This window comes from Pseudomonas sp. DY-1 (assembly GCF_003626975.1).
In the GTDB taxonomy this organism is placed as follows: Bacteria; Pseudomonadota; Gammaproteobacteria; order Pseudomonadales; family Pseudomonadaceae; genus Metapseudomonas.
Window position 1 is genome coordinate 4,695,599 of the sequence record NZ_CP032616.1, and the last position, 115,343, is coordinate 4,810,941.

A 115,343-nucleotide genomic window follows, 5' to 3' on the forward strand; every position below is an offset into this window, starting at 1 on the left:
GCGTGCCGCTGATCGGCTTCTCCGGCAGCCCCTGGACACTTGCCACCTACATGGTCGAAGGCGGCTCCAGCCGTGACTTCCGCAAGTCCAAGGCGATGCTCTACGACAATCCCCAAGCCATGCACGCCCTGCTGGACAAGCTGGCCCAATCGGTGACCGTCTACCTGAACGGCCAGATCAAGGCCGGTGCCCAGGCAGTGCAGATCTTCGACTCCTGGGGCGGTAGCCTCTCGGCGGCGGCCTACCAGGAATTCTCCCTGGCCTACATGAAGAAGATCGTCGACGGGTTGATCCGCGAACACGATGGCCGTCGTGTACCGGTAATCCTCTTCACCAAGGGCGGCGGGCTCTGGCTGGAATCCATGGCCAACAGCGGAGCCGAAGTCCTGGGCCTGGACTGGACCTGCGACATCGGCAGCGCCCGCGCCCGTGTCGGCGACAAGGTCGCCCTTCAGGGCAACATGGACCCGTCCGTGCTCTACGCCAACCCGGCTGCCATCCGCGCCGAGGTGGGCCGCATCCTCGCAGCCTATGGCAAGGGCTCTGGCCACGTATTCAACCTCGGTCACGGCATCACTCCGGAAGTCGACCCGGCCCACGCCGGCGCCTTCTTCGAGGCGGTGCACGAGCTTTCGGCGCAGTACCACGCCTGACCCCGAGGCAAAAAGAAAAGGCCGCTTTCGCGGCCTTTTCTTTGGTTCTTCGCGGAGTCTGGGGGAAGAGCGAGTTGACAGTCAGGGAAGCGGGTAGATTGGCAGTCGCCAAACACACCAATCCCCACCCCCTGCTGTCGCCGTGCATCCTATTGATCTTGCCGCTTTCTGGCCAGGCTACGACGTCGTTGCCTGTCGCCAAGCCGATCCCCACACGCTGTTGATCAGCCTGGAGCCCCAAGCCGAGCGTCTGCCGGTGTGTGGCCGCTGCCACCAGCCCTGCCCGTTGATCCACGAGCGGCGCATGCGCCAGGTGCGCGAGCGTGACCTGCTGGACCAGCGGGTGCTGCTGCAATTGCCGGTGCGTCGCCTCGACTGCCTCAGCTGCGGGCGCGTGACGGAGCGGATCGACTGGCTGGCGCCGGCCTCCCGCCTGACCCAGCGCTTGCGGGTCTGGCTCGAGGGCTTGCTGCAACTGCTGCCGATCAGCCAGGTCAGCCGCCTCACCGGCCTGCACTGGCACACCCTCAAGACCCTCGACCAGCGCCGTTTGGAGGCTGAAGTAGGGGCCTTCGAGCCGGGCGACGTACGCCGCCTGGTGATGGACGAGTTTGCCCTGCACAAGGGCCATCGCTACGCCACGGTGATCATGGATGCCGAGCGCACGCGAGTGCTGTGGGTCGGCCACGGCAATAGCCGCGAGGCCATTCGCCCGTTCTTCGAGCTCCTCGGTGCGCGCTGCCAGCAGATCGAGGCGGTGGCCATGGACATGAACACCGCTTTCGACCTGGAAGTGCAGCAGCACTGCCCGCAGGCCGAAGTGGTGTACGACCTGTTCCATGTGGTGGCGCGCTACGGCCGCGAGGTGATCGACCGTATTCGGGTCGACCAGGCCAACCTCCTGCGCGAAGACAAACCGGCGCGCAAGGTGGTCAAGCAGAGCCGCTGGCTGCTGCTGCGCAATCGCGAAAACCTCAAGGACGGGCAGGCCGTGCAGTTGCAGGAACTGCTCGCGGCCAATCAGCCACTGGCCACGGTCTATGTGCTCAAGGATGCGTTAAAGGACCTCTGGTACGCCCCCAGCGTACGCGAGGGCTGGCGGCGCTGGCGAACCTGGCTGCGGCACGCCCGGGACAGCGGCCTCGCGCCGCTGCAACGCTTTGCCCGCAACCTGCGCAAATACGTCCGGGGCATCCTCGCCAGTGCTCGCTTCCCCCTGCACACCAGCGTCCTCGAGGGCGTGAACAACCGCATCAAGGTGATCAAACGCATGGCCTATGGCTTCCGGGACTCAGCCTACTTCTTCCTGAAGATCAAGGCCGCCTTCCCCGGGAAAGCGCGATGAACCTTTTCTTTTCAGTTGATCCTGATCAGTTCGTCCCGCTGGGCCTCGGGCACTTGATAGATGGTCAGCAGCGTGAGGCCGCTTACCAGCGGCTTGTCCCACAACGTTAGCACCCACGTTCAACGTGGCTTCTTCGGGAAGCTTGTACATCGCACCGGTCAACGGATCGACAATCAGCAGGCCGATCACGCCACCAAACAGGATGTTTTCCCAGTGCCAGCCGCTCAGGGACGAGTACAGCGTAATCTGCCGGGTTTCGTAGCCGTCCTTCTTGAAGGCGATGGTGTATTCGGCGCCATCGATATAGCCGGCGCCCGATTTCAGGGTCACGGTGGCGGGCGTCGTGCCGGAATGCACCACCTTGCCCGTGCTGTCCTTGACCTCGAAGCTAGCACCACCTGGGGTGCTGGAAACGGCGACGGGTAACTGCTGTCACCGACGATGCTGGCGCAGCCGGAGAGTAGGGTGGCGGACGGTACTGCTGCGGGGCACAGATTATTTTCAGAGATACGCGAGATTAGCTCCTTGTAGTTTTGGCGTGCGCTTTCCGCCGTTGCCGGACGCGGAGTTGCCGCGTGGATTTGGTGCTTTTCGCGCCGGCCCTCGCCCTTGTCATGGGCATTGCATAGAATCCGGTACTTATCTGGTTCCGGGAGGTGTGCAATGCGGCGCGTGGTTTTCAATCAGAAGGGCGGAGTGGGTAAGTCCAGCATTGCTTGCAACCTGGCAGCGGTGAGCGCTTCACAGGGGTATCGCACCCTGCTGATCGACCTGGATGCCCAGGCCAACTCCACGCACTACCTGACCGGCCTGACCGGCGACGACATCCCCATGGGTATTGCCGACTTCTTCAAGCAGACGCTGTCGGCTACTGCCTTTCGCAAGGGCAAGGTGGATATCTACGAGACGCCCTACGACAACCTCCATGTGATCACCGCCACGGCGGAACTGGCCGACCTGCAGCCCAAGCTGGAGGCCAAGCACAAGATCAATAAGCTGCGGAAGTTGCTGGAGGACCTGGATGGGGAGTACGACCGGATCTATCTGGATACCCCGCCAGCCTTGAACTTCTATACGGTTTCCGCCTTGATCGCCGCTGATCGCTGCCTGATTCCCTTTGATTGCGACAGTTTCTCCCGTAACGCGCTCTACGGGCTGCTAGCAGAAATCGAAGAGCTCAGAGACGACCACAACGAGGGGCTGGAGGTGGAAGGCATCGTGGTCAACCAGTTCCAGCCGCGTGCGTCGCTGCCCCAACAACTGCTGGATGAGCTGCTGGAGGAAGGGCTGCCGGTACTTCCGGTGAACCTGATGATGTCGGTGAAAATGCGCGAATCGCATCAGGCGTGCAAACCACTGATCTTCCTCGAACCACGGCACAAGCTGACCCAGCAGTTCGTCGAACTGCACGATCTGCTGGAAAGTTGAAGCAGGTGGAAGCGCAGGTCATCTCATTCGCCCCGGCTTGCCGGGGCGAATGTGTTATTTGACCAGCAACAGGTCGCAAGGCGGGTTTTGCAGGTAGCGCAGGGCAAGGCTGCCCAGAAGCGCCTGCGATATGAGGCTGCGCCCATGGCTGCCGAGAGCCAGCAATTGCGGGGAATGCGCTGAAATAGCTTCGTCAAGCGCTCGGGGCAGGGCTCCGCTCACTACTTCAATCGCCACGGCTGGCACCTCGTCCGAGAGTCCGGAGAGCTCGTCTTCCAGAACATTCTCCAGCAGTTCTCGCTGGGTGGCGAGGAAGTCGGCTGAACTGTTGCTTTTCGACAGAAGACGGTTGCCCAGTTCCATCACGTTGATCGCGACGAGCTGGGCGTCGCGAGGTACCAGGGTGCACCCCATACGCAGGGCGTCGCAGGCGCACAGGGAAAAATCCAGGGCCACTGCGGCGTTCTGATAGGGCCGCTCCGGTCGTTCTCCCACTACCAGCAGCAAAGGCGCGGCCAGATGACGGGCGACGCGCTCCAGCGTTGTGCCGATGAACAGTTCCGGTGCGTTGTGATGGTGCCGGCCGATCACCAGCAGGTCGGCGCCGATGTCGCCCATTTCCTCGAGGATCTGCTGGGCTGGGCGGCCCTTGCGCAGAAGCAATTGGCAGTCTTCGGCTCCAAGTCGCGCCAGATGCTCGTTGAAGTAGTGCTGGGCGGCGTCGCGCAGGTTGCTCTGCACCGCGTTGGGCAGATGGTCCTCGAGCACATGCAGCAAGGTGAGGCGTGCACCGTGTTGGCGGGCGAGCTGGATGGCGCGGTGCAGGGCGATGTCAGCTTCGTGGCTGAGGTCGTGGGCGACCAGGATGTGCTGGAACATGGTGTGGGCCTCCTGTGAAGCCCACACTCTGCGGTCTTTCGCCGTGACAGCATTTGATCCAGCGCAAGGCTGTCAATAGGCCCGCATCTGGTAGAGCCCGCGGCTCTCGGCGACGACTTCACCACCGGCGTCCAGCAATTGCAGCTCCAGCCAGTACTCCGCCTTGCCGTTTGCCTCGGCATCCCGCTGGACACGTTCGATTTCCGCTTGGTCGATTCGGGCGTCCACCGTGATGTCCCCCTTGGCCGGGCGGCGGAAGCGCAGGTTCATTTCTTTCACGATGGGGTAGAAGCGACGACTGTCGAAACTGTTGAGAAACAGGGTTCCACCGGGCACTTCGGCCAGTGTGAAAAGCGCACCTGCGTAGAGGGTGCCGATGTGGTTCTGATTGCCCTTGAATGGCATGCGCAAGCGCACGTGGCCGGGCTCCAGGAGCTCGGCTTTGAGGCCACTGCGTTTGACGAAAGCGATCTGTTCCTCGGTCAACTGGCGAACCAGTTCGATGGGCATGGACATGGCGGGCTCCGACGTGGGGACTCACAGAGCCTAGCGACCTTGACCGTCCCGGCAATGACCGGGACGGCCAGACGCATTGACCGGAGTGATCAGACGCCTTGTGCGCTGAGCCAGCCGAGCAGCTGTGCCAGAGGTAAAGCGCCGCTCTGCCGGGCGACTTCCTTGCCGTCCTTGAACAGGATCAGTGTCGGGATGGAGCGGATGTTCAATTGGCCGGCCAGATTGCGATTGGCTTCGCTGTCCAGCTTGCCCAGGCGGCAGCGGCCCTGGAGCTGGCTGGCGGCCTGCTGGTAGATGGGGGCGAAGGACTTGCAGGGGCCGCACCAGTCGGCCCAGACATCCACCAGCAGGGGCAGGTCGCCACGCAGCTGTTTGGCAAAGTCGGCTTCGTTCAGGTCGAAGGGGGTGGCGGGAAGTACGGCACTCTTGCAGTGCCCGCAGCGTGGGGAATCGCCCAGGCGGGCGGCGGGGATGCGGTTCAGCCCGGCGCATTGGGCGCAGGGAATGAGCAGGGGATCGGTCATGGTCGACTCCAGATCGGGATTGCCCCTGATCTGGAGCCGGGACCGGCAGAAATCAAGTCCTGGGCGGTTAGCTGCGGGAGGCGTCCAGGGCCTGAGTCAGGTCGGCGAGGATGTCGTCGATATGTTCGATACCGATGGACAGGCGCACCATGTCACGGCTCACTCCCGCCCGCGCCAGTTCTTCTTCGTTGAGCTGGCGGTGAGTAGTGGAGGCCGGGTGGCAGGCCAGGGACTTGGCGTCGCCGATGTTCACCAGGCGCACCACCAGGTTCAGGGCATCGATGAAGCGTGTACCGGCCTCAATGCCGCCGAGGATGCCAAAACTGAGGATGGAGGCCGGTTTGCCGCCGGTATAACGCTGCGCCAGGGCGTGTTCAGGGTGATCCGGCAGACCGGCGTACTTCACCCAGGCCACCTGCGGGTGCGCTTGCAGGAACTTGGCGACTTCGAGCGCGTTGCTGGTGTGACGCTCCATGCGCAGGGCCAGAGTCTCCAGGCCCTGGAGGATCAGGAAAGCGTTGAACGGCGACAAGGCCGCGCCCATGTTGCGCAGCGGCACAACGCGGCAGCGGCCGATGAAGGCAGCGGGACCGAAGGCTTCTGTGTAGGTGACTCCGTGGTAGGACGGGTCTGGCGTGTTGAGGAGCGGAAAACGCTCCTTGTGCCGGGCCCAGGGGAACTGTCCAGAGTCGACGACGATGCCGCCAATGCTGGTGCCATGGCCACCGATGTACTTGGTTAGCGAGTGCACCACGATGTCCGCACCATGCTCGAAGGGGCGGCAGAGGATTGGCGTGGCTACGGTGTTGTCGACGATCAGCGGCACGCCGTGGCGATGGGCCGCCTCGGCCAGGGCTGCAAGGTCGACGATGTTGCCCGCCGGGTTGCCGATGGATTCGCAGAACACCGCCTTGGTGCGCTCATCGATAAGCGCCTCCAGGGCAGCAATGTCGTCATGGGCGGCGAAGCGCACCTGGATGCCTGAGCGTGGCAGGGTGTGCGCGAAGAGGTTGTAGGTGCCGCCGTAGAGCTTGGCCACCGAGACGACATTGTCGCCGGCCTCGGCCAGGGTCTGGATGGCATAGGTGATGGCGGCCATGCCAGAGGCGACTGCCAGGGCGCCAACGCCGCCCTCCAGCGCCGCCACACGTTTTTCCAGCACGTCGTTTGTGGGATTCATGATCCGGCTGTAGATGTTGCCGGCCACCTTGAGGTCGAACAGATCTGCCCCGTGCTGGGTGTCATCGAAAGCGTAGGAGGTGGTCTGGTAGATCGGTACTGCCACGGCCTTGGTGGTCGGGTCGGGGCTGTAGCCGGCGTGGACGGCGAGGGTTTCCGGTTTCATGCAGTGCGTTCCTTCGGCAGTTAGAGGCACGCAGCATGTGAAAACACGCCGGCCCCGGTCAATCCGTCGAAAGGACTGACAGGGGCCGGAGCTAGAACATTTGCTTCTGTACTTGGATCGTTGTCGCGATCAGGACAGCGATTTGTAGATATTGAAGGCGCTGATCAGGGTGATCAGGCAGCCGACGATGATCAGTAGGGTGCGCGGCGACAGTTTCTTGCACAGCAGGGCGGCGAGGGGGGCTGCGAAGAGACCGCCGAAGACCAGGCCGGCGACCATCTTCCAGGTATCCGGTTCGCCGGCCAGGAGGATGAAGGAAGTCGCGCTGGAGATGGTCAGGAAGAACTCCGCGAAGTTCACCGAACCGATCGTGGTGCGCGGGTCGGTGCCCGAGCCGATCAGGCTGCTGGTGACCACCGGGCCCCAGCCACCACCGCCAGCGGCATCGACGAAGCCACCGAACAGGGCAAGCTTGGCCACGTGCTTGGGCGCTTTGCGCTTGGCTACATGGCGGTAGGCCTTGCTCAGGATGTACAGGCCCATCAGCAGCAGATAGGCGGAGATGAAGGGTTTGAGTGCAGCGCCATCGAACTGGGTGATCAGCACTGCGCCAAGTACGGCGCCGATGATGCCTGGCAGCAGCAGGCGCAGGAACAGGGATTTGTTGACGTTGCCCAGCTTCACATGGGAAATGCCGGACAGGCCGGTGGTGAAGACTTCGGCGATGTGCACGCTGGCGCTGGCCGCGGCGGGAGAGACGCCAGTGCTGAGCAGGAAGGTGGTGGCGGTGATGCCGTAGGCCATACCCAGGGCACCATCGATGACCTGGGCGAAGAAGCCTACGGCCACCGCGCTCCAGAAGCCCCTGCTGGTCAGGGCGTTCTCGATGATTTCGAAGCCGCTATTGCCGCCATTGTCGAAGAACAGACGCCAGGCGAGGAAACCGAGCAGGCCCGCCAGGATGAGGATCGCCGCCCACATTGCAGCCCGCAGGACCGGGTGGTCGTCGGGGTGGGAAACGAAATCTTCGACTGGCGGGATTCCCAGCGCTTCGTGTTCGGTGTTGATCGAACTCTGGCTGAGATCGAGGTCGCGAATCTTCATGCGGGCACAGCGCCTGACAGTGGGTGGTAGAACAGGCTGGAATAAGCAGGGGGCTGAAGATAATTGGCTTTGCTTAGAGAGTCTAAGAAGATTTGTGCAGGTTTATATTCCATTTTGTAAGAAGCAGGCGCTGCGATCATGCCGCGTCGGAATTGCCCGGTCTGTATCTCCCCGTTTCCTGGCAACTGTATTCCCGACTTGCGACGAGCCTGGACTAGTCTGGAGCTTTCTTGTCAGGGGAGTGGGTTTCATGCGCATGCTGGGTGTGCTGGGCGGAATGAGCTGGGAGTCCACGGTGACCTACTACCAACTGCTCAATCGCGGTGTTCGTGATCGCTTGGGCGGACTGCATTCTGCGCCGTTGCTGCTGCATTCGGTGGATTTCGCGCAGATCGCCGCGCAGCAGAAGGCGGGAGAGTGGGATGCCGCTGGCGAGGTGCTGGCGCAAGCCGCAAGGGGGCTGGAAGGGGCCGGTGCGACGGCCCTGCTGCTGGCCACCAACACCATGCACAAGGTCGCTGCGGCCGTCGAGCAGGCTGTGGATATCCCGCTGCTGCACATTGGCGATGCCGTTGGCGGGGCGCTGCGTGAGGGGGGCGTCGAGCGCGCGGCCCTGCTGGGCACCCGCTTCACCATGCAGGAAGATTTCTATCGCGAGCGCCTGGATCGTAACTTCGGCATCCAGGTGTTGGTGCCCGACGCTGAGGCGATGGTGGAAATCGACCGGGTGATCTTCCAGGAGCTCTGTGTGGGTCAGTTCCTGCCTGTTGCCCGAAGCTTCTACCTCGACCAATTGGCCCAGTTGAAGGCGCGGGGCGCGCAGGCCGCCATCCTCGGTTGTACCGAAATCGGTCTGTTGCTGGACGGCTGCGCCTCGCCACTGCCGCTGGTGGACAGCGCCGAGCGACATGTGGCGATGGGCCTGGAGTGGATGTTGGGTCGCCAGCCATGATTTGTAGGAGCCAGCTTGCTGGCGAAAAAACCGCCGTTCGCTAGCAAGCTAGCTCCTACAGGGATCGCGGCTCAGGACGAACAGCTGATCTCCAGGTGCTTGCCCCATTCCGGCGGGCGCTCAGCAAAGCGTTCCATGCCTGGTTGTTCGTCGAAGGGGCGCGAAAGCACGGCATGCAGTTGGCGCACTTCGGCGTAATCGCCCTGCTGGGCGGCCTCGATGGCACGTTGGGCCAGGTAGTTGCGTAGCACGTACTTGGGGTTCACTGCATGCATTCGTGTACGGCGCGCTTGCTGGTCGTCACCATCCTGCGCCGAGCGAGCCTGGTACTCGGCGGCCCAGGCATCGAAGCCGGCGAGGTCGACGAAGTCTTCCCGCAACCTTTTCAGCGCCTGTTCGGGCGCCTCATCTCCCAGGCGGCGGAAGAACTGGCTGTAGTCCACCGCGCTGCCCTGCATCAGTTGCAGCAGACGCTGCACCAGTGCGTCGTCCGTTTCGGCGGCGGAGGTGAAGCCCAGGCGGCGGCGCATCAGGTCCTGGTAGTGCGCCTGGTAGAGCGGCAGGAACAGGTTGAGGGTTTCCCGCAGCTGTTCAACTTCGATGTAGGGCGTCAGCGCCTGGGCCAGTGCGGCCAGGTTCCAGTGGGCGATGGGCACCTGGTTGCTGAAGCTGTAGCGACCACCGTCGTCGGAGTGGTTACAGATATGGTTGGCGTCGAAGTCGTCGAGGAAGGCGTAGGGGCCGTAGTCGAAGGTGATGCCCAGGATCGACATGTTGTCGGTGTTCATCACGCCGTGGCAGAAGCCATAGGCCTGCCAGAGGGCGATCATCTCGGCATTGCGCTCCAGCACTTCGCGGAAGAAGGCGGCCCAGGGCTGCTCCTGTTCCAGGCAGTGGGGGAAGTGGCATTCGAGGACGTGCCGGCCCAAGGCTTCAAGCTGCTCGTGTTGCCGCGTGTAGTAGAAGTACTCGAAGTGGCCGAAGCGCACATGGCTGGGCGACAGGCGCAGCAGCATTGCGCCGCTTTCGCAGGTCTCCCGGTATACAGGCGTTGAGGAACCGGTCACGCACAGCGCGCGGGTGGTGGGAATGCCCAGGGCATTGAGGTACTCACTAGCGAGAAATTCACGTATGGAGCTGCGCAGCACTGCGCGACCGTCGCCCATGCGCGAATAGGGCGTCTGCCCGGCGCCTTTGAGGTGCAGGTCCCAGTGTTCGCCCGCCTCGTTCAGGACCTCGCCCAGCAGCAGGCCGCGACCGTCGCCAAGGCGCGGGTTGTAGACGCCGAACTGATGGCCGGAATAGACCATCGCCCGTGGCTCGGCATCCGCCCAGACCTTATGCCCGGTAAAGACTTCGGCGAACACCGGATCTTCGGCTACGGTCGGGTCCAGGTCGAGCAAGGCCATTGCCGCCGGGCTGGCAACCACCAGGCGCGGCTCGGCGAGGGGTTCAGGCAGCACCTCTGTGGAGAAGGCGTCACCCAAGCGGGCGAAGCGGTTGTCGAAGTTCAGCTCGTCGAGTTTTTTCATGGGTTCAGCTTGTCATGCCGCAGTGCAGGCTGGAAGTACGCAGGCAAAGCGGATCACCTGGCCTCCGGAACCGGGGTCTTGCCCTTGATCGTCACCTCGTCGACTGCTTCCTCTGCCTCCTCGACCTGCTTCTTGCTCCGGCGAGAGAGGGTGATGTCCATCTTCGGCGTACTGGACGTGTTGATGTCATGTTCCTTGAACAGCTCGTCGATGCGTCGGTTCAGTTCATCGGTGGCCAGGCCACGGTCGCTGAGTTCACGAACGTAGATCTTCAGCTCGTGGTCCAGGGTGGACGTGCCGTAGGTCTTCAGCTGCACAGTGGGCGCCGGGTCGCGCAGCACCCGCGTGTTCTCCTGGGTGGCTTGCAGCAGCAGTTTGCGCACGAGCTCAAGGTCGAGGTCGCTACTGCGGTTGACGCTGTACTCGAGCACGATCCGGGTGACGGTGTCGGTGAGGGTCCAGTTGATCAACTGGCTGGTGAGGAAGATCTGGTTAGGCACTATCACTTCCTTGCGGTCGCTGTCGGTGATGTGCGTGGCGCGAATGCGGATTCGGTTCACCGTGCCGGTGACGGTGCCGATAGTCACCAGGTCGCCGATTCGCACCGGGCGCTCGAACAGCAGGATCAGGCCGGAAATGAAGTTGGCGAAGATTGCCTGCATGCCGAAGCCGATACCGACGGAAAGCGCGGCCACCAGCCACTGCAGCTTGTCCCAGCTGACCCCGAGGGTGGACAGCGCACTGACGAAGCCGATGCCGGCGATGGCGTAGGACAGCAGCGTAGTGGTGGCGTAGGCGCTGCCCTGGGCCAGCTTGAGTCGCGACAGCACCAGCACTTCCAGCAGGCCCGGCAGGTTTCGCGCGAGCGCCGTGGTGATGCCGGCGATGATCAGCGCGCCCAGAACGTCGAGCAGGCTGATCGGTACCAGGGTGGCGGCGTCGCCGGTACCGCTGGAGTACTGGTATAGGGTGACCTGATCAAGGTAGGCGAACACACTGATGAGGTCGGCCCAGACCAGGTACAGGCCGGTAATGAACACGCCCAGCAGTGCCAGGCGGATCAGGCGCAGCGATTGCTGGTTGACCTTCTCGATGTCGAGGGCCGGCTCTTCCACCACCACTTCCTCGCCCTCGGCGTTTTCCTTGGTTTGCGCCTGGCGCTTGGCGAGCACGCGCTGGTAAGCCAGGCGCCGCGCCGCCACGGCGAGGCCGCGAACGAAGGTGGCCTCGACCAGCAGCAGGAGGATCAGCAGGTAAAGGGTGGTGATCAGGCGGTCGGTGAGCTTGAGCGAGGTGTAGTAGTAGCCGAAGCCCACCGCGACGATGAGCGCCAGCGGCAGCAGGGTGAAGGCGACGCCGATCAGCAGGCGGAAGGGCGAGGTCTGCTCGCGCATCGGTTCGGCGAGCAGCAGGTTGCTCAGTACCAGGGTCATCAGGGCATAGCAGCTGAGGACCACGAGTACGCCGATGATGTCGTCGGCGAGGGCGGCCGGCTGGTGTTCGGCCACCGTGACTATGGCTACCAGCGCCATGACCACGCCGCCGAGGCGACGGATCTGGCTGCGCAGGAACGCGACCTGCGGGCGGTCCCAGTGGAAGTGCAGCTCGGCGACTCCGCCCGGGGCGAGGATGCGGTAGAGGGTGTAGAACACCATCCAGGCCTGACCCATCTCCATCAGGGCCGCCCCCAGGGTGGCGTTCTGGCCGCGGGCGTCGATCTGCAGGGCGAAGCCACAAAGGACGAAGAACAGGCTGACCGGCAGGGCCAACAGCACCGTGAGAAGCAGTGCCATGGGCGTGTGCAGCTGGCTGTCACGCTTGAAGTGGCCGACGTCCTGGTTGATTTCGTTGAGCTTGGCGTAGAGGTAGCGGCGCTTCCACAGCAGGCCGCCGATTACCAGCAACAGGGGCAAGAACAGCCAGGGGCGGTCCACCAGGCCTTCGCCCAGTTCGCGCACGCCCGCGCCCCAGGGCATATCGACCAGCTGGCGCTCCAGCAGGTGGGGGGCGGACTTGAGCCAGTTGAGGTCCAGCGGCTTGTTGCTGGGAATCCAGAACATCTGCTCGTCGAGGGTGTTGCGCAGGGCCTGGGACGTTTCCTGCAACTGCTTCTGGTTGAGCTGCAGGGTGATGGATTCGTTCAGCAGGTTGTTCAGCTCGCGGCTCAGACGATCGAGCAGCTCACTGCGGGTGGAAACCAGGTCGGTCAGGGTGGTGCGCAATTCCGGCGTGACCTGCTCCGGCGGCTGATCGGCGAGCAGGCTGTCGACGTAGGCCTGGGGATTGCCCAGCTTGTCGCGCTGCTGATTCAGCTCGAACTGGTAGAGGCGGATGTCGGCGATCTCATCGGCCAGGTTGGTGTCCAGGTGCAGATGGGGCAGGGCCTGCTTCTGCTGGTAGAGAATCTTGGCCAGCAGCAGGCTGCCCTTGAGCACGCTGATCTGCTCCTCCAGGGCCTGATCGGCCTGGCTGAGGTTGTCCAGTTGCTGGCGGGTCTGCAGGTTCTGCTGGGTCAGTTCATTCAGGCGGTCGGTGGAGCGCAGCAGGTAGTCGGACATCTTCAGGTTGATGGCGCTTTCCTTCGCCACCACGCTGTCCGGCGTGGCCTTGTCGGCGTCGCGGGCGAGTTCCGCCACCGTCTGCTCCGAGCTTTCCCGGCGCATCTCGTTGATCACCGACTGCAGATCCTGGGTTTCCTGTTCCAGTCGGCGGATACGCTCCATGAGCAGGTCGCGGCGGCTGTTGCCGAGATCCTGCAGCAGGCTGTTACCGGCGAGCTCCTCGCGGCGCAGTTCGGTCTGAGCGGCCAGGGCGGCAAGCTCGGCATTGAGCAGGCTGCGCTGTTCTTCGCTGATGGTCTTGCCCGCCTCCTTGCCGGACTTGAGCGTGGCGTTGATCTGCTGGGTGCGCGACTGGTTGCTGCTGATCTCGGCCTGGGCCCGCTCCGGGCGGGTTTGGGAGGTGATGATCAGGCTGTTGGCTTCGGTCAGCGATTTCTGCAGCTCGGCGAGCTCGCTGCTGCGACTGTCCAGCAGCTTTTCCAGCTGCCCGAGTTCGGACTTGCCGTAGCGCTCCTTCACCGGTACCGGCGGACTGGTCTTCAGGCGTGCGAGTTCACGTTGGGATTCGCCGACAAGACGGGGAGCGCTCTCCAGTTGGCGCTTGAGGGCGGCGAGGGCCTGCTCGCTCTCCTGCTTGCTGGAGATGAAGGACTGGGTCTGCTCCTCGATCGAGGGCTTGGCCACGGTTTCGGCGCCAGCGGTCTTGCTCTCGGCAGGCGCGGCGGCCGGCTTGGGCAAGCCGGGGGTGGCAGGGGTGGCGGCTTGCAGGTAGGCCGGCGTCAGGCAGACGCCCAGCAGGGCGGCAGCGAAAAAGGTGCGCAAGGAAGCAATCATCGCGATCGGGCAGCTCGGGTTCGAATGCGGCTAATGATATGCCACGACGGCCTTTGCGGGGCTGCCGGGCACGAGCGGTTGTGATCCGGGGCGCGTATTGGCGAACCCCATGGTTTCCATGGCGGGGGCCTAGACCTGAAAGTGCCGTCCTTGAGGGTTTCCCTAGAGGAATAGCCCCGGTCGGCTCTGACCTTCGGGGAATTTGACGCCTACTTTGCGCACCTTGTTCCCTTCCATCAGAGCAACGGTCCAGGTCAGGCCGTTCCACTCCACCTGGTCGCCAACCACCGGCTCGCCGCCGATTTCATGGGCGATGAAACGACCAAGAGGCTGCTGGCCGTCCTGTTCGCCGAGCTTGAGGCCGTAGAGCGAAGCCACTGCGGATAGCTGTGCGTCGCCTTCCAGGACGAAGTCGCCGAAGAAACGCAGGTCCAGACCCCGCTGTGGTGCCTGGCTGAACAGCTTGCCCAGCGCTGAAAGGTCATGCTCATGGCCGACTACGCAGAGGATGTCGCCGGCTTCCAGGGTGGTACTGCCCGAGGGGTGCAGCAGTTCCTTGCCGCGGAAGAGTGCAGCGATGCGTGTGCCTTCAGGCATCTTCAGTTCGCGCAGGGCGGCGCCAATGCACCACTTCTCGGCTCCCAGACGGTAGACGAACAGCTCCCACTCACTGGTGGGGTGTACTTCCAGGCCGGCCCGGGAAATGGGCGCAGGCTCAGGCGGCACGGTCACGCGCAGGAGTTTGGCCGCCCAGGGCAGGCTGGTGCCTTGCAGCACCAGCGAGACCAGCACGATGAAGAAGGCAACGTTGAAGAAGAGCTGGGCATTGGGAAGCCCGGCCATCAGCGGGAATACCGCCAGAATGATGGGCACCGCGCCACGCAGACCGACCCAGGCGATGAAGGCCTTCTCGCGGTCATGGAAGGCGCGGAACGGCGCCAGACCAAGGAAGATCGACAGCGGCCGGGCGATCACGATCATCCACAGGGCCAGGCCCAGGGCCGGCAGGATGATCGGGAAGAGTTCGTGGGGTGTCACCAGCAGGCCCAGCACAAGGAACATGCCGATTTGTGCCAGCCAGGTCAGGCCATCGAGAATATGCAGGATGCCGTGGCGCGAACGGATGGGCCGGTTGCCGAGGAACAGGCCGAACAGGTACACCGCGAGGATGCCGCTGCCATGCACGGCGTTGGTCAGGGCGAACACCAGCAGGCCGCCCGCAACCACCAGCAGGGGGTAGAGGCCGTTGGCCAGGGTCAGGCGGTTGATCATTTGCAGCATCAACCAGCCGCCGGCGAAGCCCATCACGGTGCCGACACCGAACTGCTGGATGATGTGAACGACGAAGGTCCAGCTGAAGCCACTCTGGCCGGTTGCGAGCATCTCGATCATGGTTACCGTGAGGAACACGGCCATGGGGTCGTTGCTGCCGGACTCGATTTCCAGGGTGGCACTGACGCGCTCGTTGAGGCCGCGCCCACCGAGCAGGCTGAAGACCGCCGCGGCGTCAGTAGAGCCGACGATGGCGCCGATCAGCAGACCTTCCAGGGTACTCAGGTTGAACAGCCAGGCGGCCGCGACGCCGGTCAGCCCGGCGGTTACCAGCACACCGACCGTGGCCAGGGACAGCGAGGGCCAGAGTGCCACCCGGAAGGTGGCCGCGCGGGTCCGCATGCCGCCGTCGAGCAGGATGATCGCCAACGCCAGGTTGCCGACCAGATAGGCCTGGGAATAGTTGTTGAAGACGATACCGCCGGGGCCGTCGCTGCCGGCGAGCATGCCAACCACGAGGAACACCACCAGGATGGGGACGCCGAAGCGAGATCCGAAGGCGCTGACCAGAATGCTCATGCCTACCAGCACCGCGCCGATCAGGAACAGGCTATTGACGGTGGTGGCATCCACTGGCGGCTCCTTGCAAATGGGGGGATGGAAAAACGGCATGCAGGGGCGCATGCCGAGGAATTCTAACCTGCCGGTGGCAAGGCCCTGCAAGATTTCATGCAGGGTTCTTGCCAGCGTCGGGAAGCCCTTGGGCAGGAGAAGTGGGTCGAGGTTCCCCGGAAGCGAGGCAAGCGTCCGAGAAGAGTGCGTTAGCGGAGTTGCGACGGCAGGAATTCCGATCCGTCTTGCACGGCCGTTTGCGATGTTTTGCTACGCGCAATAAAAAAGCCCCGCATGTGCGCGGGGCATGAAGAACCCTGGAAAAAGGGCTAGAACCAGTTGTCCTGCATCGCCAGGCAAGTGTCGTCGCGGGCTTCCAGCAGGGCCAGTTCATGATGGCAGCTGGGTACTTCCCAAGTGAGGAAGTAGCGCGCGGCTTGCAGCTTGCCCTGGTAGAAGTCGATGTCTGCCGCGTTGCCTCGGGCCAGGCCCTGTTCGGCGCGGATCGCCTGTTCGAGCCAGCGCCAGCCAATCACGGTGTGACCGAAGACCTTCAGGTACAGCGCCGAGTTGGCCAGCGCCTGGTTGACCTTGCCCTGCATCAGGTCGCCAAGCAGCGCCAGGGTGACGTTGGACAGGCGCGCCAGCAGGTGTTCCAGCGGCTGGCGCAGGGCGTTCAACGACTCGTATTCGGCGGCACGTTCGCAGCAGCCCTGGATCATTCGGGTCAGTTGCTTGAGGCCGGCGCCTTTGTTCTGTGCCAGTTTGCGGCCCAGCAGGTCGAGGGACTGGATGCCGTGGGTGCCTTCGTGGATCGGGTTCAGGCGGTTGTCGCGGTAGTACTGCTCAACGGGATACTCGCGGGTGTAGCCGTGGCCGCCGAGGATCTGGATAGCCAGTTCGTTGGCCTTGAGGCAGAACTCCGAAGGCCAGGACTTGACGATCGGAGTGAGCAGGTCGAGCAGCTCGTGAGCCTGCTGGCGTTCCTCTTCGGTGGCCAGGGTCTGGGTGTCGTCGAACAGGCGCGCGGAGTACAGGCCGAGATCGAAGGCGCCTTCCACGTAGGCCTTCTGGGTCAGCAGCATGCGGCGCACATCGGCGTGCTGGATGATCGACACCTGGGGCGAGGTCGGGTCCTTGCCGTCCGGCAGGCGACCCTGGGGACGTTCGCGGGCGTACTCCAGGGAGTAGAGGTAGCCGGCGTAGCCGAGCATCACCGCGCCCATGCCGACGCCAATGCGTGCTTCGTTCATCATCTGGAACATGTAGGACAGGCCGGCGTGGGGTTTGCCTACCAGGTAGCCGACACAATCGCCGTTATCGCCGAAGTTCAATGCAGTTGATGTGGTGCCACGATAGCCCATCTTGTGGAACAGGCCGGCCAGGATCACATCGTTGCGCTTGCCAAGGGAGCCATCATCGTTGACCAGGAACTTGGGCACGATGAACAGCGAGATGCCCTTCACGCCGGGCGGTGCGTCCGGCAGCTTGGCCAGCACCATGTGGACGATGTTTTCCGACAGCGGGTGGTCGCCGCCCGAGATGAATATCTTGTTGCCCTTGATGCGGTAGGTGCCATCTGCGGCAGGCTCCGCGCGAGTGCGGATATCCGACAGCGACGAGCCGGCGTGCGGTTCGGTCAGGGCCATGGTGCCGAAGAAGCGGCCGTCGATCATTGGCTGCAGGAAGCGCTGCTTCTGCTCATCGCTGCCGAAGCTTTCGATCAGATTGGCCGCCCCCATCGTCAGGAAGGGGTAGGCCGAGCTGCCGACGTTGGCCGCCTGGAAATGGGCGAAGCAGGCCTGGGACAGCAGTGTGGGCAGCTGCATGCCGCCCTGTTCGAAGCTACGCGTGGCGTTGAGGAAGCCGGCCTCGAGGAAGGCGTCTACCGCAGGTTTTACTTCCGGGATGAGAGTGGCGGCGCCGTCGACGTACTCCGGCTCCTGTTCGTCGCCCTTGCGGTTGTGCGGGGCGAAGAATTTCTCGGCGATGCTGCGGGCGGTGCCCAGGGCGGCGTCGAAGGTTTCGCGATTGTGATCGGCGAACCGCTCGCGCTGGGTCAGGGCTTCGGCGTCCAGGACTTCGTAGAGTTCGAAGGCCAGGTTGCGGGAACTGAGCAGGGTCTCGGACATGGTGGCTCTCCGGTGGAATCAGCCGAGTCTAGGTCGGTGAATGAAAGGCGCCTAGCAACATCCATGAGCGTGATAAAGGGGGTGAAGCCGTGATTGGGCGCTGGCTGGTAGAATGCGCGCCTTGCGAGGATTCCCCATGAACTACCGTCATGCCTTTCACGCCGGCAACCATGCCGACGTGCTCAAACACTTCACCCTGGCCCGTCTGATCGCGCTGCTGTCGCGCAAGGAGGCTCCCTTCGCCGTCCTCGATAGCCACGCCGGCGTTGGTCTCTATGACCTCCTGGGCGACCAGGCCAGTCGCACCGATGAATGGCGCGAAGGCATCGGTCGTATCTGGGATTTGCCCGACCTGCCCGCGCCCATGGCTGATTACCTGCGGGTGATCCATGAGCTGAACCCGGACGGTAGTCTGCGCTACTACCCGGGCTCTCCGGAGCTAGCGCGGCGCCTGACCCGACCCCAGGACCGCCTGCAACTGAACGAGAAACATCCGGTAGACGGCCAGCTGCTGAAGGACAACATGGCAGGCGACCGTCGGGTCGCCGTGCACCTGGGCGAGGGCTGGCACCTGGCGCGGGCACTGCTGCCGGTGCCGGAAAAGCGCGCGCTGATGCTGATCGATCCGCCGTTCGAACAGGCGGATGAGCTGGAACGCTGCGTCACGGCGCTCAAGGAAGCCATTGGCCGCATGCGTCAGACCGTGGTTGCCATCTGGTATCCGATCAAGGACCAGCGCCAGCTCCGGCGCTTCTATCAGGGGCTGCAGGCCAGCGGCGCGCCCAAGCTGCTGCGCGTGGAGCTGCGGGTGCACGCGACCGACACTGCAGACTCCGGATTGAATGGTTCCGGGCTGGCCATCGCCAACCCGCCGTGGGGCATCGAGGACGAGCTGCGCCAGACCCTGCCGTGGCTCGCGGAACACCTGGCGCAGAGCAAGGGCGGCTGGCAGCTGGATTGGTTGATCGAAGAGTGAATGTGTCGGGCCGCCGCTGATCAGCCGCGGCCTGGTTGAGGTTCGATGTAGTAGGTCAGCTGCCGGCGTGGGCTGAGGTACTCCAGCACATCCAGCGGTAGTTGTGACGGGCGCAGGCTGCGGGCGATGGCCAGGCGAGGTTCCTGCTCCAGGTCCAGGATCAGCGCCTCCTGCTTCGGGATATCCGGATCGTGGACGACCAGCGTCGGTTTCAGCGGCTGAGACGGATTCACGCCCAATACCAATGCCAGGCGGTCGTCATCCAATTGCACCAGGCTGCCCGGTGGATAGACGCCCATGGCGCGAATGAAAGCCTTCAGCGCTACTTCGTCGAAATGCGCACGCTGCTGCTTGAACATTAGCGCCAACGCCTCATGGGGGCTCAGGGCGCTGCGCGGGTCGAGTGGGTTGCACAGGTTGTCGAACTGGTTGGCGATGGCCACCAGCTTGCTCAGCCGGCCAATGCCCGCTTCCTTCAGGCCGCGTGGATAGCCGCTGCCGTCGCAACGCTCATGGTGCTCGTGGATGATGCGCAGTACCTCGTCGTCCAGCATCAGCCGTTGCCCCATGCGCAGGCCGAAGTCGGTGTGCAGTTGCAGGAACTGTTGCTCTGCCTTGGTCAAAGGCTCGCTTTTCAGCAGTACCTTGCTCGGAACCTCCATCTTGCCAATGTCATGCAGAAGCCCGCCGAGGCCCAGGCTGTGGCAGGCCTCGGCATCCAGGCCGAGCTGACGGCCCAGCAACAGGGCAAGTACCGTGACGTTGAGCGCGTGGAAGTAGCTGTCTTCGGCAGCTTTGCCGGTGATGCTGTGGAGCACCGCGCCGGGGCCGCCGAGCAGGGTGTCGACCAGGTCGACGACGATTGCCCCGGCCTGCTTCACGGCCTCTTCCGGCCGGCTGCGCAACGTCTGGTTGAGCGTCTTGACCTGCTGGCTGGCCTGGATGAATCGACGGTCCACCTCGGCCACCCGCTGGCGTAACTGGCGGAGCTTTTCACTGCGAACCTGACGCGCCTGGGCTTCCGGGTCGTCAGCGACTGTCGCCGGGGGCGGTGATTCCTGCTCGGCGTGTGGCGGCAAGGGCTCGCAGTCGCTACGCGTCGGGTCGTAGCGCAGCCGGTTCAGGCCGAGGGCCTGCAGGGCCCGAACCTGTGCGTCGTCCTTGATCTTGAAGTTGCTGAACGCGAAGTCGTGCTCCCACCAGCCCAGCTCCAACTGGATGTACAGGCCGATGCAGAGTTGTTCGGGTTGGATGTAGTGATGTCGGGACGGCATACCGAGTAACTGGTGGCGACTGGCCACTCGAGTCTAATCCTTCGGTAACCGCCCCGTCTGCCCTTCTTCAGGCTGGCATGCACACGCCGGTGCCACCCAGGCCGCAATAGCCGCCGGGATTCTTCGCCAGGTATTGCTGGTGATAGGCCTCGGCGTAATAGAAGGTGGGCGCCTCGCGGACTTCGGTAGTGATGGTGCCAAATCCGGAATGCTCCAGTTCCGCCTGGAAGCGCTCCTGGCTCGCACTGGCAGCGGTCAGTTGGTCTTCGTCATAGCAAAAGATGGCGGAGCGGTACTGGGTGCCGACGTCGTTGCCCTGGCGCATGCCCTGGGTCGGGTTGTGCGATTCCCAGAAGACTTTCAGCAGTTCGTCGAAACTGGTTTTTTGCGGATCGAACACCACCAGTACCACTTCCGTGTGCCCGGTCAGGCCGGAACAGACTTCGTCGTAGGTGGGGTTCGGGGTGAGGCCGCCTGCATACCCAACGGCCGTCGTCCAGACCCCCGGCTGTTGCCAGAAGCGCCTTTCAGCGCCCCAGAAGCAACCCAGGGCGAACTGCACCATTTGCAAGCCGGCGGGGAAGGGGCCTTGCAGCGGGCGGCCATTGACGTAGTGACTGTCGGGCACCGGCATTGGCGTCTCGCGGCCTGGCAGGGCCTGAGCGGCGCTGGGCAGCTCGAGTTTGTGGGCGAGTATTTGCGAACGCAGGACCATCAGCCGTCTCCTCGGGATTCAATGAATCCCGATGTTACTCCGATTGCACAGTCGTTTTTCAACGGCTGTTCAAGTGCCCTTGCGGCAGGGGTAACGACCGAGGTTTTCGAACAGGTGCTTGCCGGAAATCGGCTTGTCGAACAGATAACCCTGACCCACATCGCAATGCTGGCGGCGGAGGAAACCCAGCTGGGCGGCGGTCTCGATGCCTTCGGCGACCACTTTGAGCTTGAGCTTGTGGGCCATGGCGATGACGGCGGAGGTGATCTCCTTGTCGTCCTGGTTCTCAGGGATGTCCTTGATGAAGCTGCGATCGATCTTGATCACGTCGATGGGGAATTTCTTCAGGTAGCTCAGTGAGGAGTAGCCGGTACCGAAGTCATCCATGGCCAGGGTCAGGCCCAGGCTCTTCAGGTCATTGAGTTGATGCCGGGTATCGTCGGTGGCTTCCAGCAGTAGGCCTTCGGTGAGTTCCAGCTCCAGGTGCTTCGGCGGCAACTGTTCTTCGTGGAGGATGGCGGCGATGGAGCCTACCAGGTCGGGGTCGCTGAATTGCTTGGGCGACAGGTTGATCGCCACCTGCAGATCGCCCAGTCCTGCGGCGGCGAGGCGCTTGCTCATGCGGCAGGCTTCGCGGATCACCCATTTGCCGATGGGGATGATCATGCCGGTTTCTTCCGCCACGCTGATGAACTGGTCCGGGCTGATCATGCCCTTTTCCGGGTGGTGCCAGCGCAGCAGGGCTTCCATGCCGAGCAACTGGCCGGTCTTCAGGCAGAGCTTGGGTTGGTAGAAGACTTCCAGCTCGTTCTGTGCCAGGGCGCGGCGCAGGTTGTTCTCGACGAACAGCTTGTAACTGGCTTCTGCATTCAGCGCTTCGGTGAACAGCTGCAGTTGGTGCTTGCCGTTGGCCTTGGCCTTGTGCAGGGCGAGGCCTGCGTGCTTCATCAGAGTCTGCGGGTCGCGCCCGTGAAGTGGTGCGCAGGCAAGGCCAAGGGATCCGGTGACGCTGATCAGCTGGTTGTCGACGAACAGTGGTTTGTCGAGGGTCTGCAACACCTGGGCGGCAATCTTCTGGCCGTTTTCCAGGTCGGCCCCGTCGAGCAGCACGGCGAACTCGTTACTGGCGAAACGCGCGAGGATGCCACTCGGGCTCAGGCTGTTGCGCAGGCGCCGCGCCAGGCTCACCAGTAGCTTGTCACCGGTCTGGTGGCCGAGGCTGTCGTTGATCCGCTTGAAGTTGTCGATATCCACCAGGAGCAGGCAGAGGGGCGTATCGCGGTCACTGTTGAAGCGCTCTTCGACGGTACGGATGAAATAGGGGCGGTTGCCGAGGCCGGTGAGGTTGTCCGTGTAGGCCAGCTTTTCGATGCGCTGCTGGGCTAGCTTGCTCTGGGTGACGTCCTCGTAGATCCCGATGTAGTGAGTGAGCTCACCGTCTTCACCGAACACCTTGGAAATGGACAGCTGGCCCCAGTAAGGCTCGAGGTTCTTGCGCCGGCTGCGGAACTCGCCCTGCCAGCTGTTGCAGGCGGCCAGGCCCGAACTGGTGTCGAACAGCAGCTCGCTGAGGTTTTCCAGGGCTGGCAGGTCCGAAAGGCGACGGCCGTGTACTTCATCGGCGCTGTACTGGGTGATGGCGGTGAAGCTCGGGTTGACGTACTCCACCAGGCCGTCGCGATCCACCAGCAGGAAGGCGCTGGCGCTCTGTTCCACGGCGCGTTGGAAGAGGTGCAGGGCGCTGGTGGCGTGGCGTCGCTGCTGGTTCACGAGCACTTGCGCGAATTGGTCGGCCAGCTCACCGGCGAAGGCAATCTCATCGGTCTGCCAGACCCTTGGAGCACCGATGTGTTCCAGGCAGAGCACGCCGACAACCTCGCCCCCGATACGGATGCTGGCGTCAAGCATTGCGGTAATGCCCTGCGGCTTGAGGTAGCTCCTGGCCAGCTCGCTGGTGCGCGGGTCGCTCTGGGCATTGTGGGCATCGATGGCACGGCCACTGTGCAGCGCTTCGAGGTAGCGCGGGAACTGGCTCATTTCCATCGCGCTCGGGTGCTCGTGGTGATCCTGGTCGCGACGGAACAGGCTGACCGCGCTCAATTGGATGCCGTCGAACAGCCAGATGCCGACACGGGCCACATCGTAGGCCTCGCAGGCAGCCTGGGTAATCAGCTGTGCAGCTTCCTGAGCCGGGTTGCTGGAACTGTAGCGATGGCGCGCCAGGCGTACGATCAGGCTCTGCTGGGCGCGGGAGCGGATCAGGTGTTGCAGGTGGTCGTCCTGGGAACGCTGATAGAGCTCCAGAGAAGTGCGTAGTCGGCTGTTCTGGGCTTCCAGATCAAGGTTCTTCAGCCGCTCTTTTTGTTCGGGTGCTTCGCCTGCCACCAGCAGGTAGCCACGCAGCAGTTGACGTCCGTGCTGCTGGAACGACTCGCCAACTTCCTGCAGGCGCAAGGGGCCGTTGGGCGAATGCAGGGTGTACTGGATGGAGTAATGGGGGTGCTCGGCCAGTTGCAGTTGCACCTCGTCATGCAGCCGATAGCGACTTTCCGGCTCCATCAGGCTGGCATAGGGTGCGTCGATCAGGGCACAGAGTTCGCTGGCCGGAAGGCCGAAGGCGCGCTCGCAAGTCGGGTCGAGGAAAAGCATCGCCCAGCTGGCCTCGTTGAGCCGCTCGAAACGCATCAGGCCCAGTCGCGAGGGGACGGGCAACTGCGTCACTATCTCGGCCACCGTACGGCTGGCGGCATCGGGATGGCTCTTCATCGGGCGCTGGGCTTCCACTTCTCTGACCGGTAGAGGGGCCGGCCTACTTCTTCAAAGCATCGGGCAAGGGTGCATCATGATGATGGCACTGGCAAGCATGCCGCACGGTGCAGTTCGCGAGTGGAAAACGGCGGATGGAAATTGTGCGCGGTCGCACAGTCGGCTTGCGCACAGGGGGCTTCGAGTGGTCAAAAAAAACCCCGCCTCAGGGGGGCGGGGTTGAGGTACGAGCGTGGCGTGCTCGCGAATTACAACGAGTTACAGCAGCATGGTGCGAATATCTCCCAGCACGTCACCGAGACGCTTGGTAAAGCGCGCGGCGGCGGCACCGTTGATCACGCGGTGATCGTAGGAAAGCGACAGCGGCAGCATCAGGCGCGGCTGGAAGGCCTTGCCATCCCAGACCGGCTGCATCGCGGCCTTGGACACACCGAGGATCGCCACCTCCGGCGCGTTGACGATCGGCGTGAAGCCGGTGCCGCCAATGTGGCCGAGGCTGGAGATGGTGAAGCAGGCACCCTGCATGGCATCGGCGGACAGCTTCTTGGTGCGAGCTTTCTCCGCCAGTTCGGCGGCCTCGGCGGCCAGTTGCAGCAGGCTCTTCTGGTCGACGTCGCGGATCACCGGTACCAGCAGGCCGTCCGGGGTGTCCACGGCAAAGCCGATGTGCACGTACTTCTTGCGGATCAGCGCCTTGCCACTGGGAGCCAGGGAGCTGTTGAAGTCCGGCAGTTCCTTGAGCAGGTAGGCGCAGGCCTTGAGCAGCAGCGGCAGGACGGTCAGCTTGACGCCGGCCTTCTCTGCTACTGCTTTCTGGGCCACGCGGAAGGCTTCCAGCTCGGTGATGTCGGCCGAGTCAAACTGCGTCACGTGCGGCACGTTGAGCCAGCTGCGATGCAGGTTAGCGGCACCGACTTGCATCAGGCGAGTCATGGCCACTTCTTCGATTTCGCCGAACTTGCTGAAGTCCACCGCCGGGATCGGCGGGATGCCAGCGCCACCGGCTGCACCGGCGGAGGCCGCGGCCGGAGCTTCCTTGGCCTTCTGCATCATGGCTTTGACGTACGCCTGTACGTCTTCCTTGAGCACGCGGCCATGGGGGCCGGTGGCCGGTACTGCATTCAGTTCGACGCCGAACTCGCGGGCGAGCTGGCGAACCGCCGGACCTGCGTGGACCTTGGCACCGCTGGAGCGCGCCGGTACGCCGGTGGTGTTCGCCGCAGCGGCAGCCAGGGCCGCGATGGCAGCGACTTCGGCGGCAGCCACCGGGTGGGCACCCTCAGGTACGCGGTGCGCAGGTTGTTGGGCAGCAGGTGCGGCGGCCGGAGCCGGAGCAGCAGCGCCCGCAACCTTGAGCTTGAGAATCAGGTCGCCGGTGCCGACTTCAGCGTCCAGCTGGACCTCGACGCTCTCCACCACGCCTGCGGCGGGAGAGGGGATCTCCATGCTGGCCTTGTCGGATTCCAGGGTGATCAGCGACTGCTCGGCTTCGATGGTGTCGCCGGCCTTCACCAGAACTTCGATGACCTTGGCCTTGCCGGCCGAGCCGATATCCGGAACCTTGACGTCTTGCACCGAGGCGGTGGCTGCCGGCGCAGGGGCTGCGGCCGGAGCGGCGGCAGTTGCCGGTGCGGCAGCGGGTGCAGCAGCCTGGGCAGGCGCCGCAGCAGCCGGAGCTGCACCTGCAACGCGCAGTTTGAGGATCAGGTCGCCGGTGCCGACGTCGGCATCCAACTTGACTTCGACACTCTCCACTACACCGGCTACAGGAGAGGGAATCTCCATGCTGGCCTTGTCGGATTCCAGGGTGATCAGCGACTGCTCGGCTTCGATGGTGTCGCCGGCCTTCACCAGAACTTCAATGACCTTGGCGGTACCGCCCGAGCCGATGTCTGGAACCTTGATGTCCTGCACGCTGGAGCTGGCTGCCGCAGGTGCGGCAGCCGGGGCAGGGGCGGCGGCTTTCGCTTCGGCAGCGGGTGCAGTAGTCGGAGCCGGTGCGGGCGCCGCAGCAGCGGCACCCTCGACTTCCAGCTCCAGAAGCTCATCGCCTTCTTTCAGGCGATCGCCCAGCTTGACCTTCAGGCTCTTGATCACGCCGGCCTTGGGGGCCGGGATTTCCATGCTGGCCTTGTCGGACTCCAGGGTCAGCAGGCTCTGATCGGCTTCGATGCGGTCGCCAACCTTGACGAACAGCTCGATCACTTCACCTTCGCCGCTGCCGATGTCGGGTACGCGAATCAATTCACTCACAATGCGTCTCCTCAGCAGTCCAGCGGGTTACGTTTTTCAGGATCGATGCCGAACTTGGCGATGGCCTCGGCCACAACCTTGGGTTCGATCTCGCCGCGGTCTGCCAGGGCCTCCAGGGCTGCCAGGACCACCCAGTAACGGTCCACTTCGAAGAAGTGGCGCAGTTTCTTGCGGGTGTCGCTGCGGCCGAAACCGTCGGTACCGAGAACCTTGTACTCCTTGCTCGGGACCCACTGGCGGATCTGGTCGGCAAACAGCTTCATGTAGTCGGTAGAGGCCACGACCGGGCCTTTGCGGCCGCTCAGGCACTGCTCGACATAGGTCTGCTTCGGCTTCTGTTCCGGGTGCAGGCGGTTCTGGCGCTCGACTGCCAGGCCATCGCGGCGCAGCTCGTTGAAGCTGGTGACGCTCCAGACATCGGCGCCGACGTTGAACTGCTCGCGGAGGATCTTCGCCGCCTCCTGGACTTCGCGCAGGATGGTGCCCGAACCCAGCAGTTGCACGTGATGCGCGGCTTCCTTCTTGTCCTCTTCGAGGAGGTACATGCCCTTGATGATGCCTTCCTCGGCACCTGCCGGCAGCGCCGGCTGGGTGTAGGCCTCGTTCATCACGGTGATGTAGTAGAAGATGTTCTGCTGTTCTTCGGCCATCTGGCGGATGCCCTCACGCACGATCACCGCCAGCTCGTAGCCGAAGGTGGGGTCGTATGTGCGGCAGTTCGGGATGGTGGCCGCCATGAGGTGGCTGTGGCCGTCCTCGTGCTGCAGGCCTTCACCGTTCAGGGTGGTACGGCCGGCGGTGCCGCCGATCAGGAAACCACGGGCGCGGCTGTCGCCGGCTGCCCAGGCCAGGTCACCGATACGCTGGAAGCCGAACATCGAATAGAAGATGTAGAACGGCAGCATCGGCTGGTTGTGGTTGCTGTAGGAGGTACCGGCGGCAATGAAGGAGGACATGGCGCCTGCTTCGTTGATGCCTTCCTCGAGGATCTGGCCCTTCTTGTCCTCGCGGTAGAACATCACCTGGTCCTTGTCGACGGGCTCGTAGAGCTGGCCGACCGAGGAGTAGATACCCAGCTGGCGGAACATGCCTTCCATGCCGAAGGTACGGGCTTCGTCCGGGATGATCGGGACGATGCGCTGGCCCAGTTCCTTGTCCTTGACCAGCTGCGCCAGGATGCGCACGAAGGCCATGGTGGTGGAGATTTCACGATCACCAGAGCCATCGAGGATGGCCTTGAGGGTTTCCAGTGGCGGAGTCGGGATGCTGAAGCTGTTGACACGACGCTGCGGCACATAGCCACCCAGGGCGGCGCGGCGCTCATGCAGGTACTTGTATTCTGCACTGCCTTCCTGCGGACGGAAGAAGGGTAGCTTTTCCAGGTCGGCGTCGTTGACCGGAATGTCGAAGCGGTCGCGGAACTGCTTCAGGCTCTCGACATCGACCTTCTTGGTGTTGTGAGCGGTGTTCTTCGCTTCGCCCGCACCGGTGCCGTAACCCTTGATGGTCTTGGCCAAGATGACAGTGGGCTGGCCCTTGTGGTTGACCGCCTGATGGTAGGCCGCATAGACCTTGTAGGGGTCGTGGCCGCCACGGTTGAGCTTCCAGATCTCGTCATCGGAAAGGTCCTGCACCATTTCCTTGAGTTCCGGGGTGTTGAAGAAGTTTTCGCGGACGTAAGCACCGTCCTTGGCCTTGTAGTTCTGGTATTCGCCGTCGACCACTTCGTCCATGCGACGTTGCAGGGTGCCGTTGGTGTCCTTGGCGAACAGCGGGTCCCAGAAGCGACCCCAGACCACCTTGTTGACGTTCCACTGGGCTCCGCGGAAGACGCCTTCCAGTTCCTGGATGATCTTGCCGTTGCCGCGAACCGGGCCATCGAGGCGCTGCAGGTTGCAGTTGATGACGAAGATCAGGTTGTCCAGCTTCTCGCGGCCGGCCATGGAGATGGCGCCGAGGGATTCCGGCTCGTCGCACTCGCCGTCGCCCATGAAGCACCAGACTTTCTGCTTGCCGGCCGGGATGAAGCCGCGGCTTTCCAGGTACTTCATGAAGCGTGCCTGGTAGATCGCCTGGATCGGACCGAGGCCCATGGATACGGTGGGGAATTGCCAGAAGTCCGGCATCAGCCAGGGGTGCGGATAGGAGGACAGGCCCTTGCCGTCCACTTCCTGACGGAAGTTGACCATCTGGTCTTCGCTGATACGCCCTTCCATGAAGGCGCGGGCATAGATGCCGGGGGAGGCGTGGCCCTGATAGAAGATCAGGTCGCCGCCATGCTCTTCGGTGGGAGCCTGGAAGAAGTAGTTGAAGCCGATGTCGTAGAGAGTTGCCGAGGAAGCGAAGCTGGAAATGTGACCGCCCAGGTCCGGGTCGTTCAGGTTGGTGCGCATCACCATTGCCAGGGCATTCCAGCGCACCATGGAGCGAATGCGGCGTTCCATGAACAGGTCGCCGGGCATGCGTGCTTCGTGGGTTACCGGGATGCTGTTGCGGTACGGCGTAGTGATGGCGTAGGGCAGTTGGGTGCCGCTGCGGGTCGCCAGCTCACCCATGCGGGTCAGCAGGTAGTGCGCGCGGTCTTCGCCTTCTTTGTCGAGTACGGACTCCAGGGAATCCAGCCATTCCTGGGTTTCGACGGGATCGAGGTCTTGCATGGCTTGCTCCAGGGCGGAAAGGCTTCCAGAATCGGATGCCAGTGGTCACGGCCGGCCTTGTGGGGCGGTCGCGGCGAAATTCTTGTTACCGGGGGTAGAACCGGGCTCGTGTAGTTTTACTACAAATCGACGAAGGTTTCAGCCCTCTGGATACAATCTTTCGTAGTAAAACTACAGACTGCGAGGCGCAGTCGGCTGAAGGCCCCGAGTTAGAGCTGTTCCGCCACCGCTGCGCCAGCCACGGGTCCAGCCTCGGCCCGCAGCCCAGAAAGGATAGACCATGAGCCTGCCGCCGCTGGCCGACCTGTCGGCCAACCTCCAGCCCAGCGCCGATCGGGCGTTGTCTGCCGTCCGTGTTGCCCTCGCCGAGCGAACGCCGGACTTCGATAGTTGGCCCGACGAGCGGCAGCAGGCATTCGCCCGCGTCGCTGCGGCCAGTGACTTCGTCTCCGATCAGGCACAGCGTGATCCGGCAATGCTGCTGGCTCTGGCGGCTACCGGTGAGCTGGAACGGCCGCTGGCACCTGGCGAGCTGCGCGACCAGGTCGCGGAGCTGCTGGAGGACTGCACGGAAGAGGATGATCTCGGCCGACGCCTGCGCCGCTATCGCAATCGCCAGCAACTGCGCATTATCTGGCGCGATCTGACCCGGCAGGCCGATCTGGCGGAAACCTGCCGTGACCTCTCCGACCTCGCTGACGCGTGCATCGATCTGGCCTACCACTGGCTCTACAGCCGACATTGCGCTCAGTTCGGAACGCCGATCGGCCGGCGCTCTGGCCAGCCGCAGCATCTTGTAGTGCTGGGTATGGGCAAGTTGGGTGCCTTCGAGCTGAACCTGTCTTCCGATATCGACCTGATCTTCGGCTACCCGGAAGGTGGCGAGACTGAGGGTGCCAAGCGCGCCCTGGATAATCAGGAGTTCTTCACCCGCCTCGGCCAGCGACTGATCAAGGCGCTGGATGCGATAACCGTGGACGGTTTCGTTTTCCGTGTGGACATGCGTCTGCGTCCTTATGGTTCCTCCGGTCCGCTGGTGTTCAGCTTCAATGCGCTCGAGCAGTACTACCAGGACCAGGGGCGTGACTGGGAGCGCTACGCCATGATCAAGGCGCGGACCGTGGGCGGTGACCAGGCTGCTGGTGCCCAACTCCTGCAAATGCTGCGCCCCTTCGTCTATCGCCGTTACCTGGACTTTTCCGCCATCGAGGCGCTGCGCTCGATGAAGCAACTCATCCAGCAGGAAGTGCGCCGCAAGGGCATGACCGAGAACGTCAAGCTAGGCTCCGGCGGCATTCGCGAGGTGGAGTTCATCGCCCAGGCGTTTCAGCTTATCCACGGTGGTCGCGACCTCAGCCTGCAACAGCGGCCGCTGTTGACGGTCCTGAATACGCTGGAAGGCCAGGGTTATCTTCCGTCGCCAGTGGTGGCGGAGCTGAAGGAGGGCTACGAATTCCTCCGTTATACCGAGCATGCCCTGCAGGCTATTGCCGACCGCCAGACCCAGATGCTGCCGGACAACGACCTCGATCGCGCGCGCGTGGCCTTCATCATGGGATTCGATGGTTGGGCAGCCTTTCACGAGCGCCTGATGCACTGGCGCGGGCGTGTCGAATGGCACTTCCAGCAGGTGATCGCCGACCCGGATGAAGAAGAGGGCGGCGACGGCGAAAGCTGCATCGGTGGGGAATGGCTGCCGCTCTGGGAAGAGGCGCTGGATGAAGAGAGCGCTTGCCGACAGTTGGGTGAGGCTGGCTTTGCCGAGCCTGGCGCCGCCTGGCGTCGACTCACGGACCTGCGCAACGGCCCTCAGGTGCGAGCGATGCAGCGTCTTGGTCGTGAGCGGCTGGATGCCTTCATTCCGCGCCTGCTGAACCTGACCGTTGAGCATGAAAAGCCCGACCTGGTGCTGGAGCGGGTACTGCCCCTGGTGGAGAAGGTGGCAAGGCGTTCCGCCTATCTGGTTCTACTGACCGAGAACCCAGGTGCACTTCAGAGGCTGATCGAGCTCTGCGCTGCCAGCCCCTGGATCGCCGAGCAGATCACTCGCTTCCCGTTACTGCTGGATGAGCTGCTCAATGAAGGGCGTCTCTATCGTCCGCCGCTGGCTCCCGAGCTGGCTGCCGAGCTGCGCGAGCGCCTGACGCGCATTCCCGAAGACGACCTGGAACAGCAGATGGAAGCCTTGCGGCATTTCAAGCTGGCCCACAGCCTTCGCGTGGCCGCTTCGGAAATCGCCGGCACGCTGCCGCTCATGAAGGTCAGCGATTACCTGACCTGGCTTGCCGAGGCCATCCTTGACCAGGTTCTGGCGCTGTCGTGGCGCCATACCGTAGCCAAGCACGGTACGCCCAAGCGCGCTGATGGCAGCCTCTGCGACCCGGATTTCATCATCGTCGGTTACGGCAAGGTGGGTGGCCTGGAGTTCGGCCACGGCTCGGACCTGGACCTGGTATTCATCCATGACGGCGACCCGCAGGCCGAAACCGATGGCGCCAAGCCCATCGACGGGGCGCAGTTCTTTACCCGCCTGGGCCAGCGAATCATTCACTTGCTGACGACCCAGACCACTTCCGGCGCCCTGTATGAGGTGGACATGCGCCTGCGCCCGTCGGGTGCGGCGGGCCTGCTTGTCAGTTCCCTCGGTGCGTTCCAGCGCTACCAGGAGAATGAGGCCTGGACCTGGGAACACCAGGCGCTGGTGCGCGCGCGGGTGCTTGTGGGCTCCCCGCGCGTCGCCACTGCGTTCGAACAGGTTCGCCTGGCGGTGCTCGGTCGTGAGCGCGACCTGGCCACGCTGCGTGTCGAGGTCAGCGAGATGCGGACCAAGATGCGTGACAACCTCGGTACTCGCGAAACCGGCGCCGGCACGGGGCAGAATGCCTTCGAGGCCGCGGCGGCCTTCGATCTGAAGCAGGATGCCGGCGGTATCGTCGATATCGAATTTATGGTGCAATATGCGGCCCTGGCCTGGTCACGACAGCATCCCGAGCTGGTTCGTTACACCGATAACATCCGCATCCTGGATGGCCTGGAACAGGCAAAACTGCTGGCAGGCGACGAGGTTCGTCTCCTGCAGGAGGCCTACAAAGCCTACCGTTCAGCGGCTCACCGCCAGGCCCTGCAAAAGCAGCCGGGGGTGGTGCGCGGGGACCAGTTCCACGCGGAGCGCCAAGGCGTGACGCGGATCTGGCGCGAGTTGGGGTTGAACTGACTCGAATGGCTGAACCAATCGAATTCTTGAGGAGCTGGCAATATGTCGATGGCCGATCGTGATGGCGTGATCTGGTATGACGGCGAACTGGTGCCGTGGCGCGAAGCAACCACTCACGTCCTGACCCACACCCTGCATTACGGCATGGGCGTGTTCGAAGGCGTGCGCGCCTACAACACCCCGGACGGCACCGCCATTTTCCGCCTGCAGGCGCACACCGACCGTCTGTTCGACTCCGCCCACATCTTCAACATGGAGATTCCATTCTCCAAGGAAGAAATCAACGAAGCGCAGCGCGCCGCCGTTCGTGAAAACGGCCTGGAAAGTGCCTACCTGCGCCCAATGGTGTTCTTCGGCAGCGAAGGCATGGGGCTGCGCGCTACCGGCCTGAAGGTCCATGTAATCGTCGCCGCCTGGCATTGGGGCGCCTACATGGGCGAAGAAGCGCTGGTCAACGGCATCAAGGTGCGCACCAGCTCCTACACTCGCCACCACGTCAACATCTCGATGACGCGCGCCAAGGCCAACGGCAACTACATCAACTCGATGCTGGCCCTGCAGGAAGCCATCTCCGGCGGCGCCGACGAGGCCATGCTGCTGGACCCGGAAGGCTACGTGGCAGAGGGTTCGGGCGAGAACATCTTCCTGGTCAAGGATGGTGTGGTGTACACCCCGGAAGTGACTTCCTGCCTCAATGGCATCACCCGTGGAACCATCCTGACCCTGGCCGGCGAGCTGGGCATCAAGGTGGTCGAGAAGCGCATCACCCGTGACGAGGTGTACATCGCCGATGAGGCCTTCTTCACCGGTACCGCCGCTGAAGTCACCCCGATCCGCGAAGTGGACGGTCGCAAGATTGGCATCGGCCGTCGCGGTCCGGTGACCGAGAAGCTGCAGAAAGCCTACTTCGACCTGGTGACCGGCAAGACCTCCGCCCACGGCGAGTGGCGCACCCTAGTCAAGTAATCCGACTAAGCTGCACGCGGCAAGCCGCAAGCTGCAAGTGGTGACCGCCGCTTGGAGCTTGCGGCTTGTCGCTTGAGGCTTGAAGCTGCCTTTATGAAGATTCTCATCGTAGGACCCTCCTGGGTCGGCGACATGGTGATGGCGCAGACACTCTTCCAGTGCCTGAAAGCCCGCCATCCCGACTGTCAGATCGACGTGTTGGCCCCTGAGTGGAGCCGGCCCATCCTCGAGCGCATGCCTGAAGTGCGCCAGGCCCTGAGCTTCCCGATTGGCCACGGTGTGCTGGATATCGCCAGCCGGCGCAAGATCGGCAAATCCCTGGTGGGGCAGTATGACCAGGCGATCCTCCTGCCGAACTCGCTGAAGTCGGCCCTGGTGCCCTGGTTCGCCGACATTCCCAAGCGCACTGGCTGGAAGGGCGAGATGCGCTACGGCCTGCTGAACGACATTCGTACGCTCGACAAGTCTCGCTACCCGCTGATGATCGAGCGTTTCATGGCCCTGGCCTTCGAGCCCGACGTCGAGCTGCCCAAGCCCTATCCGCGCCCTTCGCTGCGGATCGATCCGGTCAGCCGCGACGCGGCACTGGCCAAGTTCGGCCTTGGCCTGGATCGCCCGGTGCTGGCGCTCTGCCCGGGGGCGGAGTTCGGCGAAGCGAAGCGCTGGCCCGCCGAGCACTACGCCAAGGTGGCTGAGCTGAAGATCCGCGCCGGATGGCAAGTCTGGCTGTTCGGCTCGAAGAACGACCACCCGGGCGGCGAAGACATCCGCATGCGCCTGATCCCAGGTCTGCGTGAGGAGGCGGTGAATCTCTCTGGTGAAACCAGTCTGGCGGAAGCCATCGACCTGCTCTCCTGCGCCAGCGCCGTGGTGTCCAATGACTCCGGGCTGATGCACGTGGCTGCTGCACTCGCGCGTCCGTTGGTGGCGGTTTACGGCTCGACCTCGCCGCAGTTCACACCGCCTCTGGCCGAGCAGGTGGAGATCGTCCGACTTGGTCTGGAATGCAGTCCCTGCTTCGAACGAACCTGCCGCTTCGGCCACTACAACTGCCTGCGCGAGCTCAAGCCGCGTCCGGTGATCGAAGCCCTGGACCGCCTGGTGCCGGACCCGCTCGAACTGGTGGAGAGTCGCTGAGTGCGGGTACTACTGATCAAGACTTCTTCACTGGGCGATGTCATCCACACCCTGCCGGCACTGACCGATGCTGCTCGTGCTATTCCCGGCATCCAGTTCGATTGGGTTGTCGAGGAAGGTTTTGCCGAGATCCCGGCCTGGCACCCGGCCGTGGCCCACGTCATCCCGGTGGCCGTTCGGCGCTGGCGAAAGAACATCTGGCAGACGCTCAGGAGCGGCGAGTGGCGTCGCTTCAAGCGCCGCCTGCGGGAAACCCGCTACGACCTGGTGATCGATGCTCAGGGCCTGCTGAAAAGTGCCTTGCTGACGCGCTATACCAAAGCCCCTGTGGTTGGCTTGGATCGCGATTCTGCCCGTGAGCCGCTGGCCAGCCACTTCTATGACCGTCGCTATCCTGTGGCCTGGGGGCAGCACGCCGTCGAGCGCGTGCGCCAGCTGTTCGCGCAGGCCCTGGACTACCGCGTACCGGAAGGTGTGGGCAATTACGGCTTGAACCGTTCGCAGCTCGCTGACGCTCCAGATGGTTCGCCCTATCTGCTGTTCCTCCATGGCACCACCTGGGAAACCAAGCACTGGCCAGAGAAGTACTGGCGCGAGCTCGCCGAGCGCACCTGCGATCATGGCTGGCATGTGCGCCTTCCGTGGGGTAACCAGGCGGAAAAGGCCCGCGCCGAACGCATCGCCGAAGGCTTGGAAAAGGCCGCAGTGCTCCCCAGATTATCCCTGGCGGGAATGGCCAAGGTGGTAGCCGGGGCCCGCGCATGTGTGGCGGTGGACACTGGTCTCGGGCACCTTGCCGCTGCGCTGGATGTGCCGACCCTGTCGCTCTACGGTCCGACCAATCCCGGCTTCACCGGCGCCTATGGACGGTCGCAGATCCACTTGGGCAGCGACTTCCCTTGTGCGCCCTGCCTGAAGAAGACCTGTGTCTACAAGCCGACGGCGGAGGATATTCGCCTGTTCGACCTGAAGCGCGAACAGCCGCTATGTTTTACCCGGCTGAATCCGCAGCGTGTGGCGACCCAGCTGGAAGCCCTGCTGCTGACCGAGGATATCCACTGATGCAATTGGCATTCGTGCTCTACAAGTACTTCCCCTTCGGTGGCCTGCAGCGCGACTTCATGCGTATCGCCCTGGAGTGCCAGCGCCGTGGGCATGCCGTTCGCGTCTATACGATGATCTGGGAAGGCGATATCCCGGACGGTTTCGAGGTTCTGATCGCGCCGGTCAAGGCGTTGTTCAACCACAAGCGCAATGAGAAATTCACCGCCTGGGTCGAGGCTGATCTGGCTCGGCGTCCGGTGGACCGGGTGATCGGCTTCAACAAGATGCCTGGGCTGGACGTCTACTATGCCGCCGACCCCTGTTTCGAGGACAAGGCGCAGAACCTGCGCAATGGCCTCTACCGCCGCTGGGGCCGCTACAAGCATTTCTCCGACTACGAGCGCGCGGTGTTCGCCCCCGAATCGAAGACTGAAGTGCTGATGATCTCCGAGGTACAGCAACCGCTGTTCGTCAAGCATTACGCCACTCCGGCCGGGCGTTTCCATCTGCTCCCGCCGGGCATCGCCGCTGACCGCCGTGCTCCGGCCAACGCCGCGGAAATCCGCGCCGAGTTCCGTCGTGAGTTCAAACTGGGCGACAACGACCTGCTACTGGTGCAGATCGGTTCGGGCTTCAAGACCAAGGGCCTGGATCGCAGTCTCAAGGCCGTAGCCGCGCTGCCACGCGAGCTGAAGAAGCGTACTCGCCTGATCGTCATCGGCCAGGATGATCCCAAGCCCTTCCTGCTGCAGATGAAGACCCTGGGAATTTCCGACCAGGTGGACATCCTCAAGGGGCGCAGCGATATCCCGCGTTTCCTGCTGGGCGCCGACCTGCTGATCCATCCGGCCTACAACGAGAACACCGGCACCGTGCTGCTGGAAGCCCTGGTCGCCGGTCTGCCGGTGCTGGTTACCGACGTCTGCGGCTACGCCCACTACATTGCCGAGGCCGACAGCGGCCGCGTGCTGCCCGGCCCCTTCGATCAGGAGGCGCTCAACCAGTTGCTCGCCGATATGCTCGCCGACCAGGCCGCCCGTGCGCACTGGAGCGACAGCGGCCTGGCCTTCGCCGACAGCGCCGACCTCTACAGCATGCCGCAGCGCGCAGCGGACGTTATCCTCGCGGAGCGCCCATGAAGCTTGTCCTCAAACCTCCCTTCGAGCGCCTCTGGGCCGGGCGTGATGCCTTTGACGAGGTTGAAGCGCTCAAGGGCGAGGTCTATCGCGAGCTGGAAGGCCGCCGCACGCTGCGCACCGAGGTGAATGGCGAGGGCTTCTTCGTCAAGATTCACCGTGGCATCGGCTGGGGCGAAATTATCAAGAACCTGGTCACAGCGAAGGCCCCGGTACTCGGCGCCGGCCAGGAGTGGGCGGCCATCCAGCGGCTGCATGAGGCCGGCGTACCGACCATGACCGCCGTGGCGTTCGGCGAGCGTGGTGGCAACCCGGCGCGCCAGCACTCGTTCATCGTCACCGAAGAGCTGGCGCCCACCATCAGCCTTGAAGACTACTGTGTCGACTGGCCGCGAAATCCGCCGCCCGTGCGACTGAAGTGGGCGCTCATCGACGAGGTGGCGCGCATGACCGGGACCATGCACCGTGCCGGGGTCAATCACCGCGACTGCTATATCTGCCACTTCCTGCTGCACACCGCCCGTCCGGTCACGGCCGACGAATTCAAGCTGTCGCTGATCGACCTGCATCGCGCACAGACCCGTGTGGCAACGCCCCGGCGCTGGCGTAACAAGGACCTGGCCGGGTTGTATTTCTCGGCGCTGAACATCGGCCTGACCCGACGCGACAAGCTGCGTTTCCTCAAGACCTATTTTCGCCAGCCATTGCGCCAGGTGCTGAAGGATGAAGCCGTCCTGCTGTCCTGGCTCGAGCAGAAGGCCGCGCGCCTGCTCTCGCGCTATGAACGAAAGTACGCCGAGGGAGGACAGGCGTGAGCCAATGGAAACTGGCTGAGGGGCTGGATGCCGACGTCGCCGAGCTGTTCGCTGACCTCGACAAGGTGTTCGCTCTGGAAGGCGACTGGATCACGGGCGACCCGTTATCCGAAGTGCTGCGGGTGGAACACCGTGGAGTGCGCTACTACGTCAAACGCTACTGGGCCGCGGGCAAGGGGCTGCGTCGCTGGCTGGGCCGGCCGCGGGTCAAGGCCGAGTGGCAGAACCTCAAGTACTTCGCCAAGTGGGGTATTCCGACCGCTCCCGTCGTGGGCTGGGGACAGGAGCGCCGCGCTGGTGCTTTCCACCGTGGTGCGCTGATCACCCAGGAGCTCAAGGGTACGGTCGACATGGCGGAGCTGGCCAAGCAGGGCGATCCGCGCCTGGCCGATCCGCGCTGGGTTGACCGTGTCAGCCGGCAACTGGCCAAGGCTACTCGCTGCCTGCATGACCACGGCTTCGCCCACAACGACCTGAAGTGGCGCAACCTGTTGGTCGATGAAACAGGCGAACTTTTCCTGATCGACTGCCCGACTGGCACCTTCTGGTGGGGGCCTTTCCTGCACTACCGGGTCATCAAGGACCTCGCTTGTCTGGACAAGGTTGCCAAGTACCACCTGAGCCGCAGCCAGCGCCTGCGTTTCTACCTGCAGTACCAGGATCGACCGGGCCTGGAACGCAACGACAAGCGCCGGATACGGCAGATTCTCAAGTTCTTCGAGGGACGCGAATGAGCGACTTCATCGCAGCGGCCGATCGCGAGATCCTCGCCCGCCATGGCCTGGACAGCTTCGACTCGCTCTGGGCGCTGCGCCTGGAGGCGGTGGATGCGCCCAACACCGGCCGCGGAGGTTGGAGCAGCGTGTTCCGCCTGGATCTCGGCGATGCCGCCTACTATCTGAAGCGGCAGAGCAACTTTCTCAGCCGAAGCGTGCTGCGACCTTTTGGCGAACCCACCTTCGCCCGCGAATTCCGCAATATCCGCCGTTACCAGGACCTGGGCGTTCCGGCTCTGCAGGCGGCCTTTTTCGGTACCCGCCAGATCGATGGCGAGCGCCGCGCGATCCTGGTGTCCCGCGCTCTGGACGGCTGGCGTGAGCTTGCCAGTTACCTCGAGCTGTGGGGCGGGATGGCCGCCGTTCAGCGTGCGACCCTCCTCGCCGCTGTAGCCATTCTGGCGCGGCGTCTACACAGCGCCGGCCAGGTGCATGGCTGCTTCTATCCCAAGCATGTCTTCCTGCGGGAAACCCAGGACGGGTTCGAGGCCTGCCTGATCGACCTGGAAAAGACCCGTCCGCTATTGCTGGGTCGTCGGGATCGCGTCAAGGACCTGGAAGCCCTGGTTCGCCGGGCTGACGCCTGGGGGGAGGCCGAGGTGCGCGAGCTGCTGGCGGGCTATCTGGAACGTCCGCGGGATTCGGCCGAGGTCAGCGATTGGTTGGCTCGTCTCGCCAGACGCCGTCGCAATAAGGAACGCGAGCGATGACTCTTGCGGAACTGGCCCGGGCAGGACGCAGCCCGAAACTTCCCATTCGCCTCGACGTAGCTGGCGGTCTGGAGCTGCAGAGCCTGCTGCGGGTGCTGCCCGGGCAGCGCTATGTGGGCGTGGCGGTGTGGCAAGGACGCAGGGTGCTGGCCAAGCTGCTGGTCGGCGGCAAGGCCGAGCGGCACTTCCATCGTGAGCTCTCAGGTGCCCGCGCGCTGCATGAGCACGGCATCGATACCCCGGAGCTTCTGAGCGAGGGGCATCAAGCGGGGCAGGGCGGCTGGCTGCTGTTCGAGTACCTGGAGTCGGCGGAGAGCCTTTGGGATGCCTGGCGCGAGGTCGAGCGTGACGCGCCGCTGTCCGACGGTCAGCAGGCCGTGCTGGGCGAGGCACTTGGCGCCATCGCCCGGTTGCATCTGGCCGGGCTCGCCCAGGAAGACCTGCACCTCGACAATCTGTTGCGCCATGGTGGAAAGCTGCAGGTGATCGATGGTGGCGGCATCCGCGCCGAAACACCCGGCAGTCCGCTTCCACGGGATAAGGTCATGGCCAACCTGGGTGTGTTCTTCGCCCAGCTGCCGGCGGAGCTGGACCCGTTCCTGGAGGAGTTGCTGGTGCAGTACCTGCTGGTCAATGGCGAACATGCCTTGCCGCTGGAGGCGCTGGAAAAGGAAATTGCCCGGATGCGGCAATGGCGTCTTGGCGACTATATGAAGAAGATCGCTCGCGATTGCAGCCTGTTCAGTGTCGTTCGCGGTGCATTCGGCCTGCGCGCGGTTCGTCGGGAGACAGAAGCAGGGCTCGAAAGGCTGCTGCAGGCGCCGGACGCCGCGCTTGAGCAAGGGCGCTCGCTGAAGCAAGGGGCTACTGCCACGGTGGCGGAAGTCCAGATCGACGGACGCAAACTGCTGGTCAAGCGTTACAACATCAAGGGCCTGCTGCACTGGTTGACGCGCTTCTGGCGCCCGAGTCGCGCCTGGCACAGCTGGCGCGAGGGTAACCGTCTGGAGTTCCTTGGCATCGCCACGCCACGTCCGCTGGCTGTGCTCGAGCGGCGTTTTCTCTGGCTGCGCGGCCGGGCCTACCTGATTACCGAATATCTCTCCGGGCAAGATATAATCGCCCGTTTTCGACCCTATCTGGACAATCCTGATGGGGCTGGTGCTCCACCGGAAGCCGAGCTGCAAGCTCTCGACCGACTGTTCGCTACGCTTATCCGCGAGCGCATCAGTCACGGCGACTTCAAGGGCTACAACCTGTTCTGGCAGGACGGCCGCTGGACCCTGATCGATCTCGATGCCGTGTACCAGCATCGTAGCGAGCGCAGCTTCGCCAGGGCCTATGCTCGCGACCGCGCGCGCTTCCTGCGGAACTGGCCGGCCGAGTCGGCACTGCACCAGCTACTGGATCAACGTTTACCGCAGGTGCCGGGCACCTGCCCTGAAAGAGGCTAACCCCGTGGCATTGACGATTCTCGGCCTTTCCGGCGCTCTCAGCCATGATCCATCCGCCGCGCTCTACATCGACGGCAAACTTATCGCGGCCGCCGAAGAAGAGCGCTTCGTGCGCGACAAGCACGCGAAGAATCGCATGCCCTACGAGTCGGCCAAGTTCTGCCTGGAGCAGGCCGGTATCAAGCCCTCCGACGTCGACGTCGTGGCCATTCCCTTCGCGCCCATCAGTCTTTTCGGCAAGGCCCGCTGGCACTACGCCAAGCGTTACTGGTACGCCCCGGATCGTGCGCTGGACGCCATCCTCATGGGCAACCGCCGCTACAAGCGCTACCGCAAGAAGATCGTCTGGTGCCTGGAGCAACTGGGCTTCGATGCGAAGAAGGTGAAAATCGAGCCGGTGGAGCATCACCTGGCCCACGCCTCAAGCGCCTACCACTGCTCGGGATTCAAGGAAAAGACCGCAATCCTCGGCATCGATGGCAAGGGTGAGTACGCCACCACCTTCTTCGGCTGGGGTGAGAACGGCAAGATCCACAAGATCAAGGAATTCTTCGATCCGGATTCCCTGGGCGGCCTGTATGGCGCAATCACCGAGTATCTCGGCTTCGAGATGCTCGATGGCGAATTCAAGGTCATGGGCATGGCGCCCTACGGCGACGCCGCCAAGTACGACTTCTCGCGTCTGGCCAAGTTCGAGAATGGCGAGCTGATCATCAACACCGACTACGCCAACGTCATCGGTTTCCGCCGCTACAAGGAAAACGGCAAGGGCTATTACTTCTCGCCCAAGCTGATCGAGTGGCTGGGTCCGAAGCGCCAGGGCGACATCGCCGATGACCCCTACATCCACTACGCCGCCAGCATGCAGGCACTGTTCGAGAAGCTGGCGCTGGAGATGATGGATTACTACCTAGGCGACATCATCCGCCAGACCGGCAAGATCGCCTTCGCCGGTGGTTGCGCGCTGAACGTCAAGCTGAACCAGAAGATCATCGCCCGTCCGGAGGTGAAGGAGCTGTTCGTCCAGCCCGCGTCCGGCGATGCCGGTACCTCGGTGGGCGCCGCTGCCTACGTCTCGGTCAAGCGCGGCGTGCCGGTCGAGAAGATGGAACACGTCTACCTCGGCCCATCCTTCAGCAACGAAGACGTCATCGCCGCCTGCGCAAAGCATCCGCAGAAACCAGTGTTCAAGCGCATCGAGAACACGCCGCAGCGCATCGCGAAGATCATGGTCGACGGCAACCCTGTCGCCTGGTTCCAGGGCCGCATGGAGTTCGGCCCGCGCGCCCTCGGCGGCCGTTCCATCATCGGTTGCCCGAGTGCGGTCGGCGTGGCCGACCGCATCAACGAGCAGATCAAGTTCCGTGAGCGCTGGCGCCCCTTCTGCCCGTCGATGCTGGACACCGTTGCGCCGCAGATGCTCAAGGTCGATCACCCGTCGCCCTTCATGACCTTCACCTTCGAAGTCAACGAAGAGTGGAAGACCCGCGTGGCCGAAGTGGTGCATGAGGATGGCACGTCCCGTGCCCAGGTCCTGGAACGTCGCCACAATCCCCGCTGGTATGACCTGATGAAGGAACTGGAAGTCCTTACCGGAAACGGCGTGTCCCTGAACACTTCGCTCAACCGTCGCGGCGAGCCGATGATCTGCTCGCCCACCGATGCGCTGAACATGTTCTACGGTTCGGACCTGCAGTACCTGATCATGGAAGACATCCTCGTCGTCAAGGAAGGCAAGGACTGGTATGACAATGTCGGCTAAGCCGCTGCTTAGCGTTGTCATCCCTACCTACAACTACGCGGGCGTGCTTCCGCGTGCCGTGGAGTCGGTGCTGGCCCAGGCCACCCCGGAGGTCGAACTCTGGGTCGTGGACGATGGCTCCACCGACGACACCCCGGCAGTCTTCACCGCCCTGAGCCTGCGCTACGGCGCCGCCTTCCAGGGCGTGCGCCAGGCCAACGCGGGGCCTTCCACAGCCCGCAACAACGGCGTGCAACTGGCCCAGGGACGCTACGTCCTGCTCCTCGACGCCGATGATGAATTGGCCCCCGGTGTCCTTCCGGGGCTTTGCGAGCGTCTGCGCCGCGAACCCGACGTCGGCCTCTGGCTGGCCGGCCATGTTGCCGTCCAGCCCGATGGTCGCGAGCGGGAGCACCCTGCCGACACCGTTCCCGGTGAGCCCGCGCAGCGACTCAAGGACTACCTGCTGGATAAGAAGATCGCCCTCGGCCACGGCTCCTGCGTGTTCCTCCGCGAGCTGCTGCTGGAACGGCCCTATCCCGAACACTTGCGCCACAGCGAGGACATTCCGGTCTTTGCCTATTGCCTGACGCAACGGCAAGTGGTGGTCCTCGACCTGATGCTGGCTCGCATCCACAAGCATCCCGGCAGCCTGCGCCACAACGCCGAAGCCGCTCGGAAGGTCGGCCTGGCTCTGGTGGACGAAGTCTTCCGCAAGCTCCCGCCCGGTCTGCAGTCGATCAAGCCCGCTTATCGCGCCCAGCGCTGCCTGTCGCTGTTCCGGACCTGCCTGCTGGCCGGCGACCAGAACGGTGCGCGCGAGTACTACCGCGAAGCGCTGCGCACGGATTGGCGTGTGCTGTTCAAACTGTCGTACAGCCGCAAGGCCCTGCGCCTCTGGCTGAAATCCAAGAAGAACCCGGTATGAGCCAGCGCCGTATCAAGGTTCTGCAACTGCAGAACTACTACAACGTCAATGCCTCCGATCTGGCCGAGCAGATCATCCAGGCCCTGCCGAGCGACCGCTACGAGGTCACTACCGCTTTCTTGCGAGGCCGTCCCGGTCCGGGCGAGCCGGTGAGCAAGGCTGAGCGCTCGATCTACTTCGGCTACAGCAAGTCAGCTGTCAGCGGCCTGCGCCTGCGTGCCCTCTGGGCCCTCTACCGGCATTGCCGATCCGAAGGTTATGACGCGGTGATCACTCATCGCTTCAAGCCGGTGAACATGCTGATGTTGCTCAATCGCTGGCTGGGCATTCGTGCGTGCGTCGGCGTTGCCCATGGTTTCGGTGAGTACGACCGTTCCTTCCGCTGCTGGGTGGCCCGCCAACTGATGACGCCAGCCTGGCGGCTCGTTGGGGTTTCTCGTGCGGTGCGCGATTACCTGATTAATGCTGGCGCGGGATTCACACCTGCCAATACCCGGCAGATCAATAATGCCATCGACATTTCCCGAGCCGAGAGCCTGCAACATCCGCGCGAAATGGCGCGCGAAATGCTTGGGCTGCCGGCAGATGCCTTCGTGTTCGGTGCAATTGGCCGCCTGGTGCCCGTGAAGGGACACATCCACCTGCTACGAGCGTTCGCCGAGATCAAGGCTGAATATCCCAATGCTCTGCTTGCGATCATCGGCGAGGGACGTGCGCGACCTGAGCTGGAGGCCGCAGTTGCCGAACTCGGCCTGCAAGACCGGGCACTGCTGCTGGGAGCCAAGGACGACGCGCTGCAATACGTGCGAGCCTTCGATGCTTTCGTCATGCCCTCCCTGAGCGAGGGATTGCCGCTGGCCCTGCTGGAGGGCATGAGCGGCCACTTGCCCGTTATCGGCTCGGACATTCCCAGTCTCAAGCCGATCCTGGAAGACTGTGGCGGTCGTATCGCTCCCGCCGGGCAGCACGTCGAACTTGCCGGGCATTTGCGCGACGTGCTGGCGTTGTCCGCGCAAGAGCGCGCCGCTGAAGGCGAACGCGCTTACCGGTATCTGTGCCGAGCCCATTCAATCGAAGATTTCCGCCGCCAGTACCGTGATCTACTGGTGGAGTTACTGGAAGGTAAGCGCAATGAGTGAATCGAAGGATCTGCCGCTGGTCAGCGTGATCATTTCCTCTTACAACCATGCCGACTACATCGTGGCCGCCATCGAAAGCGTCCTTGCCCAGACCTACCCAAATGTAGAGCTGCTGGTGGTGGACGACGGTTCCCGTGATGGCAGCGTCGAGCGCATTCGCCGGTTGCAGGAGGTTCACGGTTTCGATTTCGTGGCGCAGGCGAATCAGGGGCTTGCCCGCACTCTGAACGAGACCATCGCGCGCTCGAAGGGAAGCTTGATCGCACCTTTCGGGTCCGATGACATCATGCTGCCGGAGCGTTTGGCGATCCAGGTCGCTTACATGGAGGGTAAGCCGGAAGTAGGCATCTGCGCCGGCAACATCCAGCAAATCGATGCTGAAGGAAATCCCTTGTCCAAGCGGGACCGGGAGCGGCCGTTCCGCCGCCTCGACTTCGATGATGTCTTCACGTCCGCGAAGGATGGTGCCCCCGCCCCCACATTGTTGTTCAGGCGTGAAGCGCTGGAGGCGGTAGGTGGTTTCGACACCAGTATTCGCCTGGAGGATTTGCTGGTGGCGCTGAACATAACCCACGCGGGCTATTTCATCGATGTGCTTCCGGACGTACTGGCCAAGTACCGCGTACATGGCGCCAACACGTACAAGAACCGGAGCTTCATGATCGAGACGGTCATGCAGACCTACGCGCGATTCGCCGACCATCCTGCCTACCCGGAGGTCTGTGCGAACTTCATCAATTCGATGCTGCTCAAGTGCGCGCGCGACGACAAGCCGCTTGCGCGCGAATTGCTGCGCCAGCTTCCGCTGCGTCGCTGGAACGCCAAGACACTGCGAGCCTTGGGGCGATTGCTGCTCGGTTAGGGCAGGTTCAGGGTTGGATGCGGGAAAGGTCGCGGTCGAAGCGGGCCGCAGCGCTTTTTCCGCAGGTGGTGGAGTAGCCCCTTATCCACGCCGCACGATGCAGTTGCAGCAGCCAGTTGCTGTCTTCCTTGTAGCGCAGAATGTGCTGCAGGTTGCGTCGCCGCTTCCAGGGGGCAAGTGGGCGGTTCTCGATCTTCATATCCGAGAGATCGATCAGACCGAGTTCACCTTCCGGCAGCTTCAGCACATTGCCCAGATGCAGTGACCGGAAGTAGACACCCAGCTGGTGGAGCTGGCCGAGAAAGGCGCCGAATTGTTCCACATCCTTTTCCCGCGCTGAATCGTCGAGCGTGCGCCAGCGGTTGCGCAGCGTGTCTCCCGGTAGTGGTCGGTACTGGACGGCATTGAGCTTGCGGCCAGGAATCAGCATCAGCTCCTCGATCATCGGTGCGGCGATGCCGAGCTCTCGCAGTCGCTCCGCATTGCGGGCGAAGCGTCGGGCGGGTGGCGACCAGAGGGCAGAAGAGAGCAAGCGCTTGCGCCGGTAGAGCTTGAGGAAATCGCCATTCGAGAGGCGTGCCACCTTCAGGCCAAGACCATCTTCTTCAATGATATGGGCGCCGAGCAGCAGGGAGTCGAGCTGTGCTTCGCTCAGGATCTTCATTGCTTTTCCAGGGCTCGTTGGCTGATGGACAGTGCGGCGACCAGCGAGAGCGGAATCCAGATCAGGAACCAGCTCTCGTTGGGACGCGAGAGGAAGCTGCTGCCCTCGGTAAGGCCGGCGGCGAGTCCATAGATGACCAGGGCCGAAGCAATCTTGAAACCACCGTGCTGGCGTTGGCTGAAGCAGCGCCAGAGGCCGCAGCCGTACATCACCACCCAGAATAGAAGCCCGACAAGCCCCAGTTCGAGCATTACGGCGATCTCAACATTGTGCGGGTCGCTCATGCTCAGGCCGAGGCCCTCGGCATGGAAGGTGAAGCGACTGTCATAGCCGTAGCCAAGCCAGAGATGTTGTGCTGCCTGACCGAGCGCATTACTCCAGAGCTGCGGGCGGAAGGAGACCCCGCGCTGCAGTAGTAGATCTGGAAGTGTCAGGAAGCTCACCAAGGCAAGGACGCTTCCTGCAGCCATGAGATAGACGCTTCGGCGCGGTGCCATAATGAGCATCCAGATGCTCATTATGGCAAGCGCCATCAGCGGTGTGCGGGAGCCAGTTGCCATCAGGGCCGCCAGTAGTGGCAGGCATAGAAGTACCGAGATCCAGTCGCGACGGACGTCCCGCGTCAGCCACACGGCAATCCAGTAGGCGCAGAACATGCCGAATACGTGCGACGTCAGCAGTGAATTGCGCAGTGCTCCAACGCCAATTAGACGCCAGTCCGGTGGTGGGGCCGTGGCGTAGATGACCAAGTTGACTAGCGCGGCCAGTGATGCAACCGCGGCCCCCACTTTCAGTGCCTTGAGAAGCAGCTCTTGATCTTCCAGGGCAATCAACGTGCAGCCTGCAAAGAGCATGAATACGTACAGCGGGCGTTTGCCAAGCCCGCCGCGCTCAACGTCAGTTCCCGACCAGCTCAGGCTTAGCAGGAGCCAAGCGGCAAAGAGCAGGAAGGCAATCAGCATCGGCTCACGAGCCAGGGTACCCAGCTTGCGCGGGCGGTGGATGAGAGCCAGCAGCGCAGGGACGGCGACCATGCCGTAAAACACCTTGGTGTAGAGGCTGCCATTGGGCAACCAGAACAGCCCGGTGAGCAGTGCCAGGTATCCCAGCACGAGCCAGCGATTGATGATGAAGTGAGAGATCGAAGGCGCTGAAAGCCTGGGGAACATAGGAATGGACTGCACTGTGTGAACCGATGCTTCACGGCAAAAGGCCGGCATTTTAGCATCCGCGAATAGGGGTGGGTTCCTCTGTGATAAGCTTTGCAACCTTTCGACAAAGTCGACGCGTGAGCGCATGTCCGATCAGCACCCTGAAGCCTCCCGGCCCTCCAGCCTCAAGATTTACCTCCGTTTGCTGGGCTATGTTCGTCCTTACACCGGGATGTTCCTGGTCAGCATCATCGGCTACATCATCTTCGCTTCGACCCAGCCGATGCTGGCGGGCATCCTCAAGTATTTCGTGGATGGCCTGAGCAATCCGAATGCCGTCCTGTTCCCTGACGTTGCCTACCTCCGCGACCTGAAACTGCTGCAGGCGGTGCCGCTGCTGATCATCCTCATCGCCGCCTGGCAGGGGCTCGGTTCGTACCTGGGCAACTACTTCCTTGCCAGAGTTTCTCTCGGCCTGGTGCATGACCTGCGTCTTGCCCTGTTCAATAGCCTGCTGGCCTTGCCGAACCGCTATTTCGACAGCCACAACTCCGGGCACCTGATCTCGCGCATCACTTTCAACGTGACCATGGTCACCGGCGCGGCCACCGATGCGATCAAGGTGGTTATCCGCGAAGGCCTGACCGTGGTCTTCCTGTTCGGTTACCTGCTGTGGATGAACTGGAAGCTGACGCTTGTGATGGTTGCCATCCTGCCGCTTATCGCCCTGATGGTGAGCAGCGCCAGCAAGAAATTCCGCAAGCAGAGCAAGAAGATCCAAGTGGCCATGGGGGATGTCACCCATGTGGCTTCCGAAACCATCCAGGGCTACCGGGTGGTGCGCAGTTTCGGTGGCGAGGCTTACGAGTCCGGCCGGTTCAGGACCGCCAGCGAGGACAATACCCGCAAGCAGCTCAGAATGACCAAGACCTCGGCTGTCTATACCCCGATGCTGCAGCTGGTGATCTACACCGCGATGGCTGCGCTCATGTTCCTCGTGCTCTTCCTGCGCGGTGATGCCAGCGCTGGTGACCTGGTGGCTTACATCACTGCTGCCGGCCTGTTGCCGAAACCGATCCGCCAGCTTTCCGAGGTCAGCTCCACTGTGCAGCGCGGCGTCGCCGGTGCGGAAAGCATCTTCGAGCAACTGGATGAAGAGACTGAGGTGGACCGCGGCTCCGTCGAACGGGAGCGCGTCAGCGGCCGTCTGGAAGTACGCAATCTCAGCTTCCAGTACCCCGGCACCGACAAACCGGTGCTGCAGGACATCAGCTTCGAGGCCCAGCCGGGCCAGATGGTCGCCCTGGTAGGGCGTTCCGGCAGCGGCAAGTCCACGCTGGCCAACCTGATTCCGCGCTTCTACCACCACGAGCAGGGGCAGATCCTGTTGGATGGCGTGGACATCGAGGAATATCGCCTTCGCAATCTGCGTCGACATATCGCCCTGGTGACACAGCAGGTAACGCTGTTCAACGACTCGGTGGCCAACAACATCGCCTATGGCGATCTTGCCGGCGCGCCGCGCGAGGACGTCGAGCGGGCCGCTGAGGCCGCCTACGCCAAGGAGTTCGTCGACAAGCTTCCCCAGGGCTTCGACACAGAAGTCGGGGAAAACGGTGTGCTGTTGTCCGGTGGCCAGCGCCAGCGTCTGGCGATTGCACGGGCTCTGCTGAAGAACGCTCCAGTGCTGGTGCTGGATGAAGCCACCTCGGCCCTCGACACCGAGTCCGAGCGGCACATCCAGGCCGCCCTGGACCGCGTGATGGACGGCCGCACTACGCTGGTCATCGCCCACCGGTTGTCCACCATCGAAAAGGCGGACCTGATCCTGGTCATGGATCAGGGACGCATCGTCGAGCGTGGCAACCACGCGGAACTGCTGGCGATGAACGGCTACTATGCCCGGCTCCATGCCAATCAGTTCGCCGAAGAGGCTCAGCCGGAAGCGAGCTGGGCCGCGAGCGGGGGATAGCCATCACCCCCGCGCCCCTCAAGCGGTTCCGATGCTCCCGGGTAGGTCAGGCCAACTGACCTGCTATGGTATGATCCGCGCCGATTTTGACGTCCGGAGACTCCATGAAACTGTCCATGCCCCGATTCGATCAGGCCCCCGTTCTGGTGGTGGGCGACGTCATGCTTGACCGGTACTGGCATGGCGGCACCTCGCGCATCTCCCCCGAGGCCCCGGTTCCCGTGGTCAAGGTAGAGCAGATCGAGGATCGTCCCGGCGGCGCCGCGAACGTTGCGCTGAACATCGCGGCACTTGGCGCCCCTGCCATGCTGGTGGGTATCACCGGCGCCGACGAAGCGGCAGACAGCCTGAGCGACAGCCTCAACGCTGCAGGCGTGGACGTGCATTTCCAGCGCCTTGCCGAGCAGCCGACCATCGTCAAACTGCGCGTCATGAGCCGTCACCAGCAACTGCTGCGCATGGACTTCGAAGAAGCCTTCGGTACCGACACCGAGGCGCTGGCGGCACAAGTCGAGCGCTTGCTGCCCCAGGCCAGGGTCCTGGTGCTGTCCGACTATGGAAAGGGCGCACTGAAGAACCACCAGGTGCTGATCCAGGCCGCACGCCAACGCGGCGTGCCGGTACTGGCGGACCCGAAGGGAAAGGACTTCAGCATTTACCGTGGTGCGAGCCTGATCACCCCGAATCTCAATGAGTTCGAAGCCATCGTCGGCGGCTGTGCCGATGAGGCGGAGCTGGTCGCCAAGGGCGCGGCGCTGATGCAGGAACTGGAGCTGGGAGCCTTGCTGGTCACACGTGGCGAGCATGGCATGACCCTGCTGCGTCCTGGTCATTCCGCGTTGCACCTGCCGGCCCGCGCCCGCGAAGTGTTCGATGTCACCGGCGCCGGCGACACCGTGATATCCACCCTGGCCGCCGCCCTGGCCGCGGGCGAAGAACTGCCGCAGGCCGTGGCGCTCGCCAACCTCGCCGCAGGCATCGTTGTCGGCAAACTGGGCACCGCCGCCATCAGTGCTCCGGAATTGCGCCGTGCTGTGCAGCGCGAGCAGGGTTCCGAACGTGGTGTGCTGAGCCTGGACCAGTTGCTGCTGGCCATCGAGGATGCCCGCGCCCACGGCGAGAAGATCGTCTTCACCAACGGCTGCTTCGACATCCTCCATGCCGGCCACGTGACCTACCTGGAACAGGCCCGCGCGCAAGGCGATCGCCTGGTGCTGGCGGTCAATGGCGATGCGTCGGTCAGCCGCCTCAAGGGGCCGGGCCGTCCGATCAACAGTGTCGAGCGCCGCATGGCTGTGCTGGCTGGCCTGGGCGCGGTGGATTGGGTCGTCAGCTTCCCCGAGGACACCCCGGAGCGCCTGCTCGGCCAGGTCAAGCCAGATGTCCTGGTGAAGGGTGGCGACTACGGCATCGACCAGGTGGTAGGTGCCGATATCGTGCGCGCCTACGGTGGAGAGGTGAGGGTGCTCGGTTTGGTGGAAAACAGCTCCACCACAGCGATCGTCGAGAAAATCCGCAGCAAGTGATCCCGTCCGACTGGCAACTCTGCCAGTCACAGATGTCGGCCCGGTCATAGGCGTCCGGGTCGATGCCGAACATCATCCCGGCATCCTCATCCTGCATGGAGTGCGATGCCGATGTTCCCCAACGCACAGGGCCGCGCGCTGGCTTTGCTCAATCGCGTAGCCCAGTCCCATTGGCCTGACCGCCTCAAGCTGCGCAAGACCCTGGAGAAGCTCCTCTACGGTGGTGCCCGTGTCGGCTTCAATCTCGCTGCCCGGCGATCCCGCCAGCAGTCGCACTCGGTCCGCGCGGGTGAGCTGTTCGATCTCTCCCTCTCCGACGAACAGCGGATGCTGGTGGAGATGCTGGAGGCCTTTGCCCAGGAAACCCTGCGTCCGGCGGCCCACGAAGCGGACGCCCGGGGTGCGGTGCCGGCCGGACTACTCAATCAGGCCCATGCGCTCGGGTTGGTGCATTACGGTGTCGGTGAGGGGCTGGGCGGTATGGCAGGCGAGGGCGCCATCCTTACCAATGCATTGATGGCTGAGGCGCTGTCCAAGGGCGACTTGAGCCTGGCGGCCGCTCTGCTGGTACCGCTGTCAGCCGCCAATTGCATCCGTCGCTGGGCTTCACCTGAGCAGCAGGCGGCCTGGTTACCGGCTTTCCTCGATGGGCGGTCTGTGCCGCGCATGGCCATCGCCGTAAACGAACCGACGGTCCTGTTCGACCCCCACAAGCTGTCCACCCGCGCCCAGCGCAAGAGAGATCATTACCTGCTGAACGGTGAGAAATGCCTGGTGCTCGACGGGCTGGACGCCAGTCGCATCATCGTCGCCGCCAACACCGACAACGGGACCGCACTGTTCCTGATTGATGCCGGCAGCAAGGGGCTGGAGTTGCGGCCGGAACCTGCAATGGGTCTGAGGAGCTGCGGCACTGCCCGCGTTCGCTTGAAGGGCGTGCAAGTCCCGCTTGAGCGTCGTCTGGCTGCCGTCGACTTCGACTACCAGGCGTTTCTCGACCTTGGCCACTTGGCCTGGTGTGCCCTTGCCCTGGGAACTGCCCAGGCTGTGCTGGACTACGTGATCGGCTATTGCAACGAACGGATGGCCTTCGGTGAACCCATTAGCCATCGCCAGGGCGTGGCGTTCATGGTCGCGGACATTGCCGTCGAACTGGACGCCATGCGCCTGATGGTCTGGCGCGCTTGCGCCCGTGCCGATCGGGTAGAAGCATTCCAGCGCGAATCCTACCTGGCGCGCCTGCTATGCGCCGAAAAGGCCATGAAGATCGGCACCGATGCCGTGCAATTGCTCGGTGGCCATGGTTTCACCCAGGAACACCCGGCCGAGCGCTGGTACCGCGACCTGCGCGCCATCGCCGTGATGAGCGGCGGCCTGCATTTGTGAGGAAGGCAGCATGAACCTGGAAATCCCGAAGAAATTCCGTGGCCTGAGCCTTCAGGCCCATCAGGTAGCGGCACAGTACTTTCGCCCGTTGTCACGCAAGTACGACAAGGCTGAGCATGCCTATCCTCGCGAGCTGGATCTGCTGGCGGCAATGCTCGATGGCATGAACGCCGGTTCGCCGGAAGCCATCGGGGCAGGCTCTGCCAGCAAACGTGGCGCAGGAACGCAGGAGGGGGTGCGCAATAGTGGCAACTTCTCCGCGCTTCTGGGGGTGATGGAGCTGTGCTGGGGCGATGTCGGCCTGCTTCTGGCCATGCCGCGCCAAGGGCTGGGAAACGCCGCCATCGCTGCGGTCGCCAATGAGGAACAGCTTAAGCGCTTCCGGGGAGCCTGGGCGGCCATGGCCATTACCGAGCCTGGTTGCGGCTCGGACTCGGCCGCCATTCGCACCACCGCGGTAAAGGACGGCGACCACTACGTGCTGAACGGCGAGAAAATCTTCGTCACCTCCGGCGGGCGCGCCGATGCGGTGGTGGTATGGGCCACGCTGGACCGCAACCTGGGACGTGCGGCGATCAAGTCCTTCGTGGTGGAGAAGGGCACGCCCGGTATGAAGGTGACGCGCCTGGAGAAAAAGCTCGGCATCAAGGCTTCCGACACTGCCTCCATCAGCTTCGACGACTGCCGTGTTCCCGCGGCCAATCTCCTCGGCAATGCCGAGATTGATGTCCAGAAAGGCTTCGCTGGGGTGATGGCGACCTTCGATAACACACGTCCGCTGGTGGCTGGAATGGCAGTGGGCGTTGCCAAGGCCGCGCTCGATCGAACCCGTGAGTTGCTGGCCAAGGCCGGTTGCCGGTTCGACTATACAAAACCGCTACTCGCCGCCAGCCATGCAGAAGCCACGCTCTATCGCCTGGAGGCCGAGTGGGAGGCGGCGCGGTTGCTGGCCCTGAAAGCTGCCTGGATGGCGGACAACCGGCTGCCGAACTCCAAGGAGGCCTCCATCGCCAAGGCCAAGGCCGGGCGAGTGGCCAATGAGGTCACGCTCAAGTGCGTGGAGCTGGTCGGAGCCCTGGGGTATGGCGAGGACGAGTTGCTGGAGAAATGGGCGAGGGATTCGAAGATCCTCGATATCTTCGAAGGCACCCAGCAGATCCAGTTGCTGATCGTCGCCCGACGGCTATTGGGCAAAACCTCCAGCGAACTGAAGTGATGGCGCGAAGCGGGCGAGCCTAGTGTGGACGGGGTGCCTAGAGCGCCCCGGTGGTCAGCAGGCGATCTTCTTTCCCAGCGGTCGGGCCGTCCCGACCCGCGCCAGCCAGTCGCGCCAGCGCACGCGCTCCTCGTGCACCAGCCAGCCATCCTGTTCGGCAAAGCTCTCCGACAACCAGATGCCACGGGTACTGGCGGCTTTGAACTCACCGTTGCGTAGAGTCAGCAAGTCACCGGTCGGCAGACCCTGGTGCAGCGGTAGCAAGTAGATGTCGGGCCGGCGCCGCTCGAGGCTCGCCACCAGTTGACTACCTTGCAGCACTTCGTCCACATGGAAGAGGCTGATCTGGTGGCTGTCCCGTGGCAGGTCCAGGCGCAGGTCGTAGACCAGCTGCAGCGAGGCCGTTGGCAGGTGCACGTAGGCTTCGGGCCGCTCCAGCAGGATCAGCTTGCCGTTGCGTACCGGACGGGCGGCGCCGGAAAGTGGGCTGAGGCGGAAGTGATTGGCATCGCGGTAGCGCAGCTCACGCTGGTAGGGCGTTGGCAGCCAGGTATCGGCGAAACGTCCCCCCAGCCATCCCTCCGGGGTTTCGATCAGGCATTCCTCGGCCACTTCCTGGATGGCGGTGAGGAGCGGCAGGTTCAGCTCATGGGCCGGTACATACCCGGAAATCAGCTTCAGCACGGTGTCGCCGCGATCCTGCCGGCGCTGACGCACCAGCAGCCAGTAATCGCGGCCCTGCAGGTTCAGGGTGAGCCGCACCGAAACGCCAAGGTTCGCCAGCTCCACCGCGAAGCGCTGGTTGTCATTCACCTTCACCGGACGACGACGCTCGAGCATCTGGGTGAAGTTCAATGGCCGGCCAAGACTCTGATAGCTGAGGGCATCAGCGCTGGCTTCGACATGCAGCGGTAGGGTCTTGAACGCGCTGGGGTCCTTGCGTGCGAGGATTCGCGGCATGTCGGCTCCTTCTGGCAGGGGTCGGCTAGTGGCTTGGCAGGGCTCGTTTAGTGGCGATGGGCTCCGATAACGGCAGCGGCCGTCGCGACATTATGGGACAGATGCAGCGGATTGATGGTCCCGATTATCGCGCCGGTCACCCCGGAATGACCGAAGATCAGTTCGAAGCTGGCACGTACTGGGTCCACCCCGGCGTCGAGGCAGGCATGGCCGCTGGCGAGGCCCTTCTTGATCAGGATGCCCTTGTTCTGTTGCAGGGCGAAGTCCAGTACCGGCTTCTCGCCCTGCTCGTTCAGGTTGTAGGTGACCATGGCGCAATCGCCTCGCTCCAGGGCGAGGAGCCCGCCGTCCACAGTCTTGCCGGACAGGCCGAAGGCGCGGATCTTGCCGGCCTGCTTGAGCTCGGCGAGGGTTTCGTACACACCGCTGTCGCGCAGGATGGCCACGTCATTGCCGTCCGAGTGCACCAGCACCAGATCGATGAAGTCAGTTTCCAGGCGCTTCAGGCTGCGCTCGACGGAAAAACGCGTGTGTTCGGGGCTGAAGTCGAAACGGGAAACGCCAGCCTCGAACTCTTCACCTACCTTGCTGACGATCACCCAATCCTGACGCTGCCCGCGCAGCAGTGGGCCGAGGCGTTCCTCGCTGCGGCCGTAGGCCGGGGCAGTGTCGATCAGGTTGATGCCCAGGTCGCGGGCCAGCGCCAGAAGCTGGCGAGCTTCGGCATCGTCGGGGATGGTGAAGCCGTTGGGGTACTTCACGCCCTGGTCGCGGCCCAGCTTCACGGTGCCCAGCCCCAGGGGGGAAACCATCAGGCCGGTGCTGCCCAGGGGACGATGGAGGTTGTGCAGGCTGCTCATCCCAGCAATTCCTCCCAAACGGGTTGCGCCACAGGTGGGCGGGGCAGGGCCGGCAGCGCTGGATTGGCGGCCGGGCGCAGGCCGTCGCGCTCGAAGGCGGCCAGTACGCGGTCGGCGAAGTCGGGCGCCAGGGCCAGTTTGGTCGGCCAGCCCACCAGCAGGTGGCCCTGTTCGCTGAGGAACGCGTTGTCCGGACGTACCAGGCCGCTCTGGGCCGGCTCGGCGCGATCCACCCGCAGAGTTGCCCACTGGGCGGCGGACAGGTCGATCCAGGGCAGCAGCTGGCGCAGTTCCTGTTCGGCGGCGGCAATCTGTTCGGCTTCGTTGCGGGCAACACCTTCGGCCTCGGCGAGGTCGCCGCCGAGGTACCAGACCCATTGGCCGTCGGCGGCCGGGTGGCTGGTGACGGTGATGCGCGGCTTCGGTCCGCCACCCAGGCAATGGGCATAGAGCGGCTTCAGGCTGGGGGCCTTGACCATCACCATGTGCAGCGGTCGGCGCTGCATGGCCGGCTGGCTCTGGCCCAGGGTTTCGAGCAGCGCCTGATTGCCGGCGCCGGCGCTGAGCACGATGCGTTGCGCGCGGACTTCACGGCCATCGAGGCGCAGGCCGGTGAGTTGGCCGTCTTCGAGCAGGGGCTCGACCTCACGGGCGGCCAGGAGGCCATCGCCGGCCAGTTCCGCGAGGCGATTGATCAGGCTCGGCACGTCCAGCACCAGTTCGGCCAGGCGATAGACTTTGCCCTTGAATTTGGGGTGCTGCAACGCAGGAGGGAGTTCGCTGCCCTTCACCTGATCGACCCGGCCGCGTACCGCCTTGCTGGCGAAGAAGCTGGTCAGGTTGCCTGCCAGGGTGCCGGGGGACCAGAGGTAGTGGGCATCGGAGAGCAGACGCACGCTGCGCAGATCCAGTTCGCCGTTACCGGCCAGGGCCTCGCGCCAGCGGCGGGGCATGTCGGCGATGGCTTCGGAGGCACCGGTCAGAGCACCGTGCAGGGCGTACTTGGCGCCACCGTGGATGATTCCCTGGGACTTGACGCTCTGTTCGCCGCCAAGGCTGGCCTTTTCTACCAGTAGCGTGGCGAAGCCCTGCTGGCGCAGACGGGCGTTGAGCCAGAGGCCGGCGATGCCGCCGCCGAGGATGAGCACATCAGTGGAAAGGGATTCGGCCATGGGTCGCAGGCGCCTCGAAAAAAACAGGGGCGCAGTATAGCGCCCCTGTTCGTGAAGCTGCGGGAAGAGGCGATTCAGTGCCCCGTGCTGTTGGAGAACAGCTGGATCACCACCACGCCGGATACGATCAGGCCCATGCCCAGCACGGCTGGGGTGTCCAGTTTCTGCTGATAGAGCACCAGCGCGGCGACGCTCACCAGCACGATGCCGAGACCGGCCCAGATGGCGTAGGCGATGCCCACGGGAATACTGCGCACCACCAGGGTCAGCATCCAGAAGGCGATGGCATAGCCGCCGATCACCAGGATCAGGGGCAGTGGTTTGTTGAAGCCATCGATGGCCTTCATAGAGGTAGTGGCGATCACTTCGGCGGCAATGGCGATAGCGAGATAGATGTAGCCGGTCATGGTCGGACCTCCTGTGCGATGGGCGGATTCTAGACTTCCGGATGATGGGATAAAGTCATTACCTATCTGGTTGGAAGATAGGTTGATGGTCATGCAATGGAATCTTGAGCAGATCCGCCTGTTCGTCGGGGTTGCCGAAGGCCAGTCCTTTTCTGCCGTAGCGCGAAAGCTGCGGCGCGCCCAGTCTGCCGTCAGTAGCGGTATCGCCGCGCTGGAGGATGATCTTGGTGTGCAGCTATTCGAACGCAGCAGCGGCCGCCAGCCACGTTTGACGGCGGCGGGCGTTGCCTTGCTGGAGGAGGCACGCGAAGTGCTGCGCCAATGCCAGCGACTGGAAGGCAAGGCGCAGGGGTTGGCCAAGGGTGAGGAAGCCCGCCTGCGATTGGCCCAGGACGAGGCGATGCCCTATCAACCTGTCCTGGCCAGCCTGGAGGCGCTGGGCACGGCGTTCCCTCTGCTGGAGGTGCAGCTGGCTGCCAGTGCGCAAGGCGAAGTGGCGCGAAAGCTGCTGGAGCGACGTGCCGACCTCGGCCTGCTGTTCCACCACGAGCAAATGCCCGATGCGCTGGAGCGCCAGCGGCTCGGCACCATCGAGATGGTCACGGTCTGCGGCGCCGGCCACCCCCTGGCCAACAGGAATTATGCCGAGCGCAGCGAACTGGCGCGGCACCGACAGATCCTCATGTCGCCGCAGGACAGCCACTATCCTGGCGGCGAGCAGATTGGCCCGCAGGTCTGGCGTGCTGACAGCTTCTACGTGATGGCTGAACTGTTGATGCGTGGGCTGGGCTGGGCCTGGTTGCCGCGCCATGTGGCCCAGTATCCGGCCTACCAGGGACAACTGGTGGAGCTGCGCAGTGACTGGACGCCGCCATCGTTGGTGGTGGAGCTGGTTTGCCGTCGCGACGAGGCACTGGGGCCGGCGGCGCTCTGGCTGGCCGATAGCCTGGCGGAACACCTGCAAGCCATGGGTTAGTGCGATCGTCGGCGAGTCACGCTAAGCTCCGCGCCCATGAATCGCACCCTCTATACCCTGCTGTTCCATCTCGGTCTGCCTCTGGTAGCCGTGCGCCTGGCCTGGCGCGCCTGGCGTGCGCCGGCTTATGCGCGGCGCATCGGCGAACGCTTCGCTTTCGGTCTGCCTGTGGTCAAGCCAGGCGGCATCTGGGTCCATGCCGTGTCGGTGGGCGAGAGCATTGCCGCCGCCCCCATGGTCCGCGCCCTGCTGGAGCGCCACCCGGACCTGCCCGTCACTATCACCTGCATGACGCCCACCGGCTCCGAGCGCATTCGCGCGCTGTTCGGCGACAAAGTGCAGCATTGTTACCTGCCTTATGACTTGCCCTGGGCGGCTGCCCGTTTCCTTGACAAGGTGCGGCCGAAGCTGGCGGTGATCATGGAGACCGAACTCTGGCCGAACCATATTCACCAGTGCGCCCGTCGCGGCATCCCGGTGGTGCTGGCCAATGCGCGGCTGTCTGAGCGTTCGGCTCGTGGCTATGCGCGATTCGCCAAACTGACAGCGCCCATGTTGGCCGAGCTGAGCTGGATTGCCGTGCAGACCGAGGCTGAAGCCGAGCGCTTCCGCACTCTGGGTGCGCGCCCCGACTGTGTGGGCGTGACCGGCTCGATCAAGTTCGACCTTCGCATCGACCCGGCGCTGCTCCAGCGCGCCGCGGAACTGCGCCGCCAGTGGGGCGCCGAGTCGCGGCCAGTCTGGATTGCCGCGAGCACCCATGCCGGGGAAGACGAAATCGTCCTGGCCGCTCACAAGGCCCTCTTGAAGCAACGGCCAGACGCGCTGCTGATCCTGGTACCGCGCCATCCGGAGCGCTTCGGTTCGGTGTTCGAGCTGAGTCGTCGCGAAGGGCTGGCAAGCGTGCGCAGATCCACCGGCGCACCCGTTGCCGCAACAGACGCCGTGCTGGTCGGCGACACCATGGGCGAGTTGCTGTTCCTTTATGCGTTGGCCGATATCGCCTTCGTTGGTGGCAGCCTCGTGCCCAATGGCGGTCACAACCTGCTGGAGCCGGCAGCCTTGGGCAAGCCGGTGCTCAGCGGCCCGCATCTGTTCAACTTCCTCGAAATCGCCGCGCAGTTGCGTGATGCCGGGGCACTGGCCGAAGTGGCTGACGCCGAACAGTTGGCGGCGCAGGTGGAGGGGCTCTGGGCCGATTCCAGTCGTGCCGGGGCCATGCGCGAAGCGGGACTGGGTGTGCTCAAGGCCAACCAGGGCGCGCTGGAGCGGCTGTTGGGTGGGATTGCGCGGCTGCTGTGATCCCGTAGGGCTTGAAGGGCAGACCTTCGGCCTGCTTGGCGAATGAATTCGCCCCTACAGGAAAAGCCCCTGACTGGCGGTGCTATTCAGAATGTCGGCGGGGTGATGACCCAAAGGATCAGCGCATCCTTCTCGCCGGGATTGCCATAGCGGTGCGGTTCCTGGCTGGAGAAGCTGAAGCTGTCGCCTTCCTGCAGACGGAAGTGCCGCTCGCCGACCCAAAGCTCGAATTCGCCGCTGAGCACATAGCCGGCTTCTTCACCCTCGTGGCTGTAACTCTCTTCGCTGTAGGAGCCGGGCGGGAAGCGCGAATGGAGCATTTCCAATTGGCGCAGGGGCTGCGGGCTGAGCAGCTCGTCGGTGATGCCGTCTTCGTAGTGAAGGCTGGTTCGGGCGTTGCGCCGCACGACGTACCCGCGATCGGCTTCTGAGGTGGGCGCTTCGCTGGCGAAGAACCATTGGATCGTGACGCCCAGGCTGCGAGCGATATTGAACAGCGCTGGAATCGAGGGATAGGCCAGGTTGCGTTCCAACTGGCTGATGTAGCCGGCCGTGAGCTTGCTCTGTTCGGCCAGCTCACTGAGGGTCAGGCCCCGACGTTTGCGCAGCGCGCGGATGCGCGTGCCGAGGAACTGGCTCTCGGCGTTGGCGTTCGGCGATGGCAGGCTGGGGCTCATGGTTCCCTCCATGGGACAGAATCGCGGCATTGTATTGCAGCCGCGATCACCGGCGACACTCAGATGCTCCAAGCCAACTTCAGCCCCTCGTAAATAGCCTCTTCCGCCGTGCGTGGCGCCAGGCAGTCGCCGATTCGGTGAAACTCCACCAGTCCTTCCAGCTCACTGCCCAGGTCGTCCACCGGCTGGTGGCCCTGGCAGAGCACGAGGGTGTCGACATCCTCGAACAGCATTGGCTCGCCACAGGCGGAATGCGTCATGTACACGGTGTTGTCGTCGCAGCCGTAGAGGCGCGCATAGGTGGTGATTGGAATGCCCATCTTGTGAAGCTCTCCGGCCATCTGATCGCGCACGTAAAGGGGCAGACTCTCGCCGCAGTGGGTGCCGCTCACCGCCAGGCGCACCTGATGGCCATTGCGTGCCAGGCGTTCGGCGATGCCGGGTGCGACCCAGTCGCCGCGCCAATCGGTGACCAGCACTGAACGGCCAAGTTGTACCTCTTCGCGCAGCACCTGCCAGGCATCTACCACCTGCAACTCGCCGCCTCGCTCGAAGGGAGGCCAGTAGGGCTTTGCCCCGGTGGCGAGCACCACCAGGTCAGGACGCTCGCGTTCCACCAGGGCACGGTCGACGCGGACGTTGCGTTGCACCTGCACGCCGGCCAGTTCCATCTCCCGTTGCAGGTTGGTGGCCGCACCACCGAATTCCGCGCGTCGAGGCAGCAACTGAGCCAGCAGCACCTGTCCGCCGAGTTGGTTGCCAGCCTCGAAGAGGGCCACCTCATGGCCACGCTGGGCAGCCACGGCGGCGGCCTTCATGCCTGCCGGCCCACCGCCCACGACCATCACGCGCTTGCGCACAGTGGCAGGGCTCGGTGTTCCGTAGGTCAGTTCACGACCGGTTTCCGGGTGCTGGATGCAGGAGATGGGATAGCCACGGTGGAAGTGGCCGATGCAGGCCTGGTTGCAGGCAATGCAGGCACGCACATCGTCACTACGGCCGTTGGCCGCCTTGTTCGGCATCTGCGGATCGCAGATCAGTGCGCGGGTCATGCCACAGACATCGGCCTGGCCGCGGGCGAGGATGGTTTCGGCTTCCTGGGGCTGGTTGATCCGCCCGGTGACGAAGAGCGGGATGTCCAGGCGTGTCTTGAAGGTCCAGGCGGTGGAGGCCAGGTACGCAGCTTCGATGGCCATGGGTGGCACGATATGGATGGCGCCGCCGATGGAGGCGGACGTGCCCGCCACCAGGTGCAGGTAGTCGAGTTGTCCTTGCAGGGCGAGCGCGGCGGAAAGGGATTCGTCTTCGGTCAGGCCTTCCGGGTCGCGTTCGTCGGCGGAGATGCGCATCCCGACGATGAAGTCGTCCGGGCAGTTGGCGCGCACGGCTTGTATCACTTCGCGGACGAAGCGCAGGCGGGCGTCCAGATCGCCGTTGTAACCGTCCTCCCGGCGGTTCACTCGTGGATTGAGAAACTGTGCGGGCAGGTAGCCGTGACTGGCGACAATCTCTACGCCGTCCAGGCCGGCTGCACACAGTCGACGGGCGGCGGCGCCGTAGCCGGCGACTATTTCATCGATCATCGACTGGCCCAGGGCTCGTGGCATCACTCGGAAACGCTCGTTGGGCGAGGCCGAGGCGGACCAAGCCACTGTCAGCAGGCCATCGCTGGACTCCATGATTTCCCGGCCCGGATGGAAGATTTGGGAGAGCACCACCGTGCCTTCCGCATGGCAGGCGTCGGCCAGGCGCCGATAGCCTGCGATGCAGGCGTCGTCGGTGGCCATAAGCACATGGGAGGTGTAGCGCGCGCTGTCATGTACTCCGGCCACCTGCAGGACGATCAGACCGACCCCGCCCTTGGCGCGAGCGCGGTGGTAGGCGAAAAGCTGGTCGTTGACCAGGTTGTCGGCGGGCATCGAGGTGTCGTGCCCACTGGACATGATCCGGTTCTTCAGGCGTTTGCCGCGGATTTCCAGGGGCTCGAACAGGTGCGGGAAGGTGGCGCTGGACATGGAGGCTCCTGAGGCCTGGCGGCCCTGCTTGTTCTTGTGGAGTCATGAAAATTTACCTTAAGTAAAAAATCAACTTGTTTTTTTACTTTGCTCTGACTTAGCTTCGAATCGGCCCGAGCCGGGCAGGCTTCACGACAACAACAAGAGGAGAAGCACCATGTGGCAGTCTTTCGTCCCTCACCTGGGCAACGAATCGCACCCCTGTTCCGTTCCTGGTTCCAGTCATGCGGCCCGCCTGCTGGCCGGATTGGCGCTCGCTTGCAGCCTGGGGAACGCCCAGGCGGATGACAGCATGGTGGTGGTGGGCTACGGCGGAGCAGGGCAGAAGGCCCTGAGCGACGCTTTCTTCAAACCGTTCGCCAAGGCCAGCGGAGCGCCGCTGACGGAGAGCGAGTACAACGGCGAGATGGCCCGCATCAAGGTCATGGCCGATACCGGCAGTGCCGATTGGGACCTGGTGGAGATCGAGGCGCCTGATCTGGTGCGTGGATGCGAGGAAGGCATGTTCGAGCGCCTGGACTGGCAGCGCATAGGTGGCGCCGACCAGTTGATCGCCGATGCGGCCCAGGAATGCGGTTCGGCCACTATGGTCTGGAGCGTGGCGCTCGCCTATGACGCCGGCAAACTGGCCGAAGCGCCGAAGTCCTGGGCGGATTTCTGGGATGTGCAACGCTTCCCGGGCAAGCGCGGGCTGCGCAAGCGTGCCGTGTACAACCTGGAGTTCGCGCTGCTGGCTGATGGCGTCAAGCGCGAGGATGTCTACAAGGTGCTGGGAACACCGGCAGGCGTGGAAAGGGCATTTGCCAAGCTGGACCAGCTCAAACCTTACATCCAGTGGTGGGAAGCGGGCGCGCAGCCCGTGCAATGGCTGGCTGCCGGCGACGTGACCATGACCTCGGTCTACAGCGGGCGTATCGCCGCGGCACACCAGGACGGCAACAATTTCGCGGTGGTGTGGCCGGATAGCCTCTATGGCATGGATTACTGGGCGATCATCAAGGGCTCGAAACACGTCGAGCGCGCCCACCAGCTGATCGCCTTCATCAACAAGGCCGACAACCAGGCCGACTATGTCAAACGGATTCCCTACGGCCCGGTCAACCAGCAGACCTTCGATCGCCTGGATCCGGCACTGACCGGCTGGCTACCCAGTGCGCCACAGAACATGGCGCAGGCCCTGCCCATGAATGTGGAGTTCTGGACTGACCACGGCGAGGATCTTGAGCAGCGCTTCAATGCTTGGGCGGCAAAGTAGGAGCGAGTTCATTCGCCAAGCAGGCCGACGGCCTGTTTGGATCAGGGCATCGCGAATTGAATCGCTCTCACAAACCTTTTCACAAACCAACGAAAAAGCCCGGCATGAATGCCGGGCTTTTTGCGTCTGCAGCGGAACTCAGTATTCCGGGTCGCCTTTCAGGCTGGCTTCTGCTGCCTTGGCCAGATCCGGCGGGAGGAAGTCCTTGTCCGGATCGTAGTCGGGCTTGAGGAATGCGGCCAGGGCTTCCAGGTCGCCCGGGCTCAGGGTGCCGGCGGCTTGTTTCAGGCGGAGGTTGTCGAGGATGTAGTCATAGCGCGCGTTGTTGTAGTCGCGCACCGAGCTGTACAGCTGGCGCTGGGCGTCGAGCACGTCGACGATGTTGCGAGTACCCACCTGGTAGCCGATCTCGGTGGCTTCCAGGGCGCTCTGGTTGGAGATGATCGACTGCTTGCGTGCCTTCACCTGCTCCACGTCGGTGTTCACCGCGCGGTGGAAGTTGCGGGTGTTCTGCACCACGTTACGGCGCAGACTTTCACGCTGCTGCTCGGTCTGGTTCAGACGCTGGTAGGACTCGCGTACTTGCGAGCTGGTCAGGCCACCGCTGTAGATCGGGATGTTCAGCTGCAGGCCAATGCTGCGTTGCTCCACATCGCTGCCGAAGGTCTGGGTGTTGCCGGTGGTGTTGCTGAAACCGAGGCTGTCGTTGTCGCCCTTCTGGTAGCTGGCTACAGCGTCCAGGGTCGGTGCGTGGCCGGCCTTGCGCTGGCGCAGGGTTTCTTCAGCAGCGTCGACGGCGTAGTTGGCGGCCTGCAGGTTGAGGTTCTGCTGCGCGGCGGTGTCGACCCACGCCTTTGCGTCGTTGGGTGCGGGCACCACGACCGGAAGGGTATGACGAATGCCCTCGATGGAGGGGTACTCGCGGTTGGTCAGGGTCACCAGGGCCTGGAAAGCGTCGTCGACGTTTCGCTCGGCGATGAGCCGGTTGGCGCGGGAGGTGTCATAACCGGCCTGGGCTTCCAGCACATCGGTCTTGTCCGACAGACCCACATCGAAGCGCTCGTTGGCCTGGTCGAGCTGGCGCTTGAACGCCGCTTCCTCGGCCTTGGTCGAAGCCAGGTTGTCCTGGGCACGCAGTACGGCGAAGTAGGTTTCCGCAGTCTGCAGGATCAGGTTCTGCTGGGTCGCGGAGAAGTCCAGGGCGGCCTGCTCGGTGGTGGACTCCGCTGCCTTCAGCTGGAACCAGCGGTCGGCACGGAAAATCGGTTGGCTCAAGGTCGCCTGGTAGGCGATGCCGCTGCGCGAAAAGGTGCTGGATGGTTCGTCCAGTTTGGTCCGGGTGTCGTTGGCCGTGGCGCCGCCGTTAATCTGCGGCAGCAGGCCGGAGCGAGCCTGGGGTACGGCCTCGCGCTGCGCCTCGTAGTTGGCGCGGGAGGCGGCGAGATCGGCGTTGTTGTCGACGGCGTCCTTGTAGACGGTCACGAGGTCCGTCTTGGCTGACAGGGGGGCATCTACGGCCCAGGCAGTTCCGGCAAAGGCGGAAGCCACGGCGATGGCCAGCGAGAGTCTGCGCAGCATGATCAATCCTGGATTCTGAGGTGTCGGGCAAGGCTACGGGGCCGCTGGGAGCGGGTCAAGACGCCCCAGCGGCGGCCTCAGTGTAGTTTGCGACAAGCTATGTTGCCTGCCTGCAACAATCCCTTTCTGTTGAGTTACTTGCGTCATTTCTCGACGCGCTGGTCACGTTATTCTGACCACTGGGTTGGTTTTCTTGGGGAAGCTTGTTTAGACTGCGCGGGTTCTTGTCGGGGTGCCTCGAATCGGAGGCTGAGATCGGAGAGTTCCGGATCCCGTTGAACCTGATCAGGTTAAAGCCTGCGTAGGGAACAAGATGTGCCTTCCCAGTCCGAACTCCGGAAGGCCCCTCTCGGCACCAGTCCCGGTGCACTCTCTTTCAGGTTCGCTCCGACATCACCCCAGGAGCCAGCCGATGACCGCAAAACAACAAAAGAACCTGAGCGAGAGCGCCCAGGTCGACCAGCAATCCATCCAGCCTTTCCCCCGTTCGCAGAAAGTCTATGTGCAGGGCTCCCGCCCGGACATCCGCGTGCCCATGCGCGAAATCAGCCTGGATGTGACTCCCACCGCTTTCGGCGGCGAGATCAATGCCCCGGTCACTGTCTATGACACGTCCGGCCCCTACACCGACCCAAGCGTCAGCATCGATGTGCGCAAGGGGCTGGCCGACGTGCGTTCCCCCTGGATCGAAGACCGCAACGACACCGAGCGCCTGCCGGGCCTGACCTCCGAGTTCGGCCAGCGTCGCCTGGCTGATGCCGAACTGTCGGCCATGCGCTTTGCCCATGTGCGCAACCCGCGCCGTGCCAAGGCTGGTCGCAACGTCACGCAGATGCACTACGCGAAGCAGGGCATCATCACGCCTGAGATGGAATACGTCGCCATCCGCGAGAACATGAAACTGGCCGAGGCGCGCGCCGCCGGTCTGCTGAAGGAGCAGCATCCGGGCCAGAGCTTCGGTGCCAGCATTCCGAAGGAAATCACCCCGGAGTTCGTCCGCGAGGAAATCGCCCGCGGCCGCGCCATCATCCCGGCCAACATCAACCATGTGGAGCTGGAGCCGATGATCATCGGCCGCAACTTCCTGGTGAAGATCAACGGCAATATCGGCAACTCGGCCCTGGGTTCCTCCATCGAGGAAGAAGTGGCCAAGCTGACCTGGGGTATCCGCTGGGGTTCGGACACCGTGATGGACCTGTCCACCGGCAAGCACATTCATGAAACCCGCGAGTGGATCATCCGCAACTCGCCGGTACCCATCGGCACCGTACCGGTCTACCAGGCCCTGGAGAAGGTCGGTGGCATCGCCGAAGACCTGAACTGGGAGCTGTTCCGCGACACCCTGATCGAGCAGGCCGAACAGGGCGTGGACTATTTCACCATCCATGCCGGCGTACTCCTGCGCTACGTGCCGCTGACCGCCAAGCGCGTGACCGGCATTGTCTCGCGCGGCGGTTCGATCATGGCCAAGTGGTGCCTGGCTCACCACAAGGAGAATTTCCTCTACACCCACTTCGAGGAAATCTGCGAAATCATGAAGGCCTACGACGTCAGCTTCTCGCTGGGCGACGGCCTGCGTCCGGGCTCCATCGCCGATGCCAACGACGCCGCGCAGTTCGGTGAGCTGGAAACCCTCGGCGAGCTGACCAAGATCGCCTGGAAGCACGATGTGCAGACCATGATCGAGGGCCCTGGCCACGTGCCGATGCACCTGATCAAGGAGAACATGGACAAGCAGCTGGAATGCTGCGACGAGGCCCCGTTCTACACCCTCGGCCCGCTGACCACCGACATCGCCCCTGGCTACGACCACATCACCTCCGGCATCGGCGCCGCGATGATCGGCTGGTTCGGCTGCGCCATGCTCTGCTACGTGACTCCGAAGGAGCACCTGGGCCTGCCGAACAAGGATGACGTGAAGACCGGCATCATCACCTACAAGATCGCGGCCCATGCGGCCGACCTTGCCAAGGGCCACCCCGGCGCGCAGATCCGCGACAACGCCCTCTCCAAGGCGCGCTTCGAGTTCCGCTGGGAGGACCAGTTCAACCTCGGCCTGGACCCGGACACCGCGCGTGCCTTCCACGACGAGACCCTGCCGAAGGATTCGGCCAAGGTTGCGCACTTCTGCTCCATGTGCGGGCCGAAGTTCTGCTCGATGAAGATCACCCAGGAAGTGCGCGACTACGCCAAGGAAAACGGCCTGACCGACGAACAGAAGGCCATCGAGGCCGGCTTCGCCGAGCAGTCCGGGCGTTTCAAGGACGAAGGCTCGGTGATCTACAAGCAAGTGTGAGCGTCAGCTCCGGAACGATGAACAGGTATTGATCTGTCATCCCCACGGCGAAAGCCGGGCTTCGGGCCCGGCTTTCCGGTTTGTGGCCAATTCATAACTACAGTCCATCAGGGCAACTGCCAACGTGAACACCCCGACCAGCTACTCGCCGTCCATCCCGGTCGCCTTCGACCAGCGCGTTCTCGGCACGCGCGACCTGTTTTCCCTCTGGTTCTCCCTCGGCCTCGGCCTGATGGTGCTGCAGACCGGCGCCCTGCTGGCGCCCGGCCTCGGTACCAGCGACGCGTTGCTAGCCATTTTCCTCGGCACTGGAGTCGGCGTACTGCTGCTCGGGGCGGCAGCGATGATTGGCAGCGACACCGGCCTTGCCTCCATGGCGTCGATGAAGCTCAGCCTCGGCTCGGCTGGCGCGACCTTGCCGGCCTTCCTCAACCTGCTGCAACTCGTGGGCTGGGGTGCCTTCGAGATCATCGTGATGCGCGATGCGGCCAGTCTGCTGATCATGCGGGGCCTGGGCGAGGACAGCCTGTGGGCTTCACCGACCCTCTGGACCCTGGTGTTCGGCGCCTTGGTCACTCTGCTCGCGGTAGCCGGTCCGCTCGCCTTCGTACGTCGCATCCTGCGCCGTTGGGGCATCTGGCTGCTGCTGGGAGCCTGCATCTGGCTGACCTGGGACCTTATCAAGCGTGCTGATTTCGCGGCCCTGATGGCGCGGGCCGGCGATGGCTCCATGTCTTTCGCACTGGGCTTCGATATCGCCATCGCCATGCCGCTGTCCTGGTTGCCACTGATTGCCGACTACTCGCGCTTCGGCCGTCGTGGTGGCGGTGTATTCGTCGGTTCGGCACTGGGCTTCTTCATCGGTTGCCTGTGGCTGATGGGGCTGGGGGTGGCCTACACCCTGGCGTTCGCCGAGGGTGGCGATGCCAATGCACTGCTGCTGGCCCTGGCCGGCGCGGGCATGGGAATCCCGCTGTTGCTGATTCTGCTGGATGAGTCGGAAAAGGCCTTTGCCGATATCCACTCGGCGGCGGTGTCCAGCGGCATCCTGCTGCCGCTTAAGGTAGAGCAGCTGGCGCTTGCCATCGGCTTGCTCTGCACGCTGATCGCCTGGTTCGCGCCGCTGGCCGAGTATCAGAACTTCCTGCTGCTGATCGGCTCGGTGTTTGCGCCGCTGTTCGGTGTGGTGCTGGTTGATCACTTCATTCTGCGCCGCCGCCGCGCCGAGCTGGCGCCGCGCGTTGCATTGCGCTGGGACACGCTGCTGGCCTGGGGTTGCGGCGTAGTGATCTATCACCTGTTGGCCAATCGTTGGCCGGAGCTGGGTGCAACCCTGCCGGCGCTGTTGGCCGCTGGCGGGTTGCAAATGCTGCTGGGACGCTTCAGCCGCGTCCGGGGAAATACTGGGGCTTCAGTATTCCGTTGAGCTGCGGGTAGGGGATGCGAATCTCCGGGTGCCCGCTGGAGTAAGGCGCGATGCTGTACACGTCGTACTTGAGCAGCATGGCGCCGTAGCCGAGGCCGACGTTGGCGGTGCGCTCGAACGGCCAGGTCTTGATGAAGTCTGGATCCTGGTCGAACTTGTTGGCCGCCAACCAGCGGAGGTGGGCCTCTTCGGCGACCTTCCAAAAGGCGTCTTCCTGGCCTGGAAGCAGCATGTCGCCGAGGCTCAGCGGCTTCTCCAGTTTGCGGTCGTAGTTGATGAAACCGCGGCCAGGCATGCCATGGGCGCCGCCGGTGAACAGGTAGCTGGACAGTTCCACCAACACGAGTTTGTCGTGCTGTTCCAGTACCTTGGCTTGCAGGTAGCTGCTCCAGCCCGGTTCGGCGCTGGCGAGGAAGTCCTTCTCGTAGGATTCGAGCGAAGCCGGAAGCGGCTCGCCGGGGCTGTTCTGGGTCATCTGCAGCAGGCGCTGGTTGATCAGCGAATTGAGCTGCGGCTCATCGGCGAAACTGATGGTGTCGATGTTCACCAGCGGGCAGGTCTCGCCCTGGCAGCCGGGTTTCAGGTGTTCCCAGGCGTGGCGCTGCGGTTCCAGTTTGTCGCTGCCACCGGGTAGCATCTGGCAGGCACTGAGGAGGGCGCCGAGGCTGGCGGCGGCGAGGAGTCTGGCGAGGGGCATCGGCTTCATCTTCAGGGGCAATTCCGGAAAAGTGCAGGCTTCGACTGCCGCTGGGGCCATGAGTTCGCGTATCCCCGGGCAGCCTTTCGCCGCGCATCTTCCCAGTCTGTGCCTCGTCTGCAAAGAGGCTGCAGCCTGTACGACCAAGGCGTAGGATGCGCGAATCAAAGCCTTCCGAAGCAGTGAGACCGTCCCATGACCGAAACCTTCAAACCGGGCCCCGACGCTGTCGAGATGGTCGAACGAGAAACCTGTTTCCAGGGTTTCTACCGCCTGGACCGCCTGAGTCTGCGCCACCGACTGTTCTCCGGCGACATGGGGCCGGTCATCCATCGGGAACTCTTCGTCCGTCATGATGCTGTCTGTGTACTGCCCTATGATCCGCAACGGGATGCCGTGGTGCTGATCGAGCAATTCCGCGTCGGCGCCTTCGGCAAGAGCGAAAGCCCCTGGCTGCTGGAATTGGTGGCGGGGCTGATCGACAAGGACGAGGAGCCGGAAGAGGTCGCCCGTCGGGAAGCCGTCGAAGAAGCCGATCTGCAGTTGACTTCGTTGTGGCCGATCACCACCTACTATCCTTCACCAGGGGGCTCCAACGAGCGCGTGCATCTGTACCTCGGACGTTGCGACAGCAGCGGCGCGGGAGGCGTACACGGGCTGGCGGAGGAGGGCGAAGATATCCGCGTGCATGTACTGTCGCTGGAAGACGCCCTGGCCCTGATGCGTGAAGGGCGGCTGGACAATGCCGCAAGTATGCTGGCCCTGCAGTGGCTGGCGCTGAACCGTACCGAAGTCAGGGGGTTGTGGACGTGAATCTGTTGCGCGATCGCTACCGGGTCGACCTCGTTGGGCTGCAAGCAGCCTGCGAGGCGAACTACGCGCGCCTGATGCGTCTGCTCCCGCAGATGCGCGAGGTTCGTGGTTCCCGACGCGTCGCGCTGAGCCAGGGCGAGCGCCTGCTTGGTGTATTGGCTCTGGAAGTGGTCGAAGCCTGTCCCTATACCACCACGCTGCAGGTGCGCCAGGAGCACAGCCTACCCTGGCTGCCGTCGCCGCAACTGGAAGTGCGCGTCTACCATGACGCGCGCATGGCGGAAGTGGTCGGTGCCGAGAATGCACGGCGATTCCGCAGCGTGTATTCCTATCCAAACGCTGACATGCACCAGCCCGACGAGAAGAGCCAGCTCAATCTCTTCCTCGGCGAGTGGTTGAGCCATTGCCTGGCCTGTGGCCACGAACTGGAACCGGTCGTCCTCTAGTCTCTGGACGAGACTCACCTGTGATCGACAGTCTTTCCTGCAAGGTCCCGCTTTTGTCCGGAAGGCCTGCGACTGGTCGGCCAGGTTGATCCGCAGCCGCTAACTGTGAACCATTCCCGCTTCGCGGGTTTACCCATTGCGCGCGCAACAACCATAATCGGAACACCTTGCCCGAGGAGAAGGCCTTGCCCAATCCATTCCCCCCTGCCGCTGACGAGTCGGTGCTGCTGGTGCAGCTTTCCGACAGCCACCTGTTCGCCGAGGCGGACGGCAAGCTGCTGGGCATGGAGACCCGTGACAGCTTGCGGCGGGTGATCGACCAGGTACTGCAGGAGCAGCCACGCATCGACCTGGTACTGGCCACGGGCGACCTCTCCCAGGACGGCTCGGTCGAGTCCTACGAGGCATTTCGGGATCTGACTGCAAGTATTCCCGCGGCTGCCCGCTGGTTCCCCGGCAACCACGATGAAGTCCCGGTTATGCGCGATGTGTGCGCCGGTACTGCCGAGCTGGAACCCATCGTCGACTTCCCCCACTGGCGCCTGATATTGCTGGACTCCACCATCGCCGGTGCCGTCCCCGGACATTTCCCCGACGAGCAACTGGCGTTCCTGGAAAGCGCCCTGGAAGGTGCCGGCGAGCGCCATGTCCTGGTCAGCTTCCATCATCATCCGGTACCCATCGGTTGCACCTGGATGGACCCGATCGGTGTGCGCAACGCCGACAGCCTGTTCGCCGTCCTGGATCGTTATCCACAGGTGCGGGCGCTGCTCTGGGGCCATGTCCACCAGGAGTTCGACCAGGTCCGCAATGGTGTGCGCTTGCTGGCGTCGCCATCCACTTGTGTGCAGTTCGCGCCAGGCAGCGAGGACTTCTGCGTGGGCAGCGAGGCGCCGGGATACCGCTGGTTGCGCCTGATCCGTGATGGCAGCATCGAAACCGGCGTTTCGCGGGTCATCGGGATCACGTTCGAAGTGGATTACAGCATCAAGGGTTATTGACCTTCGCGCCGTGGCACGGCAAGAAGTACAACTTTCCCTAGATCGCCAGGAAACCGTGTGGCCAGTTCGCAACCCAGCCTTCTCTATATCCACGGCTTCAACAGCTCGCCGTCGTCACTCAAGGCGCGCCAGCTCAGCTCGCTCATGCAGGGCCTCGGCCTGATCGAGCGTCTGCGGGTTCCGGCCCTGCATCATCATCCCCGACTGGCCCTCGGCCAGCTTGAGGCCGCTATCGCCGAACTGGGGCGCCCGGTGCTGGTCGGCAGCTCACTGGGCGGCTACTATGCGACCCACTTGGCCGAGCGCCACGGCCTGAAGGCCGTGCTGATCAACCCCGCGGTCGCCCCGCACCGGTTGTTCGACGGCCAGCTTGGCCCACAGAAGAACTACTACAGCGACGAAACCTGGGAGCTGACGCTGGAGCATGTGATGGCGCTGGCCGAACTGGAAGTGCCACCACCACAGGACCCGGTTCGTTACCAGGTGTGGTTGCAGACGGCCGACGAAACCCTCGACTACCGTCAGGCGGAGCGCTACTACCGCGCCTGTGCCTTGCGTATCGAAGCGGGCGGCGACCACGGTTTCCAGAACTTCCCTGCCCATCTGCCCGCCTTGCTGGCTTTTGCCGGCTTTCCCGCGCAGCTGTGGCGTGACATCGACTTTTCCGACCTCTGACTGAAAGGGAATCCATGGCTACTTACAACGCGGATGCCATCGAAGTCCTCTCCGGCCTCGATCCGGTGCGCAAGCGTCCAGGGATGTACACCGACACCTCCCGACCCAATCACCTGGCCCAGGAAGTCATCGACAACAGCGTGGACGAGGCCCTGGCAGGCCACGCCCGTAGCGTGCAGGTGATCCTCCATGAGGACAACTCGCTGCAGGTCATCGACGACGGCCGCGGCATGCCGGTGGACATCCACCCCGAAGAAGGGGTGCCCGGTGTCGAACTGATCCTCACCAAGCTGCACGCCGGCGGCAAGTTCTCGAACAAGAACTACCAGTTCTCCGGTGGCCTCCATGGCGTGGGCATCTCGGTGGTGAACGCCCTGTCCACGCGCGTCGAAGTGCGCGTCAAGCGCGAGGGCAGCGAATACATGATGACCTTCGCCGATGGCTTCAAGGCCAGCGAGTTGGAAGTCATCGGCAGCGTCGGCAAGCGCAATACTGGCACCAGCGTCCATTTCTGGCCGGATGCCAAGTATTTCGACTCCCACAAGTTCTCCGTCAGCCGCCTCAAGCATGTGCTCAAGGCCAAGGCCGTGCTTTGCCCGGGGCTGTCTGTCACCTTCGAGGACAAGGCCAGCGGCGAGCGCGTGGAATGGCATTTCGAAGATGGCCTGCGTTCTTACCTGGTGGATGCCGTCAGCGAATTCGAGCGACTGCCGAACGAACCTTTCTGCGGCAGCCTGGCCGGTAACAAGGAAGCCGTGGATTGGGCGCTGCTCTGGCTGCCCGAGGGTGGCGACAGCGTTCAGGAAAGCTACGTCAACCTGATCCCGACCGCCCAGGGCGGTACCCATGTCAACGGCCTGCGCCAGGGCCTGCTGGACGCCATGCGCGAGTTCTGCGAGTTCCGCAACCTGCTGCCGCGCGGGGTCAAGCTGGCACCCGAGGACGTCTGGGAGCGCATCGCTTTCGTCCTCTCGATGAAAATGCAGGAGCCGCAGTTCTCCGGCCAGACCAAGGAGCGCCTGTCCTCCCGCGAGGCGGCAGCCTTCGTCTCGGGCGTGGTCAAGGATGCCTTCAGCCTGTGGCTCAACGAGCACCCGGATCTGGGTATGCAGCTGGCGGAACTGGCGATCAGCAATGCCGGCCGCCGACTCAAGGCGGGCAAGAAAGTCGAGCGCAAGAAAATCACCCAGGGGCCGGCGCTACCCGGCAAGCTGGCGGATTGTGCTGGCCAGGACCCGATGCGATCCGAGCTCTTCCTGGTGGAAGGTGACTCAGCCGGCGGTTCGGCGAAGCAGGCACGGGACAAGGAATTCCAGGCGATCATGCCGTTGCGCGGGAAGATCCTGAATACCTGGGAAGTGGACGGCGGCGAAGTGCTGGCCTCCCAGGAAGTGCATGACATCGCAGTCGCCATTGGCGTCGATCCTGGCGCGTCCGACCTCAGCCAGCTGCGCTATGGCAAGGTCTGCATCCTTGCCGACGCCGACTCCGACGGCCTGCACATCGCCACGCTGCTGTGCGCGCTGTTCGTGCGCCACTTCCGCCAGTTGGTAGAAGCCGGACACGTCTATGTGGCGATGCCGCCGCTGTTCCGTATCGACCTGGGCAAGGAAATCTATTACGCCCTGGACGAGGCCGAGCGCGACGGCATTCTCGATCGCCTGGTGGCCGAAAAGAAACGTGGCAAGCCGCAGGTCACCCGATTCAAGGGCCTGGGCGAGATGAACCCGCCGCAGCTGCGCGAAACCACCATGGACCCGAACACTCGTCGCCTCGTCCAGCTGACCCTCGAAGACGCGGAAGGCACGGTGGAGGTCATGGACATGCTGCTTGCGAAGAAACGCGCTGGTGATCGCAAGTCCTGGCTCGAGTCCAAGGGCAACCTGGCCGAGGTCATGGTGTGAGGGGAGTCCTTTTCCTCCTCGGTCTGTTGTCCTGTGCACCGCTCTGGGCCGCCGGCGATCCGGAACAACTGAGGCTGGCCTTCGAGTACCCGGTGGAAGGCATGCCCCAAGGCAACCTCTCCGGGCTGGCCCGCTGCGGTGACGACCTGATGGCGGTTTCCGACCGGGTAGATAGCCAGCTGTACCGGCTCAAACCCATAGGTGGCGTACTCCAGGCCGAGGCCGAGACCTTCCATGCGCCGCCGCCACCGCCGAGCAGCCTGCCCTGGGGCGTGCGTGCGCGTTCCTGGGCCATCAGCATGCTGCGGGGCAACGACCTGGATTTTGAAGGCATCAGCTGCGATGCCGTCGGCAATCGCTACCTGGTGAGCGAGGCCAATGCGGCGGTGCTGCAGCTGCCGGTGGCTGGTGAGCCCAATTGGTTGCTGTTGCCGGACAACCTGGTCCGCCAGGCCCGCGCCAGTGGCATGCTGCTGCACTTCAATGCCCTGCTTGAAGGCATTGCCGTCGATCCCAAGGGCGAGCGCCTCTGGCTTGCCGCCGAGCGCGAGCGGCGGGGGCTGATGGTGGTTCACAAGCAGCAGTCCACCTGGCGTTGCACCGGCGGTTGCGTGATCTTCAGCGAGGCGGGTACTGAGCGTCCGCCAGCGCCCATCGGCAGCGAGCAGCAGATGCCACGGGATTTCTCCGACGTTGCCTTCCATGAAGAGAAACTCTTCACCCTGGAGCGCCTGGCGCATCAGATCTGCCGGCGCAAGCCGAACAATGGCGAAGTCGAGCGTTGCTGGTCCTTTGCCGAGGAAGCACTGGCCGATACCCGTCGATACGGTGTGCCTTTCGGAGTGGCCGAGGGGCTGTGGATAGATGCCGAAGGAGCCTGGGTCGGCCTCGACAACGGTGGCAAGGCCCGCGCCGACGGCGAGCGTCGCCCCATTGTCTGGCGCTTCACCGCGCCCAAGGGCGGCTGGAGCGCGAAATGACCACACAGACGCCGGGCAAACGAGCAGGAAGGGTAATGCTGGTGCTCGCCTGGGGCATCGGCCTGATCCTGGCTACGCGTTATTTCGGTGTCTGGGAGGACCGCCAGCACAATCCCAATCGCGCGCCCGAATCGGTGCATGGCGACGGCTACGTGGAAGTGCGCCTGGCCAGCAGCCGCCAGGGGCACTATCTGCTCGACGGCCGTATCGACGGCCAGGGCGTGACCTTCCTGCTCGATACTGGCGCCACCCAGGTGGCAATACCCGCCCGGCTGGGCGAGCGCCTTGGCCTGAAGCCTGGCGCGGCGGTCACCCTGAGCACCGCCAACGGCCGAGTCACCGGCCACCGCACCCAGCTGCAGGACCTGCGCCTGGGTGACATCCGCCTGACCCAGGTGCCCGCGATCATAGTTCCGGGCATGGACGGCGAAGAGGTGCTGCTTGGTATGAGCGCCCTCAAACAACTCGAATTCACCCAGCGCGACGGCACCCTGGTGCTGCGCCAAGTCACTTCTCCGTGAGGCACGCATGAGCGAATCCCTCGATCTGAGCCTGGAAGGCGTTGAGCGCCGCTCCTTGGCCGACTTCACCGAACAGGCCTACCTCAACTACTCCATGTACGTGATCATGGACCGCGCCCTGCCGCATATTGGCGACGGTCTGAAGCCCGTACAGCGTCGCATCATCTACGCCATGAGCGAGTTGGGCCTGGACGCCGACTCCAAGCACAAGAAGTCGGCGCGTACCGTCGGCGACGTGCTCGGCAAGTTCCACCCCCATGGCGACTCCGCCTGCTACGAGGCCATGGTGCTGATGGCCCAGCCTTTCAGCTACCGCTACACCCTGGTCGACGGCCAGGGCAACTGGGGTGCGCCGGACGATCCCAAGTCATTCGCTGCCATGCGTTACACCGAGGCGCGCCTGTCGCGCTACTCGGAAGTGTTGTTGACCGAGCTGGGCCAGGGCACTGTGGACTGGGTACCGAACTTCGACGGTACCCTGAACGAGCCGGCGACCCTGCCGGCGCGCCTGCCCAACTTGCTGCTGAACGGCACCACCGGCATCGCCGTGGGCATGGCTACCGACGTACCGCCGCACAACCTGCGGGAAGTGGCCGCTGCCTGCGTGCGCCTGCTGGATGAGCCGAACGCCACCGTGGAGCAGCTCTGCGAACACATCCTCGGTCCGGACTTCCCCACCGAAGCCGAAGTCATCACCCCGCGCGCCGAACTGCTGAAGATCTACGAGTCAGGTCGCGGCTCGGTGCGCATGCGTGCCGTATACCGTGTTGAGGACGGCGACATCGTCGTCACCGCTCTGCCGCACCAGGTCTCCGGTTCCAAGGTGCTGGAGCAGATCGCCGGCCAGATGCAGGCCAAGAAGCTGCCGATGGTGGCCGACCTGCGTGACGAATCGGATCACGAGAACCCCACCCGCATCGTCATCATCCCGCGCTCCAATCGCGTGGATGCCGACGAGCTGATGCAGCATCTGTTTGCCACCACCGACCTGGAGTCCAGCTACCGGGTCAACACCAACGTCATCGGTCTGGACGGCAAGCCCCAGGTCAAGGACCTGCGCACCCTGCTCAGCGAATGGCTGACTTACCGAATCGGTACCGTTCGTCGCCGCCTGCAGTTCCGCCTGGACAAGGTAGAGAAGCGCCTGCACCTGTTGGACGGCTTGCTGGTCGCTTTCCTCAACCTGGACGAAGTGATTCACATCATCCGTACCGAGGACCAGCCCAAGCCGGTCCTGATGGCGCGTTTCGAACTCAGCGAAATCCAGGCGGACTACATCCTCGACACTCGTCTGCGTCAGCTAGCGCGCCTCGAGGAGATGAAGATCCGTGGCGAGCAGGACGAGCTGCTTAAGGAACAGAAGAAGCTGCTGGCACTGCTGGGCAGTGATACCAAGCTGAAGAAACTGGTGCGTGACGAGCTGATCAAGGATGCCGAAACCTATGGCGACGACCGTCGTTCGCCGATAGTCGCCCGTGCCGAAGCCCGTGCTTTGTCTGAAACCGAGCTGATGCCCACCGAGCCGGTGACCGTCGTGTTGTCCGAAAAGGGCTGGGTGCGCTGCGCCAAAGGCCACGATATCGATGCAACTGGCCTGTCCTACAAGGCGGGTGATGGCTTCAAGGCGGCAGCGCCCGGTCGCTCGAACCAGTACGCGGTGTTTATCGACTCCACCGGGCGCAGCTACTCGCTGGCGGCCCATTCACTGCCTTCGGCGCGAGGTCAGGGCGAGCCGCTCACCGGTCGTCTGACGCCGCCTCCGGGCGCCAGCTTCGACTGCGTGATGCTCCCAGAGGACGACGCCACCTATGTCATCGCCTCGGATGCCGGCTACGGATTCGTGGTCAAAGGGGCGGACCTGCAGGCCAAGAACAAGGCCGGCAAGGCCCTTCTGAGTCTGCCCAATGGCGCCAAGGTGGTGGCTCCGCGGCCAGTACAGAGTGTCGAGGATGACTGGCTGGCAGCGGTGACTACCGAAGGTCGGCTGCTGCTGTTCAAGGTGGCCGACCTGCCGCAACTGGCCAAGGGTAAGGGCAACAAGATCATTGGTATCCCGGGAGATCGTGTCGCCAGCCGCGAGGAGTACCTGACCGACCTGGCAGTCCTGCCGTCTGGTGCGACCCTGGTCCTGCAGGCCGGCAAACGCACCCTTTCGCTCAAAGCTGACGACCTTGAGCACTACAAGGGTGAGCGCGGACGTCGTGGCAACAAGCTGCCGCGTGGTTTCCAGCGAGTCGATGCGCTGCAGGTGGAACCGCTGGCCTGACGCTGACGGCGGCGAATTGACGTGTTGCTATGGAGTCCTGCGTCACATTGACGGATGATATGTCCCCTCGCCATTCAGTGGTGGTGGCGAGGACGAATGAATTCGACTGCAGGCTGCCCACAAGGCGGCCGTGGGTGAGATTGATGACCGTGCGTTTTCCCCTGGCTTTGATGCTGGTGAGCCTCCTTGGCCTTGCTGGTTGTGTGCATAGCCCCTCCATTCCGATGTTTCAGCTGGACGCGGGCACCCCGGAGGTGCCCTCAAAGAAGGCTGGGATGCAAGTACTGCTCGGCCCGGTAACCGTGGCCGATTACCTTCAGCGCGAAACGCTTCTGCAGCGCCAGCCCGATGGCAGCCTGACCGCGGCGCCGGATGGCCGCTGGGCCGGCAGCCTGGCAGCGGATATCGATCAGGTGCTGCTACGTCAGCTGTCCTGGCGTCTGGATAGCCAGCGCCTGGTGCTGGCGCCCGGCAATCCTGGCTTTACGCCTGAAGTGCAGGTTCTGCTGACCATCAGCCGCCTGGACTCGGGCCCGCAACGCCCGGCTGTGCTGGAGGCCCAATGGCGCCTGCTGGATCGTGCAGGTCAACTGCGTGATAGCCGCCTGGTGCGCCTCGAAGAGGCCCATGCCGGTACCGCTGCCGATCAGGTGCGCGCGCAGAGCAAGTTGCTGCAGCAACTTGCAGAGCAGCTTGCTGCCGCGGTGAAACCCCTTGAAGGCCAGCCGGTTGTCGTCGAGGCGCCGCGCAAGCCCGCAGCCCCAGCGGCCCCGGCCAAGGCCAAGGAACCGCAGCCGCCGAAGATTCCCATGGCGGCGCCAGTGCGCACGGACGTGGAAGTCTTCCGCTTCTGATTTCAGGATCATGAAAAAGCCCGCTGATGCGGGCTTTTTCATGGGCGTTCGCCAGCTTTTTTGCCGTATTTCGTGACCAGACCGCGCACCGCTAAACCACTGATAGCCAGAGCGCCGCAGGGTAACCACACCCAAAGAGCCTCGGATTGCAGTACATCGAGCCCTCGCCGGGAAACGAAGCCAGCGATAAAGGGAGAAACCTCGATGGGGCGCCACGGCAGGAAGTAACGCTCCAGGTCCCACGGCCAGAGCCAGGCGACGCCCAGCCCGCCATCGGTCAATGCATCCAGCAGGCTGTGGCTGAAGGTGGCGAAGAAGATGAACAGTGCTGCCTTGGCTGGCCCGCATTGCAGTCCACGGAAAATGACTGCGGCGAATAGCCCGCAAAGAGAAGCGAACAGCAAGGAATGACTGAAACCGCGATGCCCGAAGGCGTCTGCGTAGGCGATGCCCAACTTGAAGGCCAGCACGTCAGCATCCGGGACGCAGGCGAAGATCAGCCCGGCTATCAGTAGCCGGGGCGGAATGATCCGTCTGCCCAAGGCAAGGCCAACGGCCAGCACGGGCAGGGGATGAGTAATCAGCGTGGTCATGGCCTGTCCTTGGCCGGATCGTCAGTGCCGTGCTGTTTCGTGCATGCGCGCCAACTGGCGCTCCAGCAGCGACGGATAGGGTTCCAGCAGGCGTTCGACGCAGCAGGCGCCTTCCGGGCTGGTGATGGAGCGGATGCGCGCACGCTGACGGACCAGTTCGTCGTCGGCGATGGCGCGCTCCACCAGCAGCAGGTTGCGGCTGTGCTGGCTCAGCGCCAGGGCGTTTTGGGTAGTGTCGTTGAGCAGAAGGTCGCCTTGGCCGAGGCCGGAAAGGTCATCACCCAGGGTTAGACCGAGTTGCAGTTGCAGGGTGATGCCGCTGTCGGCGACTTCGATTTGCAGGGCGTGACCCAGGGCACGCATGAGCTCGCCGCAGCAGAGGGCATGGGTGAGGTAATCCTCGCCGCCGTCCTGGCTGTGGAAAAGCATCAGGCTGCTGCCATCGTTCAGGGTCAGCAACTGACCGTGATAAAGGCGGGCCGCATGGTCGAGGCAGTCACGATAGCGTTGTAGCAGGTCCATCAATCGCGAGCGCGGCAGGCGGCGCAGTTGGTCCTGGGCACCCAGCTGGATGGCCAGGACTGCACTGTGCTGAGGCTCCTGCTGGATGACCGGGGCGGGAGTCGGGGCCGGTTCGGCCAACTCCTCACGCAGGTCGGCGAAGGGATCCTCGTCGTCCGGGGTGAACAGCTTGCTCGGCGTTTCGTCCTCGCCATCGAAGCTGTCATCACGTAGGTCGCGGACCTCGAACTGATCCTCGTCGTTCTGTTCTTCGTCCGGATAGTCTTCGTCTGCTTCGGCGAAGTCCTCTTCAGGGATTGGATCCAGCTCCGGCTCGGGCTCCGGTTTCTCCGGTACTAGGCGGGCTTGCAACTGGCGGGCGAGATCACCGATCTCGTCCTGGCGACCGGCACCTGGGGCAGGGTCGTCGGGGTCGCGCAGCCACACGCGCAGTTGCAGCAGCGGCGTGGAGATATGGCGGCCGAGGCGCAGGCTCAGGGACAGGGTCAACGCCAGCAGGATCAGGCTGAGCAGCCCCATGCTCTGCAGGCTGATGGTCATGGGCTGCTGGAACTGCTCCATGTCCAGGCTCAGACGCAGGTGGCCGGCAATTACTTCCTGAAAGGTGATGGGCGTGGAGTACAGGCCCTCGGTTTCTCCCAGCAGGCCCTGTTTGGGGCGCGAGCCGGCCTCGGCGAGGATGCGGTTATCCACGCTGTAGATGGCCGCGTGGGCAACCAGTGGATTCTTCACCAGGTTACTGAGCAGCACGTTGAGGCTGAGGATGTCGTTGGACACCAACAGCTCTGTGGCAGATGCGGCGGTTTGCGCCGTCAGGCTCTGGCCCAGTGCGTCGGCCTGCTGCTGCATGGCCTGCTTGAACTGCATGCCCATGACCCAGGCGTAGATCACCAGCGCCAGCGCTACCAGGAGCAGGCTATGGCTGGCGATGCGCAAGGCGATCGGCACGCGGCGCTGGCGCAGGGCGTGGAAGATCAGCAGGAAGAAGTTGTCGGGTTTGACAGGCGTGGGCCGGTTCACAGAGCGCGGCTCTTCTCGGACGAAATTGTGGCGCAGTATAGCGAGCGACCCTTGCAGGGCAAAGCGCCGGGCATGCTGCGAGTGCTGCGAAAGTGGGTAGAATGTGCGCCTTTTCATGCGCTGAGTGAGGTGCGCCTTGCGCGAAATAGTCCTGATCAACATCACTGGCGAGGACCGCCCCGGCCTGACCGCGGCCATTACCGGTGCTCTGGCCCAGGGCGGCGTGAATATCCTGGATATCGGCCAGGCGGTGATCCACGACACCCTGTCGTTCGGAATCCTGGTGGAGATTCCGGACAATGCCGGAGCCTCCGCCGTGCTCAAGGATGTACTGTTCACCGCCTACAAGCTGGACCAGCAGGTGCGTTTCACTCCGGTGCCCGAGGCGGATTACCAGCAGTGGGTCGATGGCCAGGGCAAGAGCCGCTACATCGTCACCTTGTTGACCCGCAAGGTAACCGCCGAGCAGCTGCAGCGGGTGAGCTCGATAACTGCCAAGTACGGGCTCAACATCGACCATATCGACCGTCTGTCGGGTCGTATGCCGCTGGATACACCGGCCGATAAGGGCAAGGGCTGCATCGAGTTCTCCGTACGCGGTGAACCGGCGGACCCGGTGGCCCTGCGCGCCGAGTTCCTCAGCGTGGCCCAGGAGCTGAATGTCGACATCGCTTTCCAGCGCGATTCGTTGTTCCGTCGCAACCGCCGCCTGGCAGTGTTCGACATGGATTCGACCCTGATCGAAGCCGAGGTGATCGACGAACTGGCCAAGGCTGCCGGTGTGGGTGATCAAGTGGCCGAGATCACCGAGCGTGCGATGCGTGGCGAACTGGACTTCCGCGCCAGCTTCAAGGAGCGCCTGGGGCTGCTCAAGGGGCTGTCCGAGGATGTACTGGAAGAAATCGGCGCTTCCCTGCGGTTGACCGAAGGGGCGGAAACCCTCTTCGCCGAGCTCAAGCGCCTGGGCTACAAGACTGCGATCCTCTCCGGCGGCTTCAGCTACTTCGCCAAGCAATTGCAAGCAAAGCTGGGCATCGACTACGTATTCGCCAACGAACTTCAGATCGTCGATGGCAAGCTGACCGGCGTGGCCATCGAGCCAATCGTCGACGCGCAGCGCAAGGCCGACCTGCTGCGTGAGCTGGCGCAGAAAGAGGGCCTGCGGCTGGAACAGACCATTGCCGTCGGCGATGGTGCCAACGACCTGCCGATGCTGGGGCTGGCGGGGCTGGGCGTGGCCTTCCGTGCCAAACCACTGGTCAAGCAGTCGGCCAAGCAGGCCATCTCCACCCTTGGCCTCGATGGCATCCTTTATCTGCTCGGCTTCCGCGACCGCGACGGCAAGGACTGACAGTCGAGCTGGAAATGAAAAAGCCGCCTTCGGGCGGCTTCTTCGTGACTGGCGCTTACTCGTCGCCGGATGAGAAGTCGTAGTCCATCGCCTGGCTGGGGCCCTGCAAGTAATAGCCCTGGATGTAGTTGACGCCGGCCTGCCAGAGGGTCGCCAGCACACTGGCGGTTTCGACGAAGGGCACGATGGTCAGCTTGGCCTGGGCGTGCAGGCTGGCCAGCAGGGTCTTGAGGACTTCCTGGTTCTCCGCGCGGCTGAGGTCCTGGGTAAAGGAACCGTCCACCTTCACGAAGTCGATGGCGAGGTGCTTGAGAGTATTGAACGGGTTGAGGGCGCAGCCGAACTGACTGAGTGCTACCTGGCAGTGCAGTTCGGCGAGTCCCTGCGTCAGCGCCTTGGCTTGTTTGAGGTAGGCAATGGCGTCCGGTTCGCTGAACTGGAAAATCAGGGCGTCGGACGGCAGCCGCGCGGCCTTCAGCGCCACGCTGAGCCACGGCAGAAGGGTCTGGTCCTGCAGGCTGGCGCCTGACAGGTGGACGAAGAGCCGAGTGTTGTGGCCCTTGGTGCGGTGTTCGGCAAGCAGCTTGATGGAGTTGAGGATCACCCAGCGGTCGATCTTCTCGGCGAGACCAGCGTCCTTGGCAGCGTCGAGGAAGTCGGCCGGCGGTACTTCCTCACCTTGCGGGCTGAGCAGGCGCAGCAGCACTTCGTAGTGTTCGAAGCTGTCGCCGCGCAGGCTGATGATCGGCTGGAACAGTAGACGGAAGCTGTTGTTCTCCAGAGCCTGCTGGACCATTGCCACCAGGCTGCCCCGGTTGGCCGCCGCAGCGAGTTCATCGGCCGGGTTGTAGAGCTTGAGGCCGTTCTCGTCGCCCATCTCGTCGGCGCAGCGATGGGCGCGATCCACCACGTCCTGGGCTCTGGGCGTGGTTTCGCTTAGACCGGCAACGCCAATGCACAGGCTGAGCTGCACGGTTCGGCTGCTGACGTCGAACAGGTGGATGTCGATCTTCTTCAGCAAGCCCTGCAGCCCTTCGACGGCCTGTTCGGGCGTGATCCCGTGTTGCAGGACACTGAAAACGTCGTCGCCGTAGCGGGCGAGCTGTGCATCGCCGGCGAAGTGGGCACGTAGCAGGTTGGCGAGGTCAGTGAGCAGCAGGTCGACTCCGGCGATGCCGATTTCAGCCAGCAGGCTGGAATAACGAGCAACTCGGATGTACGCGAGACTCGATGGCTGACTGGTCTTGACGGCCCGCTCGGCGGCGATATCGAGCATCTCATTGAAGTGCGAGCGGTTGAACAGACCGGTGACCAGGTCCTGGCTACTGATCTCACGAAGCTTCTCTTCCAGTTCGCTGCTGTCGGTTTCAGCGCGGATCACCACCTGGATACAGGGCTCGCCATCGTAGGTGGCGGGAGAGAAGTTCATGCGTGCCTGGAAGCTCTGCCCATCGACCTTGCAGCCGTTGCAGGTGAGCTCTCCGCTGCCTTCGCCTTCGCGGTAGTTCTTCAGGAAGTCCTTGAATCCTGCCTGGTCAGCGCCGGCGATCAGATCGATCATCGGCATGCCTTCAAGTTCGTCACCGTCGTCGTAGCCGAACATCTCCACGTAGGCGCGGTTGGCATAGATGTGCATGCCGTCGTGCACGTAGGCAATGGCGTCGACCGAACTGTCCAGCAGCAACTGGCAGCGTTTCTCCGCTTCGCGCAGGCTGACTTCGGCGGCTCGACGAGCGCGGCGTTGTTCGAGGTTAGCCAGCTCGCGGTTGGCCACCAGCACCAGCCGCTCATCCTCGCCCTGGGGCAGGGCATCCTGGGCGCCCAGGGCCAGTGCTTCGGTTATGAGGTCGGAGTCGTTGTCCTGCACCAGCTGGATGAAGGGGATGTCCTTGGACTGGCGTCGAATGCTGCCGAGGGCTTCGCCGGGGCTCAGGTGTTCGCTACTTGGCGCGGCTATCAGGAGGTCCCAACTCTGCTGCAGGACCTCATTGAGATCGTCGGCGGAAAGGATGCGATGGACGCGAGTCGCGCGACCGGAGTTGCGGAACAGGCTGACCAGGCGCTCGGCTTCGTTCTGCGAGTCTTCCAGGATCAGCAGACGGATCGTTTTCTTTTCGATGGCCATGGCCTGTGCTTAGCGCCGAACGAGCGCGAATAGGCGACGAATGGTGGTGAGCCGGGAATCTACAGTGACTTCCATAGTGAGTCAAAATCTTCCTCGCCACCCTGTGGCTGGCTTCCCGAACCTGCGGCCGGTTTCCCTTGTGGAGGTGTTGGCTGCTCGAAAGTCCGGTACTCGAATTGGTTGAAACTGCCCGTGCTGGTGAGGCGCCGAGTCAGGATGGCACGGTGCTCATTGCCATGCAGATTGATTTGCACCTTGTTGCCTTCCTGGAAGGGTAGCCGCGGGGTGATCAGTGTGGCGGGACGGGAAATGGCACCGATGGCTGGGAGCAGCAAGGCTCGCAGGTAGTGGCTGTTCTGCTCGCCCTTACGCAGCAGCAGTACGCCACAGGATTGCGCCTGAGGTGCCGCCAGTTCGATGCCCATCTGCGTACCGCCACCGCGTACCTGGCGAATCCAGCGCACGACGGCAATGCTCCAGCCCTGGCCAGGCGCGTCCTGAACGCCAAGCAGCTCGCCGGCCTGCAGCTGGCTGGGTACTTCCTTTGGCCAGCTCAGGCAGTAGCCGCCCGGGCTGTGGTTGACCACGGCGACATTGAATGTTGGATAGCTTTCCGGCGCGGCACTGGCCTGGGGCGCTGGGGTGCCGCTCTCGGTAGCAGGCTTGGTGTACTCGATTTCTTCCAGTGACATGCCCGGCTGCCAGCCCTGGGTAGGCTGCGCATCGAAGGCGTTGGCCCAGACATCTTTCGCGATGGCGTTGCCGGCATCGCCGAACACCGGTTGGCTGATTTCCTGGGTGAGCTTGAGCACTTCGTTGAAGGGGCGGCTACCCGCGAGGAAGAAGTGCAGGGCGCTCATGCCGATGCACAGGGTCAGGCTGCCCTGGCCGGGATTGCGCTGGAAGGTTCTTTCGGAAATGTCGCCCCAGGCCGAACTCACATGCTGCAGGAGGTCGAGGGTCAAGCCTTCGGCCATCGGCAGGCGCGACTGGCCGCGCTGCTCGATCGGCAACTGCAGGTATTCCTTGATGGTGTCCACCAGCGGCAGTGGGTCGAGGCCCAGCAGGATACGCGGCTCGACTTCCTGGAAAAGCGACTTGTAACGAGGTGGGCCGTCGAGCTGTGGCGCCACGGCGAAGAGGCTGGAGGGCAGTTCTGCCGACTGCAGTCGTATCAGGGAACTCCAGGGTTCGAGGATTTCCGCCAAGCGTGCAATACCGTTCTGGCGCATCTGGTTACAGCGGGCGCAGCCCAGAAGCAGCGCCACCAGGTAGGTCTGCTCGACGCTCAGGCCCTCAGTGTGGCGGGCGAGCGGGTCGCGCACGGTCACGCGATGGAGCTGACGGCTTTGAGCCAGCTGGTAGAGCTGGTGCAGTTCCAGCCAGAGGCCTTCGGGGACCGGGCAATAGAGTTGGCTGGAGCGGATCAGGGGCCCGTTGAGGCTGTGCGCTGCGCGTTGCAGGGCGATGGCAAGGAGCTGGGCGCGGTCGCGGTCGCGGGTCGGGCGTGGCGACTCCTGCACGATGATCAGTTTGTAACCGATCGCCAAATGGTTCTGCAGGGCCTGGCAGAGGTTGGCAACCTTGCGCGGACGTTCATCCAGAACGATGGATTGGCCAAGGAAGTGCCGTTCCAGGTGCTGGCAGACGAAATGCACCTCAGGGCGCATCAGTTCCAGCAGTTGCAGGCGGTTCTCAGTCGGAGTGACCAGTTGGTTGAGTTCCACCAGGGCCTGGTAAAGCTGGCGAGCGGTTTCGCCGAGGTTGGCCTTGGGTAGGTGGGAGATCCAGCGTTTCAGCTCACGAGGGGTGGCATCGCAGAAGGACAGGCTCTGTTTGCTAGGCGCTGGTACGCGCAACAGCAGGTGAGGGCTCTGGTGCTCCATCCGGATCGGTTTCTCCGAATTCTCGTACTGGGGATGAGGTTGAATCTCAGCACTCTATCAGCATCTTTACCCGGTCGCAGCCTATCTATGGCAGGGGTGTAGAGGCGTTGGCAGATTCCTGCGGAAGTGTGCCGCTTTCTTGATCCGACCCCGACCGAACACAGCGGTTCGGCCGGGATGAGTACCAGGTCAGGCGCTCTTCGGCGTTGCCAGCAACTGACCCATGCGTACCTGGCTGCCGGGCCAGGCGCTCTCGGCCCAGCGCACCTGGTCCGGACCGAACAGGACGATGGCGGTGGAGCCCAGCTTGAAGCGACCGACTTCGTCACCCTTCTCCAGCGTGATGGGTGCGCGTGTGGCTTCGTCGTAGCTGAAAGTTTTCAGTTCGCGCTTGGGCGGCGTGACCAGACCGGCCCAGGTGGTCTCGATCGAGGCGACGATCATCGCTCCCACCAGCACCACGGCCATGGGGCCGCGCTCAGTGTCGAAGATGCACACGACACGCTCGTTGCGGGCGAACAGTTCGGGCACGTTTTCGGCGGTGCTCTGGTTCACCGAGAACAGGCGGCCAGGCACATAGACCATTTCTCGCAGGGTTCCGCCCAGCGGCGCATGCACACGGTGGTAGTCCTTGGGCGACAGGTACACGGTGGCGAATTCGCCTCCCATGAAGGGTGCTGCGCGATCAGCGTCGCCGCCCAGCAGTTCGAGCACGCTGAAACTGTGGCCTTTTGCCTGGAAGCAGCGGCCGTGCTCGATCGGGCCGATCTGGCTGATGGCGCCGTCGGCCGGGCAGAGGATGGCGCCGGGGCTCTCGTCCAGCGGCCGGGCGCCAGGCTTCAGCGCGCGGGTAAAGAAGTCGTTGAAGTGCTGGTAGGCGGTGAGGTCCTCGACCAGCGCTTCGCCCATGTTCACCTGGTAGCGCTTGGCGAACCAGGCAGTGAAGGCGTTCTTGAACCAGGGCGCGCGGCACTCGGCGATGCAGCCTGCCAGGCGCGAAATCAGGTGATGCGGCAGCAGGTACTGACTGATGATGAAGAGGCGTTCTTTCATTGGTTTTCCTTGATGGGGAGCTTTATAGCTCGACCGGGGTGTCCGGATGGTTGCCCCATTCGGACCACGAGCCGGCATAGCCTTTCACGCGCGGGTAGCCCAGGGCCTTGGCGACCAGATAGGTGAAGCCCGAGCGGTGGTGCGTCTGGCAGTGAGTGATGATTTCCTTGTCCGGGGTGATGCCCAGGGACTGGAGGATCTCGGCCATGTCGGTGCGAATGCGCATGGCGCGAGCAGGGTCCATGCCGGCGGTCCACTCGAAGTTGACCGCGCCGGGGATATGCCCGCCCTTGGCGGCGAGCACCTTGGTGCCGTTGTACTCGCTGGGACCACGAGCGTCCCAGATTGCCAGGTCGGCGGCGCCAAGTCGGCCTTGCAGGTATTCCCGGGTGGCGGTGGGCGCGTCATGCAGGGTCAGGGCGATCGGGCCGCCAGCTGCTGCAGGAACGGTGTCCGATGTTTCACGGCTCTCGGCCAGCCAGGCATGCAGGCCGCCATCCAGGTAGTGGTAGCGGTGGTGGCCGATGACATCCAGCAGCCAGATGAAGCGGCCGGCCCAGCCGCCGCCCTCGTCGTCGTAGACCACGTAGGTGGCATCGGCGCGGTGGCCCAGTTCGCCGAACAGTGCTTCGAGGTCAGCCTTGGCCGGCAGCAGGCCAGGCGCGGGTGGTTGGCCCAGCTGGGTGCGTTTCGGGTCAACGAAACGGGCGCCCGGGATATGGCCTGCGGCATAACGGGCTGCGCTGGTGAGGTCGACCAGGATCAACTCGCCAGCATTCAGCAGGGGAGCCAGTTCGGCGGGCTCGATCACCAGCGGCAGGTTGGAGAAGGCGGACATGTAAGCCTCCATGAATGGACAAAGTGGCAGATTGTATAGGAAAGCCTAGCGGCCGCGGCTGGCGAAGCTGGCGAGGGCGCGCTCGATGCACTGGGCGGTCTTGGCGAAGGCGCGCAGGCTGAGCTCGGCGAAGGGGGCTCCGTTCTGGTCAGCCACCACCAGCATGGCCACCCGGCCGTTCACCGCGATGGAGCGCAACAGCAGATGGTGCCCCGGAAACAGGCTTTTCAGCTGGCCGGGCAGAAGTGCGGAGAATTGCGCCATGTTGTCAGGCCCCAGGCGCAGCTGACCGGGTTGCGCGAGCAAGCGCCGCAGCAACTGGCTCTGGCCGGGGTCCAGCTGTAAGCCGTTGGCCTCTTTTGGCAGTCCCGCTTGCTGCTGGGCAAGTAGACGGCTGTGGTTACGGTCAGCCAACAGCAGCAAGACACGGCGCATGCCGCTGCTTTCCAAGGCGTCCCGGGCGCATGCGGAGAGTTGCACGACATTGGTGAAGGGGCTGGGCTCGCGAAGCAGTTCACCGCAGTACTGGCGCCAGTCTTTCAGGGCCGCGCTGGTGGGGGTTGGTACGGCGGCGGGTTCGCGTCTCAGTCGATGCTCGTTCCAGGGCCAGAGCAGCGCTTCGGCGGGGTGCCAGAGATCGGTGCGTGCATGCAGGCGTCCGCTCTGCGCTGAGTGTTGGTGGACCTGCTGTTGCAGTTCGTCGAGGGGCATCTTCATGAATAGGCCGGTGAGACGCTGCCAGCGCAGGCTGTGCCCGTCGCCCCAGCCAGCATGGGCGGAAATCGCCAGGCCGTTGGCCAGCAGCACGGAGTTGCCCGGCTGGGTCAGCCAACGAGCCAGGGCGGGATTGCCGTCCAGCTGTTGCTGCTGGTGCAGTGGGTGCTCGTTGTCGCGGGCGATGTGCAAGGCCTGAACCAGCAAGCGGCGATCGTCGCTCAGCAGGCGATAGCCCTGGACGATCCAGTCGGGCAGTCTCCAGTGCGTGGCCAGGCCATGGCAGAGGCGGAGCAGTGGCACGCCGAGCAGTTCGCGCTCGACTTTGATGGCCGGCTCGCCTTCGCCCAGCACGCGTCTTTCCCAGATGTCGAAGAGCTCAGGGTGGCTGGCCAGCAACGGCCACAGGGGAGAAAGGAACAGCAGGCTGCACCAGTGGATTTCCTGCCAGAGACGGGCCAGGCGGGCGGCGAACAGGCCGTTCGCCTGCTGGGCGGCATGCTGGCTGATCAGTTGCAGCTGACGCAGACCGTGGGGAATTTCATCCTCAGGTACAGCTGGCAAGCGATTGAGCAGCACTTCCGCACGCTTCAGGCCGAGGCGGCTCAGGGCCACTTCCAGGCTTTCCGCAGGGCTGCTCAGCATACTGCCGCTGGCGTTGGCCTCGCGCAGCAGGCTGAGGGCCAGGGCGGGGCTGTCCTGGGTGAGGTCGGAGATGTCGCGCAGGGAGCGGCGGTTGTCCCCCAGGGCCCGGCGAACTTTCTCATGGGCGGCAGCGGGAACGGGCAGGCGCACCCCGTCGAGGTGCTTGATCCAGCCTTCGAGGCTGCGTGGCATGGGCTTTGCGGTTGACATAGGGGGCCGCCAATCTGGCTTTTCGCCTGAACAGGCTATAGTCTGGCGCATATTTTCCGATAATTAGAAGGGTCTCTTTTCATAACCCTTTCTACTGACTCTTCAAGCTTCCTTCCTATGGCAAAAATCATCGGCATCATCGTCGTATTCGCCAGTGTGCTCGGTGGATACCTCCTGTCACACGGCAAACTCGCCGCACTGATCCAGCCTTTCGAGGTAATGATCATCGGCGGTGCTGCGTTGGGCGCCTTCCTGCAGGCCAACCCTGGCAGCACGACAATGATCGTGTTCAAGAAGTCGCTGAAGATGTTCGGCACGCGCTTCACTCACGGTTTCTACCTCGAGGTGCTGCGCCTGCTCTACGAAATCCTCAACAAGAGCCGTCGCGAGGGGATGATGGCCATCGAGGCCGATATCGAAGACGCGGCCGCCAGTCCGATCTTCAGCAAGTATCCCGGTATCCTCAAGGATGAGCGGATGACTGCCTACATCTGCGACTACCTGCGCATCATGTCCTCCGGCAACATGGCGCCTCATGAGCTGGAAGGCCTGTTCGACATGGAGCTGGCCAGTTTGAAGGAAGAGCTGGAACACCCGGCTCACGCGGTCAACCGCATTGCCGATGGCCTGCCGGGCTTCGGTATCGTAGCGGCGGTACTCGGCATCGTGGTGACCATGGCCATGCTGGGCGAGGCCGAGCAGGCAGCCCTTGGCCAGCACGTGGGCGCGGCGCTGGTAGGTACCTTCCTTGGTATTCTCGCGGCTTACGGCTTCTTCGGACCGCTGGCGGTGTCCCTGGAGCATGACGCTCGCGAGGAATTGAACGTGTTCGAGTCCATCAAGGCCTGCCTGGTCGCCTCGGCCTCCGGCATGCCGCCGTCCCTGGCGGTGGAATTCGGCCGCAAGACCTTGTTCCCGGCTCACCGCCCGAGCTTCAGCGAGCTGGAGCAGGCCGTACGTGGCAGCTGAAGGCTGAGTCATGGAGAACAATCAGCCGATCATCGTCAAGCGCGTCAAGCGCTACGCTGCCGGGCACCACGGCGGCGCATGGAAGATCGCCTTCGCCGACTTCGCCACCGCGATGATGGCCTTCTTCCTGGTGCTATGGCTGATGTCTTCGGCGACTCCGGAACAGAAGAAAGCCATTTCCGGCTACTTCAAGGACCCTATCGGCTTCTCAGAGAGCGCCAGCCCCTATGTCATCGACCTGGGCGGGACGCCGACGCCTGCACCTGATCGCACGCTCAATCCTGAACTGAAGGACGCTCCGGACTCTCAGGAGTCGGCGGTCGACTCCTCCGACAAGGCGCCCGTGGATGCCAGCAAAGTGGAGACCCTTGCCGATCAGATCGAGCGGGAGCGCCTGGAGTTGCTGCTGCAGGAGCTGCAGAACAAGGTCGAAGAGAACCCCGAGCTACGCAAGTTCAAGGACCAGATCCTCTTCGAGATCACCCAGGATGGTCTGCGTATCCAGATCATGGACGCCGCCAACCGGCCCATGTTCGACCTCGGCAGCGCGCGCCTGCAGCCTTATTTCGAAGACATCCTGCTGATCCTCGCCGAGACCATCAAGGCGGTACCGAACAAGATCAGCATCAGCGGCCATACCGACGCCAAGCCCTATGCGGGGGATGGCGAGTTCGGCAACTGGGAGCTTTCCGCCGGTCGCGCCAACGCCGCGCGACGGACCCTGATCGCTGGCGGCTATCCGGAAGAGCAGGTTGCGCGGGTGGTGGGCTATGCCTCGTCGGCGCTGTTCGACCGCAAGGACCCGTTCAACCCGGTCAACCGCCGCATCGACATCATCGTCCTGACCAAGAAGGCCCAGCGCGCCATCGAGGGTGAGCAGGGTGATGCTGCCAAGCCTGAAGAACCGCAGTCGCAGCCCCAGCCGCCAGCCAGCGGAAGCGTCGCGCCGGAGGCACCGGTGAATGATCCGGCAGTGCCCGCCCAACCGCGTGAGCTACGGGAAAAGCTGAACATCTTCGAAAATGGCGTGTTGAAGATGGACGAGCCCAAGGGGCAGTGACCCATCCATGAAGTAAAAAGGCCACGCAATGCGTGGCCTTTTTTGGGGGCGGATGTCTGCCGACTCAGTACTCGTCCCTGGGCAGGCCGGAGAGGATGTGCCGGTAACTGGCCATTCGCTGCGGATGCACGCGGCCATCTTCCAGGGCCTTCAGCAAGGCACAGCCGGGTTCCCGGTCGTGCTTGCAGTCGCGGAAGCGGCAGGTACCAAGCAGCTCGTTGAACTCGATGAAACCAGCCTCGACGTCGCCACGGCTGACATGTCCCAGGCCAAACTCGCGGACGCCGGGGGAGTCGATCAGCTCGCCTCCGCCCGGGAAGTGGAACAGGCGCGCGGTGGTGGTGGTGTGAGTACCCTTGCCTGTGAGTTCGGAGAGCGCGCCGACGCGGGTATCCACGCCCGGCAGCAGGCTGTTGACCAGTGACGACTTGCCTACGCCGGACTGGCCGACGAACACGCTGATGTGCCCATCGAGGCGGGTCATCAAGTCTTCCATGCCGCCGCCTTCGCGAGCCGACACCTCCAGTAGCGGGTAACCCAGTTGGCGATAGACCCCGAGCAGGTCGTCCAGCATGGCGCTGTTTTCATCGTCCACCAGGTCGGCCTTGTTCAGCAGCAGCAGTGGATGGATGCCCGCGTGCTCGGCGGCGATCAGGTAGCGGTCGATCAGGTTGGCGTGCGGATGCGGGAGCGGGGCGAAGACGATGACGATCTGGTCGACGTTGGCCGCCACCGGCTTCAGTACACCACGCATGTCCGGCCGGCAAAGTTCCGAGCGGCGCGGCAGCTGGGCGACGATCACGCCGCTGCCCTGGTTGCCGTGGCGCCAGACGACTCGGTCGCCGGTGACCAGCGTCGGCAGGTTGGCGCGCAGGTGGCAGCGCACCACTTCGCCGGCCTGCTCGCCTTCCAGTGCTTCGACCTCCACCTGGACGCCGAAGTGGGCGATCACCAGGCCTGTCTGCTCGGGGCCAAGGTCGCCACCCTCGAGTTCTTCGAGCGCGCGCGTCTCCCGCTTGGCTGCGCGAGCAGCGCGTTCCTCTTGAACTTTCTCGATGCGCCAGCTCTGCCGGCGGGTAAGTTGGCGTTTGGCCATGGTGGTTCCGCTTGGAAAAAACCGCGCGAGTTTAGCACGCGGCCCGTATCCGCAGGCTCTAAGCTAGAATGCGCGCTTCGCCTTGGAGACCGAATATGCAGAATGCCCTGAACCTGATCTGGATCGATCTGGAAATGACCGGCCTGAACCCTGATACGGACGTCATTATCGAGATGGCCACCATCGTGACTGATAGCGAGCTGAACGTGCTGGCCGAGGGCCCGACCATCGCGATCCATCAGAGCGATGAGATCCTTGCCGGCATGGATGAGTGGAATACCCGCCAGCATGGCCAGAGCGGCCTGACCCAGCGCGTGCGCGAGAGCCGTATCAGCATGGCGGAAGCCGAGGCGCAGACCCTGGCCTTCCTCGATCAGTGGGTGCCCAAGGGTAAATCGCCGATCTGCGGCAACAGCATCTGCCAGGATCGCCGCTTCCTCTATCGTCACATGCCGCAGCTGGAAGCCTACTTCCACTACCGCAACCTGGATGTTTCCACCGTCAAGGAACTGGCCGCGCGCTGGTCGCCAAAGGTGCGTGACGGGGTGAAGAAGAGCAGCAGTCACCTGGCGCTGGATGATATCCGCGACTCGATCGCGGAGCTTCAGCACTACCGCGAGCATTTCTTCAAGATCTGATTCAGGCCGCGCTTGCCTTATGTCGGGCAAGCGCCCACTCCACATGCTCTCGAACCAGTGCCGACGGATACTCGCGGCGCAGGTTCAGCGCCTCCAGCACCGGAATGCTCGAAGGGGCATTGCCCAATCCCACCGCCAAGTTGCGTAGCCAGCGCTCATAGCCGGCGCGGCGCAGTGGCGAACCTTCGGTGCGACTCAGGAACTCTTCCTCGCTCCAGCGGAACAGCTCTGCCAGTTCGGCGTTGTCCAGGCCATGGCGCGGTTGGAAATCGCCTTCGTCGGACGGGCGGGCGAAGCGGTTCCAGGGGCAGACCATCTGGCAATCGTCGCAGCCGAACACCCGATTGCCGATCAGCGGACGCAAGTCTTCAGGAATGCTGCCTTTGTATTCGATGGTCAGGTAAGAGATGCAGCGCCGCGCATCCAGCTGGTATGGGCCTGCGAACGCGGCGGTAGGGCAGATATCCAGGCAGGCTGAACAGCGGCCGCAATGCTCGCTGCCGTGCGGTTCGTCCACCGGAAGGGGCGCGTCGATGAACAGTTCGCCGAGGAAGAAATAGCTGCCGGCCTTGCGGTTGAGCACCAAGGTGTTCTTACCGATCCAGCCCAGGCCGGCCTGCTCGGCAATGGCCTTTTCAAGCACCGGTGCGCTATCGACGAAGGCGCGGTAACTGAGCGGGCCTATGGTCGTCTCGATGCGCTCGGCCAAGTGCTGAAGGCGCTTGCGGATCAGTTTGTGGTAATCACGCCCCAGGGCATAGCGCGACACATAAGCCTTTTCCGGCTGACCCAGCACCTTGGCCATGCGCGTGTCGCCGGGCAGGTAATCCATGCGCAGGGAAATCACGCGCAAGGTACCTGGCACCAGTTCGTCAGGATGCGAACGCATACTGCCGTGGGCGGCCATATAGTCCATCTCGCCGTGGTAGCCAGCGTCCAGCCACCGTCGCAGATGGTTTTCATGTTCGCCGAGTTCCACGCCAGTGATGCCCACCTGCTGGAAGCCCAGTTCTCGGCCCCATTCCTTGATGGATTGAGCGAGAGAGGCGAGATCTTGCGTGGAAAGGGTCATGCTGGGGCGGGAAACCGGTGTAGAGGTGGATATAATTCTGCCAGACCTCGCAGCCGTAACCGAATCCGATGCTCTCTTCTCGCGACGACCTGCCACTTTCACTCCATTGCGCCGCCCAGGTGCGCGATCTCGACGCTCGCCTGATCGAGGCTGGCACCCCGGGTTTCGAGCTGATGCAGCGTGCGGCCCATGCAACTTGGCGCGCCCTGCGCCGGCGCTGGCCGGGGGCGGGCGGCCTCAGCGTGCTGGCCGGGCGCGGCAATAACGCTGGCGATGGATACCTGGTAGCTGCCTTGGCTCTGCGCGCCGGCTGGCGGGTGAAGGTGCTGGCTGTAGGTGCTGCCGATGCGTTGGCTGGTGATGCCGCATTGGCGCGGGATGAAGCCATTGCCGCCGGTGTAGTCGTCCAGCCTTGGAGCGAATGCGCAGCGCTTGAAGGCGTCGTAGTCGACGCACTATTGGGTACTGGCCTTGCCGGCACTGTGCGCGAGCCCTACGCGCAGGCCATCCGCCTGCTCAACGCCAGTGGCCTCCCGGTGCTGGCTGTGGATATTCCATCCGGCCTCTGTGCTGATACTGGTCGTGTGCTGGGCGTCGCGGTACGCGCGGACCTGACCGTGACCTTTATCGGGCTCAAGCTCGGCCTTTTCACCGCCGATGCGCCGAATCAAGTGGGGGAGTTGGTGTTCGATGACTTGCAGGCCGAACCTGCTCTGGTCGCTGCAACACCTCGAGTCGCCGAGCGCATGGCGGCAGGCAGTCTCCAGCGCCTGGCTCCAAGGTCGCGCACTGCACACAAGGGGCAGCTTGGACATTTGTTGGTGGTGGGGGGTGATCGTGGCCTCGGTGGCGCAGCATTGCTCTCGGCGGAGAGTGCGCTGCGCAGTGGGGCCGGGCTGGTGTCGCTGGCAACCCGTCCTGAGCATGTTGCCGCGGCGTTGGCGCGGCGTCCGGAAGTGATGTGTGCCGGGGTTAGCTCGGCCAATCAGTTGCTGGCCCTGGCAGAAAAGGCCGATGTACTGGTAGTGGGGCCCGGGCTGGGGCAGGGCGCCTGGGGGCGCAGCCTGATCAGCGCCGTGGCTGGTCTGAATGTTCCTCAGGTCTGGGACGCCGATGCGCTCAACCTGCTAGCCAGTAATCAAACGCAATTGCCTGCAGATGGGGTGATCACGCCGCATCCGGGCGAGGCCGCACGCCTGCTGGGTATTACGACCGGCGAGGTGCAGGCTGATCGACCGCGCGCGGCCCTGGCGCTGGCGCAAAAGTACAAGGCCGTCGTCCTGCTCAAGGGCGCTGGCAGTCTTGTGGCGACCCCTGATGGTCGCCTCGCACTCTGTGATCGCGGCCATCCGGTGATGGCTGGGGCGGGGCTTGGCGATGTGCTCGCTGGGCTGACCGGCGCCCTGTTGGCCCAAGGTATGGACGGCTATGCCGCCACTTGTCTTGCTGTCTGGCTGCATGCCAATGCGGGCGAGAATCTGGCCCGGGCAGGCCGGGGGCTCGCTGCTAGTGATCTGATTCCAACCATTCGTCAGTTGCTCGAGGAGTTTGCACCGTGCCTGAAGTGATCCTTTATGCCGAGGGCGAGGAAGCCATGCTGGCCCTCGGTGCCCGTCTGGCGAACCTGACCGAAGGGCACGGCATTCTTTACCTGCATGGGGATCTGGGAGCGGGCAAGACCACGCTATCTCGCGGGCTCCTGCGGGGGTTGGGCCATGCCGGTGCGGTGAAAAGTCCCACTTTCACCCTGGTCGAACCATATGAAATAGGCGAAAAGCGGGCCTTCCATTTCGATCTATATCGCCTGGCGGACCCTGAAGAACTGGAGTTTCTGGGTATCCGCGACTACTTCGAAGGCGACGCCTTGTGCCTGATCGAGTGGCCCCAGCGGGGCGCCGGCATTTTGCCAAAGGCCGACCTGGACATTAACATTACGCCGCAAGCGGGCGGCCGTTCGCTGCGTTTTTCGCCACATACCGAGCGTGGCGAAGCATGGTGTGCCGCCCTGGCCTTGGGAGCATGAAAACAAAGATGGGGTGGGGTATGCGCTCGCGCGCACTGTTTGCCGGGATTGGGGTTCTGCTTGCGGCGTTCGCCGCTGATGTCCTGGCTGCCGCGGAGGTCCGCGGGGTGCGGCTTTGGCGCGCGCCTGACAATACCCGCCTGGTCTTCGATCTGTCCGGACCGGTGCAGCATTCCGTATTCACCCTGACGGCCCCCCACCGCATCGTCATTGATATCAATGGGGCTCAGCTGGCTACCAAACTGGAGCAGTTGTCCCTTAGCAATACGCCGATTACCAGCGTTCGCTCTGCCCAGCGCACCCCGACCGATCTGCGGGTGGTGATCGACGTATCGGCCGCTGTTACGCCGAAAAGCTTCTCCCTGGCACCCAACCAGCAGTACGGCAACCGCCTGGTGGTGGACCTGTTCGATCCGGAAGCCGCCGCCAACGAGGCCGTTTCACCTGAAGTGGCCACCGCGCCGAGCACGCCGCAACCGCCAGTGACGCCTACCCAGCCGGCACCCAGCAAATTGCCGCCGGTGCCCGGTGGCAAGCGCGACATCGTGGTCGCGATCGACGCCGGCCACGGCGGGGAAGACCCGGGTGCCCTCGGACCCAAGGGCCAGCACGAGAAGAACGTGACTCTGGCGATCGCCAAGGAGCTGCAGCGCCAGATCAGCCAGGAGAAAGGCTTCCGTGCCGAACTGGTGCGCACCGGCGACTACTTCATCCCGCTGCGTAAACGTACGGAGATCGCCCGCAAGAAAGGCGCTGACCTGTTCGTCTCCATCCATGCCGACGCCGCCCCCAGTCGCAGTGCCTTTGGCGCCTCGGTATTTGCCCTGTCGGACCGTGGCGCCACCTCGGAAACCGCGCGCTGGCTGGCCGATAACGAAAACCGCTCCGACCTGATCGGAGGCGTGGGCAGTGTCAGCCTCGACGACAAGGACCGCATGCTTGCCGGCGTTCTGCTGGACCTGTCGATGACGGCAACCATGTCTTCCAGCCTCAATGTCGGGCAGAAGGTGCTGTCCAACGTCGGCCAGGTCACTTCGCTGCACAAGCGTCGGGTGGAACAGGCGGGGTTCATGGTGCTGAAATCGCCAGACATTCCATCGATCCTCGTGGAAACTGGTTTCATCTCCAATCACAACGAATCCCAGAAGCTGGCATCGCCGAGCCACCAGCAGGCGCTTGCTCGCTCGATAAAGACCGGCGTGAAGCAGTTCTTCCAGCAGAATCCGCCGCCCGGTACCTACATCGCCTGGCTGCGTGATCAGGGCAAGATCGCCATCGGCCCGCGCGAGCATGTCGTCACCTCCGGCGAGAGCCTGGCGCTGATTGCGCAACGTTACGAGGTGAGCATGGCCGCCCTGCGCAAGGCCAACTCGCTGTCCAGCGACAACATCAAGGTCGGTCAGACCCTGAACATCCCTGCCGCGACTCTGGCGGCACAGCCATGAGTGATCTGCCGCGCATCCAGCTGCTGAGCCCGCGGCTGGCGAACCAGATCGCCGCCGGCGAGGTAGTCGAGCGTCCCGCTTCCGTCATCAAGGAACTTCTGGAGAACAGTCTGGATGCTGGCGCCCGGCGTATCGATGTCGAGGTGGAACAGGGCGGGATCAAGCTGCTGCGGGTGCGTGATGATGGTGGTGGCATTCCAGCGGACGACCTGCCCCTGGCGTTGGCGCGCCACGCCACCAGCAAGATTCGCGACCTGGAGGACCTGGAGCGGGTGATGAGCCTGGGGTTCCGTGGCGAAGCACTGGCTTCGATCAGTTCCGTTGCACGGCTGACCATGACATCGCGTACCGCCGATGCCGACCAGGCCTGGCAGGTAGAAACCGAGGGGCGCGACATGGAGGCCCGGGTCCAGCCTGCTGCGCATCCGGTGGGTACCTCGGTGGAAGTTCGCGACCTGTTCTTCAATACCCCGGCGCGGCGCAAGTTCCTGCGTGCCGAGAAAACAGAGTTCGACCACCTGCAGGAAGTCATCAAGCGCCTGGCTCTGGCTCGCTTCGATGTGGCTTTCCATTTGCGGCACAACGGCAAGACCATCTTCGCTCTCCACGAGGCGCGCGACGCCGTCGCTCGCGCCCGCCGGGTCGCAACGGTCTGCGGTCCTGCCTTTCTGGAGCAGGCGCTGCCCATCGAGATCGAGCGCAACGGCCTGCATCTCTGGGGTTGGGTAGGCCTGCCCACCTTCTCCCGCAGTCAGGCCGATCTGCAGTACTTCTATGTGAATGGCCGTATGGTGCGCGACAAGCTGGTGGCCCACGCGGTACGCCAGGCGTACCGGGACGTCCTCTACAACGGCCGGCATCCGACCTTCGTGCTGTTCTTCGAAGTCGATCCGGCCGTGGTCGATGTCAATGTGCACCCGACCAAGCACGAAGTGCGCTTCCGTGACGGCCGAATGGTCCATGACTTCCTCTACGGCACCTTGCACCGTGCTCTGGGCGAAGTGCGTCCGGAAGACCAGCTTGCGGCACCAGCCGCCACCGACGCAGTAGTGCGTCCGAGTGGTCTTGCAGCGGGCGAGTTCGGTCCGCAGGGCGAGATGAGCCTGGCGGCCAACGTGCTGGAGCGGCCGTCAGCCGAACCGGTCTGGAGCCCGCCCTCCGGTGGCTACCAGGCACCGCGTCCTCAGCCATCCATGCCGATTGCAGAGGCCCAGGGTGCCTACCGTGAGTTCTTCGCACCTCTGTCGACGGTTTCCACACCAGCTGCGCTGCCCGAAACCCAAGGTGATGTTCCGCCTCTGGGCTATGCCCTGGCGCAGCTCAAGGGCATATACATCCTTGCGGAGAACGCCCAGGGGTTGGTCCTGGTGGATATGCATGCGGCCCATGAGCGCATTACCTATGAGCGCCTGAAGGTGGCCATGGCCAGTGAAGGGCTCAAGGGGCAGCCGCTATTGGTGCCGGAATCCGTTGCGGTCAGCCAACGTGAGGCGGACTGCGCCGAAGAGCATGGCGAGTGGTTCCGTCGTCTTGGCTTCGAGCTGCAGCGTCTTGGTCCGGAAACCTTGGCCATCCGCCAAATACCGGCCCTGCTGAAGCAGGCAGAAGCCTCCCAACTGGTGCGAGATGTGCTCTCCGATCTGCTCGAGTACGGTACGAGCGACCGCATTCAGGCGCACCTTAACGAGCTGCTGGGCACCATGGCGTGCCACGGAGCTGTACGCGCGAATCGTCGCCTGACTCAGCCGGAAATGAATGCCTTGCTGCGCGATATGGAGCACACGGAGCGCAGCGGCCAGTGCAACCATGGGCGTCCGACCTGGACGCAATTGGGTATGGATGATCTGGACAAGCTGTTCCTTCGTGGTCGTTGAGCATGGCTGAAAGACTGCCGCCGGCAATTTTCCTCATGGGCCCCACGGCCGCTGGCAAGACCGACCTCGCCCTTGAGCTGGCGCGAACCCTGCCTTGCGAGCTGATCAGCGTCGATTCGGCATTGATCTATCGCGGCATGGATATCGGTACCGCCAAGCCGGACAAGGCGACCCTGGCCGAGTTTCCCCATCGCCTCATCGATATCCGCGACCCAGTCGAGAGTTACTCGGCTGCGGAGTTCCGCAGCGATGCCCTCTCTGCAATGGCAGAAATTACGGCCAGGGGACGGATTCCACTGCTGGTGGGTGGGACCATGCTGTATTACAAGGCGTTGCTGGAGGGTTTGGCGGACATGCCCAGCGCCGATCCAGATGTGCGCGCCGAGCTGGAGGCTCGTGCCGCCCGCGATGGTTGGGATGCGCTGCATCGGGAACTGGCGGAGGTCGACCCGGAGTCCGCAGCTCGTATCCATCCCAACGATCCCCAGCGATTGACCAGGGCGCTTGAAGTCTACAAGGTCAGCGGGCTCACCATGACCGCCCACCGACAGCAGCAGGCTGCGCAAAATACGGCCGGGAACGCGCCAGGAACGGCACATTTGCCGTATACTGTCGCGCACTTGGCTATTGCGCCGGCACAGCGTCAGGTGTTGCACGAAAGAATTGCGCAACGATTTCGCCTGATGCTGGAACAGGGGTTCATCGAAGAGGTCGAAGCGCTGCGCTGCAGAAGTGACTTGCATGCAGGGCTACCGTCTATAAGAGCGGTTGGTTATCGCCAGGCCTGGGATTATCTGGATGGCGCGCTGACCTGGAGCGAGATGGAAGAGCGCGGCATCATTGCTACCCGCCAACTCGCCAAACGACAGTTCACCTGGTTGCGTAGTTGGTCCGATCTGTTCTGGTTGGACAGTCTGGCTTGCGACAATCTGCCGCGCACCTTGAAATACCTGAAGTCGGTCTCCATATTGAACTGAGACCTCGCCGGTTACCGTCTATCCTTGGGGGTAGGGCGGGACCAGTCATTTTTCTTGTCATTTGAAAACTAAAAATTTTTCCCTAAAGGAGTGCGGCACATGTCAAAAGGGCATTCGCTACAAGACCCTTACCTCAATACCCTGCGTAAGGAGCGCGTACCGGTTTCCATCTATCTGGTGAACGGCATCAAGCTGCAGGGCCAGATCGAATCCTTCGACCAGTTCGTGATTCTGCTGAAGAACACTGTCAGCCAAATGGTCTACAAGCACGCCATTTCCACTGTGGTACCGAGCCGCCCAGTACGTCTGCCCAGCGCTTCCGAGCAAGAGCAGCCTGAGCCGGGTAACGCCTGATAGGAGACTGCTTTGTTTTTCGAACGCCCTGGTGGTGGTGAGCGAGCCATCCTGGTTCATCTGGAAGGCCAAGATCCCGAGGCGCGCGAAGACCCGCAGGAATTCCTGGAACTTGCTCGTTCGGCCGGTGCGGATACAGTGGCTTTCGTCTCTGTTTCCCGTCACCAGCCAACGGCCAAGTATCTGATCGGCAGCGGCAAGGTCGATGAGTTGCATGACCTGGTCAAGGCCGAGAAAGCTGAACTGGTCATTTTCAATCACACCCTTACGCCCAGTCAGGAGCGCAATCTTGAGCGCGCTTTTGAATGTCGGGTCCTCGACCGTACCGGTCTGATTCTCGATATCTTCGCCCAACGTGCCCGTACCCATGAAGGCAAGCTGCAAGTCGAACTGGCCCAGCTTGAGCACATGAGTACCCGCCTGGTGCGCGGCTGGACTCACCTTGAACGCCAGAAAGGCGGTATCGGTCTGCGTGGTCCGGGTGAAACCCAGCTGGAAACCGACCGTCGTCTGCTGCGTGTGCGCATTCGCCAGATCAAGCAGCGCCTGGAAAAGGTACGCAGCCAGCGCGAACAGGCCCGGCGGGGGCGCAGGCGCGCGGATATTCCATCGGTGTCCCTGGTTGGCTACACGAACGCCGGCAAGTCCACGTTATTCAATTCGCTGACCGCTTCCGAGGTCTACGCGGCCGACCAGTTGTTCGCGACCCTCGACCCGACCCTGCGTCGGCTTGAGCTGGATGACCTAGGGCCGATCGTTCTGGCCGACACGGTCGGATTCATCCGTCACCTGCCGCACAAGCTGGTGGAAGCCTTCCGGGCTACCCTAGAAGAATCGTCCAACTCCGATCTCCTGCTGCATGTTATCGATGCTCACGAGCCGGAGCGCATGTCGCAGATCGAGCAGGTGCTGGCAGTGCTGGGTGAAATCGGTGCCGAAGGCCTGCCTATGTTGGAGGTCTACAACAAGGTCGACCTGCTGGTGAACGTCGAGCCGCATATCCAGCGCGACGAGGACGGCAAGCCCGAGCGGGTTTGGCTGTCGGCGCGCGATGGTAGTGGCCTCGAGTTGCTGGAACAGGCGGTGGCAGAGTTGCTGGGCGACGACCTCTTCGTCGGTACCCTGCGTCTGCCACAGCGTTTTGGTCGGTTGCGGGCGCAGTTCTTCGCCTTGGGTGCGGTGCAGACCGAGGAGCACAATGAGGCTGGGGACGCTCTTCTCGCAGTGCGTCTTCCGCGCGTTGAACTGAATCGACTGGTCAGTCGGGAAGGCTGGCAGCCGAGCGAGTTTCTTGAGCAACACACTTTGCAATAAAGCCCGCTGAGGTGGTTTTGCGGCGGGCCTCGGGCTTGGGTAGCATGGGCGGGCGCGCCGTGGGCGCGCCTTTGCTTTATCAGTATGGAGAGCGCTATGGCTTGGAATGAGCCGGGTGGCAACTCGAATAACCAGGATCCCTGGGGTGGGCGCCGCGGTGGCGACCGCAAAGGGCCACCGGATCTGGACGAGGCCTTCCGCAAGCTGCAAGACAGCCTGAACGGATTGTTTGGCAGCGGCAAGAAACGTGGCGGCGGCGACGAAGGTGGCGGCAGGTCGGGCGGTTTCGGTCTGCTCGGCATCGGCCTGGCCTTGCTTGCCGTGGTCTGGCTGTACAGCGCGGTTTATGTGGTAGACGAGCAGGAGCAGGCCGTGGTGCTGCGCTTCGGCAAGTATTACGAGACTGTTGGTCCTGGCCTGAACATCTATTTCCCGCCGTTCGACCGCAAGTTCCAGGAGAATGTCACCCGCGAGCGTGCTTACAGCAAGCAGGGGCAGATGCTCACCGAGGACGAGAACATCGTCGAAGTACCGCTCACCGTCCAGTACAAGATCAGCAACCTCCAGGACTTCGTGCTGAACGTAGATCAGCCTGAAGTCAGTCTGCAGCACGCCACCGAAAGCGCCCTGCGCCACGTAGTGGGTTCCACCGAGATGGACCAGGTGCTGACTGAGGGTCGTGAGCTGATGGCCAGCGAGATCAAGGAGCGCCTGCAGCGTTTCCTCGACACTTATCGCACCGGTATCACCGTCACCCAGGTCAACGTACAGAGCGCGGCTGCCCCTCGTGAAGTTCAGGAAGCCTTCGATGACGTGATCCGTGCTCGTGAGGATGAACAGCGTGCCAAGAACCAGGCAGAGGCCTATGCCAATGCAGTGGTCCCCGAGGCTCGTGGCCAGGCTCAGCGTATCATCGAGGATGCCAACGGCTACCGCGATGAAGTTGTTGCCCGCGCCGAAGGTGAGGCTGACCGCTTCACCAAGCTGCTAACCGAGTACCACAAAGCGCCGGAAGTCACGCGCCAGCGTCTGTACCTCGAAACCATGCAGGACGTGTTGGCCAATACCAGCAAAGTGCTGGTTTCCGGTAAGGACGGGCAGAGCAACTTGCTCTACCTGCCGCTAGATAAAATGATCGACAGCCGCGGCGCCGGTCAGGCTCCGGTTGCTCCGGCAGCCTCGGCCGCTGGTAGCGGCGGCGATCTCGGTTCGCGTGTCGCCACTGACTTACAGCAGCGCAATTCGCGTTCCAGGGAGAGTCGCTGATGAGCAATAAATCGCTGTTTGCCCTGATCGGCGGCGTGGTTGTGGCTCTGCTTCTGTGGAGCAGCCTGTACATCGTGTCGCAGACCGAAAAGGCCGTGCTCCTGCAGTTCGGCCGCATCGTCGAGGCTGATGTTCAGCCCGGCCTTCACTTAAAGATTCCGTACGTCAACCAGGTGCGCAAGTTCGATGCCCGTCTGCTGACCCTGGACTCGCCGACACAGCGCTTCCTCACGCTCGAGAAGAAGGCGGTGATGGTGGATGCCTACGCCAAATGGCGAGTGGCTGATGCCGAGCGTTTCTACACTGCAACTTCCGGCATGAAGCAGATTGCCGACGAGCGTTTGTCTCGCCGTCTGGAAGCAGGTCTGCGCGACCAGTTCGGTAAGCGTACCCTGCATGAAGTGGTGTCCGGTGAGCGTGATGCGCTGATGGCAGATATCACGTCCGCCCTCAATCGCATGGCCAACAAGGAGTTGGGCATCGAGGTCGTGGACGTGCGGGTGAAGGCCATCGACCTGCCCAAGGAAGTCAACCGCAGCGTATTCGAGCGAATGAGTACCGAGCGGGAGCGTGAGGCTCGTGAGCATCGCGCCAAGGGCTCCGAGTTGGCGGAGGGTATTCGTGCAGACGCCGACCGTCAGCGCCGTGTCCTGCTGGCCGAGGCCTATCGTGAGGCAGAGGAAACTCGTGGTGATGGCGATGCCAAGGCGGCTGCCATCTATGCCAAGGCATATGGGCAGGACCAGGAGTTCTACGCTTTCCACCGCAGCCTCCAGGCTTACCGTGAAAGCTTTGCTAACAAGACCGACGTGATGGTGCTCGATCCCAATAGCGATTTCTTCCGCTATCTGGACAAGGCCACGCGCTGACACAAGTCTCCCGGCGGACGCTCATCGTCCGCCGGGGTGACCGCCAGGGAAAACGTGTTATCATGGGTCAGCCGGGAAATCCCGGCTTTTTTGCGTCCGCGGGAATCATGTGGCAGGAACTCGGCATTGCGTTTTGTCTGATGCTGGTGCTGGAAGGCATCCTGCCCTTCCTCTATCCGCGCCGTTGGCGCGCCGCGGTACTTGGGGTGGCAGAGTTCAAGGACCGCCATCTCCGCCTGATGGGCCTGTCCAGCATGTTGCTGGGGACTGGCCTCCTTTATCTGCTTCACTGATGGCTTGCCGCCCGGCTGAGAGGGGATTGGCGAAATGGCAACGGTAGATCGCTGGCTGCTGCCAGACGGTATCGAAGAAGTACTGCCGCCCGAGGCGGCACGCATCGAGGCAGCCCGCCGCCAGGTGCTGGACCTGTTCCAGCGTTGGGGCTACGACTTCGTGGTCACTCCGCACATCGAATATCTCGAGTCCCTGCTGACCGGTGCCGGCCAGGATCTCGACCTGCGCACATTCAAAGTGACCGATCCGCAGTCGGGTCACTTGATGGGATTTCGTGCAGACATCACACCGCAGGTTGCGCGCATCGATGCTCATACCCTGCGTCGCGAAGGTCCGAACCGCCTGTGCTATGCCGGCAGCGTGCTGCACGCCAAGCCGCGGGCACTATCCACTTCGCGCAGTCCGATACAGCTGGGCGCTGAACTTTACGGCGACGCCAGCCCGGCGAGCGACGTGGAAGTCATCAGCCTGATGCTGGAGATGCTCGAGCTGGCCGCCGTGCCGGACGTGCATATGGATCTCGGCCATGTCGGCATCTATCGCGGGCTGGCCAAGGCCGCGGGCCTGTCTGGTGAAGTCGAGCGCAGCCTGTTCGACGCCCTACAGCGCAAGGCAGTGGACGAGGTGGCCGAGCTCACCGAAGACCTGCCCCGCGAACTGGCCTCCATGCTCCGCTCGCTGGCCGAACTCTGCGGTGGTCGTGAGGTTCTGGACTTGGCTCAGGGGGTGCTGATGGATGCCCCGGAAGACGTCCACCGCGCGCTGGATGAGCTGATTGCCATCGCTGACGCGCTGGAACTGCGTTATCCGGAGTTGCCGCTGTACTTCGACCTGGGTGAGCTACGCGGTTACCACTATCACACCGGGGTGGTCTTCGCCGCCTTCGTGCCGGGCGTTGGGCAGTCCATTGCTCAAGGCGGGCGCTATGACGACATCGGCGCCGACTTCGGTCGTGCCCGTCCCGCCACCGGTTTCTCCACCGACCTGAAGACCCTTGTGACCTTGGGCAGCATGTCGTTGGAGCAAGAAATTTCCGGTATCTGGGCGCCAGACAGCCATGACCCGTACCTGTGGTACGAGGTCAAGCGCCTCCGCGCTGATGGTCAGCGTGTGGTGCAGGCGTTGCCGGGCCAGGAAGCGGCGAGCGCGCAGGAAGCCGGCTGCGACCGCCAGCTCGTTTTGAGTGCTGGGCGCTGGCAGGTGGAGTCGCTTTCCTAGGAAGTGGTTTCAGGGTCGGTGCAGAACTGCCGGCCATTAACGAGTTTCCGTGTTTTCCGCCGGCAGCTGCCGGCATCGAGCTTCTGCGAAGAGGACAAGTGTTATGGGTAAGAATGTCGTAGTCCTGGGCACCCAGTGGGGTGATGAGGGTAAGGGCAAGATCGTCGATCTGCTGACCGACCAGGCTGCCGCCGTAGTGCGTTACCAGGGCGGCCACAACGCTGGCCACACCTTGGTGATCGACGGCGAGAAGACCGTGCTGCACCTGATCCCGTCCGGCATCCTGCGCGAGAATGTCGAGTGCCTGATCGGCAACGGCGTAGTCGTTGCGCCCGATGCTTTGATGCGTGAAATCACCAAGCTGGAAGAGAAAGGTGTGCCGGTGCGTGAGCGCCTGCGCATCAGTCCGGCTTGCACCCTGATCCTGCCGTACCACGTGGCCTTGGACCAGGCTCGCGAGAAGGCTCGCGGCGACGCCAAGATCGGCACCACCGGTCGCGGTATCGGCCCGGCGTACGAAGACAAGGTCGCTCGTCGCGGCCTGCGCATTGGCGACCTGTTCCACCGTGAGCGCTTTGCGGCCAAGCTGGGCGAGCTGCTGGACTACCACAACTTCGTCCTGCAGCACTATTACAAGGAGCCGGCGGTCGACTTCCAGAAGACCCTGGACGAGGCCCTGGCCTACGCTGAGCTGCTCAAGCCGATGATGATCGACGTCGCTGCACGCCTGCACCAGCTGCGCAAGCAAGGCGCCTACATCATGTTCGAAGGCGCTCAGGGCTCGCTGCTGGACATCGACCACGGCACCTATCCGTACGTCACCAGCTCCAACACCACTGCTGGCGGCACCGCCACCGGTTCCGGCTTTGGTCCGCTGTACCTCGACTACATCCTCGGTATCACCAAGGCCTACACCACTCGTGTGGGTTCTGGCCCGTTCCCGACCGAGCTGTTCGACGAGACCGGCGCATTCCTGGCCAAGCGTGGTCACGAGTTCGGCTCCACTACTGGTCGTGCCCGCCGCTGCGGCTGGTTCGATGCAGTGATCCTGCGTCGCGCTATCGAAATCAACAGCATCTCGGGTCTGTGCCTGACCAAGCTGGACGTGCTGGACGGCCTGGAAACCATCCGTATCTGCACGGGCTACAAGGACCTGAACGGTGAGGTTCTGGTGGACGCGCCGACCGATGCCGACAGCTACATCGGCCTGCAGCCGGTCTACGAAGAGCTGCCGGGTTGGAGCGAATCCACCGTCGGCGCCAAGAGCCTGGAAGAACTGCCAGCCAATGCCCGCGCCTACATCAAGCGTGTGGAAGAGCTGGTGGGGGCGCCCATCGACATCATCTCCACCGGTCCCGACCGTAACGAGACTATTGTCCTGCGCCACCCCTACGCCTGAGTCTCCTGACTCCCCCGAAGGGCCGCCATGTGCGGCCCTTCGTCGTTTCGGTGACCGCGAATGTCGCGCTACCGGTCGGCACGTACCTTGCTGGCACTTTATAAATCCAGGTTGTCGCCGTTATAGCGGTAACGGTCGTAAAGGAGTCACAAGTCGTGTCAGCCATCCTGTCGTTGTTGCAAAGCCGATTGCTTCGTCCGGTCTTCATTGCTCTGGGCATTGCCCTGCTGGTGCAGGTGCTGGTGGCCGTTGCCCTTACGCGGGGCACCGTGAACTCTCTGGTGGATGAACTGGGCGCGCGCCTGGGTGGGGACACCCAGCGCCTGACGGGGGATCTCGAACAGGCCGGACAAGAAGTTTCCGGTAGCCTGAGCGCTCTCTCCGCCAAGACCCGTGAGCGCCTGGGGGCTGCCTTGAGTGGGCGACTCCAGCAGGAGCAGGGGCAGTTGCGCCAGACTCTGGAGCAGAGCCTTAAGGAGTCGGCCAACGACCTCGCCCAATTGCTTGCGGCTGTGGCTCCTCGGGCCATGTGGGACAACGATGTGCCCACCCTCTCCGAGTTCGCCCGTAGAGCTCAGCGCAATCCCAATGTGCTCTTCGTTGTCTACGATGATGCCAATGGTCAGCACCTGACGCGTTACCTCAATCGCGAGAACCCGCAGATCAAGGCGCTGCTGGCCAAGGGGCAGGGCGATCGTGCGTTGGACAAGGTGTTGAGTGCGGCGGCGAGCGATTCTTCCGTCTACCTGGTGGAGGCGCCCATCAGTCCCAATGGTGTCGAGATCGGCAAAGTCCGCATGGGCGTCTCGACCGCGGCGGTGGAAGAGCAGTTGAAGGCGCTGGACCAGCGATTCGCCGCTCTGATCGCAAGCGGCGGTGAACTGGTGAGTGAGAGTCTCTCTGGTGCTGCCAGCGAGAGCAGTGCGGTCCTGACTGCTCGCCTGCAGTCGGCTCGCGAAGCTGCCGGCAGCATGAGTGTGGGCACACGCCAGGCGGTGGAGTCAGCGGCGGCTGAGTTGCGTTGGCGTATCGGCCTGGGCCTGGCGTTGGTCGGCCTCGGCGTCCTGCTGGTGCTGGCCGTGGTGCTGGGGCGCCGTGTGGTAGTGCGACTTCGTTTGCTGATCAATGCCTTGAACGATCTGGCTGCGGGCGAGGGCGACCTGACGCGTCGCGTCAAGCTCGACAGTCGCGATGAGGTGGGTGAGATGGCCACTGCGGTAAACCGTTTTGTCGACAAGTTGCAGCCCATAGTTCGTGAGGCGGGTGATGTGGCGCAGCGCACTGGGGTGGAGATCCGGGCGCTGTCCGAGCGCAGCCAGTCGGCCGAGGCCGCTGCACACCGTCAGCGCAGCGAGGTGGAGGGCAGCCTGAGTGCGCTGGCCGGGATGGCGGCGGAAGCCCAGGCCGAGAGCCAGGCGATGCAGGATGCCTTGCGCCAGGTGGGCGAGATCCGTCAGGCGGCCCAGGACAACGCAGCCATCGCGCGCAAGGTTGGAGGCTTGATCGAGAACCTGGAGGCGCGCGTGCAGAACGGTTCCGAAGTAATCGAGCGACTGGCGCGGCAGAGTCAGCAGATAGAAATGGTGCTGTCGGTGATTCATGGCATTGCCGAACAGACCAACCTGCTAGCGCTGAACGCGGCGATCGAGGCGGCGAGGGCGGGAGAAAGTGGGCGTGGTTTTGCCGTCGTCGCCGATGAGGTGAGGGCGCTGGCCAGCAAAACTCAGCAGTCCACGGGCGATATCCAGGAGCACATCGTGGCTCTGCAGACGGGGGCGCGTGAGGCGGTGTCGGCGATTTCCCAGGCGCGTGAGCGTGCGGTAGAGGGGTTGGAGGCGTTACGTGACAGCGAGCGCCTGCAGCAGAGCGTGCAGCAGGCCGTGGAGCAGGTGCATGGTGCAGTGCAGGCGGCCGCTCGTGCGGCGGAGCACCAAGCGACGGGGGCCGATGGCGTGCGTGGGCGGGTCGATGTCATCCATATCGAGGCGAGCCGGGCCGCCGAAGCGGTGGCGGCGACTGCCAGCAGCGGGCGTGTGCTCGCTGGTTTGGCTGATCAGCTGAAGGCCAGCCTGGGTCAGTTCAAGGCGTAATAGGGGTGGTCGGAGGGGGCGAGGCGCAGGCTTGGCCCCGAATCTTGCGGTAGTTGCGGAATTCCTGGAAGCCAGAAAGCACAAAGCCGAGCATAGCTCGGCTTTGTTGAAGAGTGGTGCCCAGGAGAAGACTCGAACTTCCACGGTGTTGCCACCGCTAGGACCTGAACCTAGTGCGTCTACCAATTCCGCCACCTGGGCACATTGCGATGATTGCTCATCGACTTATACGGTGTTCATCGTTGAACGACACGGAACCGTACAGTCCGTTAAATGCGAAACTGAGCATTGCGGCTCGGTTTTTGAAAATGGTGCCCAGGAGAAGACTCGAACTTCCACGGTGTTGCCACCGCTAGGACCTGAACCTAGTGCGTCTACCAATTCCGCCACCTGGGCACTTCAGGATGCGATGATCGCTCATCTGCTTCCTTCACAACGTCTCAGCGACGCTGTGGGCGCGAACTATACGAGCCGACTTTTGTGTTGTAAACCCCTGAGCGCGAAAAAAATTATTCTTCGGACTAAGCTGACCGACAATCGGAATTCGCGCTTCAATAAGACACATGGCAAATACATCTATGGATAAAAAGGTGATCACCCCCTGATGGCCGATTGGCAGAACCTCGACCCCGAGGCCGCTCGTGAGGCGGAAAAATACGAGAATCCCATCCCCAGCCGCGAATTGATCCTGCAGCGCCTCGACGATCGCGGCGCCCCGGCCAGTCGGGAGCAACTGGTGGAGGAGTTCGGCTTGACCACCGATGAGCAGCTCGAAGCGCTGCGTCGTCGACTTCGCGCCATGGAGCGCGATGGACAGCTTATCTATACCCGCCGCGGGACCTATGCACCGGTGGACAAGCTCGACCTGATCTGTGGTCGCATCAGTGGTCACCGCGATGGTTTTGGCTTCCTCATTCCTGACGACGCTTCCGAAGACCTCTTCCTCAGCCCCGCGCAGATGCGCCTGGTGTTCGATGGCGACCGTGCCCTGGCGCGGGTTTCCGGTGTTGACCGCCGTGGTCGCCGCGAAGGTGCCCTGGTGGAAGTGATCGCGCGCGCTCACGAAACCCTGGTCGGCCGCTTCTATGAAGAAAGTGGCATTGCCCGGGTGGTGGCCGACAATCCGAAGATCCAGCAGGAAGTCCTGGTGCCCCAAGGCAAGCAGGGCGCGGCCAAGCACGGCCAGTTCGTCCAGGTGAAGATCGATCAGTGGCCGAGCAGCTTCCGCCTGGCCCAGGGCGAAGTGGTCGAGGTGCTGGGCGAATATATGGCGCCGGGCATGGAGATCGAAGTCGCCCTGCGCAGCTATGACATCCCGCACGAATGGCCGGCCGCCGTGGTCAAGGAAGCGGCCAAGCTAAAGCCCGAAGTGGCCGAGAAGGACAAGGAAAAGCGTATCGATCTGCGCGACCTGCCTCTCGTCACCATCGACGGCGAAGACGCCCGTGACTTCGATGATGCCGTTTATGCCGAGGCCCGCAAGGGCGGCGGCTGGCGCCTGGTTGTCGCCATTGCCGACGTTTCTCACTATGTAAAGGTGGGCTCGGCGCTGGATGAAGAAGCGACCAATCGTGGCAACTCGGTGTACTTCCCGGAGAAGGTCATCCCAATGTTGCCCGAGGTGCTTTCCAATGGCCTCTGCTCCCTGAATCCGCTGGTGGATCGCCTGGCGATGGTCTGCGACATGACCATTTCCCGCGCTGGCAAGCTGACCGGGTACGAGTTCTACGAGGCGGTCATCCACTCCCATGCACGGCTCACCTATACGAAGGTCAGCCAGTTCCTGGAGACCCCGGAATCCGCCGAGGCTGAGCAGTTCGCCGAGCAGTTGCCGCATCTCGTCAAGCCGCTTCAGCAGCTCTACAAGCTCTACAAGGTACTGTTGGCGCAACGTCAGGTGCGTGGGGCCATCGACTTCGAAACCCAGGAAACCCGCATTGTCTTCAGCGCCGACCGCAAGATCTCCGAGATCCTGCCGACCCAGCGCAATGACGCGCACAAGCTGATCGAGGAGTGCATGTTGTGCGCCAACGTGGCCACGGCGCGCTTTCTCATGCAGCACGAGATTCCGGCGCTCTATCGCGTCCATGACGGTCCGCCGAGCGAGCGCCTGGACAAGTTGCGGCAATTCCTCGCCGAACTGGGGCTGTCCCTCAACCGCGGCAAGGACGAGCCGACGCCGAGCGACTATCAGGCGCTGCTCGAGAAGATTCGCGAGCGTCCCGACTATCACCTGATCCAGACGGTGATGTTGCGCTCACTCAGTCAGGCCGTGTATAGCCCGGACAACGAGGGGCACTTCGGCCTCAACTACGACGCCTACACCCACTTCACGTCGCCCATCCGGCGCTACCCGGACCTGCTGGTGCATCGCGCCATTCGCAGCCTGATCCGCTCCAAGCGCGAGAGCGTGCATGTGCAGCGGGCCGGTGCGCCGAGCATGCCCAAGGCGCGTATCTACCCCTACGACGAAGTGCGCCTGGTCCAGCTCGGCGAGCAATGCTCGATGACCGAGCGGCGTGCCGACGAGGCGACGCGCGATGTCACCAACTGGCTCAAGTGCGAGTACATGCGTGATCGCGTGGGCGAGACGTTCCCCGGCGTGATATCGGCGGTGACTGGCTTCGGCATCTTCGTCGAGCTGATCGACATCTATGTCGAGGGCCTGGTGCACGTGACCGCCCTGCCGGGGGACTACTACCACTTCGATCCCATCCATCATCGCCTGTCCGGCGAGCGTTCTGGCCGCAGCTTCCGTCTGGGTGACGAGGTGGAAGTGGTGGTCGCGCGGGTCGACCTGGATGAGCGCAAGATCGATTTCGAACTCTCCGACAACGTCCTCACCGTACCGGTCGGCCGCAAGAATCGTGGCACCGACAAATCCGCCCCGGTCAAAGGCAAGGCCAAGGCTGCAGAGCCCAAGGTCGGCAAGGGTCGCAGTCGAGGTGCTAAGGGTGCTGCTCGCCACGCCCAGCGGGACACTCCCCAGCAGGAACCGAGGGCGGCCGTGGCGTCGCGTCGCCAGCGAACCGGCAAGGTGCAGGCGCTGCCGGCGGTTCCGCCGGAAATGCTCGCCCAGGCTGAGGAAATGCTTGGCAATACCGATGTGGACAAGAGCAGGGCCATGAAACAGGCGCTGCTCAGCGAGGCCCGTCAGGGTACCAAGGCCAGTAAAGGTACGCGCCCCGCGCAGAAGGCCCTGGAAAAACCAGGCAATGGCGCAGCCAAGGCTGAACCCAGGCCGCCGAAGAAGAAAGCCAAGGCGGCGAAGGCCAAGGCCGCCAGCAAACCCACGAAACACCGCAAAGGTCCGCCAAAACCCAAGGCGCCTGGTAGCAAGGTCAAGAAATGAGTCAGTTGGAAAAGGTCTACGGAGTACACGCCGTGGAGGCGCTGCTGCGCCATCACCCCAAACGCGTCAAGCAGCTTTGGCTCGCGGAAAGCCGGCATGATCCGCGGGTCCAGGTTCTTCTCGACCTGGCAGGGCAGCATCGCATCGCGGTTGGCCACAAGGATCGGCACGAACTGGACGAGTGGGCCGAAGGCGTCCATCAGGGCGTGGTGGCCGAAGTCAGCCCCAGCCAGGTCTGGGGCGAGAACATGCTCGACGAACTGCTTGAGCGCACCCCGGGCGCGCCCTTGCTGCTGGCCCTGGATGGTGTCACCGATCCGCACAACCTCGGTGCCTGTCTGCGCACCGCCGATGCAGCCGGCGTGCTGGCGGTGATCGTGCCGAAAGACAAGTCCGCCACCCTCAACGCTACGGTGCGCAAGGTCGCCTGCGGCGCGGCGGAAGTCATGCCGCTGGTGGCGGTGACCAACCTGTCACGTACCCTCGAGAAGCTGCAGAAGAAGGGGTTGTGGGTGGTTGGCACTGCCGGTGAAGCGGAGCAGGAAGTCTATGAGCAGGACATGACCGGGCCGACGGTGCTGGTCATGGGCGCGGAAGGCAAGGGCATGCGCCGCCTGACCCGCGAGCATTGCGATTACCTGGTCAAGCTGCCCATGGCCGGCAGCGTGAGCAGCCTCAACGTCTCTGTCGCCACCGGCGTCTGCCTGTTCGAGGCAGTACGTCAGCGCCGCACCCGCGCCTGATGCAGGCTTGCCCCGGGCAGCGTCGCCGCTGTCCGGGGCTGTTCAAAGTTTCGCCAATTTACCTTGCGCGGCATTCAGCCCTTCTCTAGAATGTCGCCCCTTGCCGTGGGGGCAGGCTTGCGCACGTCCCCGGCCCGGCAAGCCCAAACGAGATATTCACTCCTTGCCTGACCACGATGTTGGCAGGCTACAACCCGTAAGGAGCATTTATGCGTCATTACGAAATCATCTTCCTGGTTCACCCGGACCAGAGCGAGCAGGTTGGCGGCATGGTTGAGCGCTACACCAAGCTCATCGAAGAAGACGGTGGCAAGGTTCACCGCCTGGAAGACTGGGGCCGTCGTCAGCTGGCCTACGCCATCAACAACGTTCACAAGGCTCACTACGTGATGCTGAACGTTGAGTGCAGCGGCAAAGCCCTCGCCGAGCTGGAAGACAACTTCCGCTACAACGACGCCGTCATCCGTAACCTGGTCATCCGTCGCGACGAAGCCATCACTGGCCAGTCCGAGATGCTCAAGGCCGAGGAAAACCGCAACGAGCGCCGTGAGCGCCGTGAGCGCGTTGAGACTGACGCTGTCGCCGAAGGCGAAGACAGCGACAACGCTGACGAGTAATCCACGGATCTATTGAGGAGCCAAGTTCATGGCACGTTTCTTCCGTCGTCGTAAGTTCTGCCGTTTCACCGCTGAAGGCGTGAAAGAGATCGACTTCAAGGATCTCAACACCCTGAAGGCATACGTCTCCGAAACCGGCAAGATCGTTCCGAGCCGTATCACCGGCACCAAAGCCAAGTATCAGCGTCAGCTGGCTACCGCTATCAAGCGCGCCCGCTACCTGGCCCTGCTGCCCTACACCGACAGCCACGGCCGTTGATCTCGGTCGGTCGACCTAGGTAAGGGATAGATCGCAATGCGCGCTCTGGCGGAATTCATCATGCGCGGCCGTGTGCAGGCCACCCTCGTGGTGGCGGGTGCAGCGGCACTGCCCCTGATGTTCTGGCTGAGCGCAGCCGCAGGTTGCCTGGTGCTGCTGCGGCGTGGTGTGAACGATGCTCTCGGCATCATTGCCTGGGCCTTGCTGCCAGCTCTTGGCTGGTGGTACTTCGGCGAACCGCGCACCTTGATGGTGCTGGTCGGTGCGTTGGGGTTGGCCTTGGTACTGCGTTCCAGCGTGTCCTGGACGCGGGTGCTGATGATCAGCGTGGCGCTTGGTCTGTTGTACGGCCTGGTGCTGGGCGCGGTGTTCCGCGAACCCATTGCCGCCATGGCGGGTGAGCTGCAGAAGCTCATGCCGCAGGTGATGGGTGGCGTCTATTCGCAATTGGCGGATGACGAGCGAGCGCGTCTCGGAGCCATGGTCGCGCCGGTCCTGACCGGCCTGATCGCTGCGCTGCTGCAGCTGGTCAGCGTGCTGAGCCTGACGCTCGGCCGCTACTGGCAGGCAGCCTTGTACAACCCCGGTGGTTTCGGCAGCGAGTTTCGCGCACTGAAACTGCCGCCGGCACTGGCATTCGGCCTGCTGGCCGCCATGCTGCTGGGTCCGAACCTGGGCCTGGAGCTGGCGATGCTGACACCGATCTGCAGCGTGCCGCTGGCTTTTGCCGGCCTTGCCCTGGTGCATGGTCTGGCGAAGCAGGGTGGGCTGGCCGGTTTCTGGCTGGTAGGTCTGTACGTGTCGCTGTTGCTGTTCATGCAGTTGGTCTATCCGTTGCTGGTGGTTTTGGCCATCGTCGACAGTCTGATTGATTTTCGCGGTCGCAAGGCGCGCAAGAATGGCGCCGGTCCCGCGAACGGTGAAGGTTAAAAGTTAAGAGGTAAGACCCAAATGGAAGTCATCCTGCTGGAAAAAATCGCCAACCTGGGCAACCTGGGCGACAAGGTGAACGTAAAGGCCGGTTACGGCCGTAACTTCCTGCTGCCGAAAGGCAAGGCCACCGCTGCTACCGCTGCGAACGTTGCTGCGTTCGAAGCTCGCCGCGCTGAGCTGGAAAAGCAGGCTGCCGACAAGAAGGCTGCTGCCGAAGCCCGCGCTGCCCAGCTGTCCGAACTGGAAGTGACCATCACTGCCAGCGCCGGCGACGAAGGCAAGCTGTTCGGTTCCATCGGCACCCACGACATCGCTGACGCCCTGACCGCCGCTGGCGTTCCGGTTGCCAAGGCCGAAGTCCGCCTGCCGAACGGCACCATTCGCCAAGTTGGCGAGTACGACGTTGCTCTGCACCTGCACACCGACGTTGAAGCTGCGGTCAAGCTGATCGTGGTTGCCGGCTAAGCAAGCCGTCGAAGTGAGCTTGCACTCAGGTGCGAGCTCGCTAACATCGGGCACGTCATTGCGAAAGCGGTGACGTGCCCGATGTCTTTCCAGCCCGAGAATTTTCCGAGCCCATGAACGAAATCACTGTCCCGGAACAGTTCGACCTGCAAACCGCTGCTCTCAAGGTGCCGCCGCACTCCATCGAGGCCGAGCAGGCCGTCCTCGGGGGCCTGATGCTGGACAACAATGCCTGGGAGCGTGTGCTCGACCAGGTGTCCGACGGCGACTTCTATCGCCATGATCATCGGCTGATCTTCCGCGCCATCTTCAAGCTGGCCGAACGCAACATGCCGTTCGACGTGGTCACCCTGTCCGAACAGCTGGACAAGGAAGGCCAACTGTCACAGGTCGGCGGCCTGGCCTACCTCGGCGAACTGGCGAAGAACACCCCGTCCGTGGCCAACATCAAGGCCTATGCCCAGATCATTCGCGAGCGCGCCACCCTGCGCCAGCTGATCGGCATCAGCACGGACATCGCCGATAGCGCCTATTCGCCTCAGGGGCGGACCGGCGAAGAGATCCTCGACGAAGCCGAGCGGCTGATCTTCCAGATCGCCGAAGCGCGGCCCAAGACCGGCGGCCCGGTGGGCATCAATGACATCCTGGTCAAGGCCATCGACCGCATCGACGAGCTGTTCAACAACGGCGATGCCATCACCGGCCTGTCCACCGGTTTCAATGACCTGGACAATCTGACCAGCGGCCTGCAACCGGCCGACATGATCATCGTCGCCGGCCGTCCATCCATGGGTAAGACGACTTTCGCGAT

General features: G+C 63.4%; 94 protein-coding genes, 2 tRNA genes and 1 riboswitch (2 of these 97 running past the window's edge). Of the genes, 60 read left to right on the forward strand and 36 right to left on the reverse strand.

What is annotated here, in order from left to right; translation table 11 throughout:
- Together hemE and D6Z43_RS22125 are read left to right on the forward strand one after the other, a co-directional pair.
- Positions 1 to 653: the 3' portion of a uroporphyrinogen decarboxylase gene (gene hemE / locus D6Z43_RS22115; RefSeq protein WP_120655331.1), read on the forward strand. The gene continues 415 nt to the left of window position 1, outside the view; the window shows 653 of its 1,068 coding nt (coding positions 416-1,068); the start codon falls outside the window, past its left edge; its stop codon occupies positions 651 to 653.
- Between the two features lie 142 nt (positions 654 to 795).
- On the forward strand, positions 796 to 1,998 hold the full coding sequence (locus tag D6Z43_RS22125; protein WP_120654111.1) for an ISL3 family transposase: 1,203 nt from the start codon (positions 796 to 798) through the stop codon (positions 1,996 to 1,998).
- On the opposite strand, the gene D6Z43_RS28120 is transcribed toward D6Z43_RS22125, so the two are convergent.
- A complete protein-coding gene (locus tag D6Z43_RS28120; RefSeq protein WP_178083606.1) occupies positions 1,945 to 2,328 on the reverse strand; it encodes a hypothetical protein in 384 nt (127 codons plus the stop codon). The two genes, D6Z43_RS22125 and D6Z43_RS28120, sit on opposite strands and share 54 nt — an antisense overlap.
- A gap of 333 nt (positions 2,329 to 2,661) precedes the next feature.
- Here D6Z43_RS28120 and D6Z43_RS22135 point away from each other — a divergent pair, with 333 nt between their 5' ends.
- On the forward strand, positions 2,662 to 3,426 hold the full coding sequence (locus D6Z43_RS22135) for a ParA family protein (protein WP_120654175.1): 765 nt from the start codon (positions 2,662 to 2,664) through the stop codon (positions 3,424 to 3,426).
- A gap of 54 nt (positions 3,427 to 3,480) precedes the next feature.
- Here the strand turns inward: D6Z43_RS22135 and D6Z43_RS22140 are convergent, their stop codons facing one another.
- The 5 genes from D6Z43_RS22140 to D6Z43_RS22160 form a co-directional block, all read right to left on the reverse strand.
- Complete coding sequence (locus tag D6Z43_RS22140) at positions 3,481 to 4,305, reverse strand: universal stress protein (RefSeq protein ID WP_120654176.1); 825 nt, start codon at positions 4,303 to 4,305, stop codon at positions 3,481 to 3,483.
- Between the two features lie 72 nt (positions 4,306 to 4,377).
- Complete coding sequence (locus tag D6Z43_RS22145; RefSeq protein WP_120654177.1) at positions 4,378 to 4,821, reverse strand: YiiD C-terminal domain-containing protein; 444 nt, start codon at positions 4,819 to 4,821, stop codon at positions 4,378 to 4,380.
- 89 nt (positions 4,822 to 4,910) lie between these two features.
- Positions 4,911 to 5,345, reverse strand: coding sequence for a thioredoxin TrxC (gene trxC, locus D6Z43_RS22150; protein ID WP_120654178.1), 435 nt, complete (start codon positions 5,343 to 5,345; stop codon positions 4,911 to 4,913).
- 67 nt (positions 5,346 to 5,412) lie between these two features.
- Positions 5,413 to 6,690 (reverse strand): bifunctional O-acetylhomoserine aminocarboxypropyltransferase/cysteine synthase, encoded by a 1,278-nt coding sequence (locus D6Z43_RS22155; protein ID WP_120654179.1) that lies wholly within the window; start codon positions 6,688 to 6,690, stop codon positions 5,413 to 5,415.
- A 129-nt stretch (positions 6,691 to 6,819) separates the two neighbouring features.
- Positions 6,820 to 7,794 (reverse strand): sulfite exporter TauE/SafE family protein, encoded by a 975-nt coding sequence (locus D6Z43_RS22160; RefSeq protein ID WP_120654180.1) that lies wholly within the window; start codon positions 7,792 to 7,794, stop codon positions 6,820 to 6,822.
- Positions 7,795 to 8,044: 250 nt separating this feature from the next.
- Between D6Z43_RS22160 and D6Z43_RS22165 the strand changes: the two genes are divergently transcribed.
- On the forward strand, positions 8,045 to 8,746 hold the full coding sequence (locus D6Z43_RS22165) for an aspartate/glutamate racemase family protein (protein WP_162945866.1): 702 nt from the start codon (positions 8,045 to 8,047) through the stop codon (positions 8,744 to 8,746).
- A 71-nt stretch (positions 8,747 to 8,817) separates the two neighbouring features.
- Here the strand turns inward: D6Z43_RS22165 and selO are convergent, their stop codons facing one another.
- The 4 genes from selO to D6Z43_RS22185 form a co-directional block, all read right to left on the reverse strand.
- On the reverse strand, positions 8,818 to 10,278 hold the full coding sequence (gene selO / locus D6Z43_RS22170) for a protein adenylyltransferase SelO (RefSeq protein ID WP_120654181.1): 1,461 nt from the start codon (positions 10,276 to 10,278) through the stop codon (positions 8,818 to 8,820).
- A 53-nt stretch (positions 10,279 to 10,331) separates the two neighbouring features.
- Complete coding sequence (gene mscK, locus D6Z43_RS22175) at positions 10,332 to 13,673, reverse strand: mechanosensitive channel MscK (RefSeq protein WP_120654182.1); 3,342 nt, start codon at positions 13,671 to 13,673, stop codon at positions 10,332 to 10,334.
- A 162-nt stretch (positions 13,674 to 13,835) separates the two neighbouring features.
- Positions 13,836 to 15,578 (reverse strand): potassium/proton antiporter, encoded by a 1,743-nt coding sequence (locus tag D6Z43_RS22180; RefSeq protein ID WP_218569227.1) that lies wholly within the window; start codon positions 15,576 to 15,578, stop codon positions 13,836 to 13,838.
- Between the two features lie 308 nt (positions 15,579 to 15,886).
- The gene (locus D6Z43_RS22185; protein WP_120654184.1) at positions 15,887 to 17,689 is read right to left on the reverse strand and encodes an acyl-CoA dehydrogenase; all 1,803 of its coding nucleotides are present in this window, start codon (positions 17,687 to 17,689) and stop codon (positions 15,887 to 15,889) included.
- Between the two features lie 136 nt (positions 17,690 to 17,825).
- Here D6Z43_RS22185 and D6Z43_RS22190 point away from each other — a divergent pair, with 136 nt between their 5' ends.
- The gene (locus D6Z43_RS22190; protein WP_120654185.1) at positions 17,826 to 18,665 is read left to right on the forward strand and encodes a 23S rRNA (adenine(2030)-N(6))-methyltransferase RlmJ; all 840 of its coding nucleotides are present in this window, start codon (positions 17,826 to 17,828) and stop codon (positions 18,663 to 18,665) included.
- Positions 18,666 to 18,685: 20 nt separating this feature from the next.
- Here D6Z43_RS22190 and D6Z43_RS22195 read toward each other — a convergent pair whose 3' ends face one another.
- The 5 genes from D6Z43_RS22195 to aceE all read right to left on the reverse strand — a co-directional run bounded on the left by D6Z43_RS22195 (position 18,686) and on the right by aceE (position 28,330).
- A complete protein-coding gene (locus D6Z43_RS22195) occupies positions 18,686 to 19,966 on the reverse strand; it encodes an HD-GYP domain-containing protein (protein WP_256660899.1) in 1,281 nt (426 codons plus the stop codon).
- A 40-nt stretch (positions 19,967 to 20,006) separates the two neighbouring features.
- A complete protein-coding gene (gene msrA, locus D6Z43_RS22200; RefSeq protein WP_120654186.1) occupies positions 20,007 to 20,654 on the reverse strand; it encodes a peptide-methionine (S)-S-oxide reductase MsrA in 648 nt (215 codons plus the stop codon).
- A gap of 69 nt (positions 20,655 to 20,723) precedes the next feature.
- Complete coding sequence (locus D6Z43_RS22205) at positions 20,724 to 23,420, reverse strand: EAL domain-containing protein (RefSeq protein WP_120654187.1); 2,697 nt, start codon at positions 23,418 to 23,420, stop codon at positions 20,724 to 20,726.
- Positions 23,421 to 23,678: 258 nt separating this feature from the next.
- Positions 23,679 to 25,673, reverse strand: a complete 1,995-nt coding sequence (gene aceF, locus D6Z43_RS22210) for a dihydrolipoyllysine-residue acetyltransferase (protein WP_120654188.1) — start codon at positions 25,671 to 25,673, stop codon at positions 23,679 to 23,681.
- Between the two features lie 11 nt (positions 25,674 to 25,684).
- Positions 25,685 to 28,330, reverse strand: coding sequence for a pyruvate dehydrogenase (acetyl-transferring), homodimeric type (gene aceE, locus D6Z43_RS22215; RefSeq protein WP_120654189.1), 2,646 nt, complete (start codon positions 28,328 to 28,330; stop codon positions 25,685 to 25,687).
- A 280-nt stretch (positions 28,331 to 28,610) separates the two neighbouring features.
- On the opposite strand from aceE, the gene glnE reads away from it, so the two are divergent.
- The 13 genes from glnE to D6Z43_RS22280 all read left to right on the forward strand — a co-directional run bounded on the left by glnE (position 28,611) and on the right by D6Z43_RS22280 (position 44,252).
- Positions 28,611 to 31,544, forward strand: coding sequence for a bifunctional [glutamate--ammonia ligase]-adenylyl-L-tyrosine phosphorylase/[glutamate--ammonia-ligase] adenylyltransferase (glnE, locus tag D6Z43_RS22220; RefSeq protein WP_120654190.1), 2,934 nt, complete (start codon positions 28,611 to 28,613; stop codon positions 31,542 to 31,544).
- Positions 31,545 to 31,586: 42 nt separating this feature from the next.
- The gene (locus tag D6Z43_RS22225; RefSeq protein WP_120654191.1) at positions 31,587 to 32,510 is read left to right on the forward strand and encodes a branched-chain amino acid transaminase; all 924 of its coding nucleotides are present in this window, start codon (positions 31,587 to 31,589) and stop codon (positions 32,508 to 32,510) included.
- A 93-nt stretch (positions 32,511 to 32,603) separates the two neighbouring features.
- Complete coding sequence (gene waaF, locus D6Z43_RS22230; RefSeq protein ID WP_120654192.1) at positions 32,604 to 33,647, forward strand: lipopolysaccharide heptosyltransferase II; 1,044 nt, start codon at positions 32,604 to 32,606, stop codon at positions 33,645 to 33,647.
- Entirely contained in the window at positions 33,648 to 34,709 is a 1,062-nt protein-coding gene (waaC, locus tag D6Z43_RS22235) for a lipopolysaccharide heptosyltransferase I (RefSeq protein WP_120654193.1), read from the forward strand.
- Entirely contained in the window at positions 34,709 to 35,830 is a 1,122-nt protein-coding gene (locus tag D6Z43_RS22240) for a glycosyltransferase family 4 protein (protein ID WP_120654194.1), read from the forward strand. Before waaC ends, D6Z43_RS22240 begins: the two co-directional genes overlap by 1 nt.
- Positions 35,827 to 36,642 (forward strand): lipopolysaccharide core heptose(I) kinase RfaP, encoded by an 816-nt coding sequence (gene rfaP, locus D6Z43_RS22245; protein ID WP_120654195.1) that lies wholly within the window; start codon positions 35,827 to 35,829, stop codon positions 36,640 to 36,642. The genes D6Z43_RS22240 and rfaP overlap by 4 nt, the downstream gene beginning before the upstream one ends.
- Positions 36,639 to 37,376 (forward strand): lipopolysaccharide kinase InaA family protein, encoded by a 738-nt coding sequence (locus tag D6Z43_RS22250; protein ID WP_120654196.1) that lies wholly within the window; start codon positions 36,639 to 36,641, stop codon positions 37,374 to 37,376. Before rfaP ends, D6Z43_RS22250 begins: the two co-directional genes overlap by 4 nt.
- Positions 37,373 to 38,128: a lipopolysaccharide kinase InaA family protein gene (locus D6Z43_RS22255; protein WP_120654197.1), complete on the forward strand. Its 756-nt coding sequence runs from the start codon at positions 37,373 to 37,375 to the stop codon at positions 38,126 to 38,128. Before D6Z43_RS22250 ends, D6Z43_RS22255 begins: the two co-directional genes overlap by 4 nt.
- Positions 38,125 to 39,582 (forward strand): lipopolysaccharide kinase InaA family protein, encoded by a 1,458-nt coding sequence (locus D6Z43_RS22260; protein WP_120654198.1) that lies wholly within the window; start codon positions 38,125 to 38,127, stop codon positions 39,580 to 39,582. The genes D6Z43_RS22255 and D6Z43_RS22260 overlap by 4 nt, the downstream gene beginning before the upstream one ends.
- A 4-nt stretch (positions 39,583 to 39,586) precedes the next feature.
- Positions 39,587 to 41,344, forward strand: a complete 1,758-nt coding sequence (locus tag D6Z43_RS22265; RefSeq protein WP_120654199.1) for a carbamoyltransferase — start codon at positions 39,587 to 39,589, stop codon at positions 41,342 to 41,344.
- On the forward strand, positions 41,334 to 42,251 hold the full coding sequence (locus tag D6Z43_RS22270) for a glycosyltransferase family 2 protein (protein ID WP_120654200.1): 918 nt from the start codon (positions 41,334 to 41,336) through the stop codon (positions 42,249 to 42,251). Before D6Z43_RS22265 ends, D6Z43_RS22270 begins: the two co-directional genes overlap by 11 nt.
- Positions 42,248 to 43,390, forward strand: a complete 1,143-nt coding sequence (locus D6Z43_RS22275) for a glycosyltransferase (protein ID WP_120654201.1) — start codon at positions 42,248 to 42,250, stop codon at positions 43,388 to 43,390. The genes D6Z43_RS22270 and D6Z43_RS22275 overlap by 4 nt, the downstream gene beginning before the upstream one ends.
- Positions 43,383 to 44,252, forward strand: a complete 870-nt coding sequence (locus D6Z43_RS22280; RefSeq protein ID WP_120654202.1) for a glycosyltransferase — start codon at positions 43,383 to 43,385, stop codon at positions 44,250 to 44,252. Before D6Z43_RS22275 ends, D6Z43_RS22280 begins: the two co-directional genes overlap by 8 nt.
- A gap of 7 nt (positions 44,253 to 44,259) precedes the next feature.
- On the opposite strand, the gene D6Z43_RS28435 is transcribed toward D6Z43_RS22280, so the two are convergent.
- Positions 44,260 to 44,916 (reverse strand): lipopolysaccharide kinase InaA family protein, encoded by a 657-nt coding sequence (locus D6Z43_RS28435; RefSeq protein WP_256660900.1) that lies wholly within the window; start codon positions 44,914 to 44,916, stop codon positions 44,260 to 44,262.
- The gene (locus D6Z43_RS28440; RefSeq protein ID WP_256660901.1) at positions 44,913 to 46,136 is read right to left on the reverse strand and encodes an O-antigen ligase; all 1,224 of its coding nucleotides are present in this window, start codon (positions 46,134 to 46,136) and stop codon (positions 44,913 to 44,915) included. The genes D6Z43_RS28435 and D6Z43_RS28440 overlap by 4 nt, the downstream gene beginning before the upstream one ends.
- Before the next feature lie 76 nt (positions 46,137 to 46,212).
- Here D6Z43_RS28440 and msbA point away from each other — a divergent pair, with 76 nt between their 5' ends.
- The 4 genes from msbA (at position 46,213) to D6Z43_RS22305 (ending at position 52,167) form a co-directional block, all read left to right on the forward strand.
- Positions 46,213 to 48,039 carry a lipid A export permease/ATP-binding protein MsbA gene (msbA, locus tag D6Z43_RS22290; protein ID WP_120654203.1) on the forward strand — a complete coding sequence of 609 codons (1,827 nt, stop codon included), beginning with the start codon at positions 46,213 to 46,215 and terminating at the stop codon, positions 48,037 to 48,039.
- A 104-nt stretch (positions 48,040 to 48,143) separates the two neighbouring features.
- Entirely contained in the window at positions 48,144 to 49,565 is a 1,422-nt protein-coding gene (gene hldE, locus D6Z43_RS22295; RefSeq protein ID WP_120654204.1) for a bifunctional D-glycero-beta-D-manno-heptose-7-phosphate kinase/D-glycero-beta-D-manno-heptose 1-phosphate adenylyltransferase HldE, read from the forward strand.
- A 111-nt stretch (positions 49,566 to 49,676) separates the two neighbouring features.
- Positions 49,677 to 50,951: an acyl-CoA dehydrogenase family protein gene (locus D6Z43_RS22300; protein WP_120654205.1), complete on the forward strand. Its 1,275-nt coding sequence runs from the start codon at positions 49,677 to 49,679 to the stop codon at positions 50,949 to 50,951.
- A 10-nt stretch (positions 50,952 to 50,961) separates the two neighbouring features.
- Positions 50,962 to 52,167, forward strand: coding sequence for an acyl-CoA dehydrogenase family protein (locus D6Z43_RS22305; RefSeq protein ID WP_120654206.1), 1,206 nt, complete (start codon positions 50,962 to 50,964; stop codon positions 52,165 to 52,167).
- Positions 52,168 to 52,221: 54 nt separating this feature from the next.
- Here the strand turns inward: D6Z43_RS22305 and D6Z43_RS22310 are convergent, their stop codons facing one another.
- From D6Z43_RS22310 to D6Z43_RS22325, 4 genes are all read right to left on the reverse strand, one after another.
- Entirely contained in the window at positions 52,222 to 53,127 is a 906-nt protein-coding gene (locus tag D6Z43_RS22310) for a metal ABC transporter ATPase (RefSeq protein ID WP_120654207.1), read from the reverse strand.
- Positions 53,128 to 53,174: 47 nt separating this feature from the next.
- The gene (locus D6Z43_RS22315; protein WP_120654208.1) at positions 53,175 to 53,987 is read right to left on the reverse strand and encodes an aldo/keto reductase; all 813 of its coding nucleotides are present in this window, start codon (positions 53,985 to 53,987) and stop codon (positions 53,175 to 53,177) included.
- On the reverse strand, positions 53,984 to 55,159 hold the full coding sequence (locus tag D6Z43_RS22320) for an FAD-binding oxidoreductase (protein WP_120654209.1): 1,176 nt from the start codon (positions 55,157 to 55,159) through the stop codon (positions 53,984 to 53,986). Before D6Z43_RS22320 ends, D6Z43_RS22315 begins: the two co-directional genes overlap by 4 nt.
- Positions 55,160 to 55,233: 74 nt before the next feature.
- Positions 55,234 to 55,566, reverse strand: coding sequence for a multidrug efflux SMR transporter (locus D6Z43_RS22325; RefSeq protein ID WP_120654210.1), 333 nt, complete (start codon positions 55,564 to 55,566; stop codon positions 55,234 to 55,236).
- A 91-nt stretch (positions 55,567 to 55,657) separates the two neighbouring features.
- On the opposite strand from D6Z43_RS22325, the gene D6Z43_RS22330 reads away from it, so the two are divergent.
- On the forward strand, positions 55,658 to 56,542 hold the full coding sequence (locus tag D6Z43_RS22330; RefSeq protein WP_120655334.1) for a LysR family transcriptional regulator: 885 nt from the start codon (positions 55,658 to 55,660) through the stop codon (positions 56,540 to 56,542).
- A 36-nt stretch (positions 56,543 to 56,578) separates the two neighbouring features.
- Positions 56,579 to 57,844 (forward strand): lipid IV(A) 3-deoxy-D-manno-octulosonic acid transferase, encoded by a 1,266-nt coding sequence (gene waaA / locus D6Z43_RS22335; protein WP_120654211.1) that lies wholly within the window; start codon positions 56,579 to 56,581, stop codon positions 57,842 to 57,844.
- Positions 57,845 to 57,930: 86 nt separating this feature from the next.
- On the opposite strand, the gene D6Z43_RS22340 is transcribed toward waaA, so the two are convergent.
- Positions 57,931 to 58,551, reverse strand: a complete 621-nt coding sequence (locus D6Z43_RS22340; protein WP_120655335.1) for a cupin domain-containing protein — start codon at positions 58,549 to 58,551, stop codon at positions 57,931 to 57,933.
- A 29-nt stretch (positions 58,552 to 58,580) separates the two neighbouring features.
- Complete coding sequence (locus D6Z43_RS22345) at positions 58,581 to 60,536, reverse strand: FAD-dependent oxidoreductase (protein WP_120654212.1); 1,956 nt, start codon at positions 60,534 to 60,536, stop codon at positions 58,581 to 58,583.
- Between the two features lie 157 nt (positions 60,537 to 60,693).
- On the opposite strand from D6Z43_RS22345, the gene D6Z43_RS22350 reads away from it, so the two are divergent.
- The gene (locus D6Z43_RS22350; RefSeq protein ID WP_256660902.1) at positions 60,694 to 61,791 is read left to right on the forward strand and encodes an ABC transporter substrate-binding protein; all 1,098 of its coding nucleotides are present in this window, start codon (positions 60,694 to 60,696) and stop codon (positions 61,789 to 61,791) included.
- Positions 61,792 to 61,929: 138 nt separating this feature from the next.
- On the opposite strand, the gene D6Z43_RS22355 is transcribed toward D6Z43_RS22350, so the two are convergent.
- Positions 61,930 to 63,369: a TolC family outer membrane protein gene (locus tag D6Z43_RS22355; RefSeq protein WP_120654213.1), complete on the reverse strand. Its 1,440-nt coding sequence runs from the start codon at positions 63,367 to 63,369 to the stop codon at positions 61,930 to 61,932.
- Positions 63,370 to 63,587: 218 nt separating this feature from the next.
- Positions 63,588 to 63,694, forward strand: a riboswitch (TPP riboswitch).
- Between the two features lie 87 nt (positions 63,695 to 63,781).
- On the opposite strand from D6Z43_RS22355, the gene thiC reads away from it, so the two are divergent.
- Both thiC and cytX read left to right on the forward strand, forming a co-directional pair.
- Positions 63,782 to 65,665, forward strand: a complete 1,884-nt coding sequence (gene thiC, locus D6Z43_RS22360) for a phosphomethylpyrimidine synthase ThiC (RefSeq protein WP_120654214.1) — start codon at positions 63,782 to 63,784, stop codon at positions 65,663 to 65,665.
- A 124-nt stretch (positions 65,666 to 65,789) separates the two neighbouring features.
- On the forward strand, positions 65,790 to 67,091 hold the full coding sequence (cytX, locus tag D6Z43_RS22365) for a putative hydroxymethylpyrimidine transporter CytX (RefSeq protein ID WP_120654215.1): 1,302 nt from the start codon (positions 65,790 to 65,792) through the stop codon (positions 67,089 to 67,091).
- Here the strand turns inward: cytX and D6Z43_RS22370 are convergent.
- Positions 67,048 to 67,788, reverse strand: a complete 741-nt coding sequence (locus D6Z43_RS22370) for a DUF3298 and DUF4163 domain-containing protein (RefSeq protein WP_120655337.1) — start codon at positions 67,786 to 67,788, stop codon at positions 67,048 to 67,050. The two genes, cytX and D6Z43_RS22370, sit on opposite strands and share 44 nt — an antisense overlap.
- A gap of 195 nt (positions 67,789 to 67,983) precedes the next feature.
- Here D6Z43_RS22370 and D6Z43_RS22375 point away from each other — a divergent pair, with 195 nt between their 5' ends.
- From D6Z43_RS22375 to D6Z43_RS22415, 9 genes are all read left to right on the forward strand, one after another.
- Positions 67,984 to 68,601, forward strand: a complete 618-nt coding sequence (locus D6Z43_RS22375; protein ID WP_120654216.1) for an NUDIX domain-containing protein — start codon at positions 67,984 to 67,986, stop codon at positions 68,599 to 68,601.
- A complete protein-coding gene (locus D6Z43_RS22380) occupies positions 68,592 to 69,047 on the forward strand; it encodes a DUF1249 domain-containing protein (RefSeq protein ID WP_120654217.1) in 456 nt (151 codons plus the stop codon). Before D6Z43_RS22375 ends, D6Z43_RS22380 begins: the two co-directional genes overlap by 10 nt.
- Positions 69,048 to 69,232: 185 nt before the next feature.
- Positions 69,233 to 70,048, forward strand: a complete 816-nt coding sequence (cpdA, locus tag D6Z43_RS22385) for a 3',5'-cyclic-AMP phosphodiesterase (protein WP_120654218.1) — start codon at positions 69,233 to 69,235, stop codon at positions 70,046 to 70,048.
- A gap of 57 nt (positions 70,049 to 70,105) precedes the next feature.
- Positions 70,106 to 70,723 carry a YqiA/YcfP family alpha/beta fold hydrolase gene (locus tag D6Z43_RS22390; protein ID WP_120654219.1) on the forward strand — a complete coding sequence of 206 codons (618 nt, stop codon included), beginning with the start codon at positions 70,106 to 70,108 and terminating at the stop codon, positions 70,721 to 70,723.
- 14 nt (positions 70,724 to 70,737) lie between these two features.
- A complete protein-coding gene (gene parE / locus D6Z43_RS22395) occupies positions 70,738 to 72,627 on the forward strand; it encodes a DNA topoisomerase IV subunit B (RefSeq protein ID WP_120654220.1) in 1,890 nt (629 codons plus the stop codon).
- Complete coding sequence (locus D6Z43_RS22400) at positions 72,624 to 73,607, forward strand: esterase-like activity of phytase family protein (protein ID WP_120654221.1); 984 nt, start codon at positions 72,624 to 72,626, stop codon at positions 73,605 to 73,607. The genes parE and D6Z43_RS22400 overlap by 4 nt, the downstream gene beginning before the upstream one ends.
- A complete protein-coding gene (locus tag D6Z43_RS22405; RefSeq protein WP_120654222.1) occupies positions 73,604 to 74,128 on the forward strand; it encodes a TIGR02281 family clan AA aspartic protease in 525 nt (174 codons plus the stop codon). The genes D6Z43_RS22400 and D6Z43_RS22405 overlap by 4 nt, the downstream gene beginning before the upstream one ends.
- 7 nt (positions 74,129 to 74,135) lie before the next feature.
- Positions 74,136 to 76,394, forward strand: a complete 2,259-nt coding sequence (gene parC / locus D6Z43_RS22410; RefSeq protein ID WP_120654223.1) for a DNA topoisomerase IV subunit A — start codon at positions 74,136 to 74,138, stop codon at positions 76,392 to 76,394.
- A gap of 140 nt (positions 76,395 to 76,534) precedes the next feature.
- On the forward strand, positions 76,535 to 77,248 hold the full coding sequence (locus tag D6Z43_RS22415) for a membrane integrity-associated transporter subunit PqiC (RefSeq protein WP_120655338.1): 714 nt from the start codon (positions 76,535 to 76,537) through the stop codon (positions 77,246 to 77,248).
- Positions 77,249 to 77,286: 38 nt separating this feature from the next.
- Here D6Z43_RS22415 and D6Z43_RS22420 read toward each other — a convergent pair whose 3' ends face one another.
- Together D6Z43_RS22420 and D6Z43_RS22425 are read right to left on the reverse strand one after the other, a co-directional pair.
- The gene (locus D6Z43_RS22420) at positions 77,287 to 77,841 is read right to left on the reverse strand and encodes a metal-dependent hydrolase (protein ID WP_120654224.1); all 555 of its coding nucleotides are present in this window, start codon (positions 77,839 to 77,841) and stop codon (positions 77,287 to 77,289) included.
- Positions 77,842 to 77,862: 21 nt separating this feature from the next.
- A complete protein-coding gene (locus D6Z43_RS22425; RefSeq protein ID WP_120654225.1) occupies positions 77,863 to 79,383 on the reverse strand; it encodes an AhpA/YtjB family protein in 1,521 nt (506 codons plus the stop codon).
- Positions 79,384 to 79,519: 136 nt separating this feature from the next.
- Between D6Z43_RS22425 and serB the strand changes: the two genes are divergently transcribed.
- The gene (serB, locus tag D6Z43_RS22430; RefSeq protein ID WP_120654226.1) at positions 79,520 to 80,734 is read left to right on the forward strand and encodes a phosphoserine phosphatase SerB; all 1,215 of its coding nucleotides are present in this window, start codon (positions 79,520 to 79,522) and stop codon (positions 80,732 to 80,734) included.
- 55 nt (positions 80,735 to 80,789) lie between these two features.
- On the opposite strand, the gene D6Z43_RS22435 is transcribed toward serB, so the two are convergent.
- From D6Z43_RS22435 to D6Z43_RS22455, 5 genes are all read right to left on the reverse strand, one after another.
- Positions 80,790 to 82,859: an EAL domain-containing protein gene (locus D6Z43_RS22435; RefSeq protein WP_120654227.1), complete on the reverse strand. Its 2,070-nt coding sequence runs from the start codon at positions 82,857 to 82,859 to the stop codon at positions 80,790 to 80,792.
- 59 nt (positions 82,860 to 82,918) lie between these two features.
- Positions 82,919 to 84,745: a molecular chaperone gene (locus D6Z43_RS22440; RefSeq protein WP_120654228.1), complete on the reverse strand. Its 1,827-nt coding sequence runs from the start codon at positions 84,743 to 84,745 to the stop codon at positions 82,919 to 82,921.
- Positions 84,746 to 84,934: 189 nt separating this feature from the next.
- Positions 84,935 to 85,798 (reverse strand): archaetidylserine decarboxylase, encoded by an 864-nt coding sequence (asd, locus tag D6Z43_RS22445; RefSeq protein WP_120654229.1) that lies wholly within the window; start codon positions 85,796 to 85,798, stop codon positions 84,935 to 84,937.
- 22 nt (positions 85,799 to 85,820) lie between these two features.
- Entirely contained in the window at positions 85,821 to 86,636 is an 816-nt protein-coding gene (rhdA, locus tag D6Z43_RS22450) for a thiosulfate sulfurtransferase (RefSeq protein ID WP_120654230.1), read from the reverse strand.
- A gap of 45 nt (positions 86,637 to 86,681) precedes the next feature.
- On the reverse strand, positions 86,682 to 88,205 hold the full coding sequence (locus D6Z43_RS22455) for an HDOD domain-containing protein (RefSeq protein ID WP_120654231.1): 1,524 nt from the start codon (positions 88,203 to 88,205) through the stop codon (positions 86,682 to 86,684).
- Positions 88,206 to 88,322: 117 nt separating this feature from the next.
- Between D6Z43_RS22455 and motA the strand changes: the two genes are divergently transcribed.
- Together motA and motB are read left to right on the forward strand one after the other, a co-directional pair.
- The gene (motA, locus tag D6Z43_RS22460) at positions 88,323 to 89,174 is read left to right on the forward strand and encodes a flagellar motor stator protein MotA (protein ID WP_120654232.1); all 852 of its coding nucleotides are present in this window, start codon (positions 88,323 to 88,325) and stop codon (positions 89,172 to 89,174) included.
- A 10-nt stretch (positions 89,175 to 89,184) separates the two neighbouring features.
- Positions 89,185 to 90,234 carry a flagellar motor protein MotB gene (motB, locus tag D6Z43_RS22465; protein ID WP_120654233.1) on the forward strand — a complete coding sequence of 350 codons (1,050 nt, stop codon included), beginning with the start codon at positions 89,185 to 89,187 and terminating at the stop codon, positions 90,232 to 90,234.
- A gap of 64 nt (positions 90,235 to 90,298) precedes the next feature.
- On the opposite strand, the gene rsgA is transcribed toward motB, so the two are convergent.
- The gene (gene rsgA, locus D6Z43_RS22470; protein WP_120654234.1) at positions 90,299 to 91,330 is read right to left on the reverse strand and encodes a small ribosomal subunit biogenesis GTPase RsgA; all 1,032 of its coding nucleotides are present in this window, start codon (positions 91,328 to 91,330) and stop codon (positions 90,299 to 90,301) included.
- Between the two features lie 95 nt (positions 91,331 to 91,425).
- On the opposite strand from rsgA, the gene orn reads away from it, so the two are divergent.
- A complete protein-coding gene (gene orn, locus D6Z43_RS22475; RefSeq protein ID WP_120654235.1) occupies positions 91,426 to 91,968 on the forward strand; it encodes an oligoribonuclease in 543 nt (180 codons plus the stop codon).
- Position 91,969: 1 nt separating this feature from the next.
- On the opposite strand, the gene queG is transcribed toward orn, so the two are convergent.
- Positions 91,970 to 93,040: a tRNA epoxyqueuosine(34) reductase QueG gene (gene queG, locus D6Z43_RS22480; RefSeq protein ID WP_120654236.1), complete on the reverse strand. Its 1,071-nt coding sequence runs from the start codon at positions 93,038 to 93,040 to the stop codon at positions 91,970 to 91,972.
- Positions 93,041 to 93,108: 68 nt separating this feature from the next.
- On the opposite strand from queG, the gene D6Z43_RS22485 reads away from it, so the two are divergent.
- From D6Z43_RS22485 to D6Z43_RS22545, 13 genes are all read left to right on the forward strand, one after another.
- Positions 93,109 to 94,608, forward strand: a complete 1,500-nt coding sequence (locus D6Z43_RS22485) for an NAD(P)H-hydrate dehydratase (protein WP_120654237.1) — start codon at positions 93,109 to 93,111, stop codon at positions 94,606 to 94,608.
- Positions 94,596 to 95,063, forward strand: coding sequence for a tRNA (adenosine(37)-N6)-threonylcarbamoyltransferase complex ATPase subunit type 1 TsaE (gene tsaE, locus D6Z43_RS22490; protein ID WP_120654238.1), 468 nt, complete (start codon positions 94,596 to 94,598; stop codon positions 95,061 to 95,063). The genes D6Z43_RS22485 and tsaE overlap by 13 nt, the downstream gene beginning before the upstream one ends.
- Positions 95,064 to 95,071: 8 nt before the next feature.
- Complete coding sequence (locus tag D6Z43_RS22495) at positions 95,072 to 96,508, forward strand: N-acetylmuramoyl-L-alanine amidase (RefSeq protein ID WP_120654239.1); 1,437 nt, start codon at positions 95,072 to 95,074, stop codon at positions 96,506 to 96,508.
- Positions 96,505 to 98,382, forward strand: coding sequence for a DNA mismatch repair endonuclease MutL (gene mutL, locus D6Z43_RS22500; RefSeq protein ID WP_120654240.1), 1,878 nt, complete (start codon positions 96,505 to 96,507; stop codon positions 98,380 to 98,382). Before D6Z43_RS22495 ends, mutL begins: the two co-directional genes overlap by 4 nt.
- A gap of 2 nt (positions 98,383 to 98,384) precedes the next feature.
- Complete coding sequence (miaA, locus tag D6Z43_RS22505) at positions 98,385 to 99,359, forward strand: tRNA (adenosine(37)-N6)-dimethylallyltransferase MiaA (protein WP_120654241.1); 975 nt, start codon at positions 98,385 to 98,387, stop codon at positions 99,357 to 99,359.
- Between the two features lie 99 nt (positions 99,360 to 99,458).
- A complete protein-coding gene (hfq, locus tag D6Z43_RS22510; protein WP_003453015.1) occupies positions 99,459 to 99,713 on the forward strand; it encodes an RNA chaperone Hfq in 255 nt (84 codons plus the stop codon).
- Between the two features lie 12 nt (positions 99,714 to 99,725).
- Positions 99,726 to 101,027: a ribosome rescue GTPase HflX gene (gene hflX / locus D6Z43_RS22515; protein ID WP_120654242.1), complete on the forward strand. Its 1,302-nt coding sequence runs from the start codon at positions 99,726 to 99,728 to the stop codon at positions 101,025 to 101,027.
- A gap of 96 nt (positions 101,028 to 101,123) precedes the next feature.
- Entirely contained in the window at positions 101,124 to 102,293 is a 1,170-nt protein-coding gene (hflK, locus tag D6Z43_RS22520; protein WP_120654243.1) for an FtsH protease activity modulator HflK, read from the forward strand.
- Positions 102,293 to 103,162, forward strand: a complete 870-nt coding sequence (gene hflC / locus D6Z43_RS22525) for a protease modulator HflC (RefSeq protein ID WP_120654244.1) — start codon at positions 102,293 to 102,295, stop codon at positions 103,160 to 103,162. The genes hflK and hflC overlap by 1 nt, the downstream gene beginning before the upstream one ends.
- Before the next feature lie 107 nt (positions 103,163 to 103,269).
- Entirely contained in the window at positions 103,270 to 103,455 is a 186-nt protein-coding gene (locus D6Z43_RS22530) for a DUF2065 family protein (protein WP_077523748.1), read from the forward strand.
- Positions 103,456 to 103,489: 34 nt separating this feature from the next.
- Positions 103,490 to 104,674, forward strand: coding sequence for an ATP phosphoribosyltransferase regulatory subunit (locus D6Z43_RS22535; protein ID WP_120654245.1), 1,185 nt, complete (start codon positions 103,490 to 103,492; stop codon positions 104,672 to 104,674).
- A gap of 103 nt (positions 104,675 to 104,777) precedes the next feature.
- Positions 104,778 to 106,073: an adenylosuccinate synthase gene (locus tag D6Z43_RS22540; protein ID WP_120654246.1), complete on the forward strand. Its 1,296-nt coding sequence runs from the start codon at positions 104,778 to 104,780 to the stop codon at positions 106,071 to 106,073.
- A 155-nt stretch (positions 106,074 to 106,228) separates the two neighbouring features.
- A complete protein-coding gene (locus D6Z43_RS22545; protein ID WP_120654247.1) occupies positions 106,229 to 108,163 on the forward strand; it encodes a methyl-accepting chemotaxis protein in 1,935 nt (644 codons plus the stop codon).
- A gap of 114 nt (positions 108,164 to 108,277) precedes the next feature.
- Here the strand turns inward: D6Z43_RS22545 and D6Z43_RS22550 are convergent.
- Together D6Z43_RS22550 and D6Z43_RS22555 are read right to left on the reverse strand one after the other, a co-directional pair.
- Positions 108,278 to 108,364, reverse strand: a tRNA-Leu gene (locus D6Z43_RS22550).
- Positions 108,365 to 108,472: 108 nt separating this feature from the next.
- Positions 108,473 to 108,559 (reverse strand) — tRNA-Leu (locus tag D6Z43_RS22555).
- Positions 108,560 to 108,767: 208 nt separating this feature from the next.
- Between D6Z43_RS22555 and rnr the strand changes: the two genes are divergently transcribed.
- From rnr to dnaB, 7 genes are all read left to right on the forward strand, one after another.
- Positions 108,768 to 111,515, forward strand: a complete 2,748-nt coding sequence (gene rnr / locus D6Z43_RS22560; protein WP_120654248.1) for a ribonuclease R — start codon at positions 108,768 to 108,770, stop codon at positions 111,513 to 111,515.
- Positions 111,512 to 112,258, forward strand: coding sequence for a 23S rRNA (guanosine(2251)-2'-O)-methyltransferase RlmB (gene rlmB / locus D6Z43_RS22565; protein ID WP_120654249.1), 747 nt, complete (start codon positions 111,512 to 111,514; stop codon positions 112,256 to 112,258). The genes rnr and rlmB overlap by 4 nt, the downstream gene beginning before the upstream one ends.
- A gap of 209 nt (positions 112,259 to 112,467) precedes the next feature.
- Positions 112,468 to 112,875, forward strand: coding sequence for a 30S ribosomal protein S6 (gene rpsF, locus D6Z43_RS22570; RefSeq protein ID WP_120654250.1), 408 nt, complete (start codon positions 112,468 to 112,470; stop codon positions 112,873 to 112,875).
- 28 nt (positions 112,876 to 112,903) lie between these two features.
- Positions 112,904 to 113,134: a 30S ribosomal protein S18 gene (rpsR, locus tag D6Z43_RS22575; protein ID WP_016495030.1), complete on the forward strand. Its 231-nt coding sequence runs from the start codon at positions 112,904 to 112,906 to the stop codon at positions 113,132 to 113,134.
- 36 nt (positions 113,135 to 113,170) lie between these two features.
- A complete protein-coding gene (locus D6Z43_RS22580; protein WP_120654251.1) occupies positions 113,171 to 114,064 on the forward strand; it encodes a hypothetical protein in 894 nt (297 codons plus the stop codon).
- 21 nt (positions 114,065 to 114,085) lie between these two features.
- Positions 114,086 to 114,532 carry a 50S ribosomal protein L9 gene (gene rplI / locus D6Z43_RS22585; protein ID WP_120654252.1) on the forward strand — a complete coding sequence of 149 codons (447 nt, stop codon included), beginning with the start codon at positions 114,086 to 114,088 and terminating at the stop codon, positions 114,530 to 114,532.
- A 113-nt stretch (positions 114,533 to 114,645) separates the two neighbouring features.
- On the forward strand, positions 114,646 to 115,343 hold the 5' portion of the coding sequence (dnaB, locus tag D6Z43_RS22590; protein ID WP_120654253.1) for a replicative DNA helicase. The gene runs 697 nt beyond the window's last position; 698 of the gene's 1,395 nt are visible here — the first part of the coding sequence; the start codon lies at positions 114,646 to 114,648; its stop codon lies off the right edge, out of view.

Excerpts from the sequence above, each read along its gene's own strand:
- mutL (WP_120654240.1), top strand. The coding sequence starts at position 96,505 with ATGAGTGATCTGCCGCGCATCCAGCTGCTGAGCCCGCGGCTGGCGAAC.
- D6Z43_RS22530 (WP_077523748.1), top strand. The coding sequence starts at position 103,270 with ATGTGGCAGGAACTCGGCATTGCGTTTTGTCTGATGCTGGTGCTGGAA.
- rsgA (WP_120654234.1), bottom strand. The coding sequence starts at position 91,330 with ATGGCCAAACGCCAACTTACCCGCCGGCAGAGCTGGCGCATCGAGAAA.
- miaA (WP_120654241.1), top strand. The coding sequence starts at position 98,385 with ATGGCTGAAAGACTGCCGCCGGCAATTTTCCTCATGGGCCCCACGGCC.
- D6Z43_RS22405 (WP_120654222.1), top strand. The coding sequence starts at position 73,604 with ATGACCACACAGACGCCGGGCAAACGAGCAGGAAGGGTAATGCTGGTG.
- hldE (WP_120654204.1), top strand. The coding sequence starts at position 48,144 with ATGAAACTGTCCATGCCCCGATTCGATCAGGCCCCCGTTCTGGTGGTG.
- D6Z43_RS22190 (WP_120654185.1), top strand. The coding sequence starts at position 17,826 with ATGAACTACCGTCATGCCTTTCACGCCGGCAACCATGCCGACGTGCTC.
- msrA (WP_120654186.1), bottom strand. The coding sequence starts at position 20,654 with ATGGTCCTGCGTTCGCAAATACTCGCCCACAAACTCGAGCTGCCCAGC.
- waaA (WP_120654211.1), top strand. The coding sequence starts at position 56,579 with ATGAATCGCACCCTCTATACCCTGCTGTTCCATCTCGGTCTGCCTCTG.
- msbA (WP_120654203.1), top strand. The coding sequence starts at position 46,213 with ATGTCCGATCAGCACCCTGAAGCCTCCCGGCCCTCCAGCCTCAAGATT.
- D6Z43_RS22185 (WP_120654184.1), bottom strand. The coding sequence starts at position 17,689 with ATGTCCGAGACCCTGCTCAGTTCCCGCAACCTGGCCTTCGAACTCTAC.
- D6Z43_RS22485 (WP_120654237.1), top strand. The coding sequence starts at position 93,109 with ATGCTCTCTTCTCGCGACGACCTGCCACTTTCACTCCATTGCGCCGCC.
- rfaP (WP_120654195.1), top strand. The coding sequence starts at position 35,827 with ATGAAGCTTGTCCTCAAACCTCCCTTCGAGCGCCTCTGGGCCGGGCGT.
- D6Z43_RS22495 (WP_120654239.1), top strand. The coding sequence starts at position 95,072 with ATGGGGTGGGGTATGCGCTCGCGCGCACTGTTTGCCGGGATTGGGGTT.
- D6Z43_RS22260 (WP_120654198.1), top strand. The coding sequence starts at position 38,125 with ATGACTCTTGCGGAACTGGCCCGGGCAGGACGCAGCCCGAAACTTCCC.
- D6Z43_RS22345 (WP_120654212.1), bottom strand. The coding sequence starts at position 60,536 with ATGTCCAGCGCCACCTTCCCGCACCTGTTCGAGCCCCTGGAAATCCGC.
- rpsF (WP_120654250.1), top strand. The coding sequence starts at position 112,468 with ATGCGTCATTACGAAATCATCTTCCTGGTTCACCCGGACCAGAGCGAG.
- D6Z43_RS22255 (WP_120654197.1), top strand. The coding sequence starts at position 37,373 with ATGAGCGACTTCATCGCAGCGGCCGATCGCGAGATCCTCGCCCGCCAT.
- asd (WP_120654229.1), bottom strand. The coding sequence starts at position 85,798 with ATGAAAGAACGCCTCTTCATCATCAGTCAGTACCTGCTGCCGCATCAC.
- D6Z43_RS22535 (WP_120654245.1), top strand. The coding sequence starts at position 103,490 with ATGGCAACGGTAGATCGCTGGCTGCTGCCAGACGGTATCGAAGAAGTA.
- D6Z43_RS22160 (WP_120654180.1), bottom strand. The coding sequence starts at position 7,794 with ATGAAGATTCGCGACCTCGATCTCAGCCAGAGTTCGATCAACACCGAA.
- waaF (WP_120654192.1), top strand. The coding sequence starts at position 32,604 with ATGAAGATTCTCATCGTAGGACCCTCCTGGGTCGGCGACATGGTGATG.
- D6Z43_RS22155 (WP_120654179.1), bottom strand. The coding sequence starts at position 6,690 with ATGAAACCGGAAACCCTCGCCGTCCACGCCGGCTACAGCCCCGACCCG.
- D6Z43_RS22420 (WP_120654224.1), bottom strand. The coding sequence starts at position 77,841 with ATGACCACGCTGATTACTCATCCCCTGCCCGTGCTGGCCGTTGGCCTT.
- D6Z43_RS22315 (WP_120654208.1), bottom strand. The coding sequence starts at position 53,987 with ATGAGCAGCCTGCACAACCTCCATCGTCCCCTGGGCAGCACCGGCCTG.
- D6Z43_RS22240 (WP_120654194.1), top strand. The coding sequence starts at position 34,709 with ATGCAATTGGCATTCGTGCTCTACAAGTACTTCCCCTTCGGTGGCCTG.
- D6Z43_RS22225 (WP_120654191.1), top strand. The coding sequence starts at position 31,587 with ATGTCGATGGCCGATCGTGATGGCGTGATCTGGTATGACGGCGAACTG.
- trxC (WP_120654178.1), bottom strand. The coding sequence starts at position 5,345 with ATGACCGATCCCCTGCTCATTCCCTGCGCCCAATGCGCCGGGCTGAAC.
- aceE (WP_120654189.1), bottom strand. The coding sequence starts at position 28,330 with ATGCAAGACCTCGATCCCGTCGAAACCCAGGAATGGCTGGATTCCCTG.
- motB (WP_120654233.1), top strand. The coding sequence starts at position 89,185 with ATGGAGAACAATCAGCCGATCATCGTCAAGCGCGTCAAGCGCTACGCT.
- D6Z43_RS22435 (WP_120654227.1), bottom strand. The coding sequence starts at position 82,859 with ATGGCCATCGAAAAGAAAACGATCCGTCTGCTGATCCTGGAAGACTCG.
- D6Z43_RS22280 (WP_120654202.1), top strand. The coding sequence starts at position 43,383 with ATGAGTGAATCGAAGGATCTGCCGCTGGTCAGCGTGATCATTTCCTCT.
- glnE (WP_120654190.1), top strand. The coding sequence starts at position 28,611 with ATGAGCCTGCCGCCGCTGGCCGACCTGTCGGCCAACCTCCAGCCCAGC.
- rlmB (WP_120654249.1), top strand. The coding sequence starts at position 111,512 with ATGAGTCAGTTGGAAAAGGTCTACGGAGTACACGCCGTGGAGGCGCTG.
- D6Z43_RS28440 (WP_256660901.1), bottom strand. The coding sequence starts at position 46,136 with ATGCCGGCCTTTTGCCGTGAAGCATCGGTTCACACAGTGCAGTCCATT.
- hfq (WP_003453015.1), top strand. The coding sequence starts at position 99,459 with ATGTCAAAAGGGCATTCGCTACAAGACCCTTACCTCAATACCCTGCGT.
- D6Z43_RS22305 (WP_120654206.1), top strand. The coding sequence starts at position 50,962 with ATGAACCTGGAAATCCCGAAGAAATTCCGTGGCCTGAGCCTTCAGGCC.
- D6Z43_RS22300 (WP_120654205.1), top strand. The coding sequence starts at position 49,677 with ATGTTCCCCAACGCACAGGGCCGCGCGCTGGCTTTGCTCAATCGCGTA.
- rnr (WP_120654248.1), top strand. The coding sequence starts at position 108,768 with ATGGCCGATTGGCAGAACCTCGACCCCGAGGCCGCTCGTGAGGCGGAA.
- D6Z43_RS22540 (WP_120654246.1), top strand. The coding sequence starts at position 104,778 with ATGGGTAAGAATGTCGTAGTCCTGGGCACCCAGTGGGGTGATGAGGGT.
- selO (WP_120654181.1), bottom strand. The coding sequence starts at position 10,278 with ATGAAAAAACTCGACGAGCTGAACTTCGACAACCGCTTCGCCCGCTTG.
- D6Z43_RS22370 (WP_120655337.1), bottom strand. The coding sequence starts at position 67,788 with ATGCCCCTCGCCAGACTCCTCGCCGCCGCCAGCCTCGGCGCCCTCCTC.
- rhdA (WP_120654230.1), bottom strand. The coding sequence starts at position 86,636 with ATGTCCGCCTTCTCCAACCTGCCGCTGGTGATCGAGCCCGCCGAACTG.
- D6Z43_RS22580 (WP_120654251.1), top strand. The coding sequence starts at position 113,171 with ATGCGCGCTCTGGCGGAATTCATCATGCGCGGCCGTGTGCAGGCCACC.
- hflK (WP_120654243.1), top strand. The coding sequence starts at position 101,124 with ATGGCTTGGAATGAGCCGGGTGGCAACTCGAATAACCAGGATCCCTGG.
- mscK (WP_120654182.1), bottom strand. The coding sequence starts at position 13,673 with ATGATTGCTTCCTTGCGCACCTTTTTCGCTGCCGCCCTGCTGGGCGTC.
- thiC (WP_120654214.1), top strand. The coding sequence starts at position 63,782 with ATGACCGCAAAACAACAAAAGAACCTGAGCGAGAGCGCCCAGGTCGAC.
- D6Z43_RS22275 (WP_120654201.1), top strand. The coding sequence starts at position 42,248 with ATGAGCCAGCGCCGTATCAAGGTTCTGCAACTGCAGAACTACTACAAC.
- D6Z43_RS22320 (WP_120654209.1), bottom strand. The coding sequence starts at position 55,159 with ATGGCCGAATCCCTTTCCACTGATGTGCTCATCCTCGGCGGCGGCATC.
- D6Z43_RS22355 (WP_120654213.1), bottom strand. The coding sequence starts at position 63,369 with ATGCTGCGCAGACTCTCGCTGGCCATCGCCGTGGCTTCCGCCTTTGCC.
- parC (WP_120654223.1), top strand. The coding sequence starts at position 74,136 with ATGAGCGAATCCCTCGATCTGAGCCTGGAAGGCGTTGAGCGCCGCTCC.
- D6Z43_RS22270 (WP_120654200.1), top strand. The coding sequence starts at position 41,334 with ATGTCGGCTAAGCCGCTGCTTAGCGTTGTCATCCCTACCTACAACTAC.
- D6Z43_RS22145 (WP_120654177.1), bottom strand. The coding sequence starts at position 4,821 with ATGTCCATGCCCATCGAACTGGTTCGCCAGTTGACCGAGGAACAGATC.
- D6Z43_RS22165 (WP_162945866.1), top strand. The coding sequence starts at position 8,045 with ATGCGCATGCTGGGTGTGCTGGGCGGAATGAGCTGGGAGTCCACGGTG.
- parE (WP_120654220.1), top strand. The coding sequence starts at position 70,738 with ATGGCTACTTACAACGCGGATGCCATCGAAGTCCTCTCCGGCCTCGAT.
- D6Z43_RS22440 (WP_120654228.1), bottom strand. The coding sequence starts at position 84,745 with ATGGAGCACCAGAGCCCTCACCTGCTGTTGCGCGTACCAGCGCCTAGC.
- rplI (WP_120654252.1), top strand. The coding sequence starts at position 114,086 with ATGGAAGTCATCCTGCTGGAAAAAATCGCCAACCTGGGCAACCTGGGC.
- queG (WP_120654236.1), bottom strand. The coding sequence starts at position 93,040 with ATGACCCTTTCCACGCAAGATCTCGCCTCTCTCGCTCAATCCATCAAG.
- D6Z43_RS22375 (WP_120654216.1), top strand. The coding sequence starts at position 67,984 with ATGACCGAAACCTTCAAACCGGGCCCCGACGCTGTCGAGATGGTCGAA.
- D6Z43_RS22325 (WP_120654210.1), bottom strand. The coding sequence starts at position 55,566 with ATGACCGGCTACATCTATCTCGCTATCGCCATTGCCGCCGAAGTGATC.
- D6Z43_RS22340 (WP_120655335.1), bottom strand. The coding sequence starts at position 58,551 with ATGCCGCGATTCTGTCCCATGGAGGGAACCATGAGCCCCAGCCTGCCA.
- rpsR (WP_016495030.1), top strand. The coding sequence starts at position 112,904 with ATGGCACGTTTCTTCCGTCGTCGTAAGTTCTGCCGTTTCACCGCTGAA.
- D6Z43_RS22140 (WP_120654176.1), bottom strand. The coding sequence starts at position 4,305 with ATGTTCCAGCACATCCTGGTCGCCCACGACCTCAGCCACGAAGCTGAC.
- hflC (WP_120654244.1), top strand. The coding sequence starts at position 102,293 with ATGAGCAATAAATCGCTGTTTGCCCTGATCGGCGGCGTGGTTGTGGCT.
- D6Z43_RS22455 (WP_120654231.1), bottom strand. The coding sequence starts at position 88,205 with ATGTCAACCGCAAAGCCCATGCCACGCAGCCTCGAAGGCTGGATCAAG.
- orn (WP_120654235.1), top strand. The coding sequence starts at position 91,426 with ATGCAGAATGCCCTGAACCTGATCTGGATCGATCTGGAAATGACCGGC.
- D6Z43_RS22135 (WP_120654175.1), top strand. The coding sequence starts at position 2,662 with ATGCGGCGCGTGGTTTTCAATCAGAAGGGCGGAGTGGGTAAGTCCAGC.
- D6Z43_RS22330 (WP_120655334.1), top strand. The coding sequence starts at position 55,658 with ATGCAATGGAATCTTGAGCAGATCCGCCTGTTCGTCGGGGTTGCCGAA.
- D6Z43_RS22205 (WP_120654187.1), bottom strand. The coding sequence starts at position 23,420 with ATGAAGAGCCATCCCGATGCCGCCAGCCGTACGGTGGCCGAGATAGTG.
- D6Z43_RS28435 (WP_256660900.1), bottom strand. The coding sequence starts at position 44,916 with ATGAAGATCCTGAGCGAAGCACAGCTCGACTCCCTGCTGCTCGGCGCC.
- motA (WP_120654232.1), top strand. The coding sequence starts at position 88,323 with ATGGCAAAAATCATCGGCATCATCGTCGTATTCGCCAGTGTGCTCGGT.
- D6Z43_RS22310 (WP_120654207.1), bottom strand. The coding sequence starts at position 53,127 with ATGCCGCGAATCCTCGCACGCAAGGACCCCAGCGCGTTCAAGACCCTA.
- D6Z43_RS22350 (WP_256660902.1), top strand. The coding sequence starts at position 60,694 with ATGTGGCAGTCTTTCGTCCCTCACCTGGGCAACGAATCGCACCCCTGT.